General features: G+C 66.9%; 95 protein-coding genes, 1 tRNA gene and 3 pseudogenes (1 of these 99 only partly in view). 45 read left to right on the plus strand and 54 right to left on the minus strand.

Going from position 1 to position 115,343, the window contains the following annotated elements; translation table 11 throughout:
* Positions 1–111: 111 nt before the first annotated feature.
* From eat to eutC, 3 genes are read left to right on the plus strand one after another with little or no spacing between them, the layout of a single operon-like run.
* Entirely contained in the window at positions 112–1,476 is a 1,365-nt protein-coding gene (gene eat / locus H7A86_RS11800; RefSeq protein WP_119131451.1) for an ethanolamine permease, read from the plus strand.
* Positions 1,473–2,882: an ethanolamine ammonia-lyase subunit EutB gene (locus tag H7A86_RS11805; RefSeq protein ID WP_104586160.1), complete on the plus strand. Its 1,410-nt coding sequence runs from the start codon at positions 1,473–1,475 to the stop codon at positions 2,880–2,882. The genes eat and H7A86_RS11805 overlap by 4 nt, the downstream gene beginning before the upstream one ends.
* Positions 2,879–3,730 (plus strand): ethanolamine ammonia-lyase subunit EutC, encoded by an 852-nt coding sequence (gene eutC / locus H7A86_RS11810; protein WP_119131450.1) that lies wholly within the window; start codon positions 2,879–2,881, stop codon positions 3,728–3,730. Before H7A86_RS11805 ends, eutC begins: the two co-directional genes overlap by 4 nt.
* A 5-nt stretch (positions 3,731–3,735) precedes the next feature.
* Here eutC and H7A86_RS11815 read toward each other — a convergent pair whose 3' ends face one another.
* From H7A86_RS11815 to H7A86_RS11825, 3 genes and pseudogenes are all read right to left on the minus strand, one after another.
* A complete protein-coding gene (locus H7A86_RS11815) occupies positions 3,736–4,026 on the minus strand; it encodes a hypothetical protein (protein WP_119131449.1) in 291 nt (96 codons plus the stop codon).
* A 179-nt stretch (positions 4,027–4,205) separates the two neighbouring features.
* Positions 4,206–4,694: a pyridoxamine 5'-phosphate oxidase family protein gene (locus tag H7A86_RS11820; RefSeq protein WP_024940409.1), complete on the minus strand. Its 489-nt coding sequence runs from the start codon at positions 4,692–4,694 to the stop codon at positions 4,206–4,208.
* A 271-nt stretch (positions 4,695–4,965) separates the two neighbouring features.
* Positions 4,966–5,322: pseudogene (locus H7A86_RS11825) on the minus strand (transposase); the annotation flags it as partial.
* Between the two features lie 20 nt (positions 5,323–5,342).
* Here H7A86_RS11825 and H7A86_RS11830 point away from each other — a divergent pair.
* A complete protein-coding gene (locus H7A86_RS11830; protein WP_119131448.1) occupies positions 5,343–6,308 on the plus strand; it encodes a tetratricopeptide repeat protein in 966 nt (321 codons plus the stop codon).
* Positions 6,309–6,422: 114 nt separating this feature from the next.
* Complete coding sequence (locus tag H7A86_RS11835) at positions 6,423–6,572, plus strand: hypothetical protein (protein ID WP_166765277.1); 150 nt, start codon at positions 6,423–6,425, stop codon at positions 6,570–6,572.
* Positions 6,573–6,636: 64 nt separating this feature from the next.
* On the opposite strand, the gene H7A86_RS11840 is transcribed toward H7A86_RS11835, so the two are convergent.
* A complete protein-coding gene (locus tag H7A86_RS11840; protein WP_197944224.1) occupies positions 6,637–7,026 on the minus strand; it encodes a hypothetical protein in 390 nt (129 codons plus the stop codon).
* A 25-nt stretch (positions 7,027–7,051) separates the two neighbouring features.
* Between H7A86_RS11840 and H7A86_RS11845 the strand changes: the two are divergent.
* Positions 7,052–7,324: pseudogene (locus H7A86_RS11845) on the plus strand (hypothetical protein); the annotation flags it as partial.
* A 128-nt stretch (positions 7,325–7,452) separates the two neighbouring features.
* Here the strand turns inward: H7A86_RS11845 and H7A86_RS11850 are convergent.
* The 6 genes from H7A86_RS11850 to efp all read right to left on the minus strand — a co-directional run bounded on the left by H7A86_RS11850 (position 7,453) and on the right by efp (position 12,476).
* Positions 7,453–8,142 carry an isoprenoid biosynthesis enzyme family protein gene (locus tag H7A86_RS11850; RefSeq protein ID WP_104649027.1) on the minus strand — a complete coding sequence of 230 codons (690 nt, stop codon included), beginning with the start codon at positions 8,140–8,142 and terminating at the stop codon, positions 7,453–7,455.
* 28 nt (positions 8,143–8,170) lie between these two features.
* A complete protein-coding gene (locus H7A86_RS11855; protein ID WP_119131447.1) occupies positions 8,171–8,836 on the minus strand; it encodes a phosphoglycolate phosphatase in 666 nt (221 codons plus the stop codon).
* Between the two features lie 115 nt (positions 8,837–8,951).
* The gene (ubiG, locus tag H7A86_RS11860; RefSeq protein ID WP_119131446.1) at positions 8,952–9,671 is read right to left on the minus strand and encodes a bifunctional 2-polyprenyl-6-hydroxyphenol methylase/3-demethylubiquinol 3-O-methyltransferase UbiG; all 720 of its coding nucleotides are present in this window, start codon (positions 9,669–9,671) and stop codon (positions 8,952–8,954) included.
* Between the two features lie 29 nt (positions 9,672–9,700).
* The gene (locus H7A86_RS11865) at positions 9,701–11,038 is read right to left on the minus strand and encodes a TRZ/ATZ family hydrolase (protein ID WP_164739864.1); all 1,338 of its coding nucleotides are present in this window, start codon (positions 11,036–11,038) and stop codon (positions 9,701–9,703) included.
* Positions 11,039–11,056: 18 nt separating this feature from the next.
* Positions 11,057–11,779 (minus strand): PA3715 family protein, encoded by a 723-nt coding sequence (locus tag H7A86_RS11870; protein ID WP_484607053.1) that lies wholly within the window; start codon positions 11,777–11,779, stop codon positions 11,057–11,059.
* A gap of 130 nt (positions 11,780–11,909) precedes the next feature.
* Positions 11,910–12,476 carry an elongation factor P gene (gene efp, locus H7A86_RS11875; protein WP_007962665.1) on the minus strand — a complete coding sequence of 189 codons (567 nt, stop codon included), beginning with the start codon at positions 12,474–12,476 and terminating at the stop codon, positions 11,910–11,912.
* Positions 12,477–12,579: 103 nt separating this feature from the next.
* On the opposite strand from efp, the gene epmB reads away from it, so the two are divergent.
* Entirely contained in the window at positions 12,580–13,608 is a 1,029-nt protein-coding gene (epmB, locus tag H7A86_RS11880; RefSeq protein ID WP_119131444.1) for an EF-P beta-lysylation protein EpmB, read from the plus strand.
* 96 nt (positions 13,609–13,704) lie between these two features.
* Here epmB and H7A86_RS11885 read toward each other — a convergent pair whose 3' ends face one another.
* The 3 genes from H7A86_RS11885 to H7A86_RS11895 are packed head-to-tail and all read right to left on the minus strand — an operon-like array spanning position 13,705 to position 17,573.
* Complete coding sequence (locus H7A86_RS11885; protein WP_119131443.1) at positions 13,705–15,822, minus strand: putative bifunctional diguanylate cyclase/phosphodiesterase; 2,118 nt, start codon at positions 15,820–15,822, stop codon at positions 13,705–13,707.
* Positions 15,819–16,748: a phosphate/phosphite/phosphonate ABC transporter substrate-binding protein gene (locus tag H7A86_RS11890; protein WP_180707867.1), complete on the minus strand. Its 930-nt coding sequence runs from the start codon at positions 16,746–16,748 to the stop codon at positions 15,819–15,821. The genes H7A86_RS11885 and H7A86_RS11890 overlap by 4 nt, the downstream gene beginning before the upstream one ends.
* 51 nt (positions 16,749–16,799) lie before the next feature.
* Positions 16,800–17,573 carry an RNA methyltransferase gene (locus H7A86_RS11895; RefSeq protein ID WP_119131441.1) on the minus strand — a complete coding sequence of 258 codons (774 nt, stop codon included), beginning with the start codon at positions 17,571–17,573 and terminating at the stop codon, positions 16,800–16,802.
* Between the two features lie 116 nt (positions 17,574–17,689).
* Between H7A86_RS11895 and H7A86_RS11900 the strand changes: the two genes are divergently transcribed.
* Positions 17,690–18,523 (plus strand): inositol monophosphatase family protein, encoded by an 834-nt coding sequence (locus tag H7A86_RS11900; RefSeq protein WP_016905058.1) that lies wholly within the window; start codon positions 17,690–17,692, stop codon positions 18,521–18,523.
* A 208-nt stretch (positions 18,524–18,731) separates the two neighbouring features.
* Here H7A86_RS11900 and H7A86_RS11905 read toward each other — a convergent pair whose 3' ends face one another.
* Positions 18,732–19,343 carry a superoxide dismutase gene (locus H7A86_RS11905; RefSeq protein ID WP_119131440.1) on the minus strand — a complete coding sequence of 204 codons (612 nt, stop codon included), beginning with the start codon at positions 19,341–19,343 and terminating at the stop codon, positions 18,732–18,734.
* 259 nt (positions 19,344–19,602) lie between these two features.
* On the opposite strand from H7A86_RS11905, the gene H7A86_RS11910 reads away from it, so the two are divergent.
* Positions 19,603–20,052, plus strand: a complete 450-nt coding sequence (locus tag H7A86_RS11910) for a guanyl-specific ribonuclease (RefSeq protein ID WP_104582194.1) — start codon at positions 19,603–19,605, stop codon at positions 20,050–20,052.
* Positions 20,049–20,474 carry a barstar family protein gene (locus tag H7A86_RS11915; RefSeq protein WP_119131439.1) on the plus strand — a complete coding sequence of 142 codons (426 nt, stop codon included), beginning with the start codon at positions 20,049–20,051 and terminating at the stop codon, positions 20,472–20,474. The genes H7A86_RS11910 and H7A86_RS11915 overlap by 4 nt, the downstream gene beginning before the upstream one ends.
* Before the next feature lie 205 nt (positions 20,475–20,679).
* Here H7A86_RS11915 and H7A86_RS11920 read toward each other — a convergent pair whose 3' ends face one another.
* The gene (locus H7A86_RS11920; RefSeq protein ID WP_104649035.1) at positions 20,680–22,572 is read right to left on the minus strand and encodes an ATP-binding cassette domain-containing protein; all 1,893 of its coding nucleotides are present in this window, start codon (positions 22,570–22,572) and stop codon (positions 20,680–20,682) included.
* 101 nt (positions 22,573–22,673) lie between these two features.
* Between H7A86_RS11920 and dbpA the strand changes: the two genes are divergently transcribed.
* A complete protein-coding gene (gene dbpA, locus H7A86_RS11925; protein ID WP_104649036.1) occupies positions 22,674–24,050 on the plus strand; it encodes an ATP-dependent RNA helicase DbpA in 1,377 nt (458 codons plus the stop codon).
* Positions 24,051–24,230: 180 nt separating this feature from the next.
* Here dbpA and H7A86_RS11930 read toward each other — a convergent pair whose 3' ends face one another.
* Complete coding sequence (locus H7A86_RS11930) at positions 24,231–24,791, minus strand: adenine phosphoribosyltransferase (RefSeq protein WP_104582190.1); 561 nt, start codon at positions 24,789–24,791, stop codon at positions 24,231–24,233.
* Between the two features lie 94 nt (positions 24,792–24,885).
* Entirely contained in the window at positions 24,886–26,442 is a 1,557-nt protein-coding gene (locus tag H7A86_RS11935) for a protein adenylyltransferase SelO (RefSeq protein ID WP_119131438.1), read from the minus strand.
* A 169-nt stretch (positions 26,443–26,611) separates the two neighbouring features.
* On the opposite strand from H7A86_RS11935, the gene H7A86_RS11940 reads away from it, so the two are divergent.
* Entirely contained in the window at positions 26,612–27,487 is an 876-nt protein-coding gene (locus H7A86_RS11940) for an alpha/beta hydrolase (RefSeq protein ID WP_119131437.1), read from the plus strand.
* Positions 27,488–27,604: 117 nt separating this feature from the next.
* On the opposite strand, the gene H7A86_RS11945 is transcribed toward H7A86_RS11940, so the two are convergent.
* Positions 27,605–28,303, minus strand: coding sequence for a glutathione S-transferase (locus H7A86_RS11945; protein ID WP_119128658.1), 699 nt, complete (start codon positions 28,301–28,303; stop codon positions 27,605–27,607).
* 172 nt (positions 28,304–28,475) lie between these two features.
* Positions 28,476–28,685: a cold-shock protein gene (locus tag H7A86_RS11950; protein ID WP_006451993.1), complete on the minus strand. Its 210-nt coding sequence runs from the start codon at positions 28,683–28,685 to the stop codon at positions 28,476–28,478.
* Positions 28,686–28,952: 267 nt separating this feature from the next.
* On the opposite strand from H7A86_RS11950, the gene H7A86_RS11955 reads away from it, so the two are divergent.
* From H7A86_RS11955 to H7A86_RS11970, 4 genes are all read left to right on the plus strand, one after another.
* Positions 28,953–29,432 (plus strand): YaiI/YqxD family protein, encoded by a 480-nt coding sequence (locus H7A86_RS11955; RefSeq protein ID WP_119131436.1) that lies wholly within the window; start codon positions 28,953–28,955, stop codon positions 29,430–29,432.
* 62 nt (positions 29,433–29,494) lie between these two features.
* On the plus strand, positions 29,495–30,043 hold the full coding sequence (locus tag H7A86_RS11960) for a YaeQ family protein (RefSeq protein ID WP_104582185.1): 549 nt from the start codon (positions 29,495–29,497) through the stop codon (positions 30,041–30,043).
* On the plus strand, positions 30,040–31,221 hold the full coding sequence (locus tag H7A86_RS11965; RefSeq protein ID WP_104582184.1) for a BaiN/RdsA family NAD(P)/FAD-dependent oxidoreductase: 1,182 nt from the start codon (positions 30,040–30,042) through the stop codon (positions 31,219–31,221). The genes H7A86_RS11960 and H7A86_RS11965 overlap by 4 nt, the downstream gene beginning before the upstream one ends.
* 117 nt (positions 31,222–31,338) lie before the next feature.
* Positions 31,339–33,408 carry a GGDEF/EAL domain-containing response regulator gene (locus H7A86_RS11970; RefSeq protein ID WP_119131435.1) on the plus strand — a complete coding sequence of 690 codons (2,070 nt, stop codon included), beginning with the start codon at positions 31,339–31,341 and terminating at the stop codon, positions 33,406–33,408.
* A 120-nt stretch (positions 33,409–33,528) separates the two neighbouring features.
* On the opposite strand, the gene htpX is transcribed toward H7A86_RS11970, so the two are convergent.
* Positions 33,529–34,407: a protease HtpX gene (gene htpX / locus H7A86_RS11975; protein ID WP_119131434.1), complete on the minus strand. Its 879-nt coding sequence runs from the start codon at positions 34,405–34,407 to the stop codon at positions 33,529–33,531.
* Between the two features lie 97 nt (positions 34,408–34,504).
* Between htpX and gluQRS the strand changes: the two genes are divergently transcribed.
* The 3 genes from gluQRS to phaR all read left to right on the plus strand — a co-directional run bounded on the left by gluQRS (position 34,505) and on the right by phaR (position 36,959).
* A complete protein-coding gene (gene gluQRS / locus H7A86_RS11980; protein WP_115676881.1) occupies positions 34,505–35,404 on the plus strand; it encodes a tRNA glutamyl-Q(34) synthetase GluQRS in 900 nt (299 codons plus the stop codon).
* A gap of 85 nt (positions 35,405–35,489) precedes the next feature.
* Positions 35,490–36,230, plus strand: a complete 741-nt coding sequence (gene phbB, locus H7A86_RS11985; RefSeq protein WP_119131433.1) for a beta-ketoacyl-ACP reductase — start codon at positions 35,490–35,492, stop codon at positions 36,228–36,230.
* Positions 36,231–36,389: 159 nt separating this feature from the next.
* Entirely contained in the window at positions 36,390–36,959 is a 570-nt protein-coding gene (phaR, locus tag H7A86_RS11990) for a polyhydroxyalkanoate synthesis repressor PhaR (protein WP_104582180.1), read from the plus strand.
* A 46-nt stretch (positions 36,960–37,005) separates the two neighbouring features.
* Here phaR and H7A86_RS11995 read toward each other — a convergent pair whose 3' ends face one another.
* From H7A86_RS11995 to H7A86_RS12020, 6 genes are all read right to left on the minus strand, one after another.
* On the minus strand, positions 37,006–37,956 hold the full coding sequence (locus tag H7A86_RS11995; protein WP_119131432.1) for a TraB/GumN family protein: 951 nt from the start codon (positions 37,954–37,956) through the stop codon (positions 37,006–37,008).
* A 30-nt stretch (positions 37,957–37,986) separates the two neighbouring features.
* Positions 37,987–38,925 carry a DUF1684 domain-containing protein gene (locus H7A86_RS12000; protein ID WP_180707868.1) on the minus strand — a complete coding sequence of 313 codons (939 nt, stop codon included), beginning with the start codon at positions 38,923–38,925 and terminating at the stop codon, positions 37,987–37,989.
* Complete coding sequence (gene mutL, locus H7A86_RS12005; protein WP_119131431.1) at positions 38,925–40,805, minus strand: DNA mismatch repair endonuclease MutL; 1,881 nt, start codon at positions 40,803–40,805, stop codon at positions 38,925–38,927. Before mutL ends, H7A86_RS12000 begins: the two co-directional genes overlap by 1 nt.
* 137 nt (positions 40,806–40,942) lie before the next feature.
* Positions 40,943–42,640, minus strand: a complete 1,698-nt coding sequence (locus H7A86_RS12010) for an N-acetylmuramoyl-L-alanine amidase (protein WP_119131430.1) — start codon at positions 42,638–42,640, stop codon at positions 40,943–40,945.
* Between the two features lie 70 nt (positions 42,641–42,710).
* On the minus strand, positions 42,711–43,211 hold the full coding sequence (tsaE, locus tag H7A86_RS12015) for a tRNA (adenosine(37)-N6)-threonylcarbamoyltransferase complex ATPase subunit type 1 TsaE (protein ID WP_119131429.1): 501 nt from the start codon (positions 43,209–43,211) through the stop codon (positions 42,711–42,713).
* Positions 43,208–44,695 (minus strand): NAD(P)H-hydrate dehydratase, encoded by a 1,488-nt coding sequence (locus tag H7A86_RS12020; RefSeq protein WP_119131428.1) that lies wholly within the window; start codon positions 44,693–44,695, stop codon positions 43,208–43,210. The genes tsaE and H7A86_RS12020 overlap by 4 nt, the downstream gene beginning before the upstream one ends.
* A gap of 24 nt (positions 44,696–44,719) precedes the next feature.
* On the opposite strand from H7A86_RS12020, the gene queG reads away from it, so the two are divergent.
* Positions 44,720–45,796, plus strand: coding sequence for a tRNA epoxyqueuosine(34) reductase QueG (gene queG, locus H7A86_RS12025; RefSeq protein ID WP_119131427.1), 1,077 nt, complete (start codon positions 44,720–44,722; stop codon positions 45,794–45,796).
* Between the two features lie 54 nt (positions 45,797–45,850).
* Positions 45,851–47,188 carry an exodeoxyribonuclease VII large subunit gene (gene xseA / locus H7A86_RS12030; RefSeq protein WP_119131426.1) on the plus strand — a complete coding sequence of 446 codons (1,338 nt, stop codon included), beginning with the start codon at positions 45,851–45,853 and terminating at the stop codon, positions 47,186–47,188.
* A gap of 25 nt (positions 47,189–47,213) precedes the next feature.
* On the opposite strand, the gene H7A86_RS12035 is transcribed toward xseA, so the two are convergent.
* Positions 47,214–48,461 carry a virulence factor family protein gene (locus tag H7A86_RS12035; RefSeq protein WP_119131425.1) on the minus strand — a complete coding sequence of 416 codons (1,248 nt, stop codon included), beginning with the start codon at positions 48,459–48,461 and terminating at the stop codon, positions 47,214–47,216.
* Positions 48,462–48,714: 253 nt separating this feature from the next.
* A complete protein-coding gene (locus H7A86_RS12040) occupies positions 48,715–50,577 on the minus strand; it encodes a formylglycine-generating enzyme family protein (RefSeq protein WP_180707869.1) in 1,863 nt (620 codons plus the stop codon).
* Positions 50,578–50,674: 97 nt separating this feature from the next.
* On the opposite strand from H7A86_RS12040, the gene rnd reads away from it, so the two are divergent.
* From rnd to H7A86_RS12065, 5 genes are all read left to right on the plus strand, one after another.
* Complete coding sequence (rnd, locus tag H7A86_RS12045; RefSeq protein ID WP_104649054.1) at positions 50,675–51,769, plus strand: ribonuclease D; 1,095 nt, start codon at positions 50,675–50,677, stop codon at positions 51,767–51,769.
* 466 nt (positions 51,770–52,235) lie between these two features.
* Entirely contained in the window at positions 52,236–52,637 is a 402-nt protein-coding gene (locus H7A86_RS12050) for an H-NS histone family protein (protein WP_104649055.1), read from the plus strand.
* 88 nt (positions 52,638–52,725) lie between these two features.
* Positions 52,726–52,801, plus strand: a tRNA-Ala gene (locus H7A86_RS12055).
* Between the two features lie 171 nt (positions 52,802–52,972).
* Positions 52,973–53,149, plus strand: coding sequence for a hypothetical protein (locus tag H7A86_RS12060; protein WP_164739116.1), 177 nt, complete (start codon positions 52,973–52,975; stop codon positions 53,147–53,149).
* A 206-nt stretch (positions 53,150–53,355) separates the two neighbouring features.
* On the plus strand, positions 53,356–54,435 hold the full coding sequence (locus H7A86_RS12065) for a sensor domain-containing diguanylate cyclase (RefSeq protein WP_119131424.1): 1,080 nt from the start codon (positions 53,356–53,358) through the stop codon (positions 54,433–54,435).
* A gap of 224 nt (positions 54,436–54,659) precedes the next feature.
* Here the strand turns inward: H7A86_RS12065 and H7A86_RS12070 are convergent, their stop codons facing one another.
* Complete coding sequence (locus tag H7A86_RS12070; protein WP_104582169.1) at positions 54,660–55,169, minus strand: chemotaxis protein CheW; 510 nt, start codon at positions 55,167–55,169, stop codon at positions 54,660–54,662.
* Positions 55,170–55,180: 11 nt separating this feature from the next.
* A complete protein-coding gene (locus H7A86_RS12075; RefSeq protein ID WP_119131423.1) occupies positions 55,181–56,839 on the minus strand; it encodes a methyl-accepting chemotaxis protein in 1,659 nt (552 codons plus the stop codon).
* Positions 56,840–57,135: 296 nt separating this feature from the next.
* On the opposite strand from H7A86_RS12075, the gene H7A86_RS12080 reads away from it, so the two are divergent.
* Positions 57,136–57,756, plus strand: coding sequence for a DNA-3-methyladenine glycosylase (locus H7A86_RS12080; RefSeq protein ID WP_119131422.1), 621 nt, complete (start codon positions 57,136–57,138; stop codon positions 57,754–57,756).
* Here the strand turns inward: H7A86_RS12080 and H7A86_RS12085 are convergent.
* On the minus strand, positions 57,696–62,090 hold the full coding sequence (locus H7A86_RS12085; RefSeq protein ID WP_119131421.1) for a DEAD/DEAH box helicase: 4,395 nt from the start codon (positions 62,088–62,090) through the stop codon (positions 57,696–57,698). The two genes, H7A86_RS12080 and H7A86_RS12085, sit on opposite strands and share 61 nt — an antisense overlap.
* A 230-nt stretch (positions 62,091–62,320) precedes the next feature.
* Here H7A86_RS12085 and H7A86_RS12090 point away from each other — a divergent pair, with 230 nt between their 5' ends.
* Positions 62,321–62,665, plus strand: a complete 345-nt coding sequence (locus H7A86_RS12090; RefSeq protein WP_119128642.1) for a DUF3301 domain-containing protein — start codon at positions 62,321–62,323, stop codon at positions 62,663–62,665.
* A 198-nt stretch (positions 62,666–62,863) separates the two neighbouring features.
* Here the strand turns inward: H7A86_RS12090 and H7A86_RS12095 are convergent, their stop codons facing one another.
* The 7 genes from H7A86_RS12095 to H7A86_RS12125 form a co-directional block, all read right to left on the minus strand.
* Complete coding sequence (locus H7A86_RS12095; protein ID WP_104582164.1) at positions 62,864–63,307, minus strand: ClpXP protease specificity-enhancing factor; 444 nt, start codon at positions 63,305–63,307, stop codon at positions 62,864–62,866.
* 78 nt (positions 63,308–63,385) lie between these two features.
* Positions 63,386–64,021: a glutathione S-transferase N-terminal domain-containing protein gene (locus H7A86_RS12100; protein WP_024939278.1), complete on the minus strand. Its 636-nt coding sequence runs from the start codon at positions 64,019–64,021 to the stop codon at positions 63,386–63,388.
* Between the two features lie 1,048 nt (positions 64,022–65,069).
* Entirely contained in the window at positions 65,070–65,828 is a 759-nt protein-coding gene (locus tag H7A86_RS12105) for a cytochrome c1 (RefSeq protein WP_164740223.1), read from the minus strand.
* Positions 65,821–67,080 (minus strand): cytochrome b, encoded by a 1,260-nt coding sequence (locus H7A86_RS12110; protein WP_104649060.1) that lies wholly within the window; start codon positions 67,078–67,080, stop codon positions 65,821–65,823. Before H7A86_RS12110 ends, H7A86_RS12105 begins: the two co-directional genes overlap by 8 nt.
* Positions 67,080–67,724, minus strand: a complete 645-nt coding sequence (petA, locus tag H7A86_RS12115) for a ubiquinol-cytochrome c reductase iron-sulfur subunit (protein ID WP_026064126.1) — start codon at positions 67,722–67,724, stop codon at positions 67,080–67,082. Before petA ends, H7A86_RS12110 begins: the two co-directional genes overlap by 1 nt.
* A gap of 377 nt (positions 67,725–68,101) precedes the next feature.
* The gene (locus H7A86_RS12120; protein WP_119131419.1) at positions 68,102–69,082 is read right to left on the minus strand and encodes a lytic transglycosylase domain-containing protein; all 981 of its coding nucleotides are present in this window, start codon (positions 69,080–69,082) and stop codon (positions 68,102–68,104) included.
* A 49-nt stretch (positions 69,083–69,131) separates the two neighbouring features.
* The gene (locus H7A86_RS12125; protein ID WP_119131418.1) at positions 69,132–70,100 is read right to left on the minus strand and encodes a helix-turn-helix transcriptional regulator; all 969 of its coding nucleotides are present in this window, start codon (positions 70,098–70,100) and stop codon (positions 69,132–69,134) included.
* 155 nt (positions 70,101–70,255) lie between these two features.
* Here H7A86_RS12125 and H7A86_RS12130 point away from each other — a divergent pair.
* From H7A86_RS12130 to H7A86_RS12175, 9 genes and pseudogenes are all read left to right on the plus strand, one after another.
* A pseudogene (locus tag H7A86_RS12130) lies at positions 70,256–70,844 on the plus strand (glutathione S-transferase family protein).
* Between the two features lie 38 nt (positions 70,845–70,882).
* Positions 70,883–72,337, plus strand: a complete 1,455-nt coding sequence (gene miaB, locus H7A86_RS12135) for a tRNA (N6-isopentenyl adenosine(37)-C2)-methylthiotransferase MiaB (RefSeq protein WP_104649064.1) — start codon at positions 70,883–70,885, stop codon at positions 72,335–72,337.
* Between the two features lie 798 nt (positions 72,338–73,135).
* Positions 73,136–74,122, plus strand: coding sequence for a PhoH family protein (locus H7A86_RS12145; RefSeq protein WP_104649095.1), 987 nt, complete (start codon positions 73,136–73,138; stop codon positions 74,120–74,122).
* Positions 74,123–74,547: 425 nt separating this feature from the next.
* Positions 74,548–75,210 (plus strand): hypothetical protein, encoded by a 663-nt coding sequence (locus H7A86_RS12150; RefSeq protein ID WP_104582155.1) that lies wholly within the window; start codon positions 74,548–74,550, stop codon positions 75,208–75,210.
* A gap of 54 nt (positions 75,211–75,264) precedes the next feature.
* Positions 75,265–75,750: an rRNA maturation RNase YbeY gene (ybeY, locus tag H7A86_RS12155; protein WP_104582154.1), complete on the plus strand. Its 486-nt coding sequence runs from the start codon at positions 75,265–75,267 to the stop codon at positions 75,748–75,750.
* Positions 75,750–76,268: a hypothetical protein gene (locus H7A86_RS12160; RefSeq protein ID WP_119131417.1), complete on the plus strand. Its 519-nt coding sequence runs from the start codon at positions 75,750–75,752 to the stop codon at positions 76,266–76,268. Before ybeY ends, H7A86_RS12160 begins: the two co-directional genes overlap by 1 nt.
* A gap of 95 nt (positions 76,269–76,363) precedes the next feature.
* On the plus strand, positions 76,364–77,242 hold the full coding sequence (locus tag H7A86_RS12165; RefSeq protein WP_119131416.1) for a CorC family transporter: 879 nt from the start codon (positions 76,364–76,366) through the stop codon (positions 77,240–77,242).
* 14 nt (positions 77,243–77,256) lie between these two features.
* Positions 77,257–78,510 carry a lipoprotein N-acyltransferase Lnb domain-containing protein gene (locus tag H7A86_RS12170; RefSeq protein ID WP_232099335.1) on the plus strand — a complete coding sequence of 418 codons (1,254 nt, stop codon included), beginning with the start codon at positions 77,257–77,259 and terminating at the stop codon, positions 78,508–78,510.
* Between the two features lie 14 nt (positions 78,511–78,524).
* A complete protein-coding gene (locus tag H7A86_RS12175; RefSeq protein ID WP_047125205.1) occupies positions 78,525–79,526 on the plus strand; it encodes a magnesium and cobalt transport protein CorA in 1,002 nt (333 codons plus the stop codon).
* Positions 79,527–79,802: 276 nt separating this feature from the next.
* Here H7A86_RS12175 and H7A86_RS12180 read toward each other — a convergent pair whose 3' ends face one another.
* Positions 79,803–81,167: an NAD-dependent succinate-semialdehyde dehydrogenase gene (locus H7A86_RS12180; protein ID WP_119131414.1), complete on the minus strand. Its 1,365-nt coding sequence runs from the start codon at positions 81,165–81,167 to the stop codon at positions 79,803–79,805.
* 270 nt (positions 81,168–81,437) lie between these two features.
* Between H7A86_RS12180 and H7A86_RS12185 the strand changes: the two genes are divergently transcribed.
* Positions 81,438–81,848, plus strand: coding sequence for a hypothetical protein (locus tag H7A86_RS12185; protein ID WP_119131413.1), 411 nt, complete (start codon positions 81,438–81,440; stop codon positions 81,846–81,848).
* Between the two features lie 156 nt (positions 81,849–82,004).
* Here H7A86_RS12185 and H7A86_RS12190 read toward each other — a convergent pair whose 3' ends face one another.
* From H7A86_RS12190 to H7A86_RS12235, 10 genes are all read right to left on the minus strand, one after another.
* Positions 82,005–82,853, minus strand: a complete 849-nt coding sequence (locus tag H7A86_RS12190; RefSeq protein WP_119131412.1) for an ABC transporter permease subunit — start codon at positions 82,851–82,853, stop codon at positions 82,005–82,007.
* Complete coding sequence (locus H7A86_RS12195; protein WP_119131411.1) at positions 82,850–83,764, minus strand: ABC transporter permease subunit; 915 nt, start codon at positions 83,762–83,764, stop codon at positions 82,850–82,852. Before H7A86_RS12195 ends, H7A86_RS12190 begins: the two co-directional genes overlap by 4 nt.
* On the minus strand, positions 83,761–84,891 hold the full coding sequence (locus H7A86_RS12200; protein ID WP_119131410.1) for an ABC transporter ATP-binding protein: 1,131 nt from the start codon (positions 84,889–84,891) through the stop codon (positions 83,761–83,763). The genes H7A86_RS12195 and H7A86_RS12200 overlap by 4 nt, the downstream gene beginning before the upstream one ends.
* Positions 84,892–85,123: 232 nt before the next feature.
* Entirely contained in the window at positions 85,124–86,614 is a 1,491-nt protein-coding gene (locus tag H7A86_RS12205; RefSeq protein WP_180707870.1) for an efflux transporter outer membrane subunit, read from the minus strand.
* A 4-nt stretch (positions 86,615–86,618) separates the two neighbouring features.
* On the minus strand, positions 86,619–88,205 hold the full coding sequence (locus tag H7A86_RS12210) for an MDR family MFS transporter (RefSeq protein ID WP_104582146.1): 1,587 nt from the start codon (positions 88,203–88,205) through the stop codon (positions 86,619–86,621).
* Positions 88,202–89,404, minus strand: coding sequence for an HlyD family secretion protein (locus tag H7A86_RS12215; RefSeq protein WP_104649074.1), 1,203 nt, complete (start codon positions 89,402–89,404; stop codon positions 88,202–88,204). Before H7A86_RS12215 ends, H7A86_RS12210 begins: the two co-directional genes overlap by 4 nt.
* A gap of 196 nt (positions 89,405–89,600) precedes the next feature.
* Positions 89,601–90,716, minus strand: coding sequence for a polyamine ABC transporter substrate-binding protein (locus H7A86_RS12220; protein WP_119131408.1), 1,116 nt, complete (start codon positions 90,714–90,716; stop codon positions 89,601–89,603).
* 214 nt (positions 90,717–90,930) lie between these two features.
* Positions 90,931–92,307, minus strand: a complete 1,377-nt coding sequence (locus H7A86_RS12225) for an aspartate aminotransferase family protein (RefSeq protein WP_119131407.1) — start codon at positions 92,305–92,307, stop codon at positions 90,931–90,933.
* A 201-nt stretch (positions 92,308–92,508) separates the two neighbouring features.
* On the minus strand, positions 92,509–93,894 hold the full coding sequence (locus H7A86_RS12230) for a glutamine synthetase family protein (RefSeq protein WP_104582144.1): 1,386 nt from the start codon (positions 93,892–93,894) through the stop codon (positions 92,509–92,511).
* A gap of 6 nt (positions 93,895–93,900) precedes the next feature.
* Positions 93,901–94,656 (minus strand): gamma-glutamyl-gamma-aminobutyrate hydrolase family protein, encoded by a 756-nt coding sequence (locus H7A86_RS12235; protein ID WP_115677436.1) that lies wholly within the window; start codon positions 94,654–94,656, stop codon positions 93,901–93,903.
* A 287-nt stretch (positions 94,657–94,943) separates the two neighbouring features.
* Between H7A86_RS12235 and H7A86_RS12240 the strand changes: the two genes are divergently transcribed.
* The 3 genes from H7A86_RS12240 (at position 94,944) to H7A86_RS12250 (ending at position 99,034) form a co-directional block, all read left to right on the plus strand.
* Positions 94,944–96,323 (plus strand): glutamine synthetase family protein, encoded by a 1,380-nt coding sequence (locus tag H7A86_RS12240; protein ID WP_119131534.1) that lies wholly within the window; start codon positions 94,944–94,946, stop codon positions 96,321–96,323.
* Entirely contained in the window at positions 96,323–97,639 is a 1,317-nt protein-coding gene (locus H7A86_RS12245; protein WP_119131406.1) for an NAD(P)/FAD-dependent oxidoreductase, read from the plus strand. Before H7A86_RS12240 ends, H7A86_RS12245 begins: the two co-directional genes overlap by 1 nt.
* 96 nt (positions 97,640–97,735) lie before the next feature.
* Positions 97,736–99,034 (plus strand): diguanylate cyclase, encoded by a 1,299-nt coding sequence (locus H7A86_RS12250; RefSeq protein ID WP_047125193.1) that lies wholly within the window; start codon positions 97,736–97,738, stop codon positions 99,032–99,034.
* Positions 99,035–99,061: 27 nt separating this feature from the next.
* Here the strand turns inward: H7A86_RS12250 and H7A86_RS12255 are convergent, their stop codons facing one another.
* From H7A86_RS12255 to H7A86_RS12275, 5 genes are all read right to left on the minus strand, one after another.
* Positions 99,062–100,366, minus strand: a complete 1,305-nt coding sequence (locus H7A86_RS12255) for an MFS transporter (protein WP_119131405.1) — start codon at positions 100,364–100,366, stop codon at positions 99,062–99,064.
* Positions 100,367–101,733: 1,367 nt separating this feature from the next.
* Positions 101,734–102,012, minus strand: coding sequence for a hypothetical protein (locus H7A86_RS12260; RefSeq protein ID WP_166762180.1), 279 nt, complete (start codon positions 102,010–102,012; stop codon positions 101,734–101,736).
* Positions 102,002–104,350 carry an FdhF/YdeP family oxidoreductase gene (locus H7A86_RS12265; RefSeq protein WP_119131404.1) on the minus strand — a complete coding sequence of 783 codons (2,349 nt, stop codon included), beginning with the start codon at positions 104,348–104,350 and terminating at the stop codon, positions 102,002–102,004. Before H7A86_RS12265 ends, H7A86_RS12260 begins: the two co-directional genes overlap by 11 nt.
* Complete coding sequence (gene fdhD, locus H7A86_RS12270; RefSeq protein WP_119131403.1) at positions 104,347–105,192, minus strand: formate dehydrogenase accessory sulfurtransferase FdhD; 846 nt, start codon at positions 105,190–105,192, stop codon at positions 104,347–104,349. Before fdhD ends, H7A86_RS12265 begins: the two co-directional genes overlap by 4 nt.
* A gap of 6 nt (positions 105,193–105,198) precedes the next feature.
* Positions 105,199–106,878 (minus strand): OFA family MFS transporter, encoded by a 1,680-nt coding sequence (locus H7A86_RS12275; RefSeq protein WP_119131402.1) that lies wholly within the window; start codon positions 106,876–106,878, stop codon positions 105,199–105,201.
* A 406-nt stretch (positions 106,879–107,284) separates the two neighbouring features.
* Between H7A86_RS12275 and aptA the strand changes: the two genes are divergently transcribed.
* The 4 genes from aptA to H7A86_RS12295 form a co-directional block, all read left to right on the plus strand.
* On the plus strand, positions 107,285–108,637 hold the full coding sequence (gene aptA / locus H7A86_RS12280; RefSeq protein ID WP_119131401.1) for an omega-aminotransferase AptA: 1,353 nt from the start codon (positions 107,285–107,287) through the stop codon (positions 108,635–108,637).
* Between the two features lie 111 nt (positions 108,638–108,748).
* Positions 108,749–109,606: a plasmid replication/partition related protein gene (locus H7A86_RS12285; RefSeq protein ID WP_119131400.1), complete on the plus strand. Its 858-nt coding sequence runs from the start codon at positions 108,749–108,751 to the stop codon at positions 109,604–109,606.
* 494 nt (positions 109,607–110,100) lie between these two features.
* Positions 110,101–111,405, plus strand: coding sequence for a DUF445 domain-containing protein (locus H7A86_RS12290; RefSeq protein ID WP_104647914.1), 1,305 nt, complete (start codon positions 110,101–110,103; stop codon positions 111,403–111,405).
* A 152-nt stretch (positions 111,406–111,557) separates the two neighbouring features.
* Positions 111,558–115,343 carry the 5' portion of a CHASE domain-containing hybrid sensor histidine kinase/response regulator gene (locus H7A86_RS12295; RefSeq protein WP_119131399.1) on the plus strand. It continues 309 nt past the right edge of the window, so only the first 3,786 of its 4,095 coding nucleotides appear in the window; the start codon lies at positions 111,558–111,560; its stop codon lies off the right edge, out of view.

Here is a 115,343-nt window from a genome sequence, read left to right on the forward strand (position 1 = left end):
ACCGGAACGACCGTGGATCGTCGCCCTGCAGCAGCGGGCGGGCGGTCGCTGGCGGTCGGTCCCGCGTTTAGGCGCCGGACCGCTTCATCTCCCCTCCCCCGACCGCAGGAGATGTGCGACATGCGCAACGAGCAGCTCAAACCCACCCTGGGCACCTGGCAACTGTGGGGGATCGCCGTGGGCCTGGTGATTTCCGGCGAATATTTCGGCTGGAGCTACGGGTGGGGCACCGCCGGCACGCTGGGCTTTCTGGTGACCACGCTGCTGGTCGCGGTGATGTATACCTGCTTCATCTTCAGCTTCACCGAGCTGACCACCGCCATTCCCAATGCGGGCGGGCCGTTCGCCTACAGCCTGCGCGCATTCGGCACCTACGGCGGCATGCTGGCGGGCCTGGCCACGCTGATCGAGTTCGTGTTCGCGCCGCCGGCCATTGCGATGGCGATCGGCGCCTATCTCAATGTGCAATTCCCGACCCTGGACCCGCGCATCGCCGCGATCGGTGCGTATGCGATCTTCATGGGCTTGAACATCGTCGGTGTGGCGATCGCCGCCACCTTCGAACTGATCGTGACCTTGCTGGCGGTGATCGAGCTGCTGGTGTTCATGGGCGTGGTGGCGCCGGGGTTCAGCGTTGCGCGCTTTGCCGCCAACGGCTGGGCCGGCAGCAACACGTTCGGCCCGGCGGCGATCTCCGGCATCTTCGCCGCGATCCCGTTCGCGATCTGGTTCTTTCTGGCGATCGAGGGCGCGGCGATGGCGGCCGAAGAAGCGAAGGAGCCGAAGCGTACGATTCCGCGTGCCTACATCGCCGGCATCCTCACCCTGGTGGTGCTGGCATTGGGCGTGATGGTGTTCGCGGGCGGGGTCGGCGACTGGCGTCAGCTCTCCAACATCAACGACCCGTTGCCGCAGGCGATGAAGGCGGTGGTCGGCAACAGTTCGACCTGGCTGCATATGCTGGTGTGGATCGGCCTGTTCGGCCTGGTGGCCAGCTTCCACGGCATCATCCTGGGCTATTCGCGCCAGTTCTTCGCGTTGGCGCGTGCCGGTTTCCTGCCACACGGCCTGGCCAGGCTGTCGCGCTTTCGCACGCCGCATCGGGCGATCCTGGCCGGCGGCGCGATCGGCATCGCGGCGATCTGCAGCGACAGCGTGGTCAAGATCCAGGGCATGTCGCTGACCGCGGCGATGATCACCATGTCGGTGTTCGGCGCGATCGTGATGTATGTGATGAGCATGCTCAGCCTGTTCAAGCTGCGCCGCACCGAACCCGGGTTGGAGCGTAGCTTTCGCGCGCCGGGCTATCCGGTGGTGCCGGCCATCGCGCTGCTGCTGGCGCTGGTGTGCCTGGTGGCGATGGTCTGGTTCAACCCGATCGTGGCGCTGATCTTCGTGGGCCTGCTGCTGTTCGGCGGGCTGTGCTGCGTGCTGAGCCTGCGCGGCCAGGCCACGCCGGCGGCCAGTGCCAGATGAGCCGGTTCGCGTTCAGCGCAGGCGGCGAGCGCTTCCGGTTTGCCGATCTCAAGACCCTGCTGGCCAAGGCCACGCCGCCGCGCTCGGGCGATCAACTGGCCGGGCTCGCGGCAGACTCCGGGCTGCAGCGGGTGGCGGCGCAGATGGCGCTGGCGGACCTGCCGCTGCGGCACTTCCTCGAGGAAGCGGTGGTGCCGTATGAAGCGGACGAGGTCACCCGCCTGATCGTCGACCAGCACGATGCGGCCGCGTTTGCCGCGGTGGCGCACCTCACCGTCGGCGGCTTTCGCGATTGGCTGCTGAGTGCGCAGGCCGACGAAGCGGCGCTGACCGCACTGGCACCCGGGCTGACGCCGGAGATGGTGGCAGCGGTCTCGAAGTTGATGCGCGTGCAGGACCTGGTCCTGGTCGCGCAGAAGACCCGCGTGGTCACGCGCTTTCGCAATACGTTGGGCTTGCGCGGGCGGCTGTCCACGCGCCTGCAGCCCAACCACCCCACCGACGATGCCACCGGCATCGCCGCCAGCGTGCTCGACGGCCTGTTGTACGGCAACGGCGATGCGGTGATCGGCATCAATCCTGCCAGCGACAGCCTGGCCGCCACTACCGCGTTGCTGCGCATGCTCGATGCGGTGATTAGCGGTTACCAGATCCCGACCCAGTCCTGCGTGCTGGCGCATATCACCACCACCATCGAGGCGATCAACCGCGGCGTGCCGGTGGACCTGGTGTTCCAGTCCATCGCCGGCACCGAGGCGGCCAATGCCAGCTTCGGCATCAATCTGGCGCTGTTGCAGGAAGGCCATGACGCCGGGGTGGCGTTGCGGCGCGGCAGCGTCGGCGACAACGTGATGTATTTCGAGACCGGCCAGGGCAGCGCATTGTCGGCCAACGCGCATCATGGCGTCGATCAGCAGACCTGCGAGGTGCGCGCCTATGCGGTGGCACGGCAGTTCAAGCCGCTGCTGGTCAACACGGTGGTGGGCTTCATCGGCCCGGAGTATCTCTACGACGGCAAGCAGATCATCCGTGCCGGGCTGGAGGATCACTTCTGCGGCAAGCTGCTCGGCGTGCCGATGGGCTGCGACATCTGCTACACCAATCATGCCGAAGCCGATCAGGACGACATGGACGTGCTGCTGACCCTGCTCGGCACCGCCGGCATCAACTTCATCATGGGCATCCCCGGCTCGGACGATGTGATGCTCAACTACCAGACCACCTCGTTCCACGATGCGCTGTATGCGCGCCAGGCGCTCGGCCTGCGCGCCGCGCCCGAGTTCGAACACTGGCTGGAACAGCAAGGCATCCTGCGGCTGCGCGATGGCCGCTTCGAACTCGGCAGCGAACTTCCCGCACCGTTCCGGCGTGCGCTGGAGCAGTTGCACACCGGCGGCGCGCAATGAACGATCCGACCACCCCACCACGCGATGCCTGGGCACACCTGCGTCGGCTCACACCGGCGCGCATCGCGCTGGGACGCGTCGGCACCAGCCTGCCGACCGCCGCGCACCTGGATTTCCAGCTGGCGCATGCGCAGGCACGCGATGCGGTGCATCTGGCGTTCGATCCACAGCCACTGCAGACAGCGCTGAAACAGCGTGGGCGCGACAGCATTCTGCTGCACAGCGCGGCGGTGGATCGGCATGCCTACCTGCAACGTCCGGATCTGGGCCGGCGCCTGGGCGAGGAGGCGGCCGCGCATCTGCGTGGCCTGACCGCCGTACATGGCGGCGGGCACGATGTGGCTGTCGTGGTCGCCGACGGACTCTCTGCATTGGCCGTGCATCGGCATGCAGCGCAGATGGTGGAACATGTCGACGCCCTGGCCGCGCACGAAGGCTGGTCGCTGGCGCCGGTGGTGTTGATCGCGCAAGGCCGCGTCGCCATCGGCGACGAGGTCGGCGAACTGCTCAAGGCCCGCCTGGTGATCGTGTTGATCGGCGAACGGCCAGGCCTGAGCTCGCCCGACAGCCTGGGCCTGTATCTGACCTATACCCCGCGGGTAGGCCTGACCGACGCGGCGCGCAATTGCATCTCCAACATCCGCACCGAAGGGCTGAGCTACGCCGACGCCACCCACAAGCTCGCGTATCTGCTGCGCGAGTCGTTCCGACGCAAGCTGTCCGGCGTGCAACTCAAGGACGAGGCCGAGCAACCGGCGCTGCCGTCGGCCGGCCTGCCCGATACCGCACCACGGACGTTTCTACTCCCCGATGGTTTGCCGCAGGATGTCGAACGTAGTCGACGTTAGCTGATCTACTTGAGTGCGCCATCCTGCCGATCGCTGGCCGCGTAGGTGCTGGTCGGCAATTCATTGTCGTGTGGGTGACGCAAGGCATTGCGTACCTCTTCCGGCAGTTGCTCGACATCCAGCATCACCTTGCCGGAATGCACATCGCGCACCACCGTCGCCGGCAGCACGAAGTCGCCACCGTTTTCGATATTGACGACGAGCTCGGCGCCATCCTTGCGAATCTCGCGGATTGCACCGACACCGACTTCGCCGTCGCGCAAAAACACCATCTGGCCGATTTCGATCTGTTGCATCTCGCTTCTCCTGTGGAAGGCGCACGGCACATGGACGCGTGGCGCCGGCGTTCCTGCATGCAATCAGCCGCGAGTGCCGACCCAGCCTCACAACCGGGCCGGAACCTGCGCAAGCGACAGCACGTGAATAAAGACGATGCAGGCGCCATCGCGAAGATCGCGCCTGCATCGTTCAGGCCTCAGCGCAGCGGAACGTCCGCCACCTTGTCCTGGTAATCCTTCTTCGGGTCGACGCCGAACAACACCTTGATGCCGGCCAGCAGACTGGAACCGTTGAGCCAGATCTGCGCGTGATCGGTATCCAGGCGCAGCAGCGCCAGCTTGGGATCGTCCTTGCCGCCTTCATACCAGGCCGCGACATGCGGGTTCCACAGACGTTCGACCACGGCCGGGTCGGTATCCTCGCGCAACGAGCCGCTGATGCTGGCGAACAGGTCGTGCCCCTTGCTGCTGAAGGCACCGATGACGCGGCGGCCCTGCCCCAGCATGGCAATCAGCGCATTGTCCTTGGAGGTGAAGAACCAGATCGGGCCACCGCTATCGCCTTCGATCTGCGCCGTCATCGGGCGTGCATGCCCATCTTCCACGCCATCCAGGCCCAGCATCACGGTGCGATCGGACTTCAGGGCTTTCCAGAATTTTTCCTGCAGCTCTTTGGGATCTGCCATCTCGCTATCTCACATGCGCGTGTCTACGCGGGTGGTTCAGTCTGGAAGTCTCCCTGCCCACGGCATGTGACGATGCGCACTCCCGCCTGCACACGGCGGCAACGCGATCGGCCCCTCTGCAATGGTGCACCTGCATAAATGGCGACCGCCCATGCTGCGTGTTTGCGACGCTGTCACCTTGCAGAGCGTGATCCCAGCAAAGCCCTCGAACATTGCGCCTCGACGCCGGGCAGCTGTAGCAACCATGTCAGTAAGCTCGCCTGCCAGGCCGCCCGGCATCGGGGCATGCTCCGCACGCCAACGGCTGGGGATAGCGCGTAGGGACCCGACGCCTGCTGCCACGACGCTGATTGAGCTTCATCCCGGCGCTCGCTGCAGCCATGCTGCTCAATGAGCCAGGCAAGAAGCGGGCGCTTATGCGCCGGGTCTACAGCTTTTTTGCAATCAGATCCTTCAACGCATGGTTTTCCACCGCCAACTCGGCATACATCCGCTTGCGCTTGGCGTGCTCTGCTTCAACATCACGCAGCCGCTGCACGTCGGAGGCTTCCGTGCCGCCGTACCTGGACTTCCAGACGTAGTACGTCGCATCGGAAATGCCCGGCTCACGGCACACATCCTTGACCTGCTCGCAAGGCAGGAAACATCATGTGGTTCATGAATAAAAAAAACCTCAGTGACGAGCAGGCGACCGCGCTCAGTGAGCAGGCGTGGGCGGCGTTTCGCGAGCAGGATCTGGACACCGCGCTGGAGTCCTTCCAGACCCTTGCCAAGGCGTGCCCCGCCGACCCGCGCTGGATGAACGGCGTTGGCGCGGTGAGCCTGGCGCGTGAAGATCACGCCGACGCTCATCGACACTTCCAGATGGCCGCCGAGCACGATTATCCCGGCGGCCACTACAACCTCGGCATCTTGGCCTATCAGGACGGTGATCACGACGCCGCCCGCCACCACTTCCAAAGGGCCGCCGAGCACGATTATCCGGGCAGCCACTACAACCTCGGCAGCATGGCCTTCCAGGAGGGTGATCACGACGCCGCTCGCCAATACTTCCAGAAGGCCGCCGCATACGATTGCCCCCGCAGCCACTTCTACCTCGGCAGCATGGCCTATCAGGACGGCGATCACGACGCCGCCGTCGAGCACCTCGACAACGCCGTGCGCCACGATCATGCGGAGGCGCTGAACCTGCTTGGCGACGTCCATCTGCACGCCCAGCGCTACCCGCAGGCAGAGCAGGCCTATCGGCGCGCTGCCGAGCTGGGGAATGTCGACGGCTACAACAATCTCGGCCTGCTGTACCTGCAGCTCGAGGACTACCAGCAGGCCAGGCAGGCATTGTTGCAGGCGCTGGAATCCGATCACGTCTACGCCCAGCACAATCTGGCGGTGGCCTACCACCGCCTGGGCGAACTCGAGGCGGCCGAGCGCTGGTATCTGATTTCCTTCTCCAAGCACGGCAACCTGCAGTCGCTGGAGAACCTTGGCCACGTGTATGGCGAAAGTGGGCGTGAAGTCGAGGGCCGGGCGCTAGTCGACGCCTCCGACAAGCTCTACGAAAATCAGCCTCTCAACGATTACGAGCAGGCGTTGATCGATCGTTTGCTGATCTGAATCGCGATGACCTTGCGGAGAATCCTCAACGGCTCTTGAGAGAGGCGCTGCGGTAATGCAGCCATATAGGGTGATCTGGGCCTACCGCCCGATCTGCAGATTATCGGGACTGCCATGCTGACCAACGATCTGTCGACACATCCGGCGAAATACGCGATGCGCCACCGTATCCCGTACACCAGCATCGCCACCCAGCGCACCAAGCTGGCGCCGAAGTTGGCCGTGCATGTGGGCGGCTGCGCCCGCGCACCCGGCCTGATGTAGGACAGTACAGATCGGCGGATAGCGCCTCAAGGCCCTTTTTTGTGTCCGTTCCTTGCCGCAAGGACTAATACAAAACATCAATTACAGCGACTTTTGGCGGCTTATCCTCACTATATTTAACAGTGACTTTAATGCCTTTCTTTAGTTTATGAACGTCGTTTGGCCCTACCAATCCTTTCGCAGTATGTAGATTCCGTTTTCCAGCGATATTAAGTGATACCTTGAAATCATAGAAGAATTCATCACCATGCTTGGTGTCTGTTGGCGACCAACTTTTAGGCTCGGTAGTCATTATTTCACCATGCCATTCCCCCTTGGTCTTCCAGTTTCTCATATCCACCAACTCGTTTTTATCAGGCTTGAAGATTGAAAACATTACGAACAAACCAATGGCAGTCATTAAAATGCCGACGATAAATGGTGTTTCAGTTAAAAAATGCATTTTCACCTTCATATAAATAAATGTATCGCATCGACCTGGGCACGCCTGGCACGAGGGCATCGGCAGCAGCCTGTACGCCTACGTCAACCGTAGCTCGCCCAATGGCCAGGTCACGGTGCGCAATTCCGGCCTGGGCAGCCACATCCGCAAGACCGCACCATGCAATGCATCCACCGTCAGCCGCCCGTACTGCAGCAGCACCCGTGTCAATTCGGCCAACCGTTGCTACGAATACGGCAATAGCGGTGCCGGCAGGCGGACCGACGGCTGCCACACCAGGTCATCCGCGTCGCCGGATCGCAACGCGTAGACGTTGCCACCCCCGCATGTCGGCAAGCCGTGTGATGCGGTACGCCGACAGGCGTTGTCGTTTCCTGCGATTGCGGCACCTTCGCCACGTCGTTGGTCGTGCACTGACGGAACCGCCGATCCGCGCGCTCAGTCGGCGCCGCTGGCAGCACGCCAGCTATGCCACAGCTGCTGCACCGGCGGTGGATACGCTGCCTTGCCGGCAAGCTCGCGCTGCAGGCGCAAGCGGGCCAGCCGCGACCATACCCGATGCGGGCGCGCCAACGCCGCTTTGCGCGGCCAGGCGCGCAGCAACTGCGTGCGCCATGCAGCGAGCGTCATGTCACCGGGCGCGGCGCTGTCGCCGGCCACCCGCTGGCGGGCGTCCAGCCATTGCAGCGCCACCGCAGCGGCATCGCCAGGCTGGGTGCGCGCAAATAGCGCGGCTTCCACGGCGACCACGGCCTCGGCGAAGGCCCGCAATCTCGCCAACGCCTGCTGCAGCGATTGCGGCTGCGCACGCGCGTCCTGCATGGCCGGCAAGGCATCGGCCAGTTGCGCCCATGGCGCAGGCACCGGCTCCAGCACACGCCCCAGCGGATGGCGCGAGCGCTGCTGCGACCAATCGCGCAACTCCTGCTGCCACCATGCCAGCTTGGCGTCGGCCGGCAACGGGTCGCCGGCGATGTTCATGATGTCTTCCCATTCCTGCAGCAGCGCAAACCAGGCCGCCGTGAGGCGTCGCTGCGGCTCGGGAATGAATGGCTCGGCAACCGACCACTCCGGCCAGCGGGTGCGCCACTTGTCGAGAAAACTGTCGAGAGCGCTGGATTGGCTCATGGCGGGTCCAGAAAAAAACGAAAGAAGATCAGGTCTGCGGCCACGCCACGGCATCCCACAGTGTCTGCGGCTGCGCGACGAGAACGTCGGCCTGCCAGCGCGACGGCTCGTCGTCGTGCAGGCGATAGCCCCACAACACCGCCACCGACGGCATCGCCGCCGCGCGCGCGGCCAGGATGTCGCGCTCGTCGTCGCCGACGTAGACGCAGTGCGCCGGCGCAACGCCGATGCGCTCGGCCGCGGTCAGCAAGGGCAGCGGATGCGGCTTGCGCTCGGCCAGCGTATCGCCGCCGATCAGCACCGCGCAGCGCTGCTCCCACCCCAGTTGCGTCAGGATCAGCCGGGCCAGATATTCGGGCTTGTTGGTGACCACGCCCCAGATGCAACCGGCGCGCTCCAGCCGCAGCAGCAGTTCGTCGACACCGTCGAACAGCTGCGACTGCGTGCCGATCAAGCCTTCGTAACGACGCAGGAATTCCGGCACCAACGCGTCGCGTTCGACCGCATCGCGTTCGGCAAACGCCACTGCCAGCATCGCGCGCGCGCCCTTGGACACCACCGGACGCAACTGCGCCAACGCTATCGGCGCGCGCCCACGTTCCTCCAGCATCGCATTGACGGTCGCCAGCATGTCCGGCGCACTATCCAGCAAGGTGCCATCCAGATCGAACAACACCGCACGCGGAAACCTCATCGCCGCTCCGCCGCTCTGCGCTTGCCTGCCGTCATCGGTAACTTGCGATTCGGCCGACATCAAACACGCACGTGCCGTTGCGAATCCCGAATCTCCACTGCCCAATCCCCGCCCGTCACGGCTTCACCGCATAGGCCAGATAATTGACCTCGGTGCGCGACGACAGGCGCGCGCGATTGCGCCACGGCTCGTACAGCATGCCGCTGACGTCTGCCAGCTGCAGCTCGGCGCTGCGCAACCAGGCCGCAAGTTCTGCCGGCTTGATGAAATCCTTGTAGTGATGCGTGCCCCTGGGCAGCAGCCGTGCGATGTATTCGGCGCCGACCACCGCCAGCGCGAATGCGGCCGGGGTGCGATTGAGCGTGGACAGGAACAGCTTGCCGCCGGGCTTGAGCAGGCTGGCGCAGGCGCGGATGATCGCGGTCGGGTCCGGCACGTGCTCGAGCATCTCCATGCAGGTTACCGCATCGAAACTGCCCGGCTGTTCGGCGGCCAGGTCTTCCACCGACTGCACGCGGTAATCCACCTGCACGCCCGATTCCAGGCTGTGCAGGCGCGCCACCTTGACCAGCTCCGGCGCCAGATCGATCGCCGTGACCTGCGCGCCCAGGCGCGCCATCGACTCGCTGAGCAGGCCGCCGCCGCAGCCGACATCGAGCACGCGCGCACCGGCCAGGCCCAGCCGTGCGGACACATAGTCCAGGCGCACCGGATTGAGCGCATGCAGCGGCTTCTGCGGGCCGTCGGCATCCCACCAGCGGTTGGCCAATGCCGCGAACTTGTCCAGCTCGCTCTGATGGAAGTTGCTGGACGTGGATTGGGGATTCGGATTCATGCGGAGCTCCGTGATGGGATGACGCGCGCTCAGGCGCGGACGGTGCGGATGCGCTCGCGCCACTGCCGCGCATTGGCGACCAGGGCAGCGGTATCCATGTCGATGAGCTCGCGCTGCACCAGCTTGGGCTTGCCGGCGATCCACACATCGGTGACCTGGTGACGGCCGGCGGCGTAGATCAGTTGCGACAGCACATGATGCAGCGGCTGGGTCTCCAGTGCAGACAAGTCGACGCAGACCAGATCGGCCTGCTTGCCGATTTCGATCGAGCCGATCCTGTCGCCGAAGCCCAACGCACGCGCGCCGCCCAGCGTGGCCGCGCGCAGCGTGGTGGCCGCATCCAGCGCGGTCGCATCGTTGGCCACTGCCTTGGCCAGGATCGCTGCGGTACGGTTCTCGCTGAACATGTCCAGGTCGTTGTTGCTGGCGCAGCCGTCGGTGCCGATGGCCAAATTCACGCCGGCACGTTGCAGCGCGCAGGCCGGGCAAAAGCCCGAGGCAAGCTTGAGGTTGGACTCCGGACAGTGCACCACGCTGACACCGCGCTCGGCGCACAGATGGATTTCCGCGTCGGTGAGCTGGGTCATGTGGACGGCGATCAGGCGGTCGTTGACCAGCCCCAGGCGGTCCAGGCGTGCCAGCGGCCGCTGCCCGTACTGCGCAATCGAATCGGCCACTTCCTGCGCGGTTTCGTGCGTATGCAGATGCACCGGCAGATCCAGCTGGTCGGCCAGCATGCGCACGCGTTCGAAGTTGGCGTCGTTGACCGTGTACGGCGCATGCGGCGCGAACGCGGTGCTGATCAGCGGATCGTCGCGCCACTGGTCGTGCAGCTCGCCGGCCCGCGCGAAGTATTCGTCGTCCGACGATGCCCAGGCGGTGGGGAAATCGATGATCACCGCGCCGACCAGCGCACGGAAGCCGTGCTGCTTGTAGACGGCCGCCTGCACATCGGCGAAGAAGTAGTTCTCGTTGACGCAGGTGGTCCCGCCACGCAGCATTTCGGCGATCGCCAGCGTGGTGCCGTCGGCCACGAATTCCGGCCCGATCACCGCCGCCTCCACCGGCCAGATGTGCTGCTGCAGCCACACCATCAGCGGCAGATCGTCGGCCACGCCGCGCAGCAGCGTCATCGGGTTGTGGGTATGCGCGTTGACCAGGCCCGGGATCAAGGCTGCCTCCGGACGCGAGACGGTCCGGGTCGGCGCAAATCGCAGGCGCGCCTCGGCGGTCGGCAGGATCGCCACGATGACGCCGTTGTGCACCGCCACCGCGTGATCGTCGAGCACCACCGCATGCGGCTCGATCGGCACCACGTAACCGGCTTCGATCAACAGGTCGCACACTTCGGGAGGGGCATTGGTCATGAGCGGATCCATAAAAGGTTAGTTGTCGAACGGCCAGCGGGGATCGCCATCGGCCACCGGCACATAGCGCTGGCCGTTGTAGTGCAGCACCTGGCGCACGCGACGGGTGCGTTCGGTATCGGTGTCGCTGCCAGCGGTGCTCTCCACGGTAGACACATTGGCTGTCAGCATGATGTCCGCATAGCCGGCATGTCCCTGCGGCGCCATGCTCACGCTCAGATTGGCGACGTCGGTGATCACATCGCCCTTCCCCAGACTGCACGGCTCGCCTTTCACACGTCGCCATGCATAGAGATCGCGCTGCAGCACCGGGCGCAGGCTGCGCCCCTCGCGCACCAGCAGGGTCAACGCCTGATTGCTGTAAAAATCCGGGCAGCTGGGCCCGCGCGCAGCACTCCGCACCACCACGCCGATCGCGCGCACGCCCTTGGCCAGGTCGTAACGCGCGGTATCCAGCCGCAGGCTGTCGGCAGCGAGTTCGAAGGCGGCGTCCTCGCCCATTGCCTGCGCGTAGAACGCCAGCACCTTGCCGCTGGCGGCATCGAGCATGGCCACGCGCAACTCAAGGTCGCGCTCGCCAGGCACGGCCTCCGCGTCGCCAGCAAATGCGAGTGCCGCCAGCCGGATCGCCGGGTCGTTCGGCCACGGCTTACAGGCCTGGGCCACCAGACGGTCGACCGGCAGCGTGGCGGCAGCGCCGCCGACGACGCCGGACGTTGCAATGGCCGCAACCGCAGCCACGTCACCGGCGTCGCACGTTGCGGCCGCCGATTGCGCCAACGCCGGGCACGCAAGCAGCGCAGCCCACAGCCCCAACCCGACACTGGCACCGCGTACCGCTAGCTCAGGCCAGTGTCCCGGACGCATCGTCTTACTTGACGCGCGCCGAATATTCGCCCGAACGGGTGTCGACCTTGATGATCTCGTCCTGGTTGACGAACAACGGCACGCGTACCACTGCGCCGGTTTCCAGCGTGGCCGGCTTGCCGCCGCCGCCGGAGGTGTCGCCGCGCACGCCCGGGTCGGTCTCGGTAATCTTGAGCTCGACGAAGTTCGGCGGCTGCACCCAGATCGGGGTGCCGTTCCACAAGGTCACGATGCAGTCTTCCTCGCCCTTGAGCCACTTGTCGGCGCCGCCCATGCCGGCCTTGTCGGTCTGCACCTGCTCGAAGGTTTCCGGGTCCATGAAGTGCCAGTACTCGCCATCGCTATACAGGTAACGCATGTCGGTATCGACCACGTCGGCCACTTCCACGTCGTCGGTCGCCTTCATGGTCATTTCGACCACGCGCCCGGACTTGATGAAGCGGTACTTCATGCGGGTGAAGGCCTGGCCCTTGCCCGGCTTGACGTATTCGGTTTCGGTGATGACCGCCGGCTCGTTGTTGACCAGGATCTTCATGCCGTTCTTGACGTCGTTCATGCCAACAGTGGCCATGGTGCAGCTCCTCGATAAGACCACGACCTGCCACAGGCCGTGGCAGGTCGGATTAGAATGGGGCGCCCGCCGCAACCGGCGGGCATTGGTTTTGTGACCGCATATGATACCCGCAGCCCCCCTCGCCTTGCAGCCATCTCCGCCTCCCACCCTGCAGCCGCCACGCTGGCAGCAGCAGTGGCGCGACGCCTTGCGCGACCCGCGCGCGCTGCTGGCGCTGCTGGGCCTGGACGCGCAGGCGGCCGGGATCAGCGACGCAGCCGCCGCCCAGTTCCCGCTGCGGGTGCCGCAGGCATTCGTGGCGCGCATGCGCCGTGGCGACCTGCACGACCCGCTGCTGCGCCAGGTGCTGCCGCTGGACGATGAAATGCGGCTGGTGCCGGGCTTTGGCCTGGATGCGGTCGGCGATGGTGCCGCCAAGATCGCGGACGGCGTGATCCAGAAATACCGCGGACGCACCCTGCTGATCGCCACCGGCAGCTGCGCGGTGCACTGCCGCTACTGCTTCCGCCGCCACTTCCCGTATGCCGAGGAAACCGCCGCGCGCGACGGATGGCGCGACGCGGTCGCCGCGATCGCGGCCGACCCCGGCATCGACGAAGTGCTGCTGTCCGGCGGCGACCCGCTGTCGCTGGCCACCGGCAAGCTGGCCGAACTCACCGACGCGCTGGCCGCCATCGGGCATGTCAAACGCCTGCGCATCCACAGCCGGCTGCCGATCGTGCTGCCCGAGCGCGTCGATGCGCCGCTGCTGGCCTGGCTGCGCAGCCTGCCCTGGCCGGTGGCCTTCGTGGTGCATGCCAACCATGCCAACGAATTCGACGGCGCGGTGGACGCCGCCATGCGCGCCCTGCGCAAGGCCGGTGCGCAGCTGCTCAATCAGGCCGTGCTGCTGCGCGGCGTCAACGACAGCGTGGACGCACTGGCGGCACTGAGCGAACGCAGCTTTGCCGCCGGCGTGCTGCCGTATTACCTGCACCAGCTCGACCGGGTTGCCGGCGTGGCGCATTTCGAAGTGGACGATGCCAGCGCGCGCGCCTTGCACACCGAGCTGGCCGCGCGCCTGTCCGGCTATCTGGTGCCGCGCCTGGTGCGCGAAATCCCCGGCGATACCGGCAAGCGGCCGCTGTAACCAAGGGCGCCACACACGGTACCCGTAGGAGCGCACCCGGGCGCGACGAAGCATTACCGATAACGCCCGTCGCGCCCAGGTGCGCTCCTACGCTGATCAGCCGGCCGCGATCAGCTTGACCATATCGGCCGGGCTCAGCGGGCGGCTGAACCAGTAGCCCTGGCCCAGGTCGCAGCCGCGCTCGCGCAGCAGGTTGAACTGCGCTTCCTGCTCGATGCCCTCGGCCACCACCGTGATGCCCAGCGAATGGGCCATGCCGATGATGGCCGTGGTCAGCGCCAGATCGTCCGGGTCGCGCTGCAGGTCGGCGATGAAGCTCTTGTCGATCTTGACCCCGTCCACCGGCACCTGGCGCAGGTGGCTCAGGCCGGAGAAACCGGTACCGAAGTCATCCAGCCAGACCTTTACGCCGGTGCGGTGCAGCTGATCGAGCAGGCTGGCGGCCATCATTTCGTCGCCGATCACCGCCGTTTCGGTCAGCTCCAGATGCAGCCGCGCAGCCGGCAGGCCGGACTCGGCCAGGCATTCGGCCACCGTGTCGATCAGGTCGCCGCTGCGCAGCTGACGCGGCGAGATGTTGACCGAGATGAACAGGCCATCGCCCACCACCGGCCATTGCGCCGCTTCCAGGCAGGCCGCGCGCAGCACCTTGGGGCCGATCACCTCGATCAGGCCGCTCTGCTCGGCGATATCGATGAAGGTGGACGGCGCAATCGTGCCCAGCGCCGGGTGCTGCCAGCGCAACAGCACTTCCACCCCCACCAGCACACGGTCGCTGGTGCGGTAGATCGGCTGATAGACCAGCCGCAACTCATCGCGATCCCAGGCCCCGCGCAGCTCGTGCTCCATGTGCACACGCCGCTCCACCGCATGATCGGCGGCGCGGCTGTAGAAACGATGGCAGTTCTTGCCGGCGACCTTGGCCTGATACATCGCGATGTCGCCGTTCTTCAACAACGCAGTGGCATTGCTGGCATCGTCCGGGAACAGCGTGATGCCGATCGAGGTGCCCAGGAACACCTCCCGGCCCTGCACGTTCAAGGGGCGGCTCAACTCGTGCACCAGCCGGTCGGCGAGCTGGGCGGCGAGCAGGCTGACATCGCCGTTCTGCAACAGGATCACGAACTCATCGCCACCGAAGCGCGCCAGGATCGCATCGTCGCCGCCCAATGCGCCGACCGCGCGGCTGATCCGGCTGGCGAACTGCAGCAAGGCCTCGTCGCCGGCCTCGTGGCCCAGCGTGTCGTTGACGCGCTTGAAGTCGTCGATATCGGCAAACAGCAGCGCCAGCTTGCTGTCGGTACTGCGGGCGGTGTTGAGCAGATGATCCAGGCCTTCGCGAAATCCCAGCCGGTTGGTCAGGCCGGTCAGCGCATCGGTGTAAGCCATGTGGCGCACCTCGCGATCGTGCCGGGCGATGCTCTCGCTCATGCGGCCGAAGGCGGAGATCAGCTCGCCGATCTCGTCGTTGCGCGGATGCGGCGGCAGCTGCACCGCATAGTCGCCACGCTCGATCTGGCGCGCGGCCGCGGCCAGCAACCGCACCGGCGCCACCAGGGTGCGCTGCACGTAGATGGCCAACAGCACACCCAGCGCGACCAACGCAGCCAGCAGCACCAGCAGCCAGCCCAGATCGCGCTTGCCGATCGCGTTGAGGTTCTGCACCAGGGTCAGGTTGGCGCCCGATTCGATCCTGCGCACCCGCTCGAGCGACATGCCCACGCGGACGCCGCCGATACGCTGGTCGCCGATCTTGATCGGCACGGTCACGTCCAGCACCTCCGGCGAGGATTGCAACACCATGGCGCGCGCCGTCACCGCCTTGAATGCGAGCGGGTCGGTCATGGCCTGACCGTAATGCTGCAGGTTGGGCGAGCCGTCGTGCACCAGCCGGCCGCGTCGGTCGAACACCAGCACGTAGCTCACCACCTGCTGCCGCGCGGCATTGCGCACCAGGGCCCCCACTGCGCCCAGGTCCGAGTAGTACAGCGGATTGGCCAGACCGTTCGCCAGTTCGGTGGCCAGGGTCTCGCCGCGCGTGCGCAGGCTGCGATCGAACAGCTCGTGCAGGATCTGCGCACTGAGCCCGCGCACCTCGCGCTGCATCGCGCTCTGGCGCTGCAGCAGCGACGCCAGGATGGCACCGACCAGCAACAGCGTCAGTGCCATCACCAAGAGAAAGCGTGCCTGCAGCCCGAAGCGCATCTGAGTCATTCCACGTGGTCCCTGACACGTCGCAACCCGGCGCTCAGCGCATCCAGGCGCCGGCGGCTGGCCTCATCCAGCGGGTGGAAGGCGGTGGTGCCGAAAAAGCGCTTCAAGGCCGGCCCGGCCTTCGGGTCGGAGGCCGCCTGCAGCAGCACCACGCGCAGCTGCCGCTCCACCGCCGGGTCCATGCCGGTGCGCACCATCTCCACCGCGCGCGGTACCGGCGCGCTGCGATGCACGATGCGGAAGTCGCGCTTGAATACCGGTGGCAGGTGGCGCTCGTCGTCCCAGTCGGCATTGCTGAAAGCACCCGCATCAATCAGGTGCTGATGCACGAACGCGGCGATATTCAATTTCGACCCGACCATCAGATAACCCACCGAGCCCGGCACCCGGCTGTCGTCCGGCGACAGCAGCACGTCGCAGGCGATGCCGTTGCGCACCAGCTCCAGCATCGGCAGCAGATAGCCGCTGGTGGAGGAGGCGTTCTGCAATGCCAGGGTGCGGCCGCGCAATTGCTTGAGCGACTGGATCGGGCTGTCGCGCCGGACGAAGAACACCGTGTGGAACTCACGCAGGCCATCGCGCTCGGTCATCACCAGTGGATGCGCACTGCCGCGCTGTTCCAGCAGCATCGCCGCACCGGTGGTCTCGCTGACCCAGTCGACCCGGCCACGCCGCAGGTAACTGGACATCTGCCGCGCATCCGGCGCCATCAGGATTTCGCCACGGCGGATACCCACCTCGCGCATGCGCGGCACCACGTAATCCAGCAAGGGCTTGAGTTGCGCGTAATGCGTGGCGGGATCGTCGCTGATCCGTCCAAGCACCAAGACCGGGGAAGGCGCCGCCGTCGCCGTCGCGGCCAGGCCTGCCCCCGCCAACAGCCCGCAGGCAATCAGACACCATCGTAGACCGCGCAAAACGGACACTCCCCTAGAGCCGCCGACAGCCTAGCCGAATCTTTCGAGATGTGACAGACGTCAGCTTCCGGCGCGCTTTGCCAGCATGGCCATGCGCTGCGCATCGGACAGAATGCCGCGCAGCAAGCGCACCTCCTGCTCGCTCATGTCCGCGCGCAGCAGCAGCCGCCGCAGCTTGCGCATCGCCGACTCCGGCGCGCGCCCCTTGTGGAAGTCGATCTCGTCCAGGGTGTCGCCCAACTGGCCGAACATGCCCTCCAGTTGCGCATGGCTGGCCGGGCCGTCGCGCAGCGCGCCGCCCGTTGCAGCCGCTGCCGGGGGCGGCTCTGCCTCGCCCGCCGCCAGCTGCGCCAGCCGGACTTCGTACGCCACCACCTGTACCGCCGCCGCCAGGTTGAGCGAGCTGAACGCCGGGTCGGAGGGGATATGCAGCGCCGCGTGGCAGAGCTGCAGCTCGTCGTTGGTCAGGCCGGTACGCTCACGGCCGAACACGATCGCCACCTCGGCCGGTTCGCTGGCCTTGGACCAGGCGCGGCGCGCACCTGCGTCCGGTGGCAGCTCTTCCAGCGCGACCCGGCGCGCACGCGCGGTGCAGCCGATCACCAGGGTGCAATCGGCCACCGCCTCGGCCAGGGTGGCGAAGATCGGCGCCTCGCCGAGCACGTCCTCGGCGCCGGCCGAACGCCGATAGGCGTCTTCGTCGAGCGCACGCTCCGGCGCCACCAGCACCAGGCGCGACACGCCCATCGTCTTCATCGCACGCGCGGCGGCGCCGACGTTGCCTGGATGCTGGGTGCCGACAAGAACGAAACGGATGCGCTGGCTGACGGACATGAACGGAGATTGGGGAGCGATTCGGCCGTAGATGGTAAACTGCGCGGCCGGCTTTGGTGCCGGACCGCTCTTTTACCTTCGCCATTTTCGATTCTGCCTTCACGGGAGCTTTAACCATGCAGAAACCCGCCGTCACCGTCATGGTCAAAGCCGCCCGCCTCGCCGGCAATGTGCTGTTGCGCGGCATCAACAAGCTCGATGCGCTGAATGTGGTGCAGAAAGGCCGCATGGACTACGCCAGCGAAGTCGATGCCGATGCCGAGAAGGTCATCATCAAGGAACTCAAGCGCGGCTACCCCGAGTACGCCGTGTTCGGCGAGGAAGGCGGCGTGCAAGGCGGCAAGAGTGGCCGCTACACCTGGGTCATCGACCCGCTGGATGGCACCAGCAACTACCTGCGCGGCTTCCCGCATTACTGCGTGTCCATCGCGCTGGTGGAAAACGGCGAGCCGACCGATGCGGTGATCTTCGACCCGTTGCGCAACGAGCTGTTCACCGCCAGCCGCGGCGCCGGCGCAGTGCTCAACGACCGTCGCATCCGCATTGCCGAACGCAAGGACCTGGAAGGCGCCATGGTCCACACCGGCTTTCCGCCGCGCGAGCGCGCACGCATCAGTGCGCAGCTGAAGTGCGTCGATGCGCTGCTGGTGCAGGCCGAAGACGTGCGTCGTACCGGTTCTGCCGCACTGGACCTGGCCTATGTGGCCTGTGGCCGCGCCGATGCGTATTTCGAAGCCGGCGTCAAAGCCTGGGACATCGCGGCCGGCGTGCTGCTGGTGCGCGAAGCCGGTGGCCGCGTCTGCGACTACAAGGGCGCCACCCCGCCGCGGATGGACAACATGGGTCCGGAAACGCAGCAGATCGTGGCCGGCAACATCAAGATCAGCGACGCCCTGCAGAAGGTCATCGTCAATACCGGCTACGCCCGCGAGTTCGACGCCAAGTTCTGATCGCCGCCTGAGAGCCGAGCTCCAATCGCCGCCGCACGATGTAGGAGCGCGCCCGAGCGCGACAGGTTTTCCCTGTAAAGCCTCTCGCGACCAGGGTCGCTCCTACAACAGCGTGCAGCGAAATGCACAAGGCCGGGATCGCTCCCGGCCTTGTGCGTTGGGTGTCACTGTCACAGCGCTACACAGGACTCAGCGCTGATGCAGGACGTCAGGCGATCGCAGCGTGATAACGGCGCTCGACTTCTTCCCAGTTCACCGCGTTGTAGAACGCGCCGATGTATTCCGGGCGGCGGTTCTGGTACTTCAGGTAGTACGCGTGTTCCCACACGTCCAGACCCAGGATCGGGGTGTTGCCTTCGAACAGCGGGCTGTCCTGGTTGGCGGTGCTCTCCACCACCAGCTTCTTGTCCGGGGTCACGCTCAACCAGGCCCAGCCCGAGCCGAAACGGCTGACGGCGGCCTTGGTGAAGGCTTCCTTGAACTTCTCGAAACCACCGAGGTCCTTGTCGATCGCCTTGGCGACCTCGCCCTTGGGCTCACCGCCACCATTGGGCGACAGCAAGGTCCAGAACAGCGAATGGTTGGCGTGGCCGCCACCATTGTTGCGCACCGGGCCCTGCAGGTTTTCCGGCAGGCTCTTCAGCTTGGACACCAGCTCTTCCACCGGCAGATCGGCGTACTCAGTCCCTTCCAGCGCCGCGTTGACGTTGTTGATATAGGTCTGATGATGCTTGGTGTGATGGATTTCCATCGTCTGCGCATCAATGTTTGGTTCCAGCGCGTCGTAGGCGTAGGGCAACTGCGGAAGGGTGTAAGCCATGGGTGTCTCCTGGACGTGCCGCCCGGCGAAGACCGGGCGTTGCGGGGTAGATGGTAAGGACGGCGGCGGCGCTTACCAAGGGTGGTGGCAGGGAAACTTCATCCCATCGCATGCCGCGTCGTGTTCGCTGCACACCTTGCACCATGCCCCGGTTATTTGGGCGTGAACCGGACCGGCGCAGTTGTGCATTCAAAGTCGACACAGTCGGGCAACGGCATACTTGCCCTGCCGTCCATACCGTCGCCTCCGGAACGTCTTCATGCGCAAGCCCGCTTTGCTGATCGTCGCCATCGTGCTGCTCGTGGCCGGGTTGTGGGGCATGCGTGCGCTGCAGACGCCCAAGCCGCACTTCGCGCCGCAGCTGAGCGCGCCGATCGCCGCGGCGGTACCGGCGGAACGGCCATCCCGGCAGCACGAGTTGCCGGGGTTCCTGCCGACCGAAGCGATGGCCACGATCGTGCTGATCCAGCGCGGCGGCCCGTTCCCGCATCCGCAAGACGGCAGCGTCTTCGGCAATCATGAGCAGCACCTGCCCGCGCGCCCACGCGGCTACTACCACGAATACACCGTGGAAACCCCAGGCAGCCCCGATCGCGGCGCGCGGCGCATCGTCACCGGCGGCACGCCGCCGCAGGCGTGGTATTACAGCGACGATCATTACCAGAGTTTCAAATCGTTCCAGGGCCCGGCCCCGGAGCGCACGCCATGAGCGCAGGCGACTTCGCGCTGGATCTGTCCGACCCGCAGCAATCGGGCGTCTACCAAGCCGACACCGACGATCTGGACACCATGGCCGCGCTCGCCCGCGATGCCGGCCTGCACATCCTGCGCGTGGACCTGGCCGGTTGCAGCGACAAGCACAGGTTGCTGATGCGCCTGGCCACCCAACTGGACTTCCCGGCCAGCTTCGGCCGCAACTGGGACGCGCTCTCCGATGCCTTGCGCGACCTGGCGTGGCTGCCGGCAGCGCAGGGCTATGCGCTGCTGATCGACGGCGCCGACGCACTCGCGCGCACTGCACCGAACGACCGCGACACCTTGCTGGATATTCTCGACCAGGCCGCTACCGCCTGGGCCACGCGCGGGCACACGTTCGCGGCGTTCGTGGCACCTGCCAGTGCCTGCGACTAGGCGCGGTCTGCAAGACCAGCCTGCGATCACGGAACAGACCAAGACCGGCACTGCGCGGGCGATCGGTGAGTGGCGGCGGGCATCTATCCCGCGTTTTACCTGACGCGCGGCCCCAACGCCTGCCACCGCGTCATGGATGTGTGGTGCCAGCTATCGGCACCGCACCTCCACAGGGCCGGCATGCAGTCGCGCGCCGGCCCGATCGTCAACCATCCAGTTCGCTCCAGCGCGCGAATGCCGCATCCAGCTGCGCCTGCGCGGCGCCCAATGCGGCGGTGTGCGCGGCCATCGCCGCACTGTCGCGCTGATAGAAGGCCGGGTCGTTCATGGCCTCGGTCAGTGCCGTGACCTGCTGCTCCAGGGTTTCGATCAACGCCGGCAACTGCTCCAGCTCACGCGCGTCCTTGTAGCTGAGCTTGCGCTTGGGCGCGGCATCGGCCGGCACCACAGCCGCCACCGGCGTGGTCGCCGCCGCCGTTGCCGATGCCTTGGCAACCGCCATCGCGTTGGGTGCAGGGGTGCGACGCTGACGCAACGAATCGCTGTACCCGCCGACGTAATCGCCGATCAGGCCCTCGCCTTCCATCACCAAGGTGGAGGTCACCACGTTGTCGAGGAAGTCGCGGTCATGGCTGACCAGCAACAAGGTGCCGGTGTACTCGCCGAGCAGCTCTTCCAGCAGTTCCAGCGTTTCCACGTCCAGATCGTTGGTCGGTTCGTCCATCACCAGCAGGTTGGACGGCTGCGCGAACAGGCGCGCCAGCAGCAGCCGATTGCGCTCGCCACCGGACAGCCGGGTGATCGGCGCACGGGCGCGCTCGGGCGTGAACAAAAAGTCCTGCAGATACGCATGTACATGCTTGCGCTTGCCGTTGATCTCGATGAAATCGCGGCCTTCGGCCACGTTCTCGATCGCGCTCCAGTCCTCGCGCAGCGTGGAACGGTATTGGTCGAAGTAGGCGATCTGCAGATTGGTGCCGATGCGGATCTCGCCGTGCTGCGCCTGCAGATCGCCCAGCAACAGCTTGAGCAAGGTGGTCTTGCCGCTGCCGTTGGGACCGATCAGACCGATGCGGTCGCCACGCTGGATGATGGTCGAAAAATCCTTGACCATCGTGCGCGCACCGAATGCGAAGCCGACCTCCTTGGCCTCGATCACCTTCTTGCCGGAGGACTCGCCCTGCGAGACTTCCATGCGCACGTTGCCGGTCAGGTCGCGGCGTTGCACACGCTCGTTGCGCATCGATTCCAGACGCCGCACGCGGCCTTCGTCGCGGGTGCGCCGCGCCTTGATGCCCTGGCGGATCCAGATCTCTTCCTGCGCCAGCATCTTGTCGAAGCGCGCATTTTCCTGCGCCTGCGCATTGAGCCGCTCTTCGCGGCGGCGCTCGTAATTGGCCCAGTCGCCCGGCCAGCTGGTGACCTGGCCACGATCGATCTCGACGATGCGGGTGGCCAGCGCACGCAGGAAGCGCCGGTCATGGGTGACGAACAGCACGCTGCCGTTCCAGTTCTTCAGGAACGACTCCAGCCAGTCGATGGCTTCGATGTCCAGATGGTTGGTCGGCTCGTCCAGCAGCAGCACATCCGGCGAGGACACCAGCGAGCGCGCCAGCAGCACGCGCCGCTTCATGCCGCCGGACAGCCGCGCAAACTCCGCATCGCCGTCCAGTTCCAGCTTGGTCAGCGTTTCGCTGACGCGCTGATCCAGCGCCCAGCCTTCGGCTGCATCGATCTTGGCCTGCACCTTGCCGAACGCATCGGCATCGAACACCTCGGCATGGCTGAGCTGATGGAACTCGGCCAGCCAATGACCCAGCTCGCCCAGGCCATCGGCCACCACATCGAACACGCTGCCGCCGGTGCCCTGCGGCACTTCCTGCTCCAGCCGCGCGATGCGCACGCCTTGTTGCACGCGCACTTCGCCATCGTCGGGCTTGAGCTCGCCGGCAATCAGTTTCATCAAGGTCGATTTGCCGGCGCCGTTGCGGCCGATCAGGGCGATACGCTCGCCCGGCTCGATCGTGAGGTCGGTTTTTTCCAGCAACAAGGGGCCGCCGACGCTGTAGTCGACGCTTTGCAGAGTGATTAAGGGCATGCGCTGATTGTACGGGAATCGGGAATGGTGAATCGGGAATGGAAAAAGCCTCGCCGTTGCGATTCCCCATTCCCCACTCCCGATTCCCGCTAAAATGCGCCATGAACGAATTCTCCGCGCTGCCGCTGTCGCCGGCCCTGGCCCCCGGCATCGACGCCCTTGGCTACACCGTCCTCACTCCCATCCAGGCACAGAGCCTGCCGCCAATCCTGCAGGGGCTGGACGTCATCGCCCAGGCGCCGACCGGCAGCGGCAAGACCGCCGCCTTCGGGCTGGGCCTGCTGCAAAAGCTCGATCCGGCAGTGACCCGTGCGCAGGCGCTGGTGCTCTGTCCCACCCGCGAACTGGCCGACCAGGTCGGCAAGCAGCTGCGCAAGCTGGCCACCGGCATCCCCAACATGAAGCTGGTGGTGCTCACCGGCGGCATGCCGCTGGGCCCGCAACTGGCCTCGCTGGAAGCGCATGACCCGCAAGTGGTGGTCGGCACGCCCGGCCGCATCCAGGAACTGGCCCGCAAGCGCGCCCTGCATCTGGGCGGCGTGCGCACGCTGGTGCTGGACGAGGCCGACCGCATGCTCGACATGGGCTTCGAGGAACCCATCCGCGAGATCGCCAGCCGCTGCGACAAGCACCGCCAGAGCCTGCTGTTCTCGGCCACCTTCCCGGACATCATCCGCACGCTGGCGCGCGAGATCCTGAAGGACCCGATCGAAATCACCGTCGAAGGCGCCGACAACGCGCCGGAAATCGACCAGCAGTTCTTCGAGGTCGACCCGACCTACCGGCAGAAGGCCGTCGCCGGCCTGCTGCTGCGCTTCAATCCCGAATCCAGCGTGGTGTTCTGCAATACCCGCAAGGAAGTGGACGAAGTGGCCGGCTCGCTGCAGGAGTTCGGCTTTTCCGCGCTCGCGCTGCATGGCGACATGGAACAGCGCGACCGCGACGAAGTGCTGGTGCGCTTCGTCAACCGCAGCTGCAACGTGCTGGTGGCCAGCGACGTGGCCGCACGCGGGCTGGACGTGGAAGACCTGTCGGCCGTGGTCAACTACGAGCTGCCCACCGATACCGAGACCTACCGCCACCGCATTGGCCGTACCGCACGCGCCGGCAAGCGCGGGTTGGCGCTCAGCCTGGTGGCCTCGCGCGAGACCGGCCGCGCGCAGGCGCTGGAAGCCGAACAAGGCCAGCCGCTGACCTGGTCGCGCGCACCGCTGGCAACCGCCCGCCCCGCGCAGCTGCCGCAGGCGGCCATGACCACGCTGCGCATCGATGGCGGCAAGACCGACAAGCTGCGTGCCGGCGACATCCTCGGCGCACTGACCGGCGAAGCCGGGCTCTCGGGCGCGGCGATCGGCAAGATCGCCATCTACCCCACGCGCTCCTATGTCGCCATCGCCCGCGCGCACGTCGCCAAGGCGCTGGCGCATCTGCATGCGGGCAAGATCAAGGGCCGCCGGTTCCGGGTCAGCAAGCTGTAACCAAGGTGCGGCAGAGATCCTGCCGCCGCCCCGGTTGCGCGGCGGCGACAGCGTCCGCCGCGGGATCCACAGGGATGCGCACGCTGGCGCAGATGGGCGATCTGCACACGGCGGCAGGACCGTTGCGCCGGTTTGCAGGCCGTCAGGGCAGCGAGACGCGCAGGCGGGAAGAGGCCTGGATCAATAGCTCAGCGTTGCCAGCAGCGGCACGTCATTGGCCCACTTCTCGCGGCCCTGCAGCGCCAACAGCTCGACCAGCACCGCCGCGCCGACCACTTCCAGTTCCAGCTGTGCGGCCAGACCCAAGGCCGCGCGCAGCGTACCGCCGGTGGCCAGCACGTCGTCGACGATCAAGACACGGGCACCGCGCGGCAACGCGTCCTCGTGCATCTCGATGCGATCGGTACCGTATTCCAGCGCATATTCCTGGATCAGCGTCCGCCCGGGCAGTTTGCCGGGCTTGCGCACCGGCACGAAGCCGGTGCGCAGTTCGCGCGCCAGGGCTGCCCCCAGGATGAAACCGCGCGCTTCGATGCCCAGCACCGCATCCAGCGGCGTGGTGCGCCAGGGCTGCGCCATTTCGTCCAGCGCGGAAGCGAAATCCGGGCCGTCGGACAGCAGCGGCGTGATGTCCTTGAAGACGATGCCCGGCTTGGGAAAATCGGCGATGTCGCGGATTCGCTCGGACCATTGATTGGGTCCGGAAGAATGGGTGCCGGCGCAGCGGGTGCAGTCAGTCATGGTGGCAGTGGCATCAGGGCCGGTGGGGACGCCCCTATTCTAGGCTGCGCGGCCTGACGACGCTGGGTTTACGACATACCTGCATCTGAGCGCGTCAGGAACTGCACGACAGCATCGAGCAACCGGCGCGGTCGCGCGCCCAGTCCGGCCGCCGCGCGGCAAACGCGTCGCGGCCCGGCTGGTCGTCGTAGGGCCGGCGCATGACCTCCAGCAATTCCTGCACGCCCGACGCATCGCCCTGCTCGGCCAGATCGATCGCCTGCTGCGCCAGGTAGTTGCGCAGCACATAACGCGGGTTGGCCAGGCGCATGCGTTCGCGTCGCTGCTCTGGCGACAGCGTGTCCTGGCGCAGCCGCGCCGCGTAGCGCTGCAGCCATGCCTGCAATGGCACGGCATGCGCGAGGCGCTTGTCCTGGTCGTAGAACGCCTCGTGCAATGGATCCGGATCAGGATTTTCCTGCGAAAACGCGATCAGCCCGCGGAATGTCAGCGTCATGTCCATTTCGGCGTTGCGCATCAGCGCGCGCAGCGCATCGATCAGGTGCAGGTCCTCGTCGCGGCAGTTGTCCAGGCCCAACTTGGCGGCAGTGTCATGGCGGTCGCAGGCAAGATACGTATCGCGGAAGCGGTCCAGTCCCTGCTGCAACCGTGCCTGGTCGGCAAACAGCGGCGCCAGCGCCTGCGCCAGGCGCCCCAGGTTCCAATAGGCGACCTGAGGCTGGGTGCCGAAGCGATAGCGACGCCCCTGCGCGTCGGTGGTGTTTGGCGTCCAGTCCGGGTCGTAGTCGTCGACCCAGCCATAGGGGCCGTAATCGATGGTCAATCCCAGGATCGACATGTTGTCGGTGTTCATCACCCCGTGCACGAAGCCCACCCGCATCCAGTGCGCCACCATCACTGCCGTACGCTCGCAGACCTGCGCGAACCATGCCGCGTACAACGCCTCACCGGCACCTTCCAGCTGCGGGAAATCGCGTGCGATGGTGAAATCCACCCATTGCCGCAGCAGCGCAAGATCGCCGCGCGCACCGGGCAACTCGAAATTGCCGAAGCGGATGAACGAGGGCGCCACCCGGCACACGATCGCGCCCGGTTCGCGCTGCGGCCGGCCGTCGTAGAACATGTCGCGCACCACCGCATCGCCGGTGGTGACCAGACTCAGCGCGCGCGTGGTCGGCACACCCAGATGATGCATCGCTTCGCTGCACAGGAATTCGCGAATCGACGAGCGCAACACCGCCCGGCCATCGGCCCCGCGCGAATAGGGCGTCGGGCCGGCGCCCTTGAGCTGCAGCTCGTAGCGGCCGCCATCGACCCCGATCGCCTCGCCCAGCGAAATCGCCCGGCCATCGCCCAGCTGGCCAGCCCAATGCCCGAACTGGTGGCCGCCATAATTGACCGCCCATGGCTGCATGCCCGGATACACCGCATTGCCGGCAAACACCTCGGCAAAGCGCGCGCTGCCGATCTCCGCGGCGTCCAGCCCCAACCGTTGCGCGACATCTGCCGAATACGCCAACAGGCGCGGCGCGGCGACCGGTGTCGGCGCCACCGCCGACCATGCGGCGCGCACTTCGCGGCGGCGTGGACCTTGTTCCGGATCACCAGGCAGCTGCTGGCGCAGGCGGTTGTCAAATTGCAGGGTCGTCATGGCTGCCAGCGTAGGCCAACGACAATGAACTTCGCATGGGCAACCACGCATCCGGCTTTGCGCACGTACCGTATCTTCGATCAGCTGGCCGCCAGCAAGCGGACTCGTCCTGCACATGCTGGCGACAACCACAGCGTTATTCCTCCCTGCCCTTCGACAGACATCGCCCATGCCTTCGCGCGCTTATCGCTGGTTTCGCCCCGCCCTCCTGTTGCTCGGTTCGCTGACGCTGACCGCCTGCAGCAGCGTGTTCTTCGGTGGCATCAACGCCGCATCCAGCCGCGACGGCATCGTCGAGCATCGCGACCAGGTGTTCGATGCGGCGCATGATCTGGCACTGGACGTCTACCAGCCGCGTGGCGCGGTGGATGCACCGGTGGTGGTGTTCTTCTATGGCGGCACCTGGAAGCGCGGAACGCGCGCCAACTATCGCTGGGTCGGGCGTGCGCTCGCGCGCCAGGGCGTGGTGGCGATGGTGGCCGACTATCGCAAGTATCCGCAGGTGGGGCCGCAAGGCTTCATGTCCGATGCCGCCGCTGCCACCGGCTGGGGCTATCGGCATGCCCACGCCTATGGCGGCGACCCGACGCGCCTGGCGGTGATGGGCCACTCCGCCGGTGCGCATATGGCCGCGCTCCTGGGTACCGATGCGCGCTGGCTGCAGACGCAGGGCCTGCAGCCCCGCCAGCTGTGCGGGGTGGTGGGGCTGGCCGGGCCGTACGACTTCCTGCCCACCAGCGACCCGGAACTGGTGGAGATCTTCGGCAAGGCGCCGCAGACGCAACAGCAGTCGCAGCCGGTGCACTTCGTTGGCGGCGATGAACCGCCGATGCTGTTGCTGCACGGCGATGCCGACCACGTGGTCGAGCTGCAGAACAGCACCTCGTTGCAGCAGGCCCTGCAACGCACGGGCGGCACGGCCGAGTTGAAGATCTACCCGGGCATGGGTCATCTCGGCCTGGTGCTGGCACTGCGCAAATCGCCCGAGCACTCGCCGGTGCTGCGCGACACGCTGCAGTTCCTGCGGCAGTGTCGGGCGCCGTGATGGGGCGGTAACGGATTGGGGAACCGGGGTCGGGAGTCGCCAACCCTGGCAGGACACCGTCAAGGCACGGTGACCTGCAGCTTCTGTGGGCGCACGGTCGACACGGCGACCGCAATGTCACCCGGCCGGCTTGCGCCCCATCAACGCGAACGGGCCGCCCTTCTTCAGCGCGGCCTGATATGCCGGGCGCGCTTCGATGCGCGCGAGAAAGGCACGCAGGCGTGGATAGCTCTCCAGCCCGCCGCCGCGTGCAGCAGCCGCCTGCACCGGGAAACTCATCTGGATGTCGGCCGCAGTGAAACGCTCGCCGGCAAACCACTCGCGTGCCTGTAGCGACTGCTCCATCCAGTCCAGGTGCAACTTGAGCTGCGGACCGACAAAGCCCGCCATCGCCTTGTCCACGATGGCGCGTGCGATCGGCTTGGCGAAGAACGGCATCGGCGCACTGCGGATGCGCCCGAAGATCAGGGTCATCAGCAACGGCGGCATCGCCGAGCCTTCGGCGTAATGCATCCAGTAGCGGAATTGCAGGCGCTCCGGCGACTCCAGCGGGCGCGACGACGGCGACAAGGCGCACTCGGTGTCGTAGCGTTCGGTCAGGTACTCCAGGATCGCGCCGGACTCGGCCACGGTCAGATCGCCGTCGACGACGATGGGCGACTTGCCGAGCGGATGAATGGCGCGCAAGGCCGCCGGTGCCAGCATGGTCTTGGGATCGCGCTCATGCCGGACGATCTGGTACGGCAGCGCCAGTTCTTCCAGCAGCCACAGCACGCGCTGGGAACGGGAATTGTTGAGATGGTGGACAGTGATCATGGCAGGGACTGCGCGCGGAAAGCACCTATGCTACCGAGCCGCGTGTCGTCGCTGCGCTCACCTGCGCGGGTCGGTCTGCCCGGCTCTGGCGCATCGATCAGATTGCGCCCAATAAAAAACGCCGGTCGCTTGCGCGACCGGCGTTTTTGGCAACCTTACGGTTGCAGACGGATTAGACCGCCTGCACCTGGTCAGCCTGCATACCCTTCTGGCCCTGCACGGCGACGAAGGTCACCTTCTGGCCTTCCTGCAGCGACTTGAAGCCGGTGCCCTGGATGGCACGGAAGTGCACGAACAGGTCCGGGCCGCTTTCCGGGGTGATGAAGCCGAAGCCCTTGGCATCGTTGAACCACTTCACGGTACCGCTCTGACGATCTGACATTTACAAACTCCTGAACTATAGATGGATAAATCGCAGCGTCCGAAAAGCCGGAGCTGAGACTGAGTTGCAGGCGTTGGTAAAGCGGAACGATGAAGCGAGATCTGTAACGATCCGGCTGCATCAGGCCACGATTCACGGTGACCCTTGCAAACACAGTGCGTGCACAGTACTCGTGTTCCCAGCAAAAAGCGACACCCTGCGTCAAATTTTTTACTGTCAGGCCGGATCCGACCACCTGTCAGGCCCTTTCCCTCCCGATTTCAGCACATGAATACGCCTCCCCTGCCGTCCCGCCCGCAGATCTGGGTCGATGCCGATGCCTGCCCGGCAGTCATTCGCGACATTCTTTTCCGCGCTGCCGCACGGACCGGCGCGGCCGTGACACTGGTCGCCAATCATTTCCTGCAGACCCCTCGCCTGGCGCATGTGCGTGCGCTGCAGGTCCCCGGAGGGCCGGACGCGGCCGACGACCTCATTGCCGGACGGGTGGCTGCGGGCGACCTGGTCGTTACCCAGGACATCCCGCTGGCTGCCCGCGTCCTGCAGGCCGGCGCGGCCGCCGTCAGCCCGCGTGGCGAGCCGTTTACCAGCGACAGCATCAACGAGCGCCTGTCAGTACGCGGCTTTCTGGAAGAACTGCGCGGCGCCGGCATCGTCACTGGAGGGCCTGCGGCCCTGCATCCGCGCGACCGTCAGGCATTTGCCGCCCAGCTGGACCGCTGGCTGGCCGAGGTGGCGCGCAGCTGAGCGCCGCACGCCGGGGTTGCAGCGGGGGCGTATCATGGGCGCCCTTTGCAACCGGCATCCTGATGGCCCTTACCGCCACCGTCCGCAGGGCGGAACTCCAGATCAGCGACATGGACCGTGGCTACTACGCCAACCATTCGTTGACCCTGGCCCAGCACCCCTCCGAAACCGACGAACGCCTGATGGTGCGGCTGCTGGCGTTCGCGCTGTTTGCCGACGACCGCCTGGAATTCGGCCGCGGCCTCAGCAACGAGGACGAACCCGACCTGTGGCGGCGCGACTACACCGGCGACCCGGACCTGTGGATCGACCTCGGCCAGCCGGACGAGAGCCGCGTGCGCAAGGCCTGCAACCGCTCGCGCGAGGTGGTGGTGATCGGCTACGGCGGCCAGGCCACCGAAACCTGGTGGAAGAAGCACGCCAACGCGCTGGGCCGGCACCGCAACCTGCGGGTGCTCGAACTGGAGTCGCAGGCCACCGAGGCGCTGGGCGCGCTGATCCAGCGCGGCATGCGCTTCGATGTGATCATCCAGGACGGCGAGGTGCAGATGCTGGCCGACCACGGCAGCGTCACCCTGACCCCGATGGTGCGGCAAGCTCCGGCCGAATGAGCACGCGTTGCGACGTGCTGGTCGTCGGTGCCGGCGCGGCCGGACTGATGAGCGCCTTCACCGCCGGCCGGCGCGGCCGCCAGGTGCTGGTGATCGACCATGCCAACAAGGTCGGCAAGAAGATCCTGATGTCCGGTGGCGGGCGCTGCAACTTCACCAATACCGGCACCGCCCCGGGCAACTTCCTCTCGGCCAACCGCCACTTCTGCAAGTCCGCCCTCGCCCGCTACAGCCCGCTGGATTTCGTGGAGATGGTCGAGCGCCACGGCATCGCCTATCACGAGAAAGAGCTGGGCCAGCTGTTCTGCGACATCTCGTCCAAGCAGATCGTGCGCATGCTGCTGGACGAATGCGACGCGGCCGGCGTGCAGGTGCGTACCGACTGCAAGGTGCATTCGGTGCAGCGTGACAGCGATGGCTTCACCGTGGAGACCAGCCAGGGACGCGTGCAGGCGCAGTCGCTGATCGTGGCCACCGGCGGGCTGTCGATCCCGAGCATGGGCGCCAGCGGCTTCGGTTACGCGCTGGCCCAGCAGTTCGGCCACACGCTGTTGCCGACGCGCGCCGGGCTGGTGCCGCTGACCTTGAGCGGCAAGCACCAGGAGCGGCTGCAGGATCTGTCCGGGCTGGCGGTACCGGTCCAGGCGCAGTGCAACGGCGCCAGCTTCCGCAACTTCATGCTGATCACCCATCGCGGCGTCAGCGGCCCGGCCATCCTGCAGATCTCCTCGTACTGGCAACCCGGCGACGAGCTGCGCCTGGACCTGCTGCCGGGCCAGGACGCCGCCGCGTGGCTGCGCGAACAAAAACGCCAGCGGGGCGCCACCGAGCTGCGCAACGTGCTGGCCGACGTGCTGCCACGGCGGTTTGCCCAGCGCCTGTGCGAGGTGTGGTTGCCGGACAAGCCGGTCCGCCAGCTCGACCCGCCGCAGTTGCAGGCCGCCGCCGACCTGCTGGCCGCCTTTCCGCTGATCGCCAGTGGAACCGAAGGCTATCGCACCGCTGAAGTAACGCTGGGCGGTGTCGATACCCACCAGGTCTCCAGTGCGAGCATGGAGTCGCGCCTGGTGGCCGGCCTGTACTTCGTCGGCGAGGTGCTGGATGTGACCGGATGGCTGGGCGGCTACAACTTTCAGTGGGCATGGGCGTCCGGTCACGCCGCCGGGAGCGTAGCCTGATGCAACGTCCACAGGCGCAAACGTGGCCTGAGTCTCACCCCGGATGCGGCCTTGTCCACAGACATGGACGCAGTCGAGTTCCTTCGTATATTAAAGCCCGTCGCCAGGGAAACGCGCATGCAAAAAGGTAAAGATCTCACCCTCCGCTTGATGATGGTCGACGACAGCGTCGAAGGCGCAGAGGCGATCGTGACCGCGTTGCGCAACGGCGGCATCGCGGTGCGCCCATCGCGACCGCAGACCCCGGAAGAGCTCGCCAGCATGCTGTCGGGGCAGATCGACCTGGCCCTGTACGGGCAGGCGCTGCAGATCCCGATGACTGTGTTGCAGCAGCAGATCGCCGGCAGCGGCAAGGACATCCCGATCATCCTGCTGGCCGAGCGGATCGAGGAAGACGCGCTGGTCGAGGCCGCCGCGCATGGCATCCGCGCCATCGTGCTGCGTCATCGCCCCGAACACCTGCTGGCGCTGGTGCGCTCGGAATGGGCCGACCTGCAGGCACGCCGCGGGCTGCGCCGCATCGAGGCGCAGATGCGCGAAACCGAACGGCGCTGCGATGCCTTGATCGCCTCCTCGCGCGACCCGATTGCCTATGTGCACGAAGGCATGCATATCCGTGCCAACGAGGCGTACCTGGACATGTTCGGCTTCGAGTCGTTCGACGATGTCGAGGGCGTGTCGCTGCTGGACATGATCGCCGCGCAGTACGTCGACGATTTCAAGCAGTTGCTCAAGGCGATGTCCAAGGGCGAGCCGCCGCCGGCGCAGTACAAGGTCGACGCGCGCCGGCTGGAAGGCGACACCTTCCCGGCGACGATGGAGTTCGCCACCGCCACGTATGAAGGCGAGCCGTGCATCCAGGTGGTGTTCCGCCGCCGCGAGGAATTCGACCCGGAGCTGGCGCGCGAGGTCGAGGACCTGCGTCAGCGCGACCAGGTCACCGGCCTGCTCAACCGCCCCGCCTTCATGGTGGCGCTGGAACAGGCGGTGGCGCGCGCCGGCCGCAGCGAAGGCCAGTCCGGCTTCCTGCTGATCGAGCCCGACCATTACGCGCGCCTGCTGCCCGAGATCGGCCTGGATTCGGCCGACGCGCTGATCGCTGCCCTGGCCGCGCATGTGGCCAGTGTGACCGATGACAGCGTGGTCGCCGCGCGTTTCGGCGAGCACAGCTTCGCGTTGCTGATGGACGGCAATTACGCGCGCACGCACGCAGTGGCGGAACTGGTGCGCGACGCGTTCGCGCAGCACGTCTTCAGCATTGGCGCGCGCTCGGCCACGGTGACGGTGAGCATCGGCGGCGTGCAGATCGGCGAGAAGATCGCCAGCATCGGGCAGGTGCTCAACCGCGGCACCGAGGCGGTACGCACCACCGCCGAGCTGGGCGGCAATGCAGTCAGCATCTACGACCCGGCAGCGGCCGACCGGGCCGAAGAAGAACGCATCGAACGCTGGGTGCAACAGCTGCGCGAGGCACTGGCCGGCGACGGCTTCCTGCTGCATTACCAGCCGGTGCTCAACCTGCAGGGCGAGCCGCTGGAGCTGTATCAGGTCTTCCTGCGGCTGGAGCGCAACGGCGAGATGATGTCGCCAAACGCCTTCATGGCGATTGCCGAAGAACACGATCTGATCACCGAGATCGACCGCTGGGTGGTGGCGCGCGCGATCCGCCAGCTTGGCGAGCGGCAGCGTGCGGGACACGCCACGCACCTGCTGGTACGCATCGGGCCCAACTCGTTTTCCGATCCGCAGATGGTCGACATCATCCGCGAGCAGCTGGCCGTGTATGGCGTGCCGGGCGAACGGCTGTGGTTGCAGACGCCGGAATCGAAGGTGTTCACGCACCTGCGCAACGCCCAGCAGTTCCTGGCGGCGGTGTCGGCGATGGGCTGCAAGGTCGGGCTGGAACAGTTCGGCTCGGGCCTGGATTCGTTCCAGCTGCTGGCGCATTTCCAGCCGGCCTTCCTCAAGCTCGATCGCGGCATCACCGGCGAAGTGGCCTCGGCCCGCGAAAGCCAGGAAAAGATCCGCGAGATCACCTCGCGCGCGCAGCCGGCCGGCATCCTCACCGTGGCCGAGTTCGTGGCCGATGCGCAGTCGATGAGCAGCTTCTTCAGCGCGGGGGTGGACTATGTGCAAGGCGATTTCGTCGCACCGACCGGGCCGTTGATGAACTACGAGTTCGGCTGAGGCCTGCAGCCGCATCGCATCGCTGGCACCTCGCGCCAGCCAACAAAAAACCCGCAGCACGCGGGTTTTTTGTTGGCTGGCGTGAACCAATGCATCACGCGGGCATCTGGCAAGGCCGTCTTACATCGCCGCACCGTTGGCGGCACGCAACGCGGCGATGCGCTCGGCCAGCGGCGGGTGGCTCAGGAACAGCCGGCGCAGCCCGTCGCCCACACCGCCGGAGATGCCGAAGGCCTGCACCTGCGAGGGCAAGGTGCTCTGGCCGTGGTTGAGCGACAGGCGCTCCAGTGCGGCAATCATCTTGCCGCGACCCGCCAGCTGCGCACCACCGGCATCGGCGCGGAATTCGCGGCGACGCGAGAACCACATCGCGATCATCGTCGCGAACAGGCCGAACACCATCTCCAGCACGAACACGATGATGTAGTAGGCAAAGCCGCGGCCACCATCGCGGTTGCCCGACATGGCACTGTCGATGATGCCGCCGACCACGCGTGCCAGCACGATCACGAAGGTATTGAGCACGCCTTGCAGCAAGGCCATGGTGACCATGTCGCCATTGGCGACATGTGCGATTTCATGGCCCAGCACCGCCTCGGCCTCGTCCTGGCTCATGTTCTGCAGCAGCCCGGTGGACACCGCGACCAGCGCGTTGTTGCGGTTGGCGCCCGTGGCGAAGGCATTGATTTCCGGGCCGTCGTAGACCGCCACTTCCGGCATGCCGATGCCGGCCGCCTGGGCCTGACGGCGCACCGTCTCCAGCAACCAGCGCTCGGTCGGCGTGCGTGGCTCGGTGATCACCTGCGCGCCAGTGCTGCGCTTGGCCATGAACTTGGACAGCAGCAACGAGATGAACGAGCCGCCGAACCCGAACACGGCCGCCATCACCAGCAGGCCGCTCATCTGCGCAGGATTGACGCCCAGCACCGACATCACGATGCCGGCCAGCATCAACACCGCAAAATTGGTCAGCAGGAACAGGAAAATGCGGTTGAACATGGTGCGATGACTCCACGCGAGCAGGATGACCTGCAGCGGATCTGCGGTCGTCAGCGCTTGAAATCAAGCGATCACCTGACCGACGATTCAGCCGATCATGCCAGCCCTCCTCTACCGCGGCCGCTTCGCGCCCTCCCCGACCGGCCCGCTGCACTTCGGCTCCCTGCTGGCGGCATTCGGCAGCTGGCTGCTCGCGCGGCACGCCGGTGGCCAGTGGTGCGTGCGCGTCGAAGACATCGATCCACCGCGCGCCGAGCCCGGCGCCTGCGAACGTCAACTGCACACCCTGGCCGCCTTCGGCCTGCGCCCGGACCTGCCGGTGCTGTATCAATCCGACCGCCACGCGCACTACGACGCCGCCGTCACCAGCTTGCTGGAGGCGGGACTGGCCTTCGAATGCAGCTGCAGCCGCGCCGATCTTGCCGGCATGGGCGGCATCCACCATGCCTGCGTGGCGCCGCTGAGTGCCCGCCGCGCGGTACGCCTGCGGGTGCCGCCGCAGCCACCGGTCGGCTTCGACGACGCGCTGCAGGGCCACGTGGTGCAGGATGTGCATGCCGATGTCGGCGATGTGGTGCTGCGCCGCGCCGACGGCTACTGGGCGTACCAGCTGGCGGTGGTGGTCGACGATGCCGCGCAGGCCATCACCGATGTCGTGCGCGGCGCCGACCTGCTCGATTCCACCCCACGTCAGTTGCTGCTGCAGCGCGCGTTGGGCCTGCCGCAGCCACGCTATCTGCACCTGCCGCTGATCCTGGACCACGCCGGCCGCAAGCTGTCCAAATCGCACGCCGCGCCTGCGCTGGACGATGCAGACCCACAACCGGCGCTGCACGCCGCCTGGGCGGTCCTGGGACAGGATCCGGCGGCATTGCCGCGCCGTGCCGCGCTCGACACCGTGCTGCAGCATGCGGTGCAGCATTTTTTGCCGCAGCGGTTGCCCCGGCAGCTGCATCTGGATGCCAACGGACGCGCATCACCGCCCCGGCGTGACTAGAATTGCGCCCCAGCACCGGCGTCGGGCCAGGCAGCGCGCCTGTGCCCTGACCGCCGCAGTCTTTCTTCTGTCCATTGGAGTCGTCATGACATCTCGCGTCGTATTGGTCACCGGCGGCACCGGCGGTATCGGCACCGCCATCTGCAAGCGCCTGGCAGACCAGGGCCACCGGGTGGCCAGCAACTTCCGCAATGCCGAAAAAGCCCAGGCCTGGCAGCAGCGCATGCAGGGCCAGGGCTACGACATCGCCCTGTTCCGCGGCGACGTGGCGTCTTCCGAGCATGCGCGCACCCTGGTCGAAGAAGTCCAGGCAGCGCTTGGGCCGATCGAAATTCTGGTCAACAACGCCGGCATCACCCGCGACACCACCTTCCATCGCATGACCGCCGAACAATGGCATGACGTCATCAACACCAATCTCAACTCGGTCTTCAACGTCACCCGTCCGGTGATCGAAGGCATGCGCCAGCGCGGCTGGGGACGGGTGATCCAGATCAGCTCGATCAATGGCCTGAAGGGCCAATACGGGCAGGCCAACTACGCGGCCGCCAAGGCCGGCATGCACGGCTTTACCATCTCGCTGGCACGCGAAAATGCCGCGTTCGGGGTGACCGTCAATACCGTGTCGCCGGGCTATGTGGCCACCGACATGGTGATGGCGGTCCCGGAAGAGGTGCGCGCCAAGATCGTCGCCGACATCCCCACAGGCCGCCTGGGCCGCCCGGAGGAAATCGCCTATGCGGTGGCCTTCCTGGTGGCGGAAGAGGCCGCCTGGATCACGGGCTCAAATCTGGATATCAACGGCGGCCACCACATGGGCTGGTAACGTTTGCTGCAACTTCGCGATGCAGCATGAAAATCCCTTGAAAATCATGCTGCGCAGCATTTTTTTGGTGTCCGCTTAAGAAAATAAGGCCTTGCGGCGGTTGCAAGGGCTGCTGCGGTGCGCCATCCTGCGCGCACTATCGTTGTGAGTGAACGTTCCATGGCCGGACTTCGCATCATCAAGAAGTATCCCAATCGCCGTCTCTACGACACGGAAATCTCCAGCTACATCACCATCGAAGATGTGCGCCAGCTCATCATCGACGGCGAAGAATTCGAAGTACGCGACGCCAAGAGCGGTGAAGACCTCAGTCGCGCCGTCTTGCTACAGATCATTGCCGACCGTGAACAGGACGGCGAGCCGATGCTGTCGACCCAACTACTGAGCCAGATCATCCGTTTCTACGGCGACTCGCTGCAGGGCTTCATGGGCAACTACCTGGAGCGCAGCATGCAGGTGTTCCTGGATCAGCAGCAGCAGTTCCGCCAGCAGATGGGCAACCTGCTCGGGCAGACCCCGTGGGCGATGATGAACCAGCTGACCGAGCGCAACCTGGAGTTGTGGCAGGAGTTCCAGCGCAACTTCGGCGCCGGTTTCGGGCGTCCGGGCGGCCCTGGTACGCCGCCGCCAGGGGCGAGCGGCATGGGCAGCGGCCCGATGGGCACCGGCACCCACGGCACTGCCGCCGGTAGCGCCGGCACCACCGGCAAGGCCCGCAATCGCGGATGACGCAAGCGCGGCGCCTGGAGCGTGAGACGCTCCACGGCGCCGCCAGTCAGCGGCCGGCCTGCTCCGCGCAGGCCGCGCAGATCCGCTCCACGTGATACCCACGCGCGCGCAGGCGCTCGACCACTCCGTCGCTTCCCAGCAGATGCAGCGCACCGACCACCACCAGCGTGGTCCCGCTCCCTTTGCCCAGCCGCTGTTCCAGCCGCGGCACCCAGCGCGCATTGCGCTCGACATTGATGTCCTGGTACAGCGCCGGATAGTGCTGCCGCATCTGCTCGGCCATCTGCGTGGACAGGGTGTGCACATCGCCATTGCGCCAGGCCGCGTGCAACTGACGCAGCTGATCGGTGGTGCCGGCGTCGTCCAGCGCCTCTTCCAGCAGCTGATGCTGCTCGGTGGGCGACATGCCGTCGAGCAAGGCAATCTGCTCCTGGGCGCGCTCCAGCCCATCGGCCGGTTTACCCTGGGCTTGCGCCTGCGCCATCAGGTAATGGTCCAGGCCGGCAGCCGGATCCATGCCTTGCCGGCTCATCTCCGCCAGGCTGATCGTCAACGCCACGAACCAGGGTTCCAGTGGCTGCAAGCTGTCCACCTGCATCCCGCGCTTGCGTGCGTAGCTGGTCAGCGCCTGCCAGGTCTTTGGATCGAGTACGTCCTGCAGGCGACGCCCGTCGCTGCGCCGCGCCGCCTGCAGCATGCGGCCGGCCAGTTCGGGCGATTGCGCGTCGGACGGCGGCAGTTCGAACACCAACCGGTCGGCCTTGGCGAATGCCTGCATCACATCCGGCGACAAGGGGTAATCGCTGGGCTTGAGCACATGGAACGAGCCCAGCAGATACAGCGTGCCGCCCTTGCCATCGACCTTCCACAACAACGGCACCGGCGGACCGGCAGGCGTGTCGTGGCCGGCACGTGCCCAGGTCGGCGCGGCTGCCCCGCTCCACAGCCCCAGCGCGATCACCGCGCCGCAGCACCAGGCGGCCAGCCGGGTGCGCATGCTTGCCTCTACCACGTCGCTGTCTCCACGTCAGTGCGGCACCTTGTAGGTTTTCTCGCCTGCCGATACCGCCAGGTCGATGCGGTTCTCCGGCGGCGGCAGCGGACAGGTCGCAAACGGAGTGAACGCGCACGGCGGGTTGTAGGCACGGTTGAAATCCACGATCACATGCCCGGAGGCGTCGGGCACGTCCAGGTCCAGGAAGCGCCCGGCCGGATAGCTGCCGTGCCCGCTGGTGCGGTCGGCGAACACCACGAACATCGGCCGCCCCGGTTCGCCGATGGTCTGCAGCCGATATGCCTTGCCATCGCGCTCGAAGGCGATGGCCCCGGCGTTGGGCTGTTCGCTGCTGATGCCGACGATGTCCACGATCGGAATGGTCTTGCCGACATCGTTGGGCACATAGCGTGCGCTGATGCGCCAGGACGGATCGGCCGGCCAGTACTCCAGCCCGGCGAAGTGACTGCGCGACGGCGCGTCGGCATGCTTGACCCGCAGCGCGTTGCGGTCGCCGCGATGGATCAGGCTCAACACGCCCTTGCCGCCATCGAAATGGATGAAGGTCGGCTGCCGGTCGCGATCGGACTGGAAGCGGATCCGGCCGGTCAGCGGCTTGCCATCGACGCTCAAGGCCGCGCCGCGCTCGGGCACGAACCAGACCGTGTCGGCCTCGGTGGCGACCATGCCCAGCTTGCGCGGCCCGACCGCCAGCCTGATGCCACTGTCGGCACTGCTGCCGATGTAGTGCGCCTTCAGCGACAGCCAGTGCAGGCCGACCAGGCTGGTCCAGCCATCGGGCGCGCGCAGCTCGGTCAGGCGCGCTTCGCGCCAGGCGGCGTTGTCGGCCAGGAAGGCCTTGTCGAGTGCGACCGGTGCCGCCGGCGGCGGTGCGTCCTTGCCGCAGCCGGCCAGCGCCGCACACACCAGCGTGCCGAGCAGCCAGCGGTTCCCCCTGTGCAATGCAGCCATCAGCGCCCCCTCAGGAACCAGCGATCGATTTCGCCCAGCGTAAACCGTGCCCAGGTCGGCCGACCATGGTTGCATTGGCCCGAGCGCTCGGTGATTTCCATATCGCGCAGCAGTGCGTTCATTTCCGGCACGGTCAGGCGCCGGTTCGCACGCACCGCGCCGTGGCACGCCATGGTGGAGAGCAGCTCGTCGCGCGCCCCGGCAATGCGCCGGCTCTGGCCATGTTCGCGCAGGTCGCCAAGCACATCGCGCAACAGCGCCTCGGGGTCGGCATTGGCAAGCAATGCGGGAATGCTGCGCACGTGCAGCGATTGCGGGCCGGCGCGGGTGACCTCGAAGCCCAGGCTGGCCAGCGTGTCGGCTTCGCGCTCGGCGGTGTCGGCCTCGCGCTCGCCCACCGCCAGCGTCATCGGCACCAACAGCGGTTGCGCGTGCAGGCCGATGCTGTCGTGCGCGTTCTTGAGCCGCTCGTAGCCGATGCGTTCGTGCGCGGCATGCATGTCCACCACGATCAGGCCTTCGGCGTTCTCGGCCAGGATGTAGATGCCGTGCAACTGCGCCACGGCATAGCCCAGCGGCGGCACGCCGCTGTCTGCGGCAGTCGCCGGCAGGCCCATTCCCGCGCCCTCGGGCAAGCGTGCCGACTGCTGCTGCGCGCCGCTGGGCGGCGGCGCATACAGCGCGCTATAGGCCGCACGCGCCTCATCCACGCGCAGGCCCAGCGGGGTCTGCGATGGCGTCCACTGGCCGTAGCCGGCACCACCGCCGCCACTGCTGCTGCTTCCGCTTCCGCTTCCGCTTCCGTAGCCTGGACGATCGAGCATGCTCGCCGGCACCGCGCCGGCATCGCCGGTGCCTTCCGTAGCGCTGCTGTTGGGCATCGCGCCGGCGCGCGTCTGCGCCAGCGCGTCCTGCAAGGTGCGGTAGACGAAGTCGTGGATCAGCCGCGCCTCGCGGAAACGCACCTCGTGCTTGGCCGGATGCACGTTGACGTCCACGCGCGCCGGATCCAGCTCCAGGAACAGCACGTAGGCCGGCTGGCGGCCATGGAACAGCACATCGCCATAGGCCATCTTGACCGCGTGCGCGACGCTGCGATCGCGCACCGAGCGGCCGTTGACGTAGAGATACTGCTGGTCGGTACTGGCGCGCGAGTAATGCGGTTGGGCGACCCAGCCGTGCAGCCGCAGACCGGCGCCACTGTGATCGACGCGCAAGGCCTGCCGTGCGAAATCCTCGCCCAGGGTTTCGCCCAGACGCGCATCCGAATACAGGTCGCCCGGCTTGTAGCGACGCGAGGGTTTGCCGTTGTGCGAAACCCGCAACTCCACATCGGGCCGCGCCAACGCCAGTGAGCGTAGCCACTCTTCGATATGCCCCAGCTCGGTGCGCTCGGCACGCAGGAACTTGCGCCGCGCCGGCACGTTGAAGAACAGCTCGCGCACTTCGACCGTGGTGCCGGGCGCGTGTGCACGTGGCATCACCTCGCCCAGGCGGCCGCCGTCGATCTCCAGCGCGGAGCCATGTTCGGCATCGTGGCGGCGCGAGATCAGGGTGAAACGGCTGACCGAGGCGATCGACGGCAACGCTTCGCCACGAAAGCCGAGCGTGGCCACGGTCTCCAGATCGTCCAGCGATGCGATCTTGCTGGTGGCATGCCGCGACACCGCCAGCGGCAGTTCGTCGGGGGTGATGCCGCTGCCGTTGTCGCGGATGCGGATCAGCCGAACGCCGCCCTCTTCCAGCTCGATATCCACGCGGGTGGCGCCGGCATCGAGTGCGTTTTCGACCAGTTCCTTGACCACCGACGCAGGCCGCTCGACGACTTCGCCGGCGGCAATCTGGTTGATCAGGATCTCGGGGAGCTGACGGATCGCCATCAGCGCAGGCGCTCGTGCCGGACGCAAAGGTCCACGCGCATCGAGGGTGTAGCAGGCAAGGCAGACGTCAGCACGGCAATCCGGCGGCGCACAGGCGCCGTCATCAAGGAATCAGTGCGGAATGATAGCCGAGCGGCTCAACGGCTGCCGCCGGCCACGGTGCCGACGCCGGCATCGGCTTCGGCCTGCGCGCGCGCGGCAAACAAGGTGCCTGGCGGTGGCTGGCGGGTGAAGAAGGTATCGATGCCATCCAGCACGGCCGCGGCGATCTTGCGCTGGTAGGCGGGGTCGATCAGGCGACGCTCTTCGTCCGGATTGGAAATGAAGGCGGTCTCCACCAGCATCGCCGGCATGTCGGAGGTGCGCAGCACCGCGAAGTTGGCGCGTTCCAGCTGCGGCTTGTGGTTGTTGCCGATCCGCTTGAGGCCGCCAAGCACGTGCCCTGCCGCATCCTCGGAGGCCTTCATGTGGCCGCTCTGCGCCAGATCCAGCAGCACATTGGCCAGTGTGCTTTCGGTCTGCTGCAGACGCACGCCGCCAACCAGGTCGGCGGCATTTTCCTTGTCGGCCAGCCAGCGCGCGCGCTGCGAGGAAGCCCCCTTGGTCGACAGCACATAGACCGACGAGCCGGTCGCACTGCGGTTCTCGGCAGCGTCGGCATGGATGGAGATGAAGATGTCGGCCTTGGCGGCGCGTGCCTTCTGCGCGCGCATCGGCAGCGGAATGAACACGTCGGTATCGCGTGTCAGGTAGGCCTTCATGCCGGGTGTGGTGTTGATCTGGCGCGCCAGTTCACGCCCGACGGCCAGGGTGACATCCTTTTCGCGCTTGCCGGTGGGGCCCATGGCGCCCGGATCCTGGCCACCATGTCCCGGATCGATCGCGACGATCAGCGGCCGCATGCCGGGTGCCATCTTGATCCGCGAGGCCTCGCTGGGCAGCACCGGACGCGGCGGCAAATCATCGCTGTCCGCCGCGGCAACGCCGCCGGCGGTATTCGGTGTGGCAGTCACGGCATTACCCGACGCGGCGCCCATCGGCGCATTGCCGCCATTCAAGATGGCAGCCGGCGATGCGGCGTTGCCTGTCATCGCGGGTGCTGGCGGCGTACCGGCGGTGGCGACGGTGCGATTGGAGGAGTTGCCGGCAGTGCCGGCTGGCGCGGACGTGCTGGTGGTTACCGCGGCCGCGGCCGTGCCTGGACGCGGTGTCGGCACGCCGGTGGCCACCGTCGTCGGTACCGGCGCCGGGGTCACGCTGGGCATGGCCGAGGCAGGGACATACGGTGCAGGCGCAGGCGGCACCACCGACGCACGCTGCGCAGACGCCGCCAACGCAGCGGTCGCGCGGGCCGCCTCGGATTGTGCATTGGCCGGGCGCGGCGGCGGCGTCGCAGGTGTTGTCGGGTTGGCAGCCACCGTGCCGGCGGAGACCGGCGAATCGCCGGGCCACTCGATCACCAGGGTTGACGCACTGCCCAGCGTCTGCATCTGCGGCTTCAACGGCGTGACCGGCGTCGCCAGCTCGAAGACTACCCGGAAGGTGCCCGGCACCGGTTGGCCGGTCCGCACCGACGTCACCAAGCCGGCTGCGGGCGGCAACTTGAGGCCACGCACACCGGAGGAATCGGGAAAATCCACCACCAGGCGATTGGGGTTGGCCAGCGACAGGGTCTTGAATCCGCCGCTGCCGGCCAGTTGGATCTCGGCACGCGTGCCGGTGGCACCGGTGCTGATGCCGACACCCTTGATTTCGCCGGCCCACGCAGCAAAAACCGCCAGGCTGAGGCTGGCGGTCAGGGCGGAAACACAGAACTGGCGGAACCCCGGTGTCATGGCGCTGGATTCAATCACCCGAGCGCGTGAATTGCAAGGTGATTTCCCTTAATAATCCACAACCTGGCGTTCATTGTTGTTGTGAGCCGGCAAAAAGACGCTGCAACTGCGGCAGGCCCGACAGCCGCGTCAGCCAGTCGCGCCCGGGTTGGCTGCGGCCCAGCAGCGTGACGCTGCGGCCCTCGCCATCGACCGCCAGTTCCACGTCCAGGTCCACTGGCGGCAGCGCGCCCGCGCCGCGCTCGGGCCATTCGACCAGCCACAGGCTCGCGCCGCCCTCGTCGAGTCCGAGAAAATCCAGTTCCCCGGCCTGCCCGATGCGGTACAGATCCAGGTGCCAGGCCTCGTCGCCGGTGCTGAGCGGATAACGCTCGACCAGGGTGTAGGTAGGGCTGCGAATCGGGCCGGTGACGCCGAGTGCGCGCAGCAGTGCACGCGCCAGTGTGGACTTGCCCGCGCCGAGATCGCCATGCAGTTGCACCATCGCGCGGGTGGGCCGTACCGCGGCCAGGGCCTGCCCCAGGCTTTCGGTGGCCTGCGCATCGGCCAGGTGTGCGCTGAGCTGGCTCATGCAATGGCTCCGGCATTGGCGAGGCGGCGCAGCTCGGGCAGCAGATCGGTCGGCAGCAGGCCGCGCTCGCCCGCGCGCGCAGCCGCATCGCCGGCGCAGGCATGCAGCAGGGCGCCCAGGCTTGCCGCATCGAACGGCGACCAACCCTGCGCCAGCAGGGCGGCGATCACGCCGGTCAGCAGGTCGCCCATGCCGCCGACCGCCATGCCCGGATTACCGGCGTCGATGATGCGCGGCACTTCATGCGGCGCGGCGATCACGCTGCCGGCGCCCTTGAGCACCACCACGGCATCGAAACGTTTGGCCAAGGCGTCTGCGGCAGCCAGGCGGTCGTGCTGAACCTGCCCGGTCGACATCCCCAGCAGGCGACCGGCCTCGCCCGGATGCGGGGTCAGCACGCGCGGGCCGCGTGTCGGCACCTGGTTGGCGGCCAGCAGGTTCAGGCCATCGGCATCGATGACGACGGCACTGTCAGACGCCAACACGCCGTGCCACAACGGCTGCGCCCAGGCGTCCTGGCCCAGGCCCGGCCCCAGTGCGACCACGTCGGCCGCATCGGCCAGCGCGGCGATGTCGTCGCCGGCCTGCAGCGCGCGCGCCATCGCTTCCGGGCAGCGCGCCAGCAGCGGCGCGACATGCTCGGCGCGGGTGGCGACCTGCACCAGCCCGGCGCCGCTGCGCAAGGCCGCTTCGGCGGTCAGCATGATCGCCCCGCCGCTGCCGAGGTTGCCGCCGACACACAACACGCGCCCGGATTCGCCCTTGTGCGTATTGCGTCGGCGCGGGCGCAACTGCGCGGCCAGGGCGTCGATGTCCCAGCTGTGCGCGGCCGGCGTCAGCCCGTCGAATGCCGCATCCGGCACGTCCAGCGATGCGACTGCGCGCGTGCCGGCATGCTCCAACGCATCGCCGGTGTAGAGCCCCACGTGCGGCACGATGAACTGCAAGGTGGCGTCCGCGCGCACCGCGGCACCGAAGGCCACGCCGTGATCGGCATCGATGCCGCTGGGCACATCCAGCGCAAGCACCGGCACGCCGGCGGCGTTGATGGCATCGATCAACGCGCCGGTCTCGCTGTCGGGCGCGCGGTTGAGGCCGATGCCGAACAGCGCATCGACGATCACATCGGCCTGCGCCAGCGGAGATGGAAACAGGTCGATCGCACCGCCCACGCCCAGATAGTCGGTGCAGGCGCGCTGCGCCAGCGGCGCGGCCGGGCCGTGCCCGGGAAGATGCACCACCTGCACCTGGCGCCCGGCCCGCTGCGCCAGGCGTGCCAGCACATAGCCATCGCCCCCGTTGTTGCCGGTGCCGCAGACCACCACGATGCGGCGTGCCCGTGGCCAGCGTTCCAGCAGGACCTGCCAGGCGGCCTGCCCGGCACGTTGCATCAAGGTATAGCCGTCGCCGCCGAGCAGCGTGGTGGCCTGCGTGTCCAGCCTGCGCGCGGCGGCGGTGTCGTAAAGATCGAGCGGTGCGTACATGCCGGGAATTCTATACTTGTCGCCATGTCTGCCGTCCTCGCCCGTCCCGACCCCACCGACCCCACCGACGCCGCCGCGCGCATCCGTGCGCTCGCGCGCGAGGCGGGCTTCCAGCGCTGCGGCATCACCGGCATCGAGCTGGGCGAAGACGAGGGACACCTGCGCAGCTGGCTGGAAGAAGGCCTGTACGGGACCATGCACTGGATGGCCCAGCACGGCGACAAGCGCTCGCGCCCGCAGGAGCTGGTGCCCGGCACCCTGCGCGTGTTGTCGGTGGGCATGGACTACGGCCGCAAGGACGACGGCGAAGCCTGGAACACCCTGCACGACGGCCGCCGCGCCTACGTGGCGCGGTACGCGCTGGGGCGCGACTATCACAAGCTGATGCGCAACCGGCTGCAGAAACTGGCCGAGCGCATCCAGGGCGAAGTCGGCGCGTTCGGCTATCGGGTGTTCGTCGATTCGGCGCCGGTGCTGGAGCGGGCACTGGCGCGTAACGCGGGCCTGGGCTGGATCGGCAAACACACCTGCCTGATCGATCGCAAGGGCGGGTCGTGGTTCTTCCTGGGCGAGATCTACCTCGATCTGCCCTTGCCCATCGACACCCCGGCCACCGCGCATTGCGGCACCTGCACGCGCTGCATCGACATCTGCCCGACCCAGGCCATCATCGCCCCGTACCGGCTGGATGCGCGCCGCTGCATCGCCTATCTCACCATCGAGCACGAGGGCGCGATTCCCGAGCAGATGCGCAAGCCGATCGGCAACCGCATCTTCGGTTGCGACGACTGCCAGCTGGTCTGCCCTTGGAACAAGTTCGCCCAGCGCACCGACGAAGCCGATTTCCGCGCCCGCAACGAGCTGGACGTGGCAACGCTGCCGCAACTGTTCGCCTGGGACGAAGACGAATTCCTGCGCCGCACCGAAGGCAGCCCGATCCGCCGCAGCGGCCATCAGCGGTGGTTGCGCAACATCGCCGTCGGCCTGGGCAATGCGCCCGGCACGCCGGAGGTGCTGGCGGCGCTGGAGGCGCGCCGCCACGACGACTCGGAACTGGTACGCGAACACGTGGGCTGGGCGCTGGCGCAACACGGTTTGTAGGTTTGCGCCGGATACGCTCACGCATGCGCATCGCCGCTGCGGGATAATGCGGCGATGGCCGACCGCAACGAACAGATCCTCACCCCCAGCCAGCTCAACACGCTCGCGCGCGACCTGCTGGAAGGCAGCTTCCCGCTGGTGTGGGTGGAAGCAGAGCTGAGCAGCATCACGCGCCCGTCCTCGGGCCATCTGTACTTCACGCTCAAGGACGCACGCGCGCAGATCCGTTGCGCGATGTTCAAGCCCAAGAGCACCTGGCTGAAGTTCCAGCCGCGCGAAGGCCTGCGTGTGCTCGCGCGCGGACGCCTGACGCTGTACGAAGCGCGCGGCGACTACCAGTTGGTGCTCGACCACATGGAAGAGGCCGGCGAAGGCGCCCTGCGGCGCGCCTTCGACGAACTGCGTGCGCGCCTGGCCGCCGAAGGCCTGTTCGATGCCGAGCGCAAGCAGCCGTTGCCGGCGCATGTGCGGCGGCTGGCGGTGATCACCTCGCCCAGCGGCGCGGCGGTACGCGACGTGCTCAGCGTCCTGGCGCGCCGCTTTCCGTTGCTGGAAGTGGACCTGTTGCCCTCGCTGGTGCAGGGCGACAGCGCCGCTGCGCAGATCACCTCGCTGTTGCAGCGCGCCGATGCGTCCGGGCGCTACGACGTCATTCTGATCACCCGTGGTGGCGGCTCGCTGGAAGACCTGTGGGCCTTCAACGACGAACGCCTGGCCCGCACGATTGCCGCCACGCGCACGCCGGTTGTGTCGGCGGTCGGGCACGAGACCGACTTCAGCCTCAGCGATTTCGTGGCCGATGTGCGTGCGCCCACGCCGTCGGTGGCGGCCGAACTGCTGGTGCCCGATCAGCGCGAGCTGGTTGCGCGCGTGCGTCGCGCGCATGCGCGCATGGCCCAGCTGCAGCAGCATGCGCTGGCCACTGCGATGCAGCGCGCCGACCGGCTCGCCCTGCGCCTGCGTGCACACAGCCCGCAGGCGCGGCTGCAGCTGCTGCAACGCCGCCAGCAGGATGCCGGACGCCAGCTGCGCGCGCGCCTGACCCAGGTGCTGGAGCGCCTGCAGGCGCGGGTGCAACGGTCGCAGGCGCGCCTGCAGGCGCACAACCCGCAACGCGACCTGGCCACACTGCAACAACGGCTGCGTGCGCTGCATCCGCAGGCAGCGATGCAGCGGCGCCTGCAGCATGACCAGCTGCGGCTACGCAGCCTGGCACGCTCGCTGGAAGCGGTCAGCCCGCTGGCCACCGTCGCGCGTGGCTACGCCATCGTGACCCGCCCCGCCGATGGCAGCGTGGTGCGCAGCGCCGCCGAGGTCAGCGCCGGCGAGCGCCTGCGTGCGCAGCTGGCCGATGGCAGCATCGCGGTGCGGGTCGAGCCGGGCGACGCCTGACATCCGGCAAGACATCACGCGCGCGCTAACCGTGACCAGGCGTCTGCGCCGCCTGCTGCCAACCTTGCAGCAGCAGCCCGGCCAGCGCGACCGGATCATGGTCGAAATGATGCCCGCCCGGGCGCGCCACCACCTGCACGCCCCGCGCGCGCAGCTCCGGGCACAGCGTGTCCTTTTCCTGCTCGCCGTAGATGCATTGCAGGCGATGCGCGTCCAGCGACTGGATCGCCGGTTCCACATCACGCTCGGCATCGTTGTGCCAGCCCAGCCAGCCACCGACGCGCACCTTGAAATCGGCTTGATGGGCAAGGCCGAGCAGGCTGACAAAATGCACCGACGCACGTTGCTGCGGCGACAGCTCGGGATAGGCAAACGGCAGCACATCGGCACCGAACGAGTAGCCAACCAAGGCAACGTGCTGGATATGCCAGCGCTGCCGATAGCTTGCGATCACCCGGTCCAGGTCCGCCCCGACCTGCTGCGGCGTACGGCTGGCCCAGAAGTAACGCAGGCTGTTCCAGCCCACCACCGACACCCCCTGCTGCTGCAATTGCGCGGCGATGCCCTTGTCCAGTTCGCGCCAGCCGCCGTCGCCGGACAGCATCACTACCATGCGGTCGCTGCCGGGCGCATGCAGTTCGACCAGCGGCAGATCGCCCACACCGTGCGCCTGGGCGGTCAGGAAATGGCCGCGGGTGGCTGCAGCGATCTGCATGGGGCTGGCAGCGTCGACCAGATCGTCGAGGAAGCCCTGGTTGGCGTCGGGCATGTCGCGTGCGCAGGCCAGGCCGCCAGCGCTGGCACCGCCATCGGCGACAACCGCGCCACCCAGCACGTCGGGCGCGGCCGAGGCCAACGCCTGCCGCGCCAGCACCGCGCCATCGCCCTGCCCCACCAGCACCGGCGGCAGGAATGCGTCGACATGCTCGGCGCGCAGCAACTTCTTGCCCAAGCGTTCGGCATCGTCGGCCAGGGAACTGCAGGCTGCATGATGCGCGCGCACGCGTTCGCGGTAGCTGGCGGTATCGACCACCGCGACCAGCGCGCCATCGTTGCTCAGCATCTCGGCAAGCCGCTGGCCGTCCTGCGCATGGCCGCTGTCGGGCAACAGCACCACCATGGCCTTCGGCGTGCCTTCCGGACGCAGCACCTCCACCGAGCGGTAATGCCCGGCGGTATTTCCGTCCTGCAGATGCCGCGCCACGGCGTAGCCGCTGCCGCCGATCAGCAATAGTGCGACGACCCAACGAAACAGTTTGATTCCCCAGCCCATCACCGCAATCCTCGCAAGCGCTGGCGCTTGGACCGCGGCCAGGGTGACCGGTTCCAGCGCGATCACGGTCGGTGTTCGCTGCGGTTAAGCCAGCGCGCTCACCTCGGTGTGTGGCCGCCGCGACGCGGAAGACCGTGCACGTCGTCGTCGATGTCGTGCCCCGAGACGCGGGTATGGCACACAACATGGCGATCGGCGATCACTGGCCATGCGGGCGCAGACCGCGCATGCGCAGCGGCAATGCAACTGCGCCCTAGATGCCGCGCGCCAGGCGAAAGCCGATCCGCGCGCTGGTGCTGTCCGAATCCTGCGACTGCCGCCAGGCCGCACGCGTCTGCTGCGGCGAATTGGCCCAGCTGCCGCCGCGGATCATGCGCTGCCGGCAGCCGGGGTTGAACCACGCCGCACCGTCGGCCGGCGCGCGGCGGTAGCTGGCATGCCAGCAGTCGGCCACCCACTCGCTCAGGTTGCCGCCCATGTCGTGCAGCCCCCAGGCGTTGGCGCGAAAGCTGCCGACCGGCGCCGGGCCCCAGAAGCCATCGCCGTAGCCGACAAAGCCGTTGTTCCAGTGCCGGCCGCTGCGCGAGACATCGTTGCCGCCGGTGAAGTTGCCCGCATCCAGCGGCGGCGAGCCGGCATTGCCCCAGGGATAGCGCCCGGTGGTGCCGGCGCGCACCGCGTATTCGAATTCGGCCTCGCTGGGCACGTGGTAGTGGCGGCCGGTCTGTTCCGACAGCCAGCTCGCATAGGCTTCGGCGTCGCGGATGCTGACGTGCATCACCGGGCTGTTGGGGGCGGCCTGCGCGCCGTTGTAGTCGGACTGCCAATCCACCCCGCTGCGGCGGATGAAGTTGCCGCTGCGCTCGTCGTACACCACCGAATGCCCGCGCCGGGTGGCGCGCGGGCGGGCGCCGGTCGCCTCGACGAACTGACGGAACTCGGCGACCGTCACTTCGGTGATCGACAACGCAAAGCCGCGCGCGAAACGCACGTAATGCGACGGCCGCTCGTTGTCGGAGGCGCCGGGCTCGGCATCGCCTGCGCCCATCTGGAACGCGCCATGCGGCACCACGATCATCTGCGGACCGCGCCCGCCGACCTTGAGCCCGTCGGTGAACACCTGCCCGGGGCGGAAGCTGCCGTAATGGGTGGCCAATTCCAGCCGCCGCCGCAGATCACCGGCCACCGCATCGCCTGGATCAGCGATGCGCAGCACTTCAGCCAGGGTCTCGCCGGCCGCCTTGAGGCCGCGCGGGGAGGTCAGATCGTGCAGGCCGGCGTCGTGCAATGCGGCGATCTGGGCACGGCGCATGCGCTCGATACGCGCGCGTGCGTCGGCAATGGTCGGGGCGCGCTCACGTACCTGCCCGGCCATCTGCAACCAGTAGCGCGCGCCGATGAAGTCGCTCGCCTCCGCAGCCTGTTCGGCGCGTGCCAGCAGGCCGCTTTCCACCGCGGCCAGCCCCTGGCGCGTGCGCGGGTTGTCCGGATCCAGCTGCGCCGCATCGCGAAAGTTCACCAGCGCCCCGTTGCCGTCCTCGCCCAGCCGGCCGCCGCGCAGATCCTCCTCGCCGGCACGGTTGAAGCTCAGCACCCGCTGCGCGGTTTCCACCGAGCGTTGCAGCGTACGCACCTTCGGATCCTGCGGAGCGAGCGCCAGCGCCACGATGGCCAGCTCACGCGCCTGTTCCAGTGCACTGTCCTGGCGGTCGGTCTGCTCGATCAGCGCTTCGCCCAGCTCGATCAAGCGACGCCGCGCCTGTTCCAGCCCGCGACGGCTGGCCGCGTCCTTGCCGCCGGCGCGCTGCTGGATCGCCAGGTACAGCGGAATTGCATCGTCCGCATTGCGATACAGCCGGTCATCCTGCAATGCCTGGTCGGCGCGCTTGCGCGCCTGCGCCAGCGTCTCGTCGCCCAGGTCCACCGGCGGTGGCTGCCATTGCGCCACGGTCTCGGCGGATTCCTCGCCACCGATGGACACATTCGGCTGGCTCGACGGCGCGGCGGCGGCAGCTGGGGGCGCCGCGGCAGGCGCCGGCGTCGGTGTCCGCGAACAGGCGCACACGCCTAGCGCGAGCAAGGCCCATGCTGCGATCCGGTTACCGCACTCACCCACCACCTGCTCCTTCCAGTGCTCTGCCGCACGACAGGCGATCGCGACGTTAGGCTATTCTGCGCGTTCTGCGCAAACCCTCGCTGTCGACGGAAATCACGTGCCCCATTGGATCACCCACCCCTCCGAGCTGACCGAACGCCTGCAGGCGTCGCGTCCGTCCCGCATTGGCCTGGATACCGAATTCATTCGCGAACGCACCTACTGGCCGCAACTGGCGCTGGTGCAGATGGCCATCGGCGAGGAGATCCTGTTGATCGACCCACTGATCCCGGGCATGAACGAGGCGCTCAAGGCGTGGTTGACCGCCACCGACATCGTCAAGGTGATGCATAGCGCCAGCGAGGATCTGGTCACCTTCAAATGCGCGTGCGGGGTATTGCCGCGGCCGTTGTTCGACACCCAGATCGCCGCCGCGCTGGCGGGTGTGGGTGGCGGCATGGGCTATCAGAAACTGGTGCAGGAAGTGACCGGCACCTTGCTGAGCAAGGGCGAGACGCGCTCGGACTGGATGCGCCGCCCGCTGTCGCCGGCGCAGCTGGAATACGCCGCCGACGATGTGCGCTACCTGTTCGCCATCCACGACGAACTCACCCGTCGCCTGACCGAGCAGGATCGCCTGGGCTGGCTGGCCGAAGATGCCGAGCGCCTGCTCGCCACGGTGGAGCACGACGACGGCGAGCGCTGGCCGCATGTGAGCCTGCGCACCGCGCAGTTCCTGGAACCGGCGGCGCAACGTCGCCTGTTGCGCCTGCTGCGCTGGCGCGACCTGCAGGCGCGTCAGAGCGATCGCCCGCGCAGCTGGATCCTGGACAACGAACTGGCCAGCCAGCTGGCACGGTTTCCGCCGGCTGATCTGGACGCCCTGCTGCGTCAGTTCGACAAGTTCCCCAAAGCGCCGCGCAAGCTCGCCGCCGCCGTATGGGAAGCGCTCAACACGCCGCTGCCCGACGAGGAGCACGCGCCGCTGGCGCAGGCCGCCACCGACGGCAACAAGGCCGTGCTCAAGCGCCTGCAGGATGCGGTGGCCCAGCGCAGCCGCGAGCTGGGATTGCCCGACGGCATCCTGGCCTCGCGCCGGCACCTGGAAACCCTGATCGAGCAACGCAGCTGGCCTGCACCGCTGGGACAATGGCGCCGCCACGCCCTGGAAGCGCAGCTGACGCCACTGCTGGAAGACACTGCGACGCAGTGACGTGGTGCAGCGGTCCTGAGATCACGCCTCCATGCGCCCGTCGCGAGGCGGGCAAAGCGCAGGCGGTTTTCAGCCAGCTTCACTTCCACAGCGCAGCCTGTGGATCCGACCACACACGCCAGCAGCATCCCCGTCGATCGCCGCATCTGAGATGGAGCTCGCGCCATCGAAGCTGGCGCAGTCCATCAGGACATGTTCTGGTCACGAAGCGGTCAGTGTCTGACCAGGACCGCATGGATGTGTCATCTCGCCTGGCCTGCTGCTGTATCGTTATGGCCGGGGTCGCCGTGTGCGCAAGCATCTTCGGCGGCCTCGCCAGACACCGCGAACGCGCGAACAGGCCCTGTGAAAGGCCTGGTCACTATCTGCAGGCGCGCGCGCGCAACGGCCGCCTCCGGGCCACATGCCATAATGACGCGTGTCCATCGGGCAACGTCTCCACCACTTATTCCGAGGCTATACCTCTGTGAGCAATACCACTTCCAAACTGGATTCCATCGCACAAGCCAAAGCCAAGCTGCTGGACGAGCTGCAGAAGCTGGAAGAACAGGAAAAGACCGAGCGCGCCAGCGAGGCATCCTCTGCGCATGCCACCATCGTCTCGCTGCTGGAACAGTTTGCCGGCCACTTCAACACCAAGCAGCGCAACGATATTGCCGCTTACCTGGGCACCACTGCTGCACGCAAGGACGTGGTCAAGAGCGGCCGCAGCGAAGTCAAGCCGAAGTACGAACTGCCGCACACCGGCGAGACCTGGTCCGGTCGCGGCCGCACGCCCAAGGCCTTCGCCGCCTGGGAAGGGTCGGTGTCGTACAAGGAATGGAAGGCCAAGAATCCGGACCTCAAGTTCCCGCTCGTCCGCGAGTGATTGCCGCAGGATCGCGTCTTCGGGCGGCGATCCACGCCGCCGGCCTGCTTGGCGAATCGCGCCACATGTGGGTAGAATCAGGACACGTGGGGCGGTAGCTCAGCTGGGAGAGCGTCGCGTTCGCATCGCGAAGGTCGAGGGTTCGATCCCCTTCCGCTCCACCATTGTTTCAACCGTAGGGCCTCGGAAACGCCATGTTTCCTGGGCCTTTTCGTGTCGGGCGTGTGCATCGGGAGCGCGTCGGCTGGTGCAGTGCCGGTGCCGGTCACGGCCATGTCGCCGGGATCACATCGTGCGCGCTAACGTCCGTCTCATCATCACGCCGGACGCAAGCCATGAACAACAAGCAGAGCCAGCCCGACAAGGCCGCCGACAACCAGCACGGTGTTTCGGAGAGCCAGCAGGATCGCAAACAGGATGAGGCCGCCAAGCAGCGCCCCGGACAGGAAGACCTGCAGGTCCATGACGAACAGACCCGCCGCCCCAAGGGCAACGCCGGCCAGGGCGAATGACCTGCCGAGCAGGGCGGTTTCGCAGCGCCTCAGCGCGGGTTCGCTGGCGCTGCTCCGCCCTGCCCGATGTGGCAAGATCGGCGACAGCCGTCATCCGCCGGGGTGGATGAGGCCTACGCCAACCAGCGCGCGCGATGGGCTGCGACACGCCCTCGCCGCACGCACACCTCCCTCGCCTGACGGCGCCCTGTTCCGGTGGTCTTCGTATGCAGATTCCTGATGCGTCCGCGCTGCAACTCTTCCACGCGACGCTGTTGCCAGGCGATGCCGCCGTAGCGGCGCAGGTACCGGCCAACGAAGACGAACGCCTGGCTGCACTGCAGGACTACCAGCTTCTGGACACCGCTCCGGAGCCGGTCTACGACGAATTCACCTCGATCGCGGCGGCGGTCTGCCGTACGCCGATGGCACTGATTTCGCTGATCGACACGCAGCGCCAGTGGTTCAAGTCGAAGCTGGGCATGGCGCCGAGTGAAACCCCGCGCGAGCTGTCGTTCTGTGCCCACGCCATCCTCGAACCCGATCATGTGATGGAAGTGGGCGACACCCAGCTGGATGCGCGCTTCGTGCGCAACGCGCTGGTCACCGGCGAGCCGCAGATCCGCTTCTATGCCGGCGCCCCGCTGCTGACCTCCGACGGGATCGCGCTGGGCACGCTGTGCGTGCTGGATCGCACACCCCGCCGCCTGTCGGTCGCCGAGCGCGACGCACTGCAGGCACTGGCCAGGCAGGTCGTCAACACCATCGAGTTGCAGCGTGCGGCCAGACTGGTCGAGCTGGACGCATTGCGCGATGACCTCACCGGCGTGTGGAATCGCGCCGGCCTGGAGCAGGCACTGCAGACGCTGGCACAGGGATCGGAGACGGCCGCGTCGCCATCGCTTGCGCTGGCACTGATCGACCTGGACGGCTTCAAGCGGCTGAAGCTGCAGGCTGGAACGGCAGCAGCGGACGCCACGCTGGTCCAGGCTGCCAGGATGATCGAAGCGCAGCTGCCGGAGACCGCCACGGTGGCGCGGTTGAGCCGCGACCAGCTCTGTGTCGCAGTGCCGGAGACAGCGGCGACCGAGGCCATGGAGATGATCGAGGACGTGCGCAGGGCGATCGAAGCGGCGCGCTGGCCAGCCGGTGCACTGACGATCAGCGCCGGCCTGGTCGAGGTGGCAGCCGGTACGTCGCTCGACAGCAATGCCTTGCTGGCGCGTGCACGGCACGCCCTGCAGGGCGCGATCGGCAAGGGACGCAACTGCGTGCGTCGCTTCGATGGCTGGCATCGGCAGGACTGAGCGGCAGACCACACCCAGGTCTGAGGAGGTCGGTCACCAGCGCGCGGATCGCCCCGGCCACGCGGCCTCGGGCGGCGTGGTCGATGCCGGTGTCCGGCTGCAGTCGTTGCGGTTGCGGATGCAGTGCGTACATCCGCGCCCGCTTCCTTCAATGGTCGATCACACGTGGCGGGCAGCCGCCCGGCGAGTCCGCAGCCGTGTTGGTGGGCTGCGCCTGGCCGGGCTCAGGCTGCCAAGGCATCGGTGTTGCCGGCAATCTCATCCACCTGCAGCACCTGGTCCATCTCCAGCAGCACCACGAAGCGCTCGCCCACCTTGCCCATGCCGCGCAGCAGGTCGCGGCGGATATGCGTGCCGAATGACGGCGCCGCTTCGATGTCCTGATCGGCCAGTTCGATCACCGCGTTGACCGCATCGACCAGCACCCCGATCACCTGCGGTCCCTGCGCTTGTTCGGTGGCCAGGATCACGATGCAGCTGCGTTTGCTGATCGCACTGTCGGCACGCCCCAGCCGCGCCTGCAGGTCCACCACCGGTACCACCGCACCGCGCAGATTGATCACCCCGCGCACGCAGGCCGGCATCGACGGCACCGGCGTGGGCGCGCGGTACTGGATGATTTCGCGAATGCCAACAATGCTGATGGCGAAGATTTCACCATCCAGCTGGAAGGTCAGGTACTGGGCTGCCGCAGCGGCGTCGCCAGGCATCACATCGGGGGTCTGTGCAGTCATCGATCGGTCTCTCAGAAGCGGGCGAACTGGCCTTCGTCCGGGCCCTCGGACATCGCATAGGCCGGCGCCGCGGTGCTGCGCCAGCCGCGCGTTCCAGGCGCACGTGCCGGGCCTGCGGCCGCCACCTTGCCGCGCTTGGGCGGGGTGCTCGCAGGCCCCTGCCCGCTCAGGCGGAAGAACGCCATGCTCTGCTGCAGCTGCTCGGCCTGCGCGCTCATTTCCTCGGCAGTGGCGGCCAGTTCTTCCGATGCACTGGCGTTCTGCTGGGTGGTCTGGCTCAGCTGCACCACCGCCGAATTGATCTGGCTGACGCCGGAGGATTGTTCCTCGGACGCGGCGGAAATCTCCTGCACCAGGTCCGAGGTGCGCTTGATGCTGGGTACGATGGTGTCGAGCAGACGGCCGGCACGATCGGCCAGTTCGACGCTGGAACTGGCCACCTCGCCAATCTCCTGCGCGGCCACCTGGCTGCGTTCGGCCAGCTTGCGCACCTCGGCGGCCACCACGGCAAAACCCTTGCCATGCTCGCCGGCGCGCGCCGCCTCGATCGCCGCGTTGAGCGCGAGCAGATTGGTCTGGTACGCGATGTCGTCGATGATGCCGATCTTCTGCGCAATCTGCTTCATCGCCTGGGTGGTGGCGACCACCGCTTCGCCGCCTTCGATGGTTTCTTTGGCGGCCTGCGTGGCCATGCCATCGGTGATGCGGGCATTTTCGGTGTTCTGGCTGATCGATGCGGTCATCTGTTCCAGCGAGGCGCTGGTCTCTTCGACACCGGCGGCCTGTTCGCTGGCAGCCTGCGACAACGATTGCGCGGTGGCGCTGACTTCTTCCGACGCGCTGGCCAGGGTTTCGGCACTGGTGTTGACCTCGCCGACCACCTGCGACAGCTTCTGCACCATCGTACGCATCGCTTCGAGCAGCTGCGCGGTCTCGTCGCGGCCATGCACGTCGATGCGCATGGTCAGATCGCCTTCGGACAGCCCGTTGGCCACCGTCACCGCGCGGCGGATCGGGCCGGTGACGCTACGGCTGATCACCACGCCGAGAATCGCGCCGAGCAGCACGCCGCCGCAGATGATGGCGATCAGCAGCTGGGAGCTGCGCGTGTGGATGCTGCCGGCTTCGGCATTGGCCGAGGCGGCACTGCGCTCGCGCAGCCCGCTCAGGTCGGTCATCAGGCTATCGACTTCATCCGAGCTGGCACGTACCGCACGCGACAACTCGGCCAGTTCCGGATTGGCGTCGCGCAAGGCTTCGCGGTTGGCGGCGTCGATGAAGCGGCCGCGCTCTTCCAGGTATTTCTGCCAGGCGCGGTCGAATTGCGCCAGCTTGTTCCTGCCTTCCTCGGTCTGGAAACTGGGCCGCGCGCGCGTCATGTAGTCGACCACCTTGGCGGTGTACTTGTCGATGTTCTGCACATGCGACTGACGCTCTTCGGCGCTGCTGGCCAACAACAGGTTGGCGCGTGCGCGGCCGGCGTAGATGAGGTTGATATTGGCCTCCTTCACGTTCGACAGGCCGAGCAGCTCGCGCTGGTACAGCGAGGTCGACAGGTCGCTGATACGACCGGAGTTGGAATAGCCGACCCAGCCGATGCATGCGCCGATCGCCGAGACGATCAGGAACGCCACGATCAGCCTGGTTCCAATTCTGAAGTTGCCTAACATTGGGAAGTTCTCTTGAGATGGTGCATGTGCGACCTGCAGTGCAGGGTCGCCCGGTGGCGTGATGCGGATGCCGCTCGCTGCGATGCGGCTTGTCTAACCAATCGCTAATGGCTATCGGCGACGCCAAAACGCGCTTGAGACACAAACGGTGCTTAACCGCGTATTCACGCCATCGGATATGCGCTTTTGTGACCGGTCACGCGCTCACAGGGCCAGGCATTCAGAAAATTCCTACCCCGGGATTGATGCCCGGACAGTCCGCAGCGACATCACGACTGCACGGTTAGGCTTGGCGCATGTCGCCACAGCCACTTCCACGCACTTTCTATGCGCACGATGCCCGCCAGGTCGCACCGCGATTGCTCAACAAGGTGCTGGTCAGCGCGGATGGGCGCCGCGGCCGCATCACCGAGGTCGAGGCGTATTGCGGCAGCGAGGATCCGGCCGCGCATTCGTTTCGCGGCATGACCCCACGCACGCAGGTGATGTTCGGCGCGCCGGGGCATCTATATGTGTATTTCATCTACGGCATGCACTGGGCGATCAACGCGGTATGCGGTGGTGCGCCCGGGCATGCGGTGCTGATCCGCGCGCTCGAACCGTTGGCCGGGATCGCCACTATGCAGGCCGCGCGCAACGCCGCCCCGCTCAACACCTTGACCACCGGCCCCGGTCGCCTGGCCCAGGCATTTGGCGTGAACGCCGCGGACAACGGGCTGGACCTGACCGACGCGCGCGCACGCCTGTGGATCGAGGACGATGGCCTGCCGCCGCCATCCGGGCCGCTGGCAACGCCGCGCATCGGCATCCGCAAGGCGATGGATGCACCATGGCGCTGGGTGGTACCCGATAGCCGCTATCTGTCGCGTCCGCTGCCACGGGCGACAGGCGCGCACACGGTGCTGCCGGGCGACTGAGCCAGCCACTGCTCCATCGGCGTCTGCTCGGCGGCGCCAGGCCCACGCTGCAGCAGGCGCAGGGCCTGCTCGGCCTGCTCGGTACTCAGGTCCTGCAGCGGCTGGAAGCGATCGGCCGCCCATACCGCCATCGGCAGGCCATCGAGATAGGCCACCCGATTGCCGGGCACGCGCGCGACGCGCTCGCCCGGCAGGAGGCTGCCCAGCAGATTGCACGGGTCGCTCGCACTCACGCACACCCACTGCTGCGGCAAGGCTTGCGCACGTACGCGACGCAGGGCGGCGATCGCATCCGGCAACGCGAACTGCTCGCCGGACAGGCCGGCGATGAAACGCCCGCCACGGATTTCGCCGCGCGCTTCCAGGCGTTGGTACATGCGCAGCAATTCGCGCCACGGCGGCAACCATGCCGCCTCGCGCTCCAGCAGCCGCCAACAGACCACGCCGTAGCGACGCAACAAGGTGTGCGCCACATGTTCGAGCATGTCCTGATGACGCTCGCCGGCTTCGGCCAGCGGCAACTCCGGCAGCGCGCGCACCGGCGCCCAGCGCCCGGCATCGCGAATGCCCAGGGCACTGGCGCGGCGCCGGTGGCGCGACAGCGCCGAAGGCCGCTTGGATGCCGGCACCAGCAACGCGCGCAGCCCGGCATAACTGTCGCAATGCGCACGCCCGCGCATCACCAGTTCGCTCAGGGCATCTTCCAATTCGGTGCTCATCAGCCGGGCCGCATCGGCAATCTCGTCGAAGAACAAGGCGCCTTGCTGCTGCAGGACCTCCGCCACCCGTTGCGCGCGCGAACCCAATGGTGCGTCGTCGCCATCGCGTGCCAGGCTGCTCCAGCGTTGCGCCGCGCGGCGCGGCAGCAACACGATCGGCGTGCTGCGCAGCGCGGCACCGCCACGGCTGCCGCCGGGCCGCAGCCGCGCCCATACGGTGCGCCCGGCGGTGCACAGCTCGTCCAGCCAGGCCGGTTGGTAGTCGCGCACGCGTGCCGGCAGCAGCTCGCTCTCCCACAGCACTGCGGGGGCCTCGAAGCCTTCCAGCTGCCCGACCACGCCGGCCAGTGCGTCCGGCCCTGCCACACGGCTGGCGCCATCGACGTGCTGCCACTCGAACAGGAAACGCGCGTAGTCGCGTTGCGCCACCGGCTCGATCTCGCGGCGCAACCGCCCCAGGGTATAGCGATGGATGCGCGCCAGCAGATGACGTTCGCACCATTCTTCCGACTGCGCCTGCGCGCTGAAGTGGCCGGCCATGACATAGCCCTCGCGCTGCAGCGCGGCCAGGGCAAGCACGATCTCGGACTCTGGCAGGCGCAATGCACCCGCCAGGGCCGGTACCTGCGCCGGGCCGACCGCAGACAGGCGCCCGCGCAGCAGCTCGCGCACGGCCCAGTCGCGCTGCCAGTCGGCAACGCGGCAATCTGCCGGCGCCTGTAGCGGCGGTTGGGCAACGGCATGCGGATACAGCGGCACAAACCAGTCGATGCGCTCGGCACTGATCCACAACGCGGGCACCCCGTCGAAGGCGAGACAACTGGCGCGCCCATCGCCGGCGAGTGCAGCCAGCCACGCCTGCCATTGCACATCGCCGGCTTCATCGACCGGAAGCACACCGAGCCCGACCAACGCCTCGTGCACTTCTTCGGCATCGCGCGGCTGCGGCCAGGCCTGTTCACGCACCGAGGCGATGGCCTCGGGATCGAGCTGCCCCAGGTCGTCGCTGCTCTGCGGCGTATAGCGACGGCTCTGCACGGCCTGGGTGCGGCGCTCCTCCAGCGGTGCGTCGTCCAGGAAGGCATACGGCCGCGCATTCAAGGCTTCGGCCGCCAGCGGCGACGGTGCCGCCAGATCGCGCGCCACCAACGTGATCGCGCCCGACTCCAGCCCGCGCAGCACCTGCAACCAGCCCTCGCTGTCCATGGACTGATGCAGGCAGTCTTCCAGCGTCTGCGCCACCAACGGGTGGTCCGGCACCTCGCGCTCGCCGACCAGGTTCTCCGCGCAGGCGACCTGGTCGGGGAACACGGTCGCCAGCAGATCCTCCGACTTCATCCGTTGCAGTTGCGGCGCGACCTTGTGGCCGCCGGCAAAGCGCGGCAGCGCCATCGCATTGGTCGCATTCCAGCGCCAGCGCACGCCGAACAGCGGTGCATCCAGCAGCGCCTGGATCAACACATGCTCGGCCGATGACGAATGCAGGTAGCGGGCCACCTCCTCCAGCGCAAAACTGTGGCTGGTGGACAGCGACAACACGATCGCATCCTCGGTTGCGGCGGCCTGCAGTTCGAAGTTGAAGGTGCGGCAGAAGCGCTTGCGCAACGCCAGTCCCCAGGCACGGTTGATGCGGCTGCCGTACGGCGAGTGGATCACCAGCTGGGTGCCGCCACTGGCATCGAAGAAGCGCTCCATCACCAGACACTGCTGGGTCGGCATCGCGCCCAGGGCCGTGCAGGCATGGGCGAGATAGTCGACCAGTTGGCGTGCAGCTTCCACCGACAGACCCAAGACGTCGTGCAGCCAGTCGCAGGCGGCCTGATGTGGCGGGCTCTCCAGCCGCACCGCAATCTCGCCGCGCAGGCGCGACACCGCCGCCGACAATTCATCGCTGCGCCCGGGCGCCTCGCCCAGCCAGAACGGGATATTCGGTGGCGCGCCCTTGGCATCTTCCACGCGCACGCGCCCGGCATCCACGCGCAGGATGCGGTAGCTGGCATTGCCAAGCTGGAACACATCGCCGGTAAGGCTTTCGACCGCAAAATCCTCGTTCACCGTGCCGATCTTTTCGGCCTGCGGCTCCAGCACCACGCTGTAGTCGCCGGTTTCGGGAATGGTGCCGCCGGAGGTCAGCGCGGTCATGCGTGCGCCACGCCGCGCATGCAGGCGCCGATGCACCGCGTCGCGATGCAGGTAACCCGCACGCGGCCCAAGCCGTGTGCTGAAGCCCTCGCACAACATGCGCACCACGTCATCGAAGCTCGCACGGCTCAGCTGCGCGAACGGCCAGGCACGACGCACCAAGGCGAACAACGCGTCTTCGTCCCAGTCCTCGCACGCGGCCTCGGCCACGATCTGTTGCGCAAGCACGTCGATCGGCGCCAGCGGCATGCGCAAGGCGTCCAGCTCACCGCGGCGCACGCTGTCCAGCAGCGCGGCGCATTCGACCAGCTCGTCGCGGGTCTGCGGGAACAAGCGCGCCTTAGGCGTGCCGCCGACCTTGTGCCCGGAGCGTCCGGCGCGCTGCAGGAAGGTGGCGATCGAGCGTGGTGAACCGAGCTGGCAGACCAGGTCCACATCGCCGATATCCAGGCCCAGTTCCAGCGATGCGGTGGCCACCAGCACGGTGAGGTCGCCGGCCTTGAGCCGCTGCTCGGCCAGCAGACGCGTTTCGCGCGACAGGCTGCCGTGGTGCGCGGCGACCCGCTGCTTGCCGAGCAGATCGCCAAGATGGCGCGCAGCCCGCTCGGCCATGCGCCGGGTGTTGACGAACACCAGCGTGGTGCGATGCTGCTGCGCAAGCCTGGCGACATCGGCATACACCTGCAGCCACTGATCGTTGGACATCACCACGCTCAGCGGCGTCGGCGGCAGGGCCAGCGCCAGATCGCGCTTGCGGGTGTAGCCGATGTCCACGATCTCGCAGGGCGGCGGCTGGCCGGCATCGCCCGCCCCGACCAGGAACTGCGCCACGGTCTCGATCGGCTTCTGCGTCGCCGATAAGCCAATGCGGGTGATGGGGCGCTCGGCCAGCCGCTGCAGTCGCTCCAGCGTCAGGCTCAGATGGCTGCCGCGTTTGTCCGCCGCCACCGCGTGGATTTCATCGACGATGACGGTGCGCACATGCCGTAGCGCATGGCGTCCGGAGGCCGAGCCCAACAGCACGTACAGGGACTCCGGCGTGGTCACCAGGATATGCGGCGGCGTGCGGCGCGCTTGCGCTCGCTCACGCTGCGGGGTGTCGCCGGTACGCACCGCCGTGCGCACTGCCACGTCCGGCAGGCCGCTCGCGACCAGGGCCGTGCGGATGCCCTGCAACGGCGCATCCAGATTGAGGTGGATGTCGTTGGACAGCGCCTTCAGCGGCGAGACGTAGACCACGCGGGTTTCGTCCGGCAGCGCGCCACCGTTGGCCAGGCCGTCGCGGATCAATGCATCGATCGCCGCGAAGAACGCCGTCAACGTCTTGCCCGAGCCGGTGGGCGCGGCTACCAGCGTGTGGCGTCCGGCCTGGATCGCCGGCCACGCGGCAATCTGCGCCGGCGTGGGCGCAGCGAAGGTCTGCGCGAACCACGCAGCCACGACAGGATGGAACTGCTGCAGGACAGGATGCATAGGCGATACCGCAGGCCGTGATGCCAAGCCAGGACCGACGGCGCGTGGATTCAAGGGGGTGAGTTCAATGGATGGGGTTGCGCTGCGCCCCACACAAGCCAGCCGCAGCAATGGCGGTGCATCATGAAATCGGATGACGACCGGCGCGCGACCTCGCCGGCGGCCAACGCAACACTGCGGCCCGGCGCGACGATTGTCGACCGGGCGCGTGCCATGGCACATTGACGCCCATGCCCAGCCTGATTCTCTTCATGATTGCCGGCGCCGCGCTGTACGCGTTCTGGAACTCCTCGCGTGCCGCAGCCGAACGTGCCGACATCCTCGGCCGCAACGCCTGCCGCGCCGCCGACGTGCAATGGCTGGACCAGAGCGTGCATTCCACCAACCTGCGCATCTGTCGCAAGCCCAACGGCTGGCTGGGCTTCGAGCGGACGTTCCGGTTCGAGTATTCGCACGATGGCATCGACCGGCACAGCGGCCGCCTGGTGCTGCGCGGCGATCAGCTGATCGCCTTTACCGGACCGCAAGTGGCCACGGTGACACCGCTGAGCCCGGATCATCAGCGCCTGAACTGACCGCGATCTGGTCGCTGTGGACGCATGCAGGCGCCTGGCCTGCAGGCGGCGACCGAAGACCAGCGTCCTGCAGCGCATTCAAGAAGCCGCCGCAGTGACTGCAACCGCATCTGTCGGTGCCCTCATTCGACCGCGGCGCACACACCACGCGTACCTGCCGCGGCACCGCACGGGCGCGCGGTGCGCGCCCGTCGCCGGTTACTTGACCACGCGCAGATGCGGACGCTTGCCGGCAGCCGGCGGCTCGTCCGGCGTGGGCGCGCCCGGCGGCGGCGACGCACCCGGATCCGGCGGTTCGGTGCTGGTACCAGGGATATCGTCCGGCAAGGCCATGCCCTGCCCCGTCTCGCGCGCATATACCGCCAGGACGGCGGCCATCGGCACCATCACCGGATAACTGACGCCGCCAAAGCGCGCGGTGAATTGCACGCTTTCGTTGTCGACCTGCAGCCCGACCACGGCGCGCTCGGCGATGTTCAGGACCACACGGCCGTCCTTGACCGCACTGGCAGGCACCTGCACGCCGGGCAGTCCTGCATCCACCAGGACGTGCGGCGTCATGCCGTTGTCGTTGATCCATTCGACCAAGGCCCGCAACAGGTACGGGCGATGGCTGGTCATGCGGGGGAAATCTTCGCTCATGGCATCATTTTACCCGCACACGGCCCGCAGCGGCGGCTGCGCGATGCGGCGTCGGTCTGTTGGCATACAGCCGTCGCATCAGCCTGGCAGGTCGCGCAGTTTCTTTTCCTGATCGGTCAGGCTGCGGATGAAGCCGGGATTGCGGAAGATCCGGTTGCCGTAGTCTTCGATCGCCTTGCCATCCTTGGGCAGCCCGATCTCCAACGCGTCCAGTCGCCAGATGATCGGCGCCATTGCGCAATCGGCCAGACTCATTTCCGGATTGAGGAAGAACTTGCTGGCCTTGAACAGCGGCACCGACGCGGTGAGCAGTTCCTTCAGGCGCTTGCGGCCGGCTTCGGCCTGGGTCTTGTTGCCGAGCTGGATGGCCTGCACCTGCGGCACCCAGTCGTGCTCGATCCGCAACATCGCCAGACGCAGGCGCGCGCGCGAGAGCGGGTCGACCGGCATCAACGGCGGATGCGGGTAGCGCTCGTCCAGGTATTCGCTGACCACCGATGCGGCGTACAGCACCAGGTCGCGTTCGACCAGGGTCGGGACCGAATGATAGGGATTGAGATCGATCAGATCTTCTGGGGGATTTTGCGGGTCGACCGGCACCAGGTCGTAGGTCACCCCTTTCGCCGCCAGGACCAGACGGACCCGGTGGCACAACACGTCGTCGTTGGACGAAAACAAAGTCAAGGTATTCCGCATACGCACACTCGTCGCCATTCAAGGCTCTCCGACGACCGGAATCCGCCGGCCGCATCGGCGCGGCCGGCCCAACGCCGACCGTCACCACGGTCCTTCGAGTGTGCAATCACGTCACGCAAAAGCCAAGGGTGATAGAGCCTCAAAAACACCAACAGGCCATATTGTGGCGTTCAATGTCGGGCGCGGCCGGCGATGACGCGTCATCGGCAGGTGGGTCCGCGGCGGACCTGCGGATTCTGTACAGGCCCTTGCACGCCCACCGTCGCGAGACACGCCGCAAGTACGTCCTCGACGCTGCGAGTTTGCTGCCGGGCCCTTGCCCGCCCACCATCGCAGGACACGCCGCAAGTACGTCCTCGACGCTGCGAGTGTGCTGCCGGGCCCTTGCCCGCCCACCGTCGCAGGACACGCCACAAGTACGTCCTCGACGCTGCGAGTGTGCTGCCGGGCCCTTGCCCGCCCACCATCGCAGGACACGCCGCAAGTACGTCCGTGTAGGCTCCGGCGCGGCATCCATGCCGCTCAGGGTCCCGCGACGGTGACCGGGCAAGGACCAGTCGAGATGGTTGGTGTGCATGGGAAGAGCAGTGCTGGAATCGCCTTGTTTGATCATGAGCAGCGGCTCCACGTCTGATGCATACCGCACGACAGACGGCTTTCAGATCAGTGCCGACCAATTGTCTGGTGCGGTGCCCTTGCCGGTTGCGGGACCGTGTGGCGGCATGGATGCCGCCACCGAGCCCCCAGGGATGGGTTCACGGCGTGTCCCTCGAGCGGTGAGGGCAACGCGCACTCGACGTTGCGAGTGTGCTGCAGGGCCCTTGCCCGCCCGCCGTCGCGGGACACGCCGCAAGTACGTCGATGTAGGCTCTTGAGTCGATCTAGGCTCTTGAACGGCGTCCATGCCGCTCAACGACTGCGCCACCGCCGACGGACGCGGCCCAGGCCCGGAATCGGCACATAGCATGCGCACCCCTGCCCTGCGCAGCGCCTGCATGCACCGGGCGATCGGTTGCTATTCCTGGGCGGCCGCGGCATTGCGCGCCGCCTCGGGTTCACCGCACGATCAATGCACGTCCTTCCAGTATTCCTTCTTGAGCAAGTAGGCAATGAAGGTGAGCAAGACCAGGAACAGGATCACCCACACGCCCATGCTTTGCCGTTTCAGCGCCGCCGGCTCGCCCGCGTACTCGAGGAAGTTGGCGATGTCGCGCACGGTCTGGTCGAACTCCACCGGCGTCTGTCGCCCGGGCTGGCCGAGCTTTAGCGCCTGCACCGGCTTGTCGCCGGTCGCCTTGTCGGGCGGGCCGAACTGCGCCTGCTGCAGTCCTTGCAGCTCCCACAGCGGGTTGGGCATGGACGCATTCGGGAACAACTGGTTGTTCCAGCCCAGAGGGCGGGTCTGATCCAGGTAGAACGACTTGAGGTAGGTATAGACCCAGTCGGTGCCGCGCACGCGGGCGATCAGGGTCAGATCCGGCGGCGCCTTGCCAAACCACTTGGCGGCCGCATCGTGCGGCATGGTGCCTTCGATGTGTTCGCCGATCTTGGCGCCGGTGAAGTTGAGGTTGGTCATGACCTCTGCTTCGCTCAAGCCCAGATCGCTGGCCATGCGCGAATAGCGCAGGTATTTCAGCGAGTGGCAGCCGGAACAGTAGTTCATGAACAACTGCGCGCCACGCTGCAGCGAGGCACGGTCGCTCAGGTCGTTGCCGGCCTGCTGCACCGCACCGCCTTCGGCCGCAATCGCACCGCCGCCAATGAGCAGCCCGCACAGCAGGGCGACCAGGCGCGACGTCCATGACCTCACGTTGGAATTAGTCATGGGTGGTCACCCGCTCCGGCACCGGCTTGGTCTTGTCCAGCCGCGTCCACACCGGCATGGTGATGAAGAAGGCGAAGTACAGGAAGGTCAGCACGCGCCCGACATAGGTTTCGTGCGCGTCGGTGCCGGGGCCGGAGCCGATCACGCCCAGCCACACGAAGCACACCACCAGCACGCCGAGCGCGACCTTGGAGATCCAGCCACGGTAGCGGATCGAGCGCACCTTGGCCCGATCCAGCCACGGCACCAGGAACAGGATCGCGATCGCCGAGAACATCACCAGCACGCCGCCGAGCTTGTTCGGCACAACCCGCAACATCGCGTAATACGGCGTGTAGTACCAGACCGGCTTGATGTGCTCGGGAGTCACCAGGCGATTGGCCTCGGTGAAGTTGTCGTGCTCCAGGAACAGGCCGCCAAACGCCGGCGCGAAGAAGATGATGAAGGCCGCGATCAACAGCAGAAAGCCGACCCCGACCAGATCCTTGACCGTGTAATACGGGTGGAACGGGATGCCGTCGGCCGGCTTGTGCGCGTCCCAGCGGTTGCCCTTCGGCCCCTTCTTGATGTCCACGCCATCGGGATTGTTGGAACCCACTTCATGCAGCGCGCCGATGTGCAGCACGATCAGCAGCAACAGCACCAGCGGCAGCGCGATCACGTGCAGCGCGAAGAAGCGGTTGAGCGTGGCATCGCCGGGCAGGTAGTCGCCCATGATCCATTCGGTCAGCCCGTTGCCGATCACCGGAATGGCACCGAACAGCGAGATGATGACCTTGGCGCCCCAGAACGACATCTGACCCCACGGCAGCACATAACCCATGAAGGCTTCGGCCATCAGCACCAGGTAGATCAGCATGCCGAGAATCCACACCAATTCGCGCGGCTTCTGGTAGCTGCCGTACATCAGCCCGCGGAACATGTGCAGATACACCACGATGAAGAACAGCGAGGCGCCGGTGCTGTGCATGTAGCGGATCAGCCAGCCCCACTCCACGTCGCGCATGATGTATTCGATCGAGGCGAATGCATCGGCGGCGCTGGTCTTGTAGTGCATCGTCAGGAAGATGCCGGTGACGATCTGGTTGACCAGCACCACGATGGCCAGCGAGCCGAAGTAGTACCAGAGGTTGAAGTTCTTCGGCGCGTAGTACTCGCTGACATGCTTGCGATACATGGGCATCAGCCCGGGCGCGCGTTCGTTGACCCAATCGAACACACCGTTGGCGGTACGGACCAGGATATTGCTCATCAGGCAGCCCCCGTGCTGTTGGCCGACGTACCGGCACCATCGGGATCGACGCCGATCACCAGGGTGTTGTCGTCCACGTAGTGGTGTGGGGGCACCAGCAGATTGATCGGTGCCGGCACGCCGTCGAAGACGCGGCCGGACATGTCGAAACGCGACTTGTGGCAGGGGCAGAAATAGCCGCCCTTCCATTGCGGGTCGTAGGGCTCGGGGCGGATTTCGGCGACCATTTCCGGCGAGCAGCCCAGATGCGTGCACAGCCCGACCAGCACCGAGATGTCGGACTTGATCGAGCGGTATTCGGGATTCTTCAGTACGTAGTCCGGCTGCTGGTCCTTGTTCTCGGACTTGGGATCCTTGAGCCGGTCATCCAGCGATGGCAGCGCGTCGAGCATCGCCTTGGAGCGCTTGACGATCCAGATCGGCTGACCGCGCCATTCCAGAACCAGCCGTTGCCCCTCCTGCAAGGCGCTGATGTCGGCAGTCACCGGGGCACCGGCCAACTTGGCGCGTGCACTGGGATTCCACGACTTCACGAACGGAACTGCGACAAATCCTGCTCCGACCGCACCGACCACGGCCGTTGTCGCGGTCAAAAACCGACGACGCCCGATATCCGCAGGTGCGTTAACCCCATCGTTGGCCATCCGGCTCTCCGATCTTGATTAGGTAGCGTGAGGCTGCCAACGGCTGGCGGGGGGTCCAGCCGCGATGAATCGACCGCAGTGTAGCGGAACGCTTAATACACAGACAACGCAATGTACGCAGTCGGACCGGCGCAGTGCAAACACCGGATGCAGGCGCGCGCCGATTGCATCACGTGCCAGCCTGGCACAGGACCGACAGCTGTGACGCAGTGCTGGCATCGACCCTGCACCAGCCGAAGACCTGCTGCGCGTGGGCTGCGGCATCGCGCAGCCGCGAAGGCTGCCTGCGCGACGTGGTGGCCGCCCGACATCCGTCCCGATTGGTTGCGGTCAACGCAGGCCGAAGCGGGCAGCGCATGCGTGCGAAGGCACGCAGCTCAGTTGGCTGCCGTGGCCTGCCCACGATAGCGTCCGGCCAGCAGGCCGACGCGTTGCACGTAGCGCTGGGTCTCGCTGTAAGGCGGCACGCCACCGTAGCGATCCACCGCGCCCTCGCCCGCGTTGTAGCCGGCAGCAGCGAGCGTGAGATCGCCGTTGAAGCGCTTCAGCAACCACGAAAGATATTGCACGCCACCGCGAATATTTTGCGTTGCATCATAGGCATCGCTGACCCCGAAGCGGCGTGCGGTCCCGGGCATCAACTGCATCAACCCCTGCGCGCCGGCACGACTCAGTGCCAGCGGGTTGTAGGCCGACTCGGCATGGATGATCGCGCGCACGATCGCCTCCTCGACCCCGAACTCGCGCGCGGCCGCAGTGATTTCCTGCTGGTAGGCGTTGGTATTGAGCCGGATCGCGCCGAAATTGACGCCCGGCTTGGCCCCGCAGGCGTAACAGGTTTCGATGAAGCTGTAGTGGATGGTGCGCAGGCCCTGGATGCTGGCGACCTGGCGCGGGCGCGCACTGGTGTAATGGCGCACACCGTCCTTCATATACGAATAGACCTGCCCGCTGACCACCCGGCGCGGATTGACCGCGGCGGCAGCGGGCGGCTGCACGATCGACGGCTGCGCGCGCGGCCCCAGCGCCGAGGAGGCGAGCTCGGCAACGCGAGGAGGCGGTTGGCTGGCCGGCTGGCTGATGATCGTGGCCGGCGCGCCACTGTCGATCGTGGCGCTGCTGCGCGCCGGGTTGGCGACCACCCCCGGCGTCGGCCGAAGCGTGGACGGCGCGGCGCGGCGCGCGGACCGGTCCGGGGTGTAGCTGCTGATGACGCTGCAGGTCGCTCCGCTCTGGCGCTTGCTCAGGTAGCTGGTGATTCCGTCGCCGCTGACGCACTTGTACAAGGTGCCGGCGCTGGCCGGCGCCGCCGACAACGTGACAACTAGCAGCCCCAGCACTCTTGACATCCCCTTCATGCGGCGGAGTGTCCCAGCTTGGCCCGGGCTTGCCAAGTGGTTGCCGCGGTTATCCGGGCAGTTGCCCCAGCCGCGTCCGCAACGCGTTCAGCGCCTGGGTCAGGGGAGCACGCACGGCCTGCGGGGAAATCGCATCGAAAGGTAGATCGAGCAGCAGCAGGTTGGCCGCCAGGGCCGGCATGCTCGGTGCGCCCAGACCCAGCCAGCAATGTGCCGGCCCGTCGGCTTCCAGCGCGCCCAGCCAGGGCGGGATGCGCGCGGCGAGTGCCTCCAGCGTGCCGTGTAGGCGTACCCGTGCCCGGCACGGGAATGGCGACTCGCCGATCGCCTTGCGCAGGAGTTGCAGTGGCTCCTCGGGCAGTGCGCGAGCGGCGAATTGCGCACCGGTCGTCTCGGCCCGGTCGATGCGGTCGGCGCGCAAGGTGCGCCAGTCCTGGCGCTCGCAGTCCCAGGCCAGCAGATACCAGCGCCGCCCGTAATTCACCAGCAGGGCCGGCTCGACGCAACGCGTAATCGGGGCACCGGAGTGGCGGCGATAGTCCAGCCGCAGCGTGACCCGGTCGCGGCAGGCGCTGGCCAGTTGCGCGAGCAGCGCCGCATCCACCAGGGCACCCGTCTCCTCGGTGACCGGCAAGCTGGCGGTGGCCGCGTGCGCCGCACTGGCACGCTGGCCGCTGCGCCGCGGCAGCAGCGGATCGAGCTTGCGCAGCACCCGCGCCGCCGCCGCATCCATGCCGCGCATCACCGGAGCCGCTGCGCGCAAGGCGATCGCCACGGTCAGCGCTTCGTCCTCTTCAAACAACAGCGGCAGGGCCGCAGCGCCTTGCCCCAGCTGATAACCGCCTCCGGCCCCGGGCGCGGCCTGCACCGGGTAGCCCAGTTCGCGCAAGCGCTCGACCGCGCGCCGTACGCTGCGCGGATGCAGTTCCAGGCGCTCGGCCAGCGCCGCACCGGACCAAGTCCGGCCGCCTTGCAGCAGGGCGAGCAGACGCAACAAGCGGGCAGCGGTCGAAGCCATCGCGCTACCGTATTGCGGACAGGAACTGTCCGCAATGGCTGCGTAGGATGGCGCTGGCACCGCGGCCCATGCCTGCCGCATCCACCAAGGAACCTGCAATGTCCGACCAGCGCCACATCACCCTGTTCCACAATCCCCGCTCGCGCTCGCGCGGCGTGCTGGTGCTGCTGGAAGAGCTCGGCGCCAGTTACGACCTGCAGATCGTCAATCTGGAAAAAGGCGAGCAACTGACGAGCCAATACCTGGCGATCAACCCGATGGGCAAGATTCCGGCGATCCGGCACGGCGACAGCGTGGTCACCGAACAGGGTGCGATCTACCAGTACCTGGCCGAGCTGTATCCGGAAGCCGGCCTCTCGCCGGCCCCGGGCGATGCCGATCGCGGCGCCTACCTGCGCTGGCTGGCCTTCTACGGCTCGGCGTTCGAGCCGGCGATCATCGACCGCGCGCTGAAGCGCGACGCGCCGCCGCGCGCGATCTCGCCCTACGCCGACTGCGACACGGTGCTGCAGGTGATCGATGCGCAATTGGCCAAGGGCGACTATCTGTTGGGCGAGCGCTGCAGCGCGGCCGATGTGCTGTGGGGCGGCGCGCTGGGCTGGATGCTCGATTTCGGCCTGATCGATCCGCCTGCCAGCACCCGCGCCTACATCGCCCGCATGGCCGACCGGCCGGCGTTTGCACGTGCCGAGGCGACCAACGCCAAGGCCTGACCAGGCGGACGGGCCCGGCGCAAGCGGGTAAACTGTGCGGCTATCTTCTACCCGCCTGGAATAAGCGCCATGCCCGGGACATCCGTTTCCGACCTGTCCGCAGCCACCGCCGTGGACGCACCTGCCCTGTTGCCGCTACCGGTGGCCCGCCCGTCGGCGCCTGCCGTGGTGCGCGGCAAGCTCTACATCAAGACCCACGGGTGCCAGATGAACGAGTACGACTCGGCCAAGATGGCCGACGTGCTCGCCGCCTCCGAGGGCCTGGAGCTGACCGACAACCCCGAAGACGCCGACGTGGTGCTGGTCAACACCTGCTCCATCCGCGAGAAGGCGCAGGAAAAGGTGTTCAGCCAGCTCGGCCGCTGGAAGGCACTGAAGGCCGGCGGCAAGCCGGTGATCATCGGGGTGGGCGGCTGCGTGGCGTCACAGGAAGGCGAGGCCATCGTCAAGCGCGCGCCCTACGTGGATCTGGTGTTCGGCCCGCAGACCCTGCATCGCCTGCCGGAGCTGATCCGCGCGCGGCGCGAATCGGGCAAGTCGCAGGTGGACATCAGCTTTCCGGAAATCGAGAAGTTCGATCGCCTGCCCGAGCCGCGTGCCGATGGCCCGTCGGCATTCGTGTCGATCATGGAAGGCTGCTCCAAATACTGCTCGTTCTGCGTGGTGCCCTACACCCGCGGCGAGGAAGTCAGCCGGCCGTTCGAGGACGTGCTGGTGGAAGTGGCGCAACTGGCTGCGCAGGGCGTGCGCGAGATCAACCTGCTCGGCCAGAACGTCAACGCGTATCGCGGCGCGTACGGCGCCGATGCCGGCGATGCGGCGCAGTACGCGGATCTGGGCTTGTTGATCCGCACCATCGCGCAGATCGACGGCATCGGCCGTATCCGTTTCACCACCTCCCATCCGCTGGAATTTTCCGATTCGCTGGTGGATGCCTATCGCGACGTGCCGCAGCTGGCCAATTACCTGCACCTGCCGGTGCAGGCCGGCAGCGACCGCATCCTGTCGGCGATGAAGCGTGGCTACACCGCACTGGAATTCAAGTCCAAGATCCGCAAGCTGCGCGCGGTGCGCCCGGACATTTCGATCAGCTCGGACTTCATCGTCGGCTTTCCCGGCGAGACCGAAGCGGATTTCGAAAAGACCATGAAGCTGATCGAGGATGTGGGCTTCGACCAGAGTTTCTCGTTCGTGTATTCGCGGCGTCCCGGCACGCCGGCATCGGACCTGCAGGACGACACGCCGGAAGCCGTCAAGCAGGCGCGGCTTGCCCGCCTGCAGGCGCAGATCAATGCGCACGCCACGCGTATCTCGCAGTCCATGGTCGGCAGCGTGCAACGGGTACTGGTGGAAGGCCCGTCGCGGCGCGATCCGAACGAGTTGACCGGCAAGAGCGAGAACATGCGCCCGGTGAATTTCCCCGGCAACCCGCGCCTGATCGGGCACTTCGTCGATGTGTTGATCACCGAGGCGATGAGCAATTCGCTGCGTGGCCTTATCCAGGTGGACGACAGCGCAAGCTGACGCGGCACGGGCGCCGGCTTGCGTTGGCGCCTTCCGTCAGCGCTCGGTGGCGGATTCGTGGTGGATGACAGAGTGCGTGCTGGTCGGTCGCGACGGTCGTGGTGCTGCCGTCAGCCGCCCGACGCCGCATCTGCCTGCGATGGTCCTTACCTTGCGTGGCTGCGTGCGTGTGTGCAATACGCTGGCACTTCGGCGAGCTCACGCGCGTCACGCCGCGCGCCTCGATCTTTCGCGAGCAAGCAGCGGCGTGCGCATCGCGCTGAGTCGCCAACTGGCGCTCGAGCGTCGGCAATGGCCCGGTGACCTGGCGCAGCACTGGACCATGCTCGGTCTGCAAGCCAGCGACAGCGCGCATCGTTCGCAAAGGCCGCGCAATGCGTTGATCGCGCAGAGCCACAACATCGACAGTGACTCGCCTCAGCACGCAGCACGCAGCACGCACAGCGAGTGATCAAAATTTCACCACCCATCTGCAACACCTTGCAGCACAAGGCGTGCGAGCACTTACCCACAGGCTTTGCCGAATTCGATCCACACCGCTTGTGGACAACCCCCACCGCAGTGGCGATTTTTTCGCCACTTCCCTGCCAGACCTTGTGCGAGTAGGCGCCACAATTTTTATCCACAGGTTAGTGATGCGTGACTCCACAGCGACTGTGGAAAACCCGCGCACGCCGCCGGGTCCCGGCCAGACCGGGTGATTGCAGTGGCCGGGCGTGTTGGTGGGATCACACGCTGCGCGCTACCCTCGTCTGCCGCCCAACCGACCAGCGCATGCGTGCGCGGTCCGATCCGACCATGAACTCACCTGCACATCGCGACTTCACCCTGGAACCCGACGACATCGAGCGCCTGGCCAATCTGGCCGGCCCGTTCGACGCGCACCTGCGCCAGATCGAACTCAAGCTCGGCGTGGAGATCGCCAACCGCGGCAACATCTTCCGCGTCACCGGCCCGGAGCCGGCGGTCACCGCCGCGCAGTCGCTGCTGACGGCCTTGTACGAGGAAGCCGCCGCCACCACGTTCGACACCCACGCCATCCACCTGCGCCTGAACGATGCCAATGTCGAGCACGTGGTCGATCGTTCCTACGTGGCCCAGGACGTGGCGATCAAGGTCAAGCGCGGCACCGTGCGTGGCCGCGGCGCCAACCAGGCCAAGTACCTGCATGCGATTGCCACGCACGACATCAATTTCGGCATCGGCCCGGCCGGTACCGGCAAGACCTTCCTGGCCGTGGCCAGCGCAGTGGAAGCCTTGAACGAATCGCGCGTACAGCGCCTGATCCTGGTGCGCCCGGCGGTGGAAGCCGGCGAGAAGCTGGGCTTCCTGCCTGGCGATCTCAGCCAGAAGGTGGACCCGTACCTGCGCCCGCTGTACGACGCGCTGTACGAAATGCTGGGCGTGGAAAAGGTGGTCAAGCTGCTGGAAAAGAACGTCATCGAGATTGCGCCGCTGGCCTATATGCGCGGCCGCACGCTCAACGATGCCTACGTGATTCTGGACGAGGCGCAGAACACCACCATCGAGCAGATGAAGATGTTCCTGACCCGCCTGGGCTTCGGCTCCACCGCGGTGGTCACCGGCGACCTGACCCAGATCGACCTGCCCAAGCACGTCAAGTCCGGCCTGCGCGACGCCATCGAGGTGCTGCGCGATGTGGACGGCGCCAGCTTCACCTTCTTCGAGGCACGCGACGTGGTGCGCCACCCGCTGGTGCAGCGCATCGTTACCGCGTATGAGAAGCGCGATCTGGCCGAGAAGCCTGCCGAACCTGCGGCCTGAAGCAGGCTGGCGGGACGTGACCGTGGATGCCCTGCTCGGCACGGTTCGGTGCAACGCCGGGCGAGCAGGAAGACCTCCAGATTCCAGCAATCCGCAGCGCTTGGTCATCGCGTAGCCCTTCGCGCCTGCCCGCCTGCAGCGGTGCTGAGCCAGCTGCACCAGCCCAGAGCGCAACGGCGATACACTTGCGGCATCGTTCCGCACAGGAGGTGCTCATGGTCGGTTGTCGCGCGTTGTTGCTCGTTTGCATGCTGGGTGTTGCCCCAGGTGCGTTATCGGCCGCTCCGGATGAGGCCCCGGCATCCTCGCGCGCTTACATCGAGACCAGTTACCTGGCCGCACCGAGGAGCGTTGGTCCATTTACGCTCGCCCGCAGCTCGTACAACCCCGCAGCCAAGGTGTCGGGGGCCGCATTTCATTACACGATGGCTGAGCATCCGGAATTGAATATCGATGTCTTCGTTTATCCGGCCGGGCAGCGCGATCAAGCCGAGGCCATCGAGTACGGCATGGTCGCCTTTCGCAAAGACCTCGCCGCGGCGCGCGCACAAGGCAGCTATTCGCGGCTGGACGAGCTGGACCAAAGCAGGTTCGTATTGACCAGCGATGATGCCCCGAAAAACATCCCGGCCAACGCAGTGGATGCCAAGGTGATCGCAGCCATCGCGGATGCCGAACGCATCGTTGGGGAAAAGTTGCGGCTCAGCGTGGACCTGGCGTCGTCCGGCATGCCGCTGCTGTCCAACGGCTATCTGTTCTACAAGCAGCTTTACTACATCAAGGTGCGGGTATCGGCAGCGCAGCAAGCGACCGCGCAGACCACTTTCGACGCACTCGCCGACCAGGCTGCGCGCGCGCTCGTGCCGGCCATCCAGGTCAGCAATATTGGCGGGTGCGCGGACCAGACCATCTACCTCGACGCCAAGGCCGCGCCAGAGCAGGGCGCCGTTGAGATGGCACGCCAGCTCAAGACCCATATGGGCTTCAATTGCCACAGTTCGACCAAGCAGGCAGGCATCGAAGAGCTAGTCGAAACAGTCGAGGTGATCAAGATCACCTACAACGCCGGCGAGTGGAAGTCGCAGTGAGGCAACACACGCGCGATACTGTGGCCCCTGTCTGAGCTCAATGCTGGTATCGCCATGACCCGTGGACCTGTCCGCCTCGACGTCGCTGTCAGTTACGCGCTGCCGCGCGCCGGCCTGCCGTCGGCGGTGAGTTTTCGCAAATGGGTGGCGGCCGCGCTGAAGGGGCGCATCCGCGAGGCCGATCTGGCGGTGCGCATTGTCGATGAGAAGGAAGGCTGCTCGCTCAACCACCATTACCGTGGCAAGGATTACGCCACCAATGTGCTGAGTTTTCCGGCCGAGTTGCCCGAGGGCCTGCCCAAGGGCATCAAGATGCCGCTGCTCGGCGATCTGGTGATCTGTGCACCGGTGGTGGCGCGCGAGGCCGCCGAACAAGGCAAGTCGCTGGCCGCCCATTACGCCCATCTGACCGTGCACGGCACCTTGCACCTGCTGGGCTGGGATCACGAGGACGACAAGGAGGCCGACGCGATGGAGCAACTCGAACGCGAGATCCTGGCCGATCTCGGCATCGACGATCCCTATGCGGGAGAGCATTGATGCGGGCCTGTGTCGCCACCGCGGTGCTGTTGCTGGCCTGCTCCGGCGCCTGGGCCCAGACCGCGCCGGTGCGTCCGGACCTGCCGGCCCTGATCGAATGCCGCCAGCGCATCGGCGACTTCAACGCGCTGGCGCCGGTGCTGGCCGACCCGCTCAAGGCGGTTGCGCTGGGCTGGACGCCGCTGGAACAGGCCAACCTGTTCATGACCGAGTACACGCTCAACACGCCGATCAGCGTGTTCGGCCACCGCACCACCCATATCGCGTTCTCCGGCGCCAGCGTCATGGCGCTGCTGGACCTGCCCGACCCGCGCCCGCTGGCCAAGCAGCTGAACCTGGAACTGGGCGTGGATAACGCCGACAAGGTCATGTACGGCCGTGAGCTGGTCAGCGAAGACACCACCAACCCCAAGACCGGCGAGGCGATGATCGAATCGATCGTGCTCAGCGTCTCCAACGTGAAGTCACATCCGGGCAAGACCGTGGTCGGCTGCGGCTACAGCCTGGACCTGCCCTGACGCGGTGCCCGCCCCGCCCCGTCTACAGCGCCTTAGCGGCTTCCTGTTAGACTGCCTGCTATCGCCTGGTTTGCCGGGTGCCGCCCCCCGTCACGATGTCCGAAGACGACAGTAGCCAATCCCAAGAAGCACCCGAAAAACGCCGTAGCTGGCTCGAGCGCCTGAGCGCTGCCTTCTCTGGCGAGCCCCATACCCGCGACGAACTGGTCGCGTTGCTGCGGACCGCCGAACAGGACGGCCTGATCGCCGCAGACACCTTGCGCATGATGGAAGGCGCGATCTCCGTGTCCGAGCTCACCGTGGGCGATGTGATGATCTCGCGCTCGCAGATGGTCTCGCTGCCGGTGGAAGCCCGTTTCATCGACCTGATGAAGCAGGTGGTGGAATCGGGCCATTCGCGCTTCCCGGTGCACGGCGAGAACAAGGACGAAGTGCTCGGCATCCTGCTGGCCAAGGATCTGTTGCGCGGCGTGGTTGCCGACAACGGCCCCGGCAATGTGCGCGAACTGCTGCGCCCGGCGGTGCTGATCCCCGAATCGAAGAAGCTCAACGTCCTGCTCAAGGAATTCCGCCTGTCGCGCAACCACATGGCCATCGTGGTGGACGAGTACGGCGGTGTCGCCGGGCTGGTCACCATCGAGGACGTGCTGGAGCAGATCGTCGGCCAGATCGATGACGAGCACGACGATGCCGAGGAAGAGAATTCGCTGATTGCCATCCAGGCCGACGGCCGCTATGTGGTCGATGCGCTGACGCCGATCGAGGACTTCAACGAGCGCTTTGGCGCCGACTTCCCCGATGACGAGTACGACACCGTCGGCGGCCTGGTCACCGATGCGATCGGGCATCTGCCGGAAACCGGCGAGGAGCTGACGCTGGGGCGCTTTGCGTTCCGCGTGGCCAAGGCCGATGCGCGGCGCGTGCACGCCTTCCACGTGACCATCCTGCCGCCAGACCCGCAGGACGACGCTTGAACCTTTCGCACCGCATGACTGCTGCAGCAACAGGCCGCGGCAGGGTTCGGCGATGGGCGGCGTCCTGTCTGCTGCTGATGCTTGCACTGTTGGTGGCGCCTGCCGCCGTTGCCCAGGGTGCAGATCGGGCGGCGGCCCAGCCCGCCGTGCCGGCACCGCGTGTCGGCGTGGTCACCATGCAGCCGGGCGAGGTGTTCTTCGAGCGCTTCGGTCACGATGCCATCGTGGTGGTCGATCCGGTCACCGGGCAGGCCACCTCCTACAACTTCGGCTTCTTCGATCCCAGCGAGCCGGATTTCGTTCCGCGTTTCGCGCGTGGCGAGATGATGTACTACCTGGTTGCATTGCCGCTGGACGAAGACCTGCAGCAATATCGCGCGGTCGGCCGCGGCGTCAGCATCCAGTGGCTGGATCTGCCACCGGACCAGGCGCGCGCGCTGGCTGACGGGCTGGCCGTCCGCAGCCGGCCCGAGAACGCGCGCTACCACTACGATTATTTCGTGGCCAACTGCGCCACGATGGTCCGCGACACGCTGGACCGGGCGATGGGCGGCGCATTGAAATCGCAACTGGCCGGGCGCTCGCGTGGCAATACCTACCGCAGCGAGGCAGTACGCCTGGCCTCTCCCGCCCCGTGGATGTGGCTGGGCTTCGACCTGGGCCTAGGGCCGTACGCGGACCGCCCGTTGTCGCGCTGGGAAGAAGCCTTCGTACCGATGCGGCTGGCCGACAGCCTGACCCAGGTCCACAACAGCGCCGGCCGCCCTTTGGTGCAGTCCACGCAGGTGCTGTTGCCGCATCGCATCGCACCGGAGCCGGCCGAACAGCAACGGCACTGGTGGCCATGGTTGCTGACCGGGTTGATCGTCGCCGCCGGCGTGCTGGCGCTCGGTCGCCGGCAGCGCGTGCTCGCCGCTTTCGCCCTGCCGTACTGGCTGCTGTGCGCGATCGGCGGCGGCCTGCTGGTGTATCTGTGGGGCTTCACCGTGCATCAATCGGCCTGGGCCAATCGCAACCTGCTGCTGGTCAACCCGCTGTGCGTGCTGCTGTTGGTCGGCGGCATCGCCCTGCTGCGCGGGCGCCGGCCCGGACGCTGGTTCGATGTGCTGCGCTGGCTGGTCGCCGGCTCGGCCCTGCTGGCCTTGCTGATCCACTGGCTGTCGTTCCAGGCGCAGGACAACCTGCAATGGGTGCTGCTGCTGTTGCCCATCCACACCGCGCTCGCCATCGCCTTGCGGCGGCGTGACTTGTCCGTGCGCACGCGCTGATCCAGGATGCGTCCATGAACCACCACGGCCGCCATCCGGACAACCCCTCCTGCGTCATCACCTGTGCCTATTACGACGGTGAGGGCGAACGCCACGACATCAGCCTGGAGCAGATCAGCGACGTGCTGCAGCGCCCGGATGGGTTCGTCTGGGTGGGGCTGTACGAGCCGCAGGAATCGGTGCTGCACAAACTGCAGGACGAGTTCGGCCTGCACGATCTGGCCATCGAGGATGCGCTCAAGGCGCACCAGCGCCCCAAGGCCGAGAGCTACGGCAACTCCCTGTTCGTGGTGGTCAACACCGCGCAGCTGGTCAACGAGCGCATCCGCTACGGCGAGACGCACGCGTTTTTGGGCGCGCGCTTTCTGTTGACGGTGCGCCATGGCGCATCGCTGTCGTATACGCCGGTGCGGCACCGGGTCGAACGCGAACCGGCGATGCTGCGCATGGGCGCCTCGTTTTGCCTGTACGGCGTGCTCGATTTCGTGGTCGACAATTATCTGCCGATCATGGACGAGTTCCGTGACACGCTGGAAGGCCTGGAAAAGGACATCTTTGCCGACAACTACAAGCGCGAAACCGTGGTGCGCCTGTACGAGCTCAAGCGCGAACTCAACAAGATGCGGCTGGTGGTGGCACCGCTGCAGGACGTGCTCTCGCACCTCAAGCGCAACCCGGGCTCGCTGATCCACGACGAAGTCGGCATCTACCTGCGCGACGTGCTCGATCACGCGGTGCGCATCAATGACGCCATCGACACCTTGCGCGAGATGCTGGGCACCGCGCTGAGCGTCAACCTGTCGATGGTGACCCTGGCCCAGGGCGAAACCGTCAAGCGCCTGGGCGCCTGGGCCGCGCTGCTGGCCGCCCCCACCCTGATCACCAGCTGGTACGGCATGAACTTCACCCACATGCCCGAACTGGACAAGCGCTACGCCTACCCGCTGCTGGTCGCCGGCGTGGTCGCCTCATGCCTGGTGCTGTATCGCTTGTTCAAGCGTGCGCGGTGGCTTTGAGGCCGCGCTGTGGCCTGGGAATCGGGATTCGGGATTCGGGAATGGGTAGAGCAGGTTTTTCTGACTGCTGAGTGTTGGCTTGGCACTGAGCTGCTGGAGGTTCCCGCACTGCACGTACTGCAAGCCGCGTCGGCTATGCACTGGTTGGTTTGAAGGCGTCGGCATCATCGTGGGCTGCCCGTGCCCTCATCCACCCTTCGGGCACCTTCTCCCAGAGGGAGAAGGAAGCCGGCTTGCCTTTGCGAATCCCCAATCCCGAATCACCAATCTCGGCCATCAAGCCACATAGATGGTCTTGATGTTCATGAACTCGTGGATGCCGTGCTCGGCGAGCTCGCGGCCAAAACCCGAGCGCTTGATGCCGCCGAACGGCAGGCGTACGTCGCTCTTGACCACCGAATTGACGAACGCCGCGCCGCACTGTAATTGCTGCGCCACGCGCTCGCCGCGCTTGGCATCGGAAGTCCACACACTGCCGCCCAGGCCGAAGCTGGTGTCGTTGGCCACGCGTACCGCCTCGGCCTCATCGCGCACGCGAATCACCGAGGCCACCGGACCGAAGAATTCTTCCTCGTAGGCCGGCATGCCCGGGGCGACGTGGTCGAGAATGGTGGCCGGATAGCCGGCATGCGAACCAGGCACCGGTTCGCCGCCCAGCAGCACCTTGGCGCCTTTTTCCACGCTGGCTTGTACCTGCTTGTGCAACTTGTCGCGCAGATCCGCGCGGGCCATGGGCGCCAGCGTGGTGCCCTCCTGCTGCGGGTCACCGAGCACGCGCTTGGACGCGGCGGCCACGAAGCGTTCGATGAAGCGATCGGCGATGGCGTCCACCACGATGAAACGCTTGGCGGCGATGCAGGTCTGCCCGCTGTTGTCGAAACGCGACTGCACGGCTGAAGCGACGGTGTGCTCCAGGTCGGCGTCTTCCAGCACCACGAACGCGTCGCTGCCGCCCAGTTCCATCACGCACTTCTTCAACTGATCGCCCGCATTTGCAGCCAGCGACCGCCCGGCGCGCTCGCTGCCGGTCAGCGTCACCGCGGCGATGCGATCGTCACGCAGCACATCTGCGGCCTGATCGTTGTCGATATGCAGCACGTCGAACACGCCGGGCGGAATACCGGCGGCATTGAGCACCTGCTTCATCGCATCGGCACAGCGCGGCACATTGCTGGCATGCTTGAGCAGCGTGACATTGCCGGCCATCAGCCCCGGGGCGAGGAAACGAAACGCCTGCCACAGCGGGAAATTCCACGGCATCACCGCAAACACGCAACCCAGCGGCTCGTAGCGCACATAGCTGGACTGCGCCTCGGTCGGGATGTCGCGCGGTGCCAGATACTCGGCCGCATGCTCGGCGTAATAGGCGCAGGCCTGTGCGCACTTGTCGACCTCGGCCAGCGCCTCGTGTCGCAGCTTGCCCATCTCGGCGGTCATGATGCGCTGCAACTCGTCGCGCCGACGGGTCAGCTCTTCGCCCACGCGCCGCAACAGCGCGCCGCGCTCGGCCAACGGCAGCGCCGCCCACTGCGGGAATGCCTTGGCGGAAGCAGCCAGACGCGCCTCGATGGCGGCGGCGTCCAGGGTGTGCTGGGTGTGCTCGACCTGGCCATTGGCCGGGTTGACGGTGTCGTAGGACATGACGGTCTCCTGTTACAGGCCCGTCATGCTAGTCGTCGGGAAGTTGCAGCCGCGTCACAACCGCAGCAAATCGCTGCAACGCTGTGTTTACCCACGCCGCGACGCAATGCCGCACCTCCATCGCACCGCTCGCGGATCACTGGCAACCGGAGCAACGCTCCCAGCCACGCTAACGAAAGCGGCCCTGCCCTGTCCCGACCGTCCCACCGCACAAAAATGCTCTAGCATTCGGCACTTGGCAGCTTCATCCATTCACGGAAGACCACCACGATGCGCCGGGATCTGATTGTTCTAGTTGTACTTGGCATCGGCGCCTGCCTGCCGGGGTGCGCCGTCCTGCAGGACATGCTGCACGGCCCGCGTCCGGGTCCGAACGGATTTGTCACCGTGAGCTGCACCAACTCGCTGCCCAATCCCAGCCAACCCTGCGAGGAACAGGCGCTGCGGGCCTGCTCGGACACTGCCATCCGCCAATTCGTTACCGCGCACTCGTCGCCGAACATGGTCACGATCTATCCGAGCAAGCAGAAATCCAAGGACGACGGAAAGAACAAGGACAAGGATCGCGCCGACGAACAACCCAAGGTCGAGCAACAGGGCTACGACATCAGCGCCGAGTATCAGTGCTACCTGACCAAGCCGCAGCCCTGGGACAGCGGGTACACGCCTCCGGCCAGGTAACAGCGGCCCAACCAACTGCCGTGCCCGGCGTCCGGTGGCCGCATCAGGCGTCCGCAATCGGCGTGCAGCCATCGTGGATGTCGGTGGCGTCGGCGTTCGCAGCCGTCTGGCCGCCGCTGGTGGCGATGCATTCGCCACACTCATATTGGTGCCTGCTCAGGAAGCAGCTTGCAGCGCCAGTTGCGCATCGCGCTGGCGGCGTCGTTCGCTGCGCGCCAGCAGCCACCAGCCGATCGCTGCGGCGATCGACACCGCCAGCACCATCAGCGTGGCAAGCGCGTTGATCTTGGGGCTGATGCCCAGCCGCACCGACGCGAACACCTTGATCGGCAAGGTGGTCGAACTGGGCCCGGCCAGGAAGCTGGCGATCACCACATCGTCCAGCGACAGGGTGAACGCGAGCAGCCAGCCTGACGCCAATGCGGGGGCGATGATCGGCAAGGTGATCAGGAAGAACACCTTCAGCGGTGTCGCGCCCAGATCCATCGCTGCTTCTTCCAGCGAGCGATCCAGTTCCTGCAGGCGCGAGGAGATCACCACCGTGACGAACGAGACGGTGAAGGTGACATGCGCCGCCCAGATCGCCACCGCGCCGCGCGGTGCGATGCCGAGCACGCCGCCCATCGAGACCAGCAACAACAGGATCGACAGGCCGATGATCACCTCCGGCATCACCAACGGTGCGGTGATCAGCGCACCGAACAGGGTCTTGCTGGGGAAACGCCGCATGCGCACCATCGCCAGCGCCGCCATCGTGCCCAGCACCGTCGATGCCCCGGCTGTCCAGAACGCGACTTCCAGGCTGACCCAGGCCGCATCCAGCAGCTGGCGATCGCGCAGCAATTCACCGTACCAGCGCGTGGAAAATCCGCCCCACACCATCGCCAGCCGCGAGGCGTTGAACGAGTAGACCATCAGCAACAGGATCGGCAGGTACAGAAAGCCGAAGCCCAGCGCGAGCACGCTGCCACCCAGCACGCGACCACCGCGCCAGGCGCGCATCATGTCAGCCGCCCTTCCAGCTCGCGCTGCTGATAACGGTGGAAGAGCACGATCGGCACCAGCAACAGCAGCAACATCACCGTGGCCACCGCAGCGGCCACCGGCCAGTCGCGATTGTTGAAGAACTCGCCCCACAGCACGCGGCCGATCATCAAGGTATCCGGCCCGCCCAGCATTTCCGGAATCACGAATTCGCCCACCGCCGGAATCATCACCAACATGCAGCCGGCCACGATCCCGTTGCGCGAGAGCGGCAAGGTGATGCGCACGAACGCCTGCCACGGCCGCGCGCCCAGATCGTAGGCGGCTTCGAGCAGGCGCCGATCGTGCTTGACCAGGTTGGCGTACAACGGCAGCACCATGAAGGGCAGATAGCAGTACACGATGCCGATATAGGCGGCGAGCGGCGTGTACAGCAACTGCAACGGCTGGCGGATCACTCCCAGCGCCAGCAGCGCCTGATTGAGCAATCCGTTGCCGTCGAGGATGCCGATCCAGGCGTAGACGCGGACCAGGAACGAGGTCCACGACGGCAACACCACCAGCATCATCGCCACGTTGCGCGTGGCCAGCGGCAGCCGCGCAATGACATAGGCCATCGGGTAGCCGATCAACAGCGCAAACACGGTCGACAGCGCCGCGATCCGGATCGAACTCGCATACGCCGCCAGGTACTGGTTGTCGTGCAGCAGGACCAGATAGTTGCCCAGATGCAGCTTGACGCTCACCGCGCCATCGGCCGCGATGGCGAACAGCGGCGTGTACGGCGGCATCGCGGTGGCGCGCTCGGCGAAGGAAATCTTCAGCACGATCAGGAACGGGATCGCGAAGAACACCAGCAGCCACAGATACGGTGCGGCGATCACGCCCCAGCGCGCGCCCGGCACTGCTGCGCGGAACAGGCGGCGCCTCATGCGGTGAGCACCACGCCGTCGTCCTCGCCCCAGTTCAGCCATACGGTGTCGCCCCAGGTCAGCGCTTCGCTGGCCCAGCGCTGCCGATTGGCGAAGTTGGCCATCAGTTTGAAGCCACCGGGCAGACGCACGTGGTAGACCGAGTGGCTGCCGAAATAGGCGATGTCCTCGATCACGCCCTGCGCCTTGTTGCAGGGCTGGGCGGGTTCCTCCTTGCCGATGACCAGTTTTTCCGGACGCAGCGCGAACGCCACCGCCTGCCCTTCGAAACCGGTGATGCCATGGCCGACCCGGATACTGGCGTCGAATGCCGGGGACTTCAGGCTGACGTAGTCCGGTTTGTCCTCGACGATGACCGCATCGATCAGATTGACCGAGCCGATGAATTCGGCGGCGAAGCGGTTGGCCGGTTGTTCGTAGATTTCGTCCGGGGTGCCGACCTGCTGGATCCAGCCCTGGTCCATCAATGCGATGCGGGTGGCCATGGTCATGGCCTCCTCCTGATCATGGGTGACCATGACGCAGGTGACGCCGGAGGTCTCGATGATGTTGACCAGCTCCAGCTGCATCTGCGAGCGCAGCTTCTTGTCCAGTGCGCCCATCGGTTCGTCCAGCAGCAGCAACTTGGGCCGCTTGGCCAGCGAACGCGCCAGCGCCACGCGCTGCTGCTGGCCGCCGGAGAGTTGATGCGGCTTGCGCCTGGCCAGGCTGCCGAGCTGCACCAGCTCCAGCATCTCGCCCACGCGCGCCGCGATTGCGGCCTTGGGCAGGGCTTCCTGCTTCAGTCCAAAGGCGATGTTCTGCTCCACGCTCATATGCGGAAACAGCGCATACGACTGGAACATCATGTTGATCGGGCGCTCGTACGGCGGCAGCGCGTCGATCGGCTGGCCATCGAGGACGATGCGGCCCTTGGTCGGCCGCTCGAAGCCGGCCAGGCAGCGCAGCAAGGTGGACTTGCCGCTGCCCGAGCCGCCCAGCAACGCGAAGATTTCGCCCTTGCGGATCTGCAGGCTGACTTCGTCGACCGCGACGACGCCGTCGAACTCCTTGCGGACCTCGCTGATGCTCAGATAGGCGTTGTCGCCAGCGGAAAGCGGCGCCGCTGCGGCCTGGGTAAGTGCCATGAACCCTCTCGTTTGCGAAGCGTGGCCCGGCAATGACTGTGCACCGCAAGACGCCGGGCCCGCCAGTGCCCGGTGCGAATGCCGGCACCGGTCCCCTTCAGTTCGATCGCGTGCTCTGCCACCAGCTGACGCCGACGCGGCATGTCTGATGTGCACCTGCCAGCGCGGGTAGCGCAGCTGGGCAGCACCCTGCCAGGACCAGCGTGCCCATGCCCGCCGCGACCGGTCGCGATCAGCGTGCCTCCTGCACCGGCGCGCTCCAGCCCAGCCCCAGGCTCTTCTGCAGCGCGACGTAGTTCACCAGCAACTGCACCTGCGCCTGTGCGGCAGCGTCCTGCGCCGACAGCTGCTGGCGTTGCACGTCGAGCAGATCGATCGACGAGGTGGCACCGGCATCGCGGCGTTGCTGCATCAACCCGGCCGAACGCGTTGCCGAGGCTTCGGCCTGCCGCGCCACCACCAGTTGCTTGCGCGCCGAGCCGAAACGCGACAACGCAGAGTTGGCGTCCTGCAATGCCGCCAGCACCGCCCCCTCGTAGGCCGCCTCGCGGCCGGCGTTGCCGGCACGCGCCTGCTCCACCTGCGCGCGGGTCTTGCCGAAATCAAAGATCGACCAGCGCAGCATCGGCACCGCCAGCGTGGTCAACGCGTCGGAATTGAAATCGCTGGGCGAACCGGCGACCCAGCTCAGGCCGCCCAGCAAGGTCACTTGCGGGAAATAGCCATTCAACGCCTCGCCGATCTGCGCGCTGGAGGCCGCCAGCTCGCGCTCGGCCTTGCGCACATCGGGGCGGCGACGGATCAGGGCGCCGGCATCGTCCACGCGCACCTGCGTGGGCAGCATCGGCAACGGCTGCGGCGCGCGCAACTGCGCATCCAGCGCGCCGGGCGCGCGCCCCACCATCAGCGCCAGCTGGTCCAGCGCTTCCTGCGATTGCATCTCCAGCGGCAGGCGCTGCGCTTCCTGTTGCTGCACCTGCGTGGCGATCTGCTCGACCTGCAGGTCCGAGGCCGCACCACGCGCGCGGCGCTGCTGGGTCAGGCGCAGCGTCTGCCCGATCTTGTCCAGGTTGACATCGGCGATCGCCAGCCGTGCCTGCAGGCCGCGGTAGTTGAGGTACACCTGCCCCACTTCGGCCGCCAGCTGCACCTGCGCATCGGCCAGCTCGGCTTCCGAGGCCTGTGCCTGCGCCAGGGCGCCTTCGGCGGCGCGACGGCGGCGGCCAAAGAAATCCAGCTCCCAGCTGGCATCGAAACCGGCGCTGTAGATCTGGGTCTTTTCCAGATCCAGCGCCTCGCTGCCCTGGGCCGGTGGCTGGCCGTTCTGGCCATTCTGCAAGCCGCCCAGCGTATCGACGATGGTCTGCGGCGGCTCGGCGTACGCATACACCGCGCTGGCGTTGAGCTTGGGCAGGCGCTCGGCACGGCGCTGGCTGGCCAGTGCGCGGTTGGCGCGCAGCCGCGCCTGCGCCGCACGCAGGTTGGGGCTGTCGGCCAGGGCCTGGGTGACCAGCTGGGTGAGGGTCGGGTCGTGCAACTCCTCCCACCAGCGATTCAGCGGCGCGGCAGCGACCACGTCGGCGCCACTGGCGCGATGCAATGCCGGCGCCTGCATCGCTGCATCGGCCACTGCCGGCGCCTTGGTGTAGTTGGGACCCAGCATGCAGCCGCCGAGCAGGACCACGCTCAACGCCGCGGCCAGCGGCATGCGGATCAGGCGCATGGAATCAGTGCATTGCAAGGTGCGCCCCCTTGGGTAACGGCTTGAGCAAAAAGGCCAGCGGAATCGTGCAGACCACGATCACGCCGAAGATCCAGAACAGATCGCTATAGGTCATCACCAGGGCCTGCTGCTGCACCAGGCGCGCCAGCTGCGCAACCGAGCGAATGGCCGCCTCGCCGCCGGCGCTGCCCTGCATCTGCGCGGTCAGGCCGGAAAGAAAATCCTGCGCGCGCGAGGAATTGGCAGTGATCGCACTGCCGATGGTTTCGGTATGGAAGGTCATGCGGCGCTCCTGGAAGGTGGAGATCAGCGCAAGCCCCACCGAGCCGCCCAGGTTGCGGCCGGCATTGAACAGGCCGGACGCATCGCCGGCCAGCTCCGGCGGCACCGAGGAGATGGCCGCCTGGTTCAGCGACATCATCGCCAGCGCCAGGCCACAGCCCTGCAACAACTGGCCGGCGACAAAATGCATGCCGACGGTGTCGGCGGTCAGCGACAGATTGGCAAAGCAGGCCGCGGCAAAACAGATCAGCCCGGCGATCACCAGGATGCGCACGTCCACCACCTCCAGCAGCTTGGGCATCATCGGCATCAGCAGCACGGTCGGCAGGCCCGACAGCAGCAGCACGTAGCCGGCCTGCTCGGTGTTGTAGCCGGAGATCACCGCCAGGAACTGCGGGATCATGTACATGACGCCGAACAGGATCATGCCCACCGCCATGATCATCACGAACACCGCGCCGAAACTGCGATGCAGCAGCAGTGACAGGTGGATCACCGGCGGCCGTTTGCGGAACTGGCCCACGACCAGTGCAGCAAATCCGCTGAGCGCAATCACGCTGAGCGTGTTGATCTCGCTGGATTCGAACCAGCGCTCGCGCTGGCCTTCTTCCAGCACCACGGTGAGCCCGCCCAGGCCGGCGGTCAGGCCGTAGATACCCAGCCAGTCGGCATTGAGCAGGCCGGCCCAATCGCCTTTTTCATGCTTGAGGCCGAGCAGCAGCAAGGCCACCAGGCCGACGCAGATCGGCACGTTGATGAAGAACGCGTAGTGCCAGCTGACGTTTTCGGTGAGCCAGCCGCCGAGCAGCGGGCCGATCACCGGGCCCATGATCACGGTCATGCCGAACAGGGCGGTGCCCATGGTCTGCTGGCTGGGCGGCAGGCGCGTGGCGACGATGGTCAGCGCGGTGGGAATCAGCGCGCCACCGGCCAGGCCCTGCCCCACACGGCCGATGATCATCATCGTCAACGAGGTCGACAGCCCGCACACCACCGAAAACGCGGTGAACATCACCGCGCAGATCAGCAGGAAGTTGCGCAGGCCCAGCGTGCGCACGAACCAGCCGGTCAGCGGGATCATGATGATCTCGGCAACCAGATACGCGGTGGAGATCCAGGTGCCTTCGGTGCCGCTGGCGCCGACCTCGCCCTGGATGGTGGGCAGCGCCGCATTGACGATGGAGATGTCCAGCGTCGCCATGAACGAGCCGATGGTGCCGGCCAGCACCGCCAGCCAGGCGCCCGGCTCGGCCTTCTCGCGTTGCGCGCTGCCGCCGGCACGCGGGCCGGTGGCTGCCGCTGCACTCACTGTGCGCGCTCCTGCGCCTGCACGCGATCGGATTCCTCCTCGGCCCGTTGCTTGGCGTCCTTGGCCGAGCGCGTGTCCACGGTGACCTCGACCGACATGCCCGGCACCAGCACCTTGCGCGCCTCCTCGCCGGCCAGCACGCGGATGCGCACCGGCACGCGCTGCACCACCTTGGTGAAGTTGCCGGTGGCATTTTCCGGCGGCAGCAGTGCGAACTGCGAGCCGGTCCCCGGCGACAGGCTCTCGACCTTGCCGTGCAGCGTGACGCCCGACAAGGCATCGACCTCGATTTCGGCCGGCTGGCCAGGACGCATCAGGCCGACCTGGGTTTCCTTGAAATTGGCGATCAGGTACAGCGATTCCTGCGGCACGATGGTCATGGTGCGGGTACCCGCCCCGAGGAACTGGCCGACCTGGACGGTCTTGTCGCCGACGCGGCCGTGGATGCGGCTGGTCAGCAAGGTGTCTTCCACCGCCACGCGGGCCTGGTCGGCGTCGGCAGTGGCCTGCTTGACGCCGGCCTGGGCCTGTTCCAGTTGCGCGTTACTGGCCAGGATCTGGCTTTGCGCACCCTTGGCCTGCGCCTGCGCGGCCTGGTACTGCGCGCGTGCGCGTTGCAGTTCGTGCTGCAGGCTTTCCTGGTGTTCGTGGGTGTCCGCGCCGGAGGCGGCCAACGGCGCGAAGCGCTTCACTTCGGCCTGGGCAAACGTCAGGCTCGCCGCTGCCGAGCTCACCTGGCTACGTGCCTGCACCAGCGCCGACTCCTGTGCGGAGACATTGGCGGTGGCAGCGGCGATATCGGCCTGGCGCGCGGCGATTGCGGCCTCGGCCTGCTGCAGCGTGGCCTGATAGGTACGGTCGTCGATCTGCAGCAGCGGCTGGCCGGCCTCCACGATCTGGTTGTCGCTCACCATCACCTTGGTCACGTAGCCGCTGACCCGCGGCGCCACGGCGACCGAATCGGCCTGCAGGTAGGCGTTGTTGGTGTCCTGCATGTAGCGGCCCTTGATCAGGTAATAGGCCAGCCAGATCACCAGCAGCACCACCACCAGCACCCCGACCACGATCAGCGTCCACTTGACCTTGGGATTCTTCAACGGCGAGGGCTTGGGTGGCTCCTGCTCGTCGTGCGCGCCACTGCCTTGCGCATCCGTGCCCGAAGGCTGGCCATCGTTGGACTGCTGGTCGTGATTGCTCAAGGTGGGGTGTCCTGTGTCGTGGGCGAGGCGCGCGCGACGACGGGGCCGCATCAGCGGTTCGGCGAAGGCGGCGCAACCATACAATTATTTGAACCGCCCGGTACAGATTGCGTGATGACCGCAGTCAGCGTCCGCTCGGACTTCCGGACAGACGCCGGCGGACGCTCCTACAGGAATAAAACAGCGATGGCGGCTGTCAGCGCCCGGTCTTGATCTCGGTCCACAGCCGCGTATACAGGCGGTCCACCTCGGGCGGGTTGATCGCGTAGGTAAACATCCTGGCGGTCACTTCCGGCGGCGGGTAGATGGTGGGGTCGTTGCGGATCGCCGCGTCCACCAGCGGCGTGGCGGTGCGCACCGGGTTGGCGTAGTGGATGAAGTTGCTGTTGGCCGCGGCCACCTCCGGCGTCAACAGATAATTGATGAAGGCGTAGGCGTTGTCCGGGTGCTTGGCGTCCTTGGGAATGGCCAGCATGTCGAACCACTGCGGCGCGCCTTCCTTGGGGATTGCGTAGGCCACCTTGATGCCGTTGCCGGCTTCCACCGCGCGGTCGCGCGCCTGGATGATGTCGCCCGACCAGCCCACCGCCAGGCAGGTGTTGCCGTTGGCCAGCGAGGTCACGTACTGGCTGGAATGAAAGTTCTGCACATACGGGCGGATCGTCTTGATCAGCGCGGCGGCCTTTTCGATGTCGGCCGGTGCGCTGCTGTGCGGATCCAGGCCCAGGTAGTTGAGCGCGATCGGAATCAGGTCCGAGGGCGTGTCCAGCAGGGTCACGCCGCAGTCCTTCAATCTGGACAGGTTTTCCGGCTTGAACACCAGATCCCAGCTGTTGGCGACCTCGGTGCTGCCGAAGATCGCCTTGAGCTTGTCCACGTTGTAGCCGATGCCGGTGGTGCCGATCATGTACGGCACGCCATAGGCGTTGCCCGGGTCCTGCGCGGCGATGCGCCGCATGATGTCCGGGTCCAGATTGGCCAGATTGGGGATCTTGCCCTTGTCCAGCGGCAGGAACACGCCGGCCTGGATCTGCCGGCCGAAGAAGTTGAGTGTGGGCACCACCACGTCATAGTCGCTGCCACCGGCGAGCAGCTTGGTTTCCACCATCTCGTCGCTGTCGAACACGTCGTAGGTGACCTTGATGCCGGTGCTCTTTTCGAACGCGGGAATGGTGTCTTCGGCGATGTAGTCCGAATAGTTATAGACATTGAGCACCTTGGCCTGCGCCTCGGCGTCGCCGGGCGCATTGCGGCCACCGCAGGCGGCCAGCAAGGTGGTGGACAGCGTCAGGGCGAGCAGTCGCAGCGTCATGCGGGTCTCCAGGGCAGCGCGATCAGGGCGGACCGGTGTACGGCCGGTCGGAGGTCCAGCCTACCCATGGTGTTTGTGTTTGCACAGCGTGGCGTGGCGCAATTCCCGCCTGCGCTGCGGCAGGCGGGCACGGCCGATGCCGGAATCGCACCGGCCCGCCGCCCTTTGCACATGCGCACGAGACCTTCAGCCTCGGGAGCTGCGCCGGCAGGGCTTACGCCGCGCCGACGCCCAGCGCCTGCGCGGTATCGTCCAGCGCCGCCCAGGCCTTGTCGAACAGTTCGTCGACCTGTTCGCGGGTGATGATCAACGGTGGCGACAGCAGCATGGCGTCATGGGTGGCACGCAGGATCAGCCCGCGCCGCAGCGCGAAATCGCGGCACAGGGCGCCGACCCGACCGCGCTCGGGAAAGTAGGCGCCGCGCCGGCGTTTGTTCGGCACCAATTCCAGTGCCCCGACCAGCCCGGCGATACGCGCCTCCCCCACCAGCCGGTGTTCGCCCAGCTCGGCCCAGCGCTGCGCCAGATACGGTGCGATGTGGGTGCGCGCGCGTTCCACGATGCCCTCGTCCTGCAGCAGGCGCAGGTTCTCCAGCGCCACCGCCGCGCAGACCGGATGCCCCGCATAGGTGCCGCCATGCGCCAACTCGCCGCCCTGCGCCTTGAGCACACCGGCCACGCGATCGTTGAACATTGCCGCTGCCAACGGGATGTAGCCGGAGGTGATGCCCTTGGCCAGCGTCATCACGTCGGGCTGGAAGCCAAAATACTCCGCACCGAACCAGGCACCGGTACGCCCGAACCCGCAGATCACCTCGTCGGCCACCAGCAGCACGTCGTAACGCCGGCAGATACGTTCGATTTCCGGCCAGTAACTGCGCGGCGGGATGTACACCCCGATCGCGCCCATGATCGGTTCGCCGATGAACGCCGCTACGTGTTCCGGCCCGAGCTGCAGAATCCGGTCTTCCAGCCGACGTGCCGCCAGCAGTCCGTAGGCCTCGGGGTCCATGTCGCCGCCATCGCCGAAGTGATACGGCGGCGCGATGTGGTGGATATCCGGGATCGGCAAGCCGCCCTGCCTGTGCATGCCTTTCATGCCACCCAGGCTGGCACCGGCCATGGTGGTGCCGTGGTAACCGTCGTGACGGCCGATGAAGATGCGTTTTTCCGGCTGCCCCTGCACCGCCCAGAAATGCCGCACCAGGCGCAGGATGGTGTCGTTGGCCTCCGACCCGGAGTTGGCGAAGAACGCGTGATTCAGATCGCCCGGCGCCAGCTCCGCCAGCTTGGCGGCCAGATGGATGGTGGGCTCGGTGGTGCACTGGAAGAAGCTGTTGTAGTAGGCCAGCTGTTCCATCTGCCGCGCTGCGGCCTGCGCCAGTTCGGTGCGCCCGTAGCCCACATTCACGCACCACAGGCCGCCGAACGCATCCAGCAGCTTGTTGCCCTGCGCGTCCCAGACATACACCCCCTCGCCGCGGGTCAGGATGCGGGTGCCCTGCTCGGCCAATGCCGCGTTGTCGTTGAACGGATGCAGGTGATGGGCGGCATCGAGTTGCTGCAGGGTTTTCAACGCGGTGGGGTGCACGGCTTGCTCCGGAAGGTGGCTCACGCCAGTGGCGCGAATGCAGTGGCGTTATAAAAAGCAGCTGGCGCAGAACGCGTCGGACGCCAGCAGTGCACGTGGGTTCGAGCCATTGCCAGACAACCTCCCCTCATCCGCCCTTCGGGCACCTTCTCCCGGCGGGAGAAGGGAACGGTGCGGCACGCTGCGCGACGCGCATACGCCTTACACATTCAACAACAGGAACTCGCGCTCCCACGAACTGATCACCCGGAAGAAGGTCTCGTATTCCTTCCGTTTCACCGAGATATAGGCGCGCACGAAGCGCTGCCCCAGCATGTCCTGCAAGGCCTCGCAGCCCTCCAGTCCGTCCAGTGCCTCGCCCAGCGAGCGTGGCAGATCGTAGCCCTGCTCCTTGCCGTTGCTGCTGATCGGCGCGGTCGGCTCGAGCTTCTCGCGGATGCCGAGCAACCCGCAGGCCAGGGTCGCCGCCATTGCCAGATACGGATTGGCGTCGGAGCCGGCAAAGCGGCTTTCCACCCGCATGTTCTGTGGTGCATCGATCGGCACGCGCAGCCCGCAGGTGCGATTGTCGAAGCCCCACAGCACATTGCTCGGCGAGACCTCGCCGAACATCAGCCGCCGGTAGGAATTGACGTTGGGCGCCAGCAGCCCCATCGCCATCGGAATGTACTTCTGCAGGCCACCCAGATAATGCGCGAAGGTGTCGCTGAAGCCGCCCTCGCGTTTGCCGCTGAACACGTTCTTGCCGGTGCCGGCATGCAGCAGGCTCTGGTGGATGTGCATCGCACTGCCCGGTTCGGTCTCCATCGGCTTGGCCAGGAACGTCGCATAGACGCCATGCCGCAGCGCGGCTTCGCGCATGGTGCGCTTGAACAGGAACACCTGGTCCGCGCGCGAGAGCGCATCGGCATGGGTGAAGTTGACCTCCAGCTGCGCGGCGCCGGATTCGTGGATCAGCGTATCCACGTCCAGCTCCATCGCATCGCAGTAGTCGTACATCAGGTCCAGGATCGGGTCGAACTCGTTGACCGCATCGATCGAATACGACTGCCGCGCCGTCTCCGGACGCCCCGAGCGCCCTGCCGGTGGCAGCAACGGGAAATCCGGATCGGTGTTCTTCTGCACCAGGAAGAATTCCAGCTCCGGCGCCACCACCGGTTGCAGCCTGGCTTCGGCATACGCCTCCAGCACGCGCCGCAGCACATTGCGCGGGGCAAGCTCATGCGGCTGCCCATCCTTGGTGTAGCAGTCGTGGATGACCTGCGCGGTGGGATCGGCCGCCCACGGCACCATGCGCACGGTGGACGCGTCCGGGCGCAGATGCATGTCCGAATCCGATGGCGAGGTCAGCGCGTAATAATCGTCCGGGAAATCGCCGGTGACGGTGGTGGCGAAGATGCCTTCCGGCAGGCGGGTGCCGTAGTCGTGCGAGAACTTGTCGGCCGGAATGATCTTGCCGCGTGCATTGCCGGTGATGTCCGGCACCAGGCACTCGACCTCGGTGATGTGGCGCTCCTTGAGCCAGCGGCGCAGGGCGCTTTCGGGCTGCTTGGGCGTGGACGTGCGCGAACGTGTGCGGATGGACATGCAACCTCACTGACCGCGTCGGGCGGCATATTGGCGACAGGCCTCGCCGAAGGCCTGGAAGATGGCACGGTAGAACGGATGCTGTGTGACACGCCACTCCGGGTGCCACTGCACCGCCAGCAGGAAGCCCGGCCCGGGGCCGCGAAAGGCTTCTATCAGGCCATCCGGCGCGGTCGCCTCGATCAGCAGGCCGTCGGCCAGCCGCGCAATGCCCTGCCCGTGCAGCGAGTTCACCGCCACCTGCGCGCTGTCGCTCATGCCGGCCAGCAGGCCGCCGGCCTGCAGCTGCACCGGATGCGCCGGGCCGTACTGCGTGTCCAGCGGCGCGGCGCGGTCCTCGCGGTGATCGGCCAGACCGGGCACCTCATGCACGCGCTGATGCAGGCGCCCGCCCAGCGCCACGTTGACCTCCTGCAGCCCGCGGCAGATCGCCAGCACCGGCAGGCCGCGCGCCAGTGCCTGCGGGATCAGCCCGAGGCTGGTGGCATCGCGCGCCGGGTCGTGCGGATTGCCCTCCCAGCTCGGCTCGTCGCTGTAGTGATGCGGCTCCACATTGCTCACCGCGCCGGTCAGCAACAGGCCATCCAGGCGATCCAGCCAGACGCCCGCATCCAGCGCCGGCTGCAGGCTCGGCAACAGCACCGGCATTGCGCCGGCCGCGTCCACCACCGCGCGGATGTATTTTTCGCCGGTGGCCAGAAACGGATGCGGCCCTTGCTGGATGCGATCGGTCGGCAACCCGACCAGGGGAACGACAGCCATGCTGGATATCCAGGTTGTACGCGGCAGGGAAACGGGTGCGCTCGCCGTCAGGCAGGCGCTGGCAACGTGCAGGCCACTGGGTGGCGCGCGTTTGCAATCGTGCGCTGCATTGCATGCGTTCGATCGCGACGCAACGTCAGCGTGTCTTCGCCACGGGTTGAGGGTGTGTCGTGGATGCCTGCGAACTTACCGCGCAGCCAGCGGCATTGCCAGGGTCGGCACGCGCACGATTGCGAAAGATCACGTGCGCTTTGCTAGTCTGGGCGGCGACCCTGCAGGTGGTGCCCATGGTTTCCGAGAACTCCGTCGCGTGCTTGCCCGCCACCGATGCCGCCACGCTGGCGCGGATCGATGGCTGCGAGGCGGTCGACCTGCTGTTGCCCGACACCAATGGCGTGCTGCGTGGCAAACGCGTGACAGCCGAGGTCCTGGGCAAGATCTATCGCGACGGGGTGTGCCTGCCGATGTCGCTGATCGCCACCGACATCACCGGCAATACCGTCGAGGAAACCGGGCTGGGCTATGCCATCGGCGATGCCGATCGCATCTGCCGGCCCATTGCAGGCTCGCTGCGCCCGGTGCCGTGGGCACCGCGGCCGATGGCACAGCTGCTGCTGGCGATGCATCAGCCGGACGGCAGCGTGTTCGAGGTCGCACCGCGTGCGGTCCTGCAGCGCGTGCTGCACGGCTTTGCCGCGCTCGGCCTGACACCGGTGATTGCGGTGGAACTGGAGTTCTACCTGTTCGATGCGGTGCCCGATGCACAGGGGCGTCCGCAAACACCGCGCGACCCGCAGACCGGTGCGCGCAGCGACAGTACCCAGGTGTATTCGCTGCAGGACCTGGACGACCAGCGCACGTTCACCGACGCGGTCACCGCCGCCTGCCGGCAGCAAGCCATCCCGGCCGACACCGCCGTGGCCGAGTACGCGCCCGGCCAGTTCGAAATCAACCTGCAGCATCGTGCCGATGCGGTGGCCGCCTGCGACGAGGCACTCCTGCTCAAGCGCACCATCAAGGCGATTGCGCAGCAGCAGGGCAAGCTCGCGAGCTTCATGGCCAAGCCGTTTCCCGGCCAGGCCGGCAGCGGCCTGCACCTGCACGTGAGCCTGCTCGATGCCGACGGGCACAACGTGTTTGCCGGCAGCGTCGCTGCACCTGCCGACCGCCTGCGCCATGCCGTCGCCGGCCTGCAACGGCATGCGGAGGCCTCGTTGCTGATGTTCGCACCGCACGCCAACAGTTACCGCAGGTTCGTCAGCAACGCCTTCGTGCCACTGGATGCGAGCTGGGGCTTCAACAACCGCACCGTGGCGCTGCGCATCCCGCACAGCGATGCACGCAACACCCGCATCGAACACCGCATCGCCGGCGCCGATGCCAACCCGTACCTGGCCGCCGCCGCCGTGCTTGCCGCCATGCTGGACGGCCTGCAACACCCCGGCGAGCCCACCGCGCCAGTCACCGGCAATGCCTATGCGCAAGCGGTGTTCCGGCCGCGCACCTGGCAGGGCGCAGTGGATGCATTTGGCGCCAGCGACTTCGTCGGCGCGCAGTTCGGCAGCCAGTTCCAGCATGTATTCGGCCAGCAGAAACAGCGCGAGCTGCTCGACTACCAGGCGCTGGTGCCGGATCTGGACTACACCCGATATCTGCGGATCGTCTGATGGACGGCCCGGGCACGCCCCTGCCGCCTGCCGATCCGCCGGGCAATGGCTATCCCGACAGCTGGTACGCGCGCAGCACGCCGCCCTTGCCGGAGCAACCGCGCCTGCAGGGCGCCGCACGTGCCGATGTCTGCATCCTCGGCGCCGGCTACACCGGCCTCACCGCCGCGCTCGCCCTGGCCGAGGCCGGCTACTCCGTCATCGTGCTCGAAGCCAGGCGCATCGGCTGGGGCGCCTCCGGGCGCAACGGCGGCCAGGCCATCGTCGGCTACGGCTGCGAGCAGGACACGCTGGAAGCGCTGGTCGGCGATACCGACGCGCGGCTGCTGTTCGACTTCTCGCGCGACGGCATGCGCCTGCTGCGCGCGCGCATCGCGCGTCATGCCATCGCCTGCGACTGGCGCGACGGTCACGCCCATGTGCCGCTGAAACCGCGCCAGGTGCAGGCCCTGCAGCACGGCATCGTGCGGATGGCCGAGCGCTATGACTACCCGCTGGAATGGTGGGACCGCGCGCGTACCCGGCAGGTGCTGGACAGCCCGCTCTACCTGGGCGCGATGTTCGACCCGGCCAGCGGCCATCTGCATCCGCTGGCCTACGCACTGGGCCTGGCACGCGCAGCGCTGGCGGCCGGCGTGCGCATCCACGAGGCCTCGGCGGTGTCCCGCCTGGAACATGGCGCGCGCGTGACGATGCAGACCGACCAGGGCAGCGTCAGCGCCGACTTCGGGGTGATCGCCGGAAACGCCCTGCTGCAGGGCATTTCCACAACGCTGGAACGCCACATCATGCCGGTCGGCACCTATGTCGGCGCGACGCCGCCGCTGGGCGCAGCCCGCGCGCGCGCCCTGATCGCCAACGACATGGCGGTCGCCGACACCAACTGGGCACTGGATTATTACCGGCTCAGCGCCGACCACCGGCTGCTGTTCGGCGGACGCGCCAGCTACTCATCGCGCCCGCCCCCCGGGCTGGATCGGTTGATGACCCGGCGCATGCACACGGTCTTTCCGCAACTGCACGACGTGCCGCTGGAAACACTGTGGGGCGGTTACGTGGACATCTCGCGCAATCGCGCCCCGCACTGGGGACGGCTGGGGTCCAACGTGTATTTCGCCCAGGGATTCTCCGGGCATGGCGTCGCCGCCACCGGGCTGGCCGGCCAGGTCATCGCCGAGGCCATCGCCGGCCAGAGCCAACGGCTGGACGTGTTCGCGCGCATTCCGCATCAGCCTTTTCCCGGTGGGCGCCTGCTGCGTACCCCGCTGCTGGTGGCCGCGATGAGCTGGTACCGGCTGCGCGATGCATTGTGGTGAGAGGGGCGCGGTCTTGGGCACTTTGAGACGCGGCGCTCAAGTTTTGGCGAACCGGGCCGTTAGCCGGTAGGACGGTTCGATCCGCACGGCCAGCCGATGTCCCCAGGTACCCTACATCGCAATAGCGAAAGCGCAGTCCTGCCGCAACGCGTGTTGCTGGTGGAGAACTCGCGCACCTTCACCAGCATGCTGCGCGAAGCCATCGAGCAACGTGTGGAACTGCCGGTCACGGTCGTGTCGACCCTGGCGGAAGCGGCCCGCGTACTGGACGAAGAAGACGGTTGGTTTCTGGTTCTGACCGGCCTGGTGCTGGTGGACGGCGACCGCGACAAGGTCGTGGAATTTTTCCTTTCGCGCAAACTGCCCACCGTGGTGGTCAGCGGCGTCTATGACGAGGACCTGCGCCAGCGCGTGCTGCAGCAGCAGATCATCGATTACGTGCTCAAGAACGCGCCCGGCAGCATCGAGTATCTGGCCTGGCTGGTGCAGCGCCTGGAACGCAACCGCCGCATCGCGGCGCTGGTGGTGGACGATTCCCTGTCCGCACGGACCTATGCAGCCGCGTTGTTGTCCATGTACGGCTACCGCGTGGTGCTGGCGGCCGACGGTGCGGCCGGCCTGCAGGCGATCGAGCGCGATCCCGGTATCCGCCTGACCATCGTCGACCAGGAAATGCCCGGCATGGAAGGAGTGGAATTCACCCGCCGGCTGCGCGCGATCCGTTCGCGCGACAAGGTCGCGGTGATCGGCATCTCCGGCAACAGCGATTCGTCGCTGATCCCGCGCTTCCTGAAAAATGGTGCCAACGATTTCCTGCGCAAGCCGTTCTCGCGCGAAGAGTTCTTCTGCCGCGTGTCGCAGAACGTGGACCAGCTGGAACTGATCGGCACGCTGCAGGACCTGGCCACCCGTGACTTCCTCACCGGCCTGCCCAACCGGCGCTATTTCCTGGAACAAAGCCAGCGGGTAATCCCCACCCTGCTGTCGCAGGAGCAGACGGTCACCGCGGCGATGCTGGACATCGACCACTTCAAGCACATCAACGACACCTGGGGCCACGAGGCCGGCGACCAGGCGCTGCGGGCGGTGGCCGCATCGGTCTCCAGCCATGCGCGGCCGCAGGATCTGGTGGCACGTTTCGGCGGCGAGGAATTCTGCCTGCTGGTGCCGGGGCTGGATGCCGCCAACGCCACCAGTTACTTCGAGACCCTGCGCGAGCGCATCAGCGCGCTGCGCGTGCGGATCGGCAATGAAACCCTCAGCATGACGGTGAGCATCGGCGTGTGCATCGCCACCGAAGACGGCCAGTCGCTGCACCACCTGCTGGGCGAAGCGGACAAATACCTGTACCTGGCCAAGGCCGGCGGCCGTAACCAAGTGCGCCTGGCCAGCTGAGACGCGTCGGCTCCGCTGCCGCGCTGGCTAGGTCGAAATCGCCGATGCCGAACGGCGCCGCATCGCACGTGCGGCCATCAACGCCACCAGGCTCAGTACCGCAGCGCCGCCCAGATACTGCCCCACCGCCTGCACGCCGAAGCGTGCGGCCAGCTGCGTGGCCACGTACGGCGCCGGCGCCGCACCGAGAATGCTGGCCAGGTTGAACGACAGCGAGGCACCGGTGTAGCGCACCTCAGTGGGATACAGCTCGGCCAGCAACGTGCCGCAAGGGCCGTAGGTCAGGCCCATGAAGAAGAACCCCAGCCCAAGAAATGCCAGTACCTGCAGCGGGTGATTGGCCTGGAACAGCGGCGCGAACGCCAACCCGAACGCGATGATCGCAACACTGGCCAGCATCATCGCCAGCGGCGCACCATGACGGTCGCCAAACCTGGCCGAGAGCGGAATGCCGATCGCGAAAAACACGATGCCGGCCATCTGCAACAACAGGAATTGCTCCTTGTCGTAGCCCAGGGTCTTGGTGCCATAGCCCAGCGCGAACACCGTCATCAGATAGAACAGCACGAAGGTGGCGAACGCGCCCAGCGTGCCGATGATCAGCGCCGACCAGTGCTGCGAGATCACCGTGCCCAGGGGCAGGCGCACACGGGTCTTGCGGTCCAGGGCCCTCTGGAAATCCGGCGTCTCGGTGATGCTCAGGCGCACCCACAAACCGGTCAGCACCAACAGCGCGCTGGCCAGGAACGGCACCCGCCAGCCCCATTGCATGAACTGCGCATCGTCGAGCACCGCGCCCATGCCGAGAAAGGTGCCGGTGGACAGCAGAAAGCCCAGTGGCGCACCCAACTGCGGAAACATGCCGTACCACACGCGCTTGCCCGGCGGTGCATTTTCGGTGGCAAGCAGCACGGCCCCGCCCCACTCGCCCCCCAGACCCAGGCCCTGGCCGAAGCGACACAAGGCCAGCAGCGCTGGGGCGAACACGCCGATCTGGGCGTAGCTGGGCAGCAAGCCGATCGCCACGGTGGACAGGCCCATCGTCAGCAGCGCCGCCACCAGGGTGGCCTTGCGCCCGATCCGGTCACCGAAGTGGCCGAACACCGCCGAGCCCACCGGCCGCGCGACGAAGGCCACTGCAAACGTCGCCAGCGACTGCAGCATCGCCGCGCTGCCATCGCCCGCCGGAAAGAACAGGGTGGGAAACACCAGCACCGCGGCGGTTGCGTAGATATAGAAATCGAAGAACTCGATCGTGGTGCCGATCAGGCTGGCGAACAGCACGCGCGCAGGCGAATTGATGGGAGCAGCGAGCGGCGCGGCAGCAGTCATCGTTGATCGGCTTCCAGACAAGACGGGACAGCCGATTCTGGCAGATTGCAGCAAGGGTTTGCGCAGGCCAACCGGTGGGTAAAAAGTTACAGACGTGACCTCCGGCCCAGGTGGGCCATCTCAGCCTCAGTTCTGGCAGTGACCGACAGAGCGCGGCGCGTTCTCTTCACCGAGGATTGATCGCGCCGAAAATGCGTCGGTTGCAGAACGGCGGGGCTGCGACTTGGCTGTAGAGCTCTTGTCTGCTCGCCACAGCAGGACGTGCCGCAAGTCCGCTCTGGGTATATCGCTAACTCCCGAAATCCCGCTTATTTTAGGGTGGTCGTCAGACAATGCGGATAGATCACTGACAGAGCGGTTGGTCAGCTATTTGGCTGCAAGGCCCTTGCCGGCCCACCATCGCGGGACACGCCGCAAGTACGTCCATGTAGGCTCCGGCGCGGCATCCATGCCGCTCAGGGTCCCGCGACGGTGGGCCGGCAAGGACCAGTCGAGACGGTCGGTACGTCACGTAGAGCAGTGCTGGGTGCGCCTTGTTCGATCGTGAAGCATCGCCTCCACGTCTGATGCGCACCGCGCGACAGACAGCTCTTCAAACGAGCGCCGGCCAACTCTGGTGCGGTGTCCTCGCCGGTTGCGGGACCGTGTGGCGGCATGGATGCCGCCACCGAGCCCCCAGGGACGGGTTCACGGCGTGTCCCGCAAGCGGTGAGGGCGCCGCGCGCTCGACGCTGCGAGTGTGCTGCAGGCCCTTGCCCGCCCACCCTCGTAGGACACGCCGCAAGTACGTCCGTGTAGGCTCTTACGCGGCATCCATGCCGCGTAAGGTCCCGCGACGGTGAGCGGACAAGGACCTGTCGAGATGGTCGGTGTGCATGATGAGAGCGGTGCTGGATGCGTCTCGTTCGATCATGAAGCATCGGATGCACGTCTGATGCACGCCGCATTACAGACAGCTTTCAGACGTGCGCCGACCAATTGTCTGGCGCGGTGCCCTCGCCGGTTGCGGGACCGTGTGGCGGCATGGATGTCGCCACCGAGCCTCCACGGATGGATTCACGGCGTGTCCCGCAAGCGGTGAGGGCATCGCGCCCTCGACGCTGCGAGTGTGCTGCAGGGCCCTTGCCCGCCCACCATCGCAGGACACGCCGCAAGTACGTCCGTGTAGGCTCTTACGCGGCATCCATGCCGCGTAAGGTCCCGCGACGGTGGGCGGGCAAGGACCTGTCGAGACACTCGGTGTGTTTGGCTGCAAGCAAAGCACGGCCTGCGTTGTTCGGATCAGGTTGCGTCTGATCAAGCTTTCCGTGCAGGTGAAGAGGCTTCAGTCTCCCGCCTTCCTCAGCCGGGAACTGACAGCAAGTTGCTCAGTCGCCGTGCGGCGCTTGTGCCATTGCACGCTGCGCATGCGCAGCGCGCCCGGCATCCGTCAGCACCGCGAATTGGCGCTCGCCGCGCGCTTCCACCTGGATCCAGCCCGGACCGGGGTGACCGTCCAGGCTGGCGCTGCCCAACCACGCCAGGGTGCGCAACAGGACGCTCATGCGCACGCCCAGCTGCTTGCACAACCGGGCCAGCGACACGCCCTCCGGCGTGTCGGCCAACGCAACAAGCAACTGCGCGGTGAGCTGTGGATCAGCGGACAAGCACCGCTCCGATGTCGCGCGGCGCCGCATCGGCGGTTTCGGCGCGGTGCGGCAGCACGATGACCGGAATCGACTTGGAGGTGGGCGTACGCGCTTCGTCGGCGAAGCTGGACAGCGGCACCAATGCGTTGGTTTCCGGGTAGTACGCTGCCAGGCATCCGCGCGGGATGTTGTAGTCCACCAGCAGGAAGCGGCGTGCCTCACGATGCACACCGTCCTCGCACAGGCTCTCCAGGTCCACCCAGTCGCCGGCCTTCATGTTCAATGCCGCGATGTCCGCACCATTGATGAAAAGCACGCGGCGCTCGCCGAACACGCCGCGGTAGCGGTCGTCCAGCCCATAGATGGTGGTGTTGTATTGATCGTGCGAGCGCGTGGTGGCCAGCGTAAACACCATCTGCCCGGTGTGGCTGCGACGCGCGCGGTGGATCGGGTTGTCGGTCGGCACCGCGTGTGGCTTGAACACCGCGCGCTTCTCGGGCGTCACCCACTGGCGATCACGCGCGGTGTTGGACAGACGGAAACCGCCCGGCACGCGCACGCGCTGGTTGAAGTCGGAAAAATCCGGGAAGACCTGTGCGATCAGATCGCGTACGCGGTCGTAGTCGCCCACCAGCCAGCGCCAGCGGATCGCGCTGCGCGCGCCCAGCGTTGCCTCGGCCAGGCGTGCCACGATCGCCGGCTCGGACAGCAGGTCCGGCGAGGCCGGCGGGTTGATGCCGGCCGACAGGTGCACCATGCTCATCGAATCCTCCACCGTCACGCCCTGCGGGCCGGCGTCCTGGATGTCGATTTCGGTACGGCCCAGGCATGGCAGGATCAGCGCATCGCGGCCATGCACCAGATGGCTGCGATTGAGCTTGGTGGTCACATGCACGGTGAGTTCGCAGTTGCGCAGCGCGCGATGCGTGGCGTCGGTGTCGGGCGTGGCCGCGGCAAAGTTGCCGCCCATCGCGAAGAACACCTTGCCGCGCCCGTCCAGCATCGCCTCGATCGCACCAACGGTGTCGAACCCGTCTTCGCGCGGCGGCGCAAACCCGAACAGCGTCTGCAGCTTGTCCAGGAAGGCGGCCGGCGGTTTCTCGTAGATCATCATCGTGCGGTCGCCCTGCACGTTGCTGTGCCCGCGCACCGGGCACACGCCCGCGCCCGGCCGGCCCAGATGGCCGCGCAGCAGCAGCAGGTTGGTGATCATGTGGATGGTGGCCACCGAATGCTTGTGCTGGGTGATGCCCATGCCCCAGCAGGCAATCACGCGCTCGGCATTGAGATAGAGCTCGCCGGCCTTGCGCAGCGCGGCCTCGTCCAGCCCGGACTCTTCGATGATGGTGTCCCAGGATTCGCCATGCACCTCGGCAGCGAAGGCCTCGAAATTGGCGGTGTGGGCGTGGATGAATTCCAGGTCCAGCAAGCGCGGCGTGCCATCGCGCTGGGCCTGCGCGTCGCGCTCCAGCACATGCTTGATGATGCCCTTGACCGCGGCCAGGTCGCCGCCGATCTTGAGCTGGAAATAATCCGAGGCGATGCGGGTGGAGCCGTTGTGCAGCATCTCCAGCTTGTCCTGCGGGTCGGCGAACTTTTCCAGCCCGCGTTCGCGCAACGGATTGAATGCCGCGATCGCCGCGCCGCGCTTGGAGGCCTGCCGCAACTCGCCGAGCATGCGCGGGTGATTGGTGCCCGGGTTCTGGCCGAAGATGAAGATCGCATCGGCCAGTTCGAAGTCGTGCAGCGACACCGTGCCCTTGCCCACGCCGATCTGCGAACGCAGCGCGGTGCCGGACGGCTCGTGGCACATGTTCGAACAGTCCGGGAAGTTGTTGGTGCCGAACTCGCGCACGAACAACTGATACAGGAAGGCCGCCTCGTTGCTGGTGCGCCCGGAGGTGTAGAAGATCGCCTCGTCCGGCGATGCCAGCCCGTTGAGGTGCCCGGCGATCTGCGCAAACGCCGCGTCCCAGCTTACCGGCACGTAGTGATCGGTGGCGGCGTCGTAACGCATCGGCTGGGTCAGCCGGCCCTGCCCTTCCAGCCAGTAGTCGCTGTATTGCGACAACAGGCTGACGCTGTGCGAGGCAAACAGCTCCGGCCCGGCGCGGCGCGCGGTGGATTCGGCGGCAACGGCCTTGGCGCCGTTCTCGCAGAACTCGAAGGTGGAGGTGTGGTCGCGGTCGGGCCAGGCACAGCCGGGGCAGTCGAAACCGTCCGGCTGGTTGGCATGCAGCAGCGTCTTGGCGCCCTGCACCGCGATGTCCTGCTCCATCAGGTGCTTGGCCACCGAGCGCAGTGCGCCCCAGCCGCCAGCGGGATTGTCGTATTGCTGGATGGTCTTCTTGCTCATGCGGGCTCTCCCACGGCGACGCCCAATTCCAGGCGCTGCGGATGGCTGTAAACGACACAATCGTGATTGCGGGCAAACCCGATCAGGGTCAGTCCCGCACTGTCGGCCAGGCTGATCGCCAGCGCGGTCGGTGCCGAAATCGCTGCGAGCAGCGGGATCCGGGCCTGCGCGGCTTTCATGGCCATTTCGTAACTGGCGCGGCTGGTCACCACCGCAAACCCGTGCGATGCATCCACGCGCGCGCGCGCCAGGGCACCGATCAACTTGTCGAGCGCGTTATGCCGGCCGACATCCTCGCGCACGTAACGCACCACCCCCTGCGCATCGGCCCAGCCGGCGGCATGCACCGCGCCGGTCTGTGCGGCGATCGGCTGCTGCGCATGCAGCGCATCCAGTGCCCGCGCCAGGGTCTGCACATCGATCTGCAGCGCGGACTGCAGCACCGGCGGCACACGCAGTACCGCTTCGATCGATTCGTTGCCGCATACCCCGCAACCGCTGCGCCCGTCCAGGTTACGCCGCCGCTGGTCCAGCGCGGCGGCACGCCCGGGCGGAATCTCGATCTGCAGCGAGGCGCCCTCCAGGAAGGTCTCCACCGCCGTCACCCGCAGGTCCTGCGGGTGCTCGACGATGCCTTCGCTCAGCGAGAACCCGAGTGCGAAATCCTCCAGGTCCTCCGGCGTAGCCATCATCACTGCGAACGGCACGCCGTTGTAATTGAACGCGACCGGCATTTCGGCCGCCACCATGTCCTGCACCGTGGCGTTGCGGCCGCCGCGGTGGCGGACGACCGTGCGCACCACACTGCCGGCGCGCACGGAACGGGAAGACGAAGTGGTCATCTCATCTCAATGAAACAGCACGAAGGCTTTCTGCAGCGTGACCCAGATGCCCCAGCACATCGGCACGCCGACGGCCAGCCAGGCCAGCGCGACCAGCGCGGGATTGCCGCCATGCCCGATGCGCGCCATCTGCTCCGGCGGCAGGATCGCCTTGCCGCTGCCGTCCACCTTCTCGTGCGCCAGCTGCTTCTCGCGCGCCAGTTCGTCGGGCGTCATGAAGTGACGCGCGGTCACCGGACGCACCAACAGGTTGCAGATCAGACCGAGCACCAACATGCCGGCCAGGATGTACATGGTGGTGTTGTAGACCTGTGACGGCGGGCTGCCGTGGGCCAGCTGGTACTCCCGCATGTAGCCGACGACCACCGGGCCGAGAATGCCGGCGGTGGCCCAGGCGGTCAGCAGGCGGCCGTGGATGGCGCCCACCATCTGGGTGCCGAACAGGTCGGCCAGATACGCCGGGATGGTGGCAAAACCGCCGCCGTACATCGACAGGATGATGCAGAAGATGCCCACGAACAGCGCGATGCCGCCCACGCTGCCGGCCGACGGTGCCGCCGCATACAGGCAGATGCCCAGCACGAAGAACAGCGTGTAGGTGTTCTTGCGGCCGAGCTTGTCGGACATGCTGGCCCAGAAGAAGCGGCCGCCGATGTTGAACAGGCTGAGCAGGCCGGTGAAGCCGGCCGCGATGGCCGCGATGCTGGCCAGCTGCGCCGTATCCAGGCTGCCGAAGCCGGCATCCACCCCGATCAGGCGGCCGCCGAACACTTCCTGCAGCATCGGCGAGGACATGCCGATCACGCCGATACCGGCCGACACGTTCAGGCACAGCACGCCCCACAGCAGCCAGAACTGCGGGATGCCCCAGACCTTGCTCACGTGCACATGGTTGGCGGTGATCATGGCGTTGTTGCTGGCCACCGGGGCGGTCCAGCCGGCCGGGGTCCAGCCGCTGGGCGGCACGCGGTAACCGAACGCGCCGGCCATCATGAAGACGAAGTACAGCGCCGCCATCACCAGGAAGGTTTCCATCACGCCCACCGAGGTCGGCGTGGCGAAGTGGCGCATCAGCGCATCGGCCAGGGGGCTGCCGATCATCGCGCCGCCACCGAAGCCCATGATCGCCATGCCGGTCGCCATGCCGCGGCGGTCCGGGAACCATTTGATCAAAGTCGACACCGGCGAGATGTAGCCCAGGCCCAGACCGATACCGCCGATCACGCCCGAGCCCAGCCACAGCATCCAGATCTGGTGGAAGTGGATGCCAGCCGCCGATATCACCAGCCCGCCGCACCAGCACAGCGCCGAGACCACACCGGCCTTGCGCGGGCCGGCACGTTCCAGCCAGCCGCCCCAGACCGCCGCCGAGCAGCCCAGCAGCACGAAGAACAACGTGTACATCCACTGCAGTTCGCTGATCTTCCAGTCACAGGTGGTGGCGACCATGCGCGCGAACAGGCCCATGTCGGCCGGGCACGCGATCGCTTCGGTGATGCCCAGCGCCTTGGACAGCGGCAACCAGAACACGCTGAAGCCGTAGGCCATGCCGATACACAGATGGATCGCCAGTGCGGCCGGCGGTACCAACCAACGATTGAACCCAGGACGCGCGACGATGCGCTCCTTGGACAGCAGGCCGGCGTCTGCGCCGTTGGCGCTCGCCACGGTGGACCCTTGTGTCATTCCCGTTCCCCTAAAAAGTACGATGAAGTGTCCGGAGCGCCTGACACAACGCCTGCACGCAGGCGGTGTCAGTGGCCGCGAAAACGATTGATGGCTGCGATCGATTGACGTGTTGCGATAAGGGCAGCGGCGACTACCAGGCCCAACTGGCACTCGTCTGGCGCATCATCGGCGATCGTTGAATCTTTGCAATGCTTCGGCGCGCCCCGCAGCCGCTCAAACACCCGTCCCGGCCCGCGCCACAAGGCGTTCCCAGAGCTTAGCGGCAGACGCTGCGACTAATTGACTAGTCCGTGCGGATCGATGCATGCGGGTCCGGAAATCGTGGTCGCCGTCGCGCTCTGCGGGGTGACGGCCGACGCGCGGTGGCCTTAGAGTCGGACGCTCCCCAGCGACGGAGCCCGCCATGCACGACCACCCTCCGCGCGACGACGCGCATGCGTCGCAGGCAGCGGCGCAGCTGGACGCGTTCTGGATGCCGTTCACCGCCAACCGCCAGTTCAAGGCGCGCCCGCGCCTGCTGGCCTCCGCTGCCGGCATGTACTACCGCGATGTCGATGGGCGCCAGATCCTGGACGGCACTGCCGGGCTGTGGTGCTGCAATGCCGGCCATGCACGCGAGCGCATCGTGGCGGCGATTCGCGCGCAGGCCGGCACGCTGGATTTCGCACCGACTTTCCAGATGGGCTCACCGCTGCCGTTCGTGCTGGCACAGCGGCTGGCCGCGATCGCCCCGCCCGGCCTGGGCCATGTGTTCTTCACCAACTCCGGCTCGGAGGCGGTCGACAGCGCGATGAAGATCGTGCTTGCCTACCACCGCCTGCGCGGCGAGGGCCAGCGCACCCGCTTCATCGGCCGCGAGAAGGCCTACCACGGGGTCGGCTTCGGCGGTATGTCGATCGGCGGGCTGCCCAACAACCGTAAATGGTTCGGCCCCCTGCTGGCCGGCACCGACCATCTGCGGCACACGCTGGATCTGCAACGCAATGCCTACGCGCGCGGGCTGCCGGCGCACGGCGCCGAACTGGCGGACGATCTGGAACGCCTGATCGCCCTGCACGACGCGTCGACCATTGCGGCGGTCTTCGTCGAACCGGTGTCCGGCTCGGCCGGGGTGATCCTGCCGCCGGAAGGCTATCTGCAGCGGCTGCGCGCCATCTGCGACCGCCATGGCATCGTGCTGGTGTTCGACGAGGTCATCACCGGCTTCGGCCGGGTCGGCGAGGCGTTCGCGGCGCAACGCTTCGGCGTCACCCCGGACCTGATCACCGCCGCCAAGGGGCTGACCAGCGGCAGCGTGCCGATGGGCGCGGTGCTGGTGGCCGATGCGATCTTTGACTCCTTCATGCACGGCCCGCAGAACGCGATCGAGCTCTTCCACGGCTACACCTATTCCGGCCATCCGCTGGCCTGCGCCGCGGCGATCGCCACGCTGGACACCTACGCCGAGGAGAACCTGTTCGACCGCGCGATCACGCTGGGCCGACAATGGGAAGATGCGCTGCACGGCCTGCGCGGGCTGCCGCACGTCATCGACATCCGCAACATCGGCCTGATCGGCGCGGTCGAGCTGGCCCCGCGCGACGGCGCGCCGGGCGCACGCGGCTACGAAGTCTTCGAGCGCTGCTTCCATGACGGCGGCCTGCTGGTGCGCGTCACCGGCGATGTCATCGCGCTGTCGCCGCCGCTGATCGTCACCCCCGAGCAGATCGGGCAGATGGTCGAAACGCTGGGGAAGATCCTGCGCAGCACTGCCTGACGGCGACGGCACAGGCGCCCGCGTGTACCGTCCGCGCGCAGCCCGGTCAAGCGCGCAAAGCCGGGGCAGGCTCACTACAATGCCGGCCCCGCACTTCCCCGCAGTTGCCGCATGAACATCGTTGTCAAAGAAGAACTCAAGGCCTACATCGACCCGTTGACGCCCGACGAGCACGAGGCGCTGGAGCGCAGCCTGCTGGCCGAGGGCTGCCGCGATGCACTGGTGCTGTGGGGCGATGTGCTGGTGGATGGCCACAACCGCTACGGCATCTGCCAGAAGCACGGCCTGCCGTTCCAGACCGTGCAGAACCCGCGCTTCCAGTCGATGCAGGACGTGCAGCTGTGGATGATCGAGCAGCACCTGGGCCGGCGCAGCGTGTCGGACTTCCAGCGTGGCGTGCTGGCGCTGCGCAAGCGCGAGATCCTGGCCGCGCGCCAGCGCAGCCAGCGCGATGCCGACGCCGCGGCGGAAGCGCCGGTGGTTGCCGACGATGACCAGCCCGCCGCCGGCATCGACCACGGCACCGTCCAGGCCGCCGCCGACAGCGACAGCCCGCCGTGGGAAGAGACCTCCACCCCGGTCAGCCGCGCCGAGCTGGCGCGCGAGGCCCGCCTGAGCAACAACCAGGTGGTGATGATCGAGCGCATCCACAAACAGGCCGCCCCGGAAGTGGTGCAGGCGGTCAAGGCCGGCGAGATTTCCATCAGCGCCGCCGCTGCCGTGGCCACCCTGTCCGAAGACGAGCAACGCGCCGCCGCGCAGGCCGGCAAGGCCGAGCTCAAACAGGCGGCCAAGCGCGTGCGCGACGCCAAGCGCAAACCCAGGCCCGACGAGGCCGAAGGCGGCGAAGCCGAACGCCGCGATGTGAAAGCCCTGCAACGCCGCGTAACCGAACTGGAAAACGAAAACGCCGCGCTGCAGGCCAAGGTGACCGCGCTGCAATCACAGCTGGAGCGCCTGCGCGGCTGAATACCCGACAGTGCATCACCGTAGGAGCGCACCCGGGCGCGACACGGCTTTCCCGGTAACGCCATCGCGCTCGGGCGCGCTCCTACAAAACGATCGGCCGCTGCGCGAATGGCGACCACGATCGCTGCAACCACCCGTAGGAGCGCACCAGGGCGCGACCGGGCTGTCCCGGTAACGCCATCGCGCTCAGGCGCGCTCCTACAAAACGATCGGCCGCTGCGCGAATGGCGACCACGATCGCTGCAACCACCCGTAGGAGCGCACCCGGGCGCGACCGGGCTGTCTCGGTAACGCCATCGCGCTCGGGCGCGCTCCTACAAAACCGATCGGCCGCTGCGCGAATGGCGACCGCGATCGCTGCAACCACCCGTAGGAGCGCACCCGGGCGCGACGCGGCTTTCCCGGTAACGCCATCGCGCTCAGGCGCGCTCCTACCGAACCGATGACGCGTGCCGTGGACATGCCCTGCTCCGGCGACTGGGTACACTTCGGACATGGAACCCAGTCTCAGCACTCCCCGTCCCGTCGATCCCCGTCGTGCCCAGCTGCAGCGCATGAAGCTGTTGGCGGTGGCCCTGCTGCTGGCCATGTTCGCCGGCTTCGTCGTCAGCCACCTGATGGGCGAACAAGGCGTCTGGGCCTGGGTCTCGGCCTTCTGCGAAGCGGCCACGGTCGGCGCATTGGCCGACTGGTTCGCGGTGGTGGCCTTGTTCCGCCGCCCGATGGGCCTGCCGATCCCGCATACCGCCATCCTGCCGCGCGGCAAGGACCGTCTGGCCGATGGCCTGGCGGTGTTCGTGCGCGACCAGTTCCTCGCCCCGGATGCGTTGATGGACAAACTGCGCGTGTTCGACCCGGCCAGCCGCCTCGGCGAATGGCTGGCCAAACCCGAGCAGGCGCGCATGCTCGCGCAGATGGCGCGCAGCTGGATGCTGCAGGCGCTGGAGCTGCTGGACGAGGCTGCGGTGCGCCGCGCGATCCAGCGCTTCGTGGTCGACCGTCTGCGCAAGTGGAATGCCGCCGCCACCGTCGGCGATATCATGGCGCTGCTCACCACCGATGGCCGGCATCAGAAATTGCTGGACGAGGTGCTGCTGCGCCTGGGCGAGTGGCTGGACCAGGAGCAGGTCAAGACGCGCGCCTCGGCGTTGATCGTGCGCTACGCGCGGCGCGAGTGGCCCAAGCTGGTCGGCACGGTGAACTGGGTCAAGCCGATCGAAGAGATCGGCGACAGCCTGGCCGACCGCATGGCGCGTGCGGCGATCGAGGAGTTGCAGGACATCCTCAAGACGCCCGAGCATCCAATCAGGCTCGACTATGAAGCCTGGCTGCAACGCTACATCGCGCGCCTGCGCGACGAGCCGGCAATGGCCGAGCGCGTGGAAGAACTCAAGCAGCGCGCGATCGAACATCCGGCCCTGCAGGACTACGTGCAAGGGCTGTGGGGGGAGATCCGCGATGCGCTGCGCAACGACCTGGCGCGAGAGGAATCATCGATGGCCGCGCACATGGAGCGTTCCATGCAATCGCTCGGACAGGCATTGTCGCAGGATCCCTCGCTGCGTGAAGCGCTCAACCAGCACATGTTGCAGGCGGCCGACAAACTCACCACGCGCTTGCGCGCATCGGTGACCGAGCATATTGCGTCGACGGTGAAAAGTTGGGACGAACGTCACCTCGTCGAACAATTGGAATTGGGTGTCGGACGCGATCTGCAATACATTCGGTTCAATGGAACGCTGGTGGGCGGACTGATCGGTCTTGCCCTTCACGCATTATCGATCTGGCTGGCGTTCTGATGCATTGGCAATGACGTTGATCGCCCACCGGAAGCACGTGCAGACACGGGGAAGACCGCACGCATTCTGATGATCGTCAGGCGCCACCACGAAGCCGACCTCACTGTCGGTCAGCACACCGGGCACGCAACAGGCAAGGCAAAGGGACACAAATGCCGAATGGCCGCTGGGATCTGCGCAGGAAATACGGGCGCCGTGCGTCGATCGGGGCCCTGCTGATTCTCGCCGCAGGTTTGATTGCCGCCATTTTCGCCGGCCTGTCGCTGCAGCGACATAACGACCTCGAGCGCGAGCAGCGTTTCAACTACGTCGTGCGCACGCTGACCCGTAATATCAGCGAGCGCATGTATACCTTCGAACATGGGCTGCGCGGCGCGCGCGGCGCGGTGATCGGCGCCGGCAAGGAGATCATCAGTCGCGACCGCTTCACCCTGTACAGCCGCTCGCGCGATTACACGCGCGAGTTTCCCGGCGTGCTGGGCTACGGCTACATCCATCGCGTCGCGCCCGCCGACGAAGAGGCCTTCCTGCAGGCCGCCCGTGCCGACGGCGCACCGGACATCAAGCGGCGGCCGCTGGAGCCCTGGGACGGCGAGCGCTACATCGTGCTGTATTTCGAGCCGGAGTCCTCGGGCAACCGTCCGATTGGCCTGGACATCGCCTCCGAGCCACGTCGCCGCGCCGCCGCACTGCAGGCCGCGCGCAGCGGCCTGCCGATCATGACCTCGCCGATCTCGCTGTCCGGCTATCGCATTCCCAGCGAGAGCGGATTCCTGGTGCTGCTGGCCGTCTATCGCGAAGGCATGCCGCTGCAGACGCCGCAGCAGCGCATGGCCGCCACCAGCGGCTGGGTGTATGCGCCCTTCAGCGTCGAGCAGATGGTGCAAAGCACCCTGGGCGAGCGCGACGACCTGGCACTGGACCTGTCCGACAGGAACGAGCCCACCCACAATTTCTACCGCAGCGGCACGCCGTCCAGCGACAGCGCAAGTCGCCCGCCGGTGATCCAGCAGCTGCAGATCTACGGCCGCACCTGGATCATCACCGCCCACCCCACCGCCAGCTTCCTGGCCTCGCTCAACCAGACCTCGCCATGGCTGATGGGCGGCCTGGTGCTGGGCGTGTCGGTGCTGCTTGCGGCATTGCTGGTGCTGTATTTCAGCAATGGACTGCGGCGCGAGGAAGTGCTGCGCAAGCAGATGGAGCTGGCGGCGCTGGTCAGCCATTCCAGCGAAGCCATCGTCGCCGAAACCCCGGACGGAGACATCACCCACTGGAATCCCGCTGCCGAAGCGATGTTCGGCTACAGCGCGGACGAGGCGATCGGCCAGAACCTGACGATGCTGCTGTCGCCGCAGCCGTATGCAATTGCCGACATCGCGCACGCCGACGAACACCAGTCGGTCGATGCCTCCGCGGCGCAAAGCATGCGCCATCGCGACGGGCATCTGGTGCATGTACTGGCCAGCAAGGCCCCGATCATCGAAAGTAACGACACCCTGAGTGGGCATTCGCATTTCTTCCGCGACATCTCCGAGCGGGTGCGGTCGCACCAGCGCATCGTCGCGCTCAATGCATCGCTCGAACATCAGGTCGCCGAACGCACCAGCGAACTGATGAAGTTCTCCGCGCTGCATCGGGCGATTCTGGCGCATGCCGGCTTTGCCATCATCGCCACCGACTCCGCTGGCTTTGTCACGCTGTTCAATCGTGCCGCGGAAAAACTGCTGGGCTACAACGCCGACGAGGTGATCGGCCGCCGCAAGGCCGGCCAGTTCATCGAGCCCGAGGAACTGCAGCAGCGCGCGCACATGCTCTCCGAGCAGACCGGCGCGCCGGTGGCGCACACCCTGGAGGCGATCGCCGCGCTGACCAGCCTGGGCCGCAGCGACACCAGCGAATGGACCTACGTCAGCCACGAAGGCCGCCGCCTGCCGGTGCTGCTGACCCTGAGCACCCTGCGCGACGACAACGACCAGGTGATCGGCTACCTGGGCATGGCGGTGGATCTGACCGAGCAGAAACTGCACGAGAAACAACTGCGCTTGGCGATGGACGCGGCCAAGAGCGCCAACCAGTCCAAGTCCGATTTCCTGGCCAACATGAGCCATGAAATCCGCACGCCGATGAACGCGATCCTGGGCATGCTGTACCTGCTGCAGCGCAGCGAACTGCCCGCTGCGGCGCAGGACATGGTGACCAAGATCGATCGCTCCGCGCGCTCGTTGCTGGAAATCATCAACGACATCCTGGACTTCTCCAAGATCGAGGCCGGGCGCATCGACCTGGAACGCGCACCGTTCGACCTCAATCAACTGTTCGACAACATCGCCGACCTGATGCGTTCCTCGCTCAGCACCAAACCGGTGGAAATGATCGTCGAACCGCTGCCGCGCGACTGCCGCTGGTTGCTCGGCGATGCGCTGCGCATCAACCAGGTGCTGGTCAACCTGGTCGGCAACGCGATCAAGTTCACCGAGCAGGGCGAAGTGGTGCTGTCGGTACGGCGCTTCCCCAGCGGCGATCCGAACAAGTTCAAGCTGTTGTTCTCGGTGCGCGACACCGGCATCGGCATCTCCAAGGAAAAGCAGAGCCTGATCTTCTCGCCGTTCCTGCAGGCCGACACCTCCACCAGCCGGCGTTACGGCGGCAGCGGCCTGGGCCTGACCATCAGCCGGCGCCTGATCGAGTTGATGGGCGGCGAGCTGGAAGTGGAAAGCGTGCCCGGCCGCGGCAGCGAGTTCTATTTCGTGATCACGCTGGAAAAAGCGGCCCCGCCGCCGGCCCAGCGCGAGCTGCCCGCGCTGCCGCCCGAAGCGATGCCGCGCGTCTTGATCGCCGACGACCACGATGCCGCGCTCAACAACCTGGTGCGCATCGCCACCGAACTCGGCTGGCGCGTGGATGCGGTCGCCAGCGGCCAGGCCGCCTTGCAGGCGATCGAACAGGCCAGCGAGCCCTACGACATCTTCCTGCTCGACTGGCGCATGCCCGATATCGACGGGGTGGCGATCGCGCGGCAGATCCGCGCGCGCGCCGTGCCCGGCCCGCATCCGGTGATCGTCATGGTCACCGCGTACGAGCGCCGCCTGCTTGAACAGCACCCGGAGCAACAGGATCTGGATGCGGTCATGACCAAGCCGGTCACCAGTGCAGCGCTGCACCGGCTGATGGAGCAACTGGTCGACGCACGCCCCGGCGCGCGGCCGGTGACGCCCACCTTCGTGGCGCGCCGCCTCGAAGGCGCGCATCTGCTGCTGGTGGACGACAGCGAGATCAACTGCGAAGTGGCCCAGCGCATTCTCGAGGGCGAAGGCGCCATGGTCACGGTCGCTCACGATGGCGAGCAGGCCGTCAACACGCTCAAGCGCGCCCCGGAGCTGTTCCAGCTGGTGTTGATGGACGTGCAGATGCCGGTGGTCGATGGCTACGAAGCCACGCGGCGGCTGCGGCAGATCCCGGCGCTGGCCAGCCTGCCGGTGATCGCGCTGACCGCCGGCGCCTTTCGCCCGCAACAGGAGAAGGCGCTGGAAGCCGGCATGAACGGTTTCATCGCCAAGCCCTTCAATGTGGAGGAACTGGTCACCGCCATCCGCCATTTCCTGCAGCCCGGCGTGCGGCGCATCCCCTCGCTGCCGCACGAAGCCGACGTCCCTGCCGGCCCCGAATGGGAACATGCCGACCCGGAGGTGCTGGATGCGGCACGTGCGCGCAGCCTGTGGCGCGAGCGCGAGCCGTACGAGCGCTATCTGCTCAAACTGCTGCGCGACAACCCCGACCCGGCCGAGACCGCAGCCGAGCATCTGCGCCGCAATGAGTTGCCGGCGATCGGCGCGCTGGCGCACAAGCTGCGTGGCGCAGCCGGGTCGCTGGCCTTGCCGGCCCTGGCCGGTGCCGCCAGCGATCTGGAGACCCGCATCGAGGAAGGCCACGACATC

This window comes from Xanthomonas euroxanthea (genome assembly GCF_903989455.1).
In the GTDB taxonomy this organism is placed as follows: domain Bacteria; phylum Pseudomonadota; class Gammaproteobacteria; order Xanthomonadales; family Xanthomonadaceae; genus Xanthomonas; species Xanthomonas euroxanthea.

What these genes read in the sequence shown, in the direction of transcription:
- H7A86_RS12090 (WP_119128642.1), top strand. Translation starts at nt 62,321, where the DNA reads ATGCCCAGCCTGATTCTCTTCATGATTGCCGGCGCCGCGCTGTACGCG.
- H7A86_RS12275 (WP_119131402.1), bottom strand. Translation starts at nt 106,878, where the DNA reads ATGACACAAGGGTCCACCGTGGCGAGCGCCAACGGCGCAGACGCCGGC.
- epmB (WP_119131444.1), top strand. Translation starts at nt 12,580, where the DNA reads ATGATACCCGCAGCCCCCCTCGCCTTGCAGCCATCTCCGCCTCCCACC.
- H7A86_RS12075 (WP_119131423.1), bottom strand. Translation starts at nt 56,839, where the DNA reads ATGTTAGGCAACTTCAGAATTGGAACCAGGCTGATCGTGGCGTTCCTG.
- H7A86_RS11835 (WP_166765277.1), top strand. Translation starts at nt 6,423, where the DNA reads ATGCTGACCAACGATCTGTCGACACATCCGGCGAAATACGCGATGCGC.
- H7A86_RS12290 (WP_104647914.1), top strand. Translation starts at nt 110,101, where the DNA reads ATGGAACCCAGTCTCAGCACTCCCCGTCCCGTCGATCCCCGTCGTGCC.
- gluQRS (WP_115676881.1), top strand. Translation starts at nt 34,505, where the DNA reads ATGCCAGCCCTCCTCTACCGCGGCCGCTTCGCGCCCTCCCCGACCGGC.
- H7A86_RS11960 (WP_104582185.1), top strand. Translation starts at nt 29,495, where the DNA reads ATGGCCCTTACCGCCACCGTCCGCAGGGCGGAACTCCAGATCAGCGAC.
- H7A86_RS12010 (WP_119131430.1), bottom strand. Translation starts at nt 42,640, where the DNA reads ATGACACCGGGGTTCCGCCAGTTCTGTGTTTCCGCCCTGACCGCCAGC.
- H7A86_RS12070 (WP_104582169.1), bottom strand. Translation starts at nt 55,169, where the DNA reads ATGACTGCACAGACCCCCGATGTGATGCCTGGCGACGCCGCTGCGGCA.
- H7A86_RS11955 (WP_119131436.1), top strand. Translation starts at nt 28,953, where the DNA reads ATGAATACGCCTCCCCTGCCGTCCCGCCCGCAGATCTGGGTCGATGCC.
- H7A86_RS12265 (WP_119131404.1), bottom strand. Translation starts at nt 104,350, where the DNA reads ATGAGCAAGAAGACCATCCAGCAATACGACAATCCCGCTGGCGGCTGG.
- H7A86_RS11850 (WP_104649027.1), bottom strand. Translation starts at nt 8,142, where the DNA reads ATGAGCCAATCCAGCGCTCTCGACAGTTTTCTCGACAAGTGGCGCACC.
- H7A86_RS12230 (WP_104582144.1), bottom strand. Translation starts at nt 93,894, where the DNA reads ATGTCCATCCGCACACGTTCGCGCACGTCCACGCCCAAGCAGCCCGAA.
- H7A86_RS11935 (WP_119131438.1), bottom strand. Translation starts at nt 26,442, where the DNA reads ATGACGACCCTGCAATTTGACAACCGCCTGCGCCAGCAGCTGCCTGGT.
- H7A86_RS12175 (WP_047125205.1), top strand. Translation starts at nt 78,525, where the DNA reads ATGAACCACCACGGCCGCCATCCGGACAACCCCTCCTGCGTCATCACC.
- H7A86_RS12095 (WP_104582164.1), bottom strand. Translation starts at nt 63,307, where the DNA reads ATGAGCGAAGATTTCCCCCGCATGACCAGCCATCGCCCGTACCTGTTG.
- phaR (WP_104582180.1), top strand. Translation starts at nt 36,390, where the DNA reads ATGGCCGGACTTCGCATCATCAAGAAGTATCCCAATCGCCGTCTCTAC.
- H7A86_RS11940 (WP_119131437.1), top strand. Translation starts at nt 26,612, where the DNA reads ATGCCTTCGCGCGCTTATCGCTGGTTTCGCCCCGCCCTCCTGTTGCTC.
- H7A86_RS12205 (WP_180707870.1), bottom strand. Translation starts at nt 86,614, where the DNA reads ATGCGCCTGATCCGCATGCCGCTGGCCGCGGCGTTGAGCGTGGTCCTG.
- queG (WP_119131427.1), top strand. Translation starts at nt 44,720, where the DNA reads ATGTCTGCCGTCCTCGCCCGTCCCGACCCCACCGACCCCACCGACGCC.
- eutC (WP_119131450.1), top strand. Translation starts at nt 2,879, where the DNA reads ATGAACGATCCGACCACCCCACCACGCGATGCCTGGGCACACCTGCGT.
- H7A86_RS12085 (WP_119131421.1), bottom strand. Translation starts at nt 62,090, where the DNA reads ATGCATCCTGTCCTGCAGCAGTTCCATCCTGTCGTGGCTGCGTGGTTC.
- H7A86_RS12250 (WP_047125193.1), top strand. Translation starts at nt 97,736, where the DNA reads ATGTCCCCAGGTACCCTACATCGCAATAGCGAAAGCGCAGTCCTGCCG.
- H7A86_RS11820 (WP_024940409.1), bottom strand. Translation starts at nt 4,694, where the DNA reads ATGGCAGATCCCAAAGAGCTGCAGGAAAAATTCTGGAAAGCCCTGAAG.
- H7A86_RS12160 (WP_119131417.1), top strand. Translation starts at nt 75,750, where the DNA reads ATGCGGGCCTGTGTCGCCACCGCGGTGCTGTTGCTGGCCTGCTCCGGC.
- aptA (WP_119131401.1), top strand. Translation starts at nt 107,285, where the DNA reads ATGCACGACCACCCTCCGCGCGACGACGCGCATGCGTCGCAGGCAGCG.
- H7A86_RS12190 (WP_119131412.1), bottom strand. Translation starts at nt 82,853, where the DNA reads ATGATGCGCGCCTGGCGCGGTGGTCGCGTGCTGGGTGGCAGCGTGCTC.
- eat (WP_119131451.1), top strand. Translation starts at nt 112, where the DNA reads ATGTGCGACATGCGCAACGAGCAGCTCAAACCCACCCTGGGCACCTGG.
- H7A86_RS12020 (WP_119131428.1), bottom strand. Translation starts at nt 44,695, where the DNA reads ATGTACGCACCGCTCGATCTTTACGACACCGCCGCCGCGCGCAGGCTG.
- tsaE (WP_119131429.1), bottom strand. Translation starts at nt 43,211, where the DNA reads ATGAGCCAGCTCAGCGCACACCTGGCCGATGCGCAGGCCACCGAAAGC.
- H7A86_RS12285 (WP_119131400.1), top strand. Translation starts at nt 108,749, where the DNA reads ATGAACATCGTTGTCAAAGAAGAACTCAAGGCCTACATCGACCCGTTG.
- mutL (WP_119131431.1), bottom strand. Translation starts at nt 40,805, where the DNA reads ATGGCGATCCGTCAGCTCCCCGAGATCCTGATCAACCAGATTGCCGCC.
- H7A86_RS11965 (WP_104582184.1), top strand. Translation starts at nt 30,040, where the DNA reads ATGAGCACGCGTTGCGACGTGCTGGTCGTCGGTGCCGGCGCGGCCGGA.
- H7A86_RS12065 (WP_119131424.1), top strand. Translation starts at nt 53,356, where the DNA reads ATGCAGATTCCTGATGCGTCCGCGCTGCAACTCTTCCACGCGACGCTG.
- H7A86_RS11815 (WP_119131449.1), bottom strand. Translation starts at nt 4,026, where the DNA reads ATGCAACAGATCGAAATCGGCCAGATGGTGTTTTTGCGCGACGGCGAA.
- H7A86_RS11945 (WP_119128658.1), bottom strand. Translation starts at nt 28,303, where the DNA reads ATGATCACTGTCCACCATCTCAACAATTCCCGTTCCCAGCGCGTGCTG.
- ubiG (WP_119131446.1), bottom strand. Translation starts at nt 9,671, where the DNA reads ATGAATCCGAATCCCCAATCCACGTCCAGCAACTTCCATCAGAGCGAG.
- H7A86_RS12035 (WP_119131425.1), bottom strand. Translation starts at nt 48,461, where the DNA reads ATGGGCTGGGGAATCAAACTGTTTCGTTGGGTCGTCGCACTATTGCTG.
- dbpA (WP_104649036.1), top strand. Translation starts at nt 22,674, where the DNA reads ATGAACGAATTCTCCGCGCTGCCGCTGTCGCCGGCCCTGGCCCCCGGC.
- H7A86_RS11805 (WP_104586160.1), top strand. Translation starts at nt 1,473, where the DNA reads ATGAGCCGGTTCGCGTTCAGCGCAGGCGGCGAGCGCTTCCGGTTTGCC.
- H7A86_RS12060 (WP_164739116.1), top strand. Translation starts at nt 52,973, where the DNA reads ATGAACAACAAGCAGAGCCAGCCCGACAAGGCCGCCGACAACCAGCAC.
- H7A86_RS11905 (WP_119131440.1), bottom strand. Translation starts at nt 19,343, where the DNA reads ATGGCTTACACCCTTCCGCAGTTGCCCTACGCCTACGACGCGCTGGAA.
- efp (WP_007962665.1), bottom strand. Translation starts at nt 12,476, where the DNA reads ATGGCCACTGTTGGCATGAACGACGTCAAGAACGGCATGAAGATCCTG.
- H7A86_RS12125 (WP_119131418.1), bottom strand. Translation starts at nt 70,100, where the DNA reads ATGGCTTCGACCGCTGCCCGCTTGTTGCGTCTGCTCGCCCTGCTGCAA.
- H7A86_RS11910 (WP_104582194.1), top strand. Translation starts at nt 19,603, where the DNA reads ATGCGCAAGCCCGCTTTGCTGATCGTCGCCATCGTGCTGCTCGTGGCC.
- H7A86_RS12100 (WP_024939278.1), bottom strand. Translation starts at nt 64,021, where the DNA reads ATGGCGACGAGTGTGCGTATGCGGAATACCTTGACTTTGTTTTCGTCC.
- H7A86_RS11950 (WP_006451993.1), bottom strand. Translation starts at nt 28,685, where the DNA reads ATGTCAGATCGTCAGAGCGGTACCGTGAAGTGGTTCAACGATGCCAAG.
- H7A86_RS11995 (WP_119131432.1), bottom strand. Translation starts at nt 37,956, where the DNA reads ATGCGCACCCGGCTGGCCGCCTGGTGCTGCGGCGCGGTGATCGCGCTG.
- H7A86_RS11830 (WP_119131448.1), top strand. Translation starts at nt 5,343, where the DNA reads ATGTGGTTCATGAATAAAAAAAACCTCAGTGACGAGCAGGCGACCGCG.
- H7A86_RS12255 (WP_119131405.1), bottom strand. Translation starts at nt 100,366, where the DNA reads ATGACTGCTGCCGCGCCGCTCGCTGCTCCCATCAATTCGCCTGCGCGC.
- fdhD (WP_119131403.1), bottom strand. Translation starts at nt 105,192, where the DNA reads ATGACCACTTCGTCTTCCCGTTCCGTGCGCGCCGGCAGTGTGGTGCGC.
- htpX (WP_119131434.1), bottom strand. Translation starts at nt 34,407, where the DNA reads ATGTTCAACCGCATTTTCCTGTTCCTGCTGACCAATTTTGCGGTGTTG.
- H7A86_RS12120 (WP_119131419.1), bottom strand. Translation starts at nt 69,082, where the DNA reads ATGAAGGGGATGTCAAGAGTGCTGGGGCTGCTAGTTGTCACGTTGTCG.
- H7A86_RS11930 (WP_104582190.1), bottom strand. Translation starts at nt 24,791, where the DNA reads ATGACTGACTGCACCCGCTGCGCCGGCACCCATTCTTCCGGACCCAAT.
- H7A86_RS12240 (WP_119131534.1), top strand. Translation starts at nt 94,944, where the DNA reads ATGGTTTCCGAGAACTCCGTCGCGTGCTTGCCCGCCACCGATGCCGCC.
- H7A86_RS12185 (WP_119131413.1), top strand. Translation starts at nt 81,438, where the DNA reads ATGCGCCGGGATCTGATTGTTCTAGTTGTACTTGGCATCGGCGCCTGC.
- H7A86_RS11840 (WP_197944224.1), bottom strand. Translation starts at nt 7,026, where the DNA reads ATGAAGGTGAAAATGCATTTTTTAACTGAAACACCATTTATCGTCGGC.
- H7A86_RS12195 (WP_119131411.1), bottom strand. Translation starts at nt 83,764, where the DNA reads ATGAGGCGCCGCCTGTTCCGCGCAGCAGTGCCGGGCGCGCGCTGGGGC.
- H7A86_RS12245 (WP_119131406.1), top strand. Translation starts at nt 96,323, where the DNA reads ATGGACGGCCCGGGCACGCCCCTGCCGCCTGCCGATCCGCCGGGCAAT.
- H7A86_RS11970 (WP_119131435.1), top strand. Translation starts at nt 31,339, where the DNA reads ATGCAAAAAGGTAAAGATCTCACCCTCCGCTTGATGATGGTCGACGAC.
- H7A86_RS11855 (WP_119131447.1), bottom strand. Translation starts at nt 8,836, where the DNA reads ATGAGGTTTCCGCGTGCGGTGTTGTTCGATCTGGATGGCACCTTGCTG.
- H7A86_RS12080 (WP_119131422.1), top strand. Translation starts at nt 57,136, where the DNA reads ATGTCGCCACAGCCACTTCCACGCACTTTCTATGCGCACGATGCCCGC.
- miaB (WP_104649064.1), top strand. Translation starts at nt 70,883, where the DNA reads ATGCCCGGGACATCCGTTTCCGACCTGTCCGCAGCCACCGCCGTGGAC.
- H7A86_RS12180 (WP_119131414.1), bottom strand. Translation starts at nt 81,167, where the DNA reads ATGTCCTACGACACCGTCAACCCGGCCAATGGCCAGGTCGAGCACACC.
- H7A86_RS12220 (WP_119131408.1), bottom strand. Translation starts at nt 90,716, where the DNA reads ATGACGCTGCGACTGCTCGCCCTGACGCTGTCCACCACCTTGCTGGCC.
- H7A86_RS11865 (WP_164739864.1), bottom strand. Translation starts at nt 11,038, where the DNA reads ATGACCAATGCCCCTCCCGAAGTGTGCGACCTGTTGATCGAAGCCGGT.
- phbB (WP_119131433.1), top strand. Translation starts at nt 35,490, where the DNA reads ATGACATCTCGCGTCGTATTGGTCACCGGCGGCACCGGCGGTATCGGC.
- H7A86_RS11895 (WP_119131441.1), bottom strand. Translation starts at nt 17,573, where the DNA reads ATGTCCGTCAGCCAGCGCATCCGTTTCGTTCTTGTCGGCACCCAGCAT.
- H7A86_RS12165 (WP_119131416.1), top strand. Translation starts at nt 76,364, where the DNA reads ATGTCCGAAGACGACAGTAGCCAATCCCAAGAAGCACCCGAAAAACGC.
- xseA (WP_119131426.1), top strand. Translation starts at nt 45,851, where the DNA reads ATGGCCGACCGCAACGAACAGATCCTCACCCCCAGCCAGCTCAACACG.
- H7A86_RS11900 (WP_016905058.1), top strand. Translation starts at nt 17,690, where the DNA reads ATGCAGAAACCCGCCGTCACCGTCATGGTCAAAGCCGCCCGCCTCGCC.
- H7A86_RS12145 (WP_104649095.1), top strand. Translation starts at nt 73,136, where the DNA reads ATGAACTCACCTGCACATCGCGACTTCACCCTGGAACCCGACGACATC.
- H7A86_RS12200 (WP_119131410.1), bottom strand. Translation starts at nt 84,891, where the DNA reads ATGGCACTTACCCAGGCCGCAGCGGCGCCGCTTTCCGCTGGCGACAAC.
- petA (WP_026064126.1), bottom strand. Translation starts at nt 67,724, where the DNA reads ATGGCCAACGATGGGGTTAACGCACCTGCGGATATCGGGCGTCGTCGG.
- H7A86_RS12110 (WP_104649060.1), bottom strand. Translation starts at nt 67,080, where the DNA reads ATGAGCAATATCCTGGTCCGTACCGCCAACGGTGTGTTCGATTGGGTC.
- ybeY (WP_104582154.1), top strand. Translation starts at nt 75,265, where the DNA reads ATGACCCGTGGACCTGTCCGCCTCGACGTCGCTGTCAGTTACGCGCTG.
- H7A86_RS11915 (WP_119131439.1), top strand. Translation starts at nt 20,049, where the DNA reads ATGAGCGCAGGCGACTTCGCGCTGGATCTGTCCGACCCGCAGCAATCG.
- H7A86_RS12235 (WP_115677436.1), bottom strand. Translation starts at nt 94,656, where the DNA reads ATGGCTGTCGTTCCCCTGGTCGGGTTGCCGACCGATCGCATCCAGCAA.
- H7A86_RS12150 (WP_104582155.1), top strand. Translation starts at nt 74,548, where the DNA reads ATGGCTGAGCATCCGGAATTGAATATCGATGTCTTCGTTTATCCGGCC.
- H7A86_RS12105 (WP_164740223.1), bottom strand. Translation starts at nt 65,828, where the DNA reads ATGACTAATTCCAACGTGAGGTCATGGACGTCGCGCCTGGTCGCCCTG.
- H7A86_RS11885 (WP_119131443.1), bottom strand. Translation starts at nt 15,822, where the DNA reads ATGACTCAGATGCGCTTCGGGCTGCAGGCACGCTTTCTCTTGGTGATG.
- H7A86_RS12170 (WP_232099335.1), top strand. Translation starts at nt 77,257, where the DNA reads ATGACTGCTGCAGCAACAGGCCGCGGCAGGGTTCGGCGATGGGCGGCG.
- H7A86_RS11920 (WP_104649035.1), bottom strand. Translation starts at nt 22,572, where the DNA reads ATGCCCTTAATCACTCTGCAAAGCGTCGACTACAGCGTCGGCGGCCCC.
- H7A86_RS12000 (WP_180707868.1), bottom strand. Translation starts at nt 38,925, where the DNA reads ATGGCTGCATTGCACAGGGGGAACCGCTGGCTGCTCGGCACGCTGGTG.